This window comes from Tautonia rosea, assembly GCF_012958305.1.
Taxonomy (GTDB): domain Bacteria; phylum Planctomycetota; class Planctomycetia; order Isosphaerales; family Isosphaeraceae; genus Tautonia; species Tautonia rosea.
Window position 1 is genome coordinate 57443 of record NZ_JABBYO010000010.1, and the last position, 114576, is coordinate 172018.

The window sequence follows — 114576 nt, forward strand, 5'->3', positions numbered from 1 at the left end:
GTGGCACTGGTGACTTCACCAGTGTACACCAATTGCCGGCGTTTCCAGACTCGGCGTCCTCCTGAAGGGACGGCCATCACGCGCCGCCTCGGGAGGTCAATCGCGGCGATCGTGGTTCCGTCGTCGGGCGATGCGGAGGATGATCCTCCTGTTCAGGGAGCCCGAACACGGGTGCGGACCCCTGTGCCACCCAGCCGTCCATCACTGATCCGACTTGTGCCTCCCGACCTGCCAGTTCGTCGTGAAACGCTCTGTGAACCCCTCATGTTGCGAGGCCTCGCCCTCGAGCTCCCCGTATCCGTGCAGGGAGTGAACGCCGTCACCCGACTGCACTTCCTCCGATACCCAGTTACCTGCGCTGAAGGAAACGCCCGTCCCAGCCCAGGTCACGTCTTCTTCGCGCGTCCAGATCGACCCGTCTTTTCTGACAGATCGTTCGCTGAGCTTGCCCTTCCAGTCAAAGAGCACAGACATGACGCCCACGCTCGCGGTCTGCGCCTTTCCCGTCTCGGGATCGATTTCGATGACGAGGTCGAAATCGGCATCCGGTTCCTTGCGCACGTTCACGCCCCGAAGCGTCATCTTGCTCGTGCTGCTCTCTCCCTCAAAGGCGTGACGGGAGAAGCGACTCTCGCGTGCCCGAAACGAAGAGATTGTCCATGACTTCAGCGAGTAGTACTCGGTGAGTTGCGCGGGGACGTCCGGTGAGTCAGCCCTGCTGTAAAGGGCGTCCTCGTATTCAAAGGTCGCGTCAATCGTCGCCTCGATTTCGACCTTCCGCCAGGAGGAGTTTTGTTCGTCTTCGCTGAAATGGGCAAGTGTATGCGTATTGGTGATTCTGGCTCGTGCGTCTCCCTGTTGGCAGTCGCCCACGCCGATCTCCACCTTGAGAACGGGAATCGAGACGCCCCCTCCGGAAACCGATGGGAGCTCCGACGAGGCGATGACCAGAGCGATGTCGTGGAAGTCCTCTTCGTTGAGGCAGAACGTGCGCTCTTCCCGGCCGGACCAGTCCTCCTCACGGCCCTCTCCGTCGGGATCGATGATCGCCTGCACGGTCAATTTGTCATTGGCCGCGAAATCAGTAAGGTCGAAACGAATACTGGGCGTAATGTCCGGATGCTCGACTTTGTTCTCATAGCGATAGAAGACGGCCGACAGTGGGGGGAGCCAGATCGGCTCGGTCGGCGGTTTGTCGGCATCGAGTTCTCGATGCCGTTCCTTGTGAAACGTGTAGATCTTGTACGATCCTTTGCTGTCGACATAAGATCCTTTGTGAGGTCCGATGTCAGAGTTGCGCAGGCAGTAATCCTTGAAGCACTCGTCAAAACCCATTTCGCCGCTCGACCCCCGCCGCGCTTCATTCTCAATGGCCGTCAGCGCATCGAGATGTCGGCAGGCCTGCCAGATATTGCCAATGATCTGGTTCCCGAATTTGTGGCTGAGATAGGTAGGAAATAAAAACACATCTCCTTCGGGCCAGGTCCGCTCCGCCGTCAGCATCCATTGCGATGCGTCGCGAAAGTCAAAGTGCTTCATGATGTACCGACGCTCACCCGGCTCCAGATCGTCCTTGATGAAGTCGGTCGCCCAGATAGCAGTCGATTCCTTCCACCATTTTTGCTCGTCGGGGTCGATGGCATTCTGAAAGGCGTGGAACAACTCGTGCGCCAACTTCTCAATCATCTCGTCGCCGACCAGGTGACTGCCAATCTCGATCCACGAAAACCCTTCGCCCGATGCCAGCTCTCGATAATGGCACGCGCCTCCTCCAACTCGGTGAACGTAGATGTCGAGTCGTGCATCACCCCCATTCTCCGGCACATCCTCGATGTCGCTCGGGGGACGAGTGTGCAGCAACTCCTCAAAACGCTTGAACATCGAGTGTTCATGAATGACGTCCATCACCCTCAGCGCATCGTCGGGGCGGTTCACCGACCACACTCGAATGGGGTAGACGTCGCTGTCGCACGAGACCCAGTCGAGTTCAGGATTCTCAACCGTGGGCCGCTCCATCTGGATCGCGTGCGAGATTCTCACCGGAATCAAAAACAGCGCGGCGAGAATCAGCGCCACCCGTCCTGAAGCAGCATGGAGAAGCGTCCGTTTCGTTGCACGGAAGATGGCGATTGGGTGATTCATCGTTGGCCCTCCTCGAAACAGGCCTCGGTGCGGATGCAGCGCACTCAAAGGAAAGGGCCGCAAATCGCGTGCCTCGCAGAGAACGCGACGGGGTGGCCGGGCAGCGCGACGGGTGGCCGGGGGAAAGTGAGGCAGAGCGAAACGTGCCCCGGTGCCGGAGCGAATCCCGGAGCACGCCATCGGCTTTGCACCGGCCACTCGTGGTGGCCATGCCAAATTCCCCATTTCGAGTGACTGCCGCGGCCTCCGTTTTCGATGATGTTGTCATGGAGGATCTGCCGATCTCGTTTCCCCCTTCCCTGAGCGGTCGGCTCGGGACGTCCTCTTTGGCAACCTGAGATCATACTCCCCTGCTCCCGCCATCGCGCACCAAGGGGCGCACCCGAAGCGCACCAGGGGGCACTCGGAAGCGCACCAAGGGGCGCACCCGAAGCGCACCGAACAGCGCACCAACGGGCGCACCGAACAGCGCACCCATCGGCGCACCCGAACAGCTCGTTGAGGGATAACCCCCCTTCGGTCAGCCGGATGGCGAGCCGACCGTTGAGGGGAGTTGGTCGTTCAAAGCTTTGTTGTTGCAAGTGGTTACGTCGTTCGTTCCTCGCGTTGCGAAACGAACCCATCGCCCCCGAGTCCGCCCTGCGAAACGAACCCATGCTCCGAAGTCCCACGCACGAAACGAACCCATTCCCACCAAACGCACCATGACGAAACGAACCCGTTCTCCCCAAACGCGCCGTGACGAAACGAACCCGTTCCTCCCGCATCTCAACCCACCCAACCGTCTCCGTTCCACCGATTCCTCTCAATCCGTGTTCCATCCGTGTTTCATCCGTGGCGTAAAACCTCCCACCCCTGCCCACGAGCCCGACGTAACCCCTTGGCAGCGGGCCGACTCAGCGTTGTGGACGGCAAGGATTTCGGGTACAATGGGTCTTCACTCTTGTTCACCACGCCAGGGCTCCAGATCGCTGGCCCCGGATCGCCCCGACGGGTTGAGGGATCGTACCAACCGTGAGCACCGCATCGCCGACCGAAGGGCACCTGCCGACCCCGCCGCTGAACATCGAGGACGAGCTCAAGGAGAGCTACCTCAACTACGCGATGTCGGTCATCGTCAGCCGGGCCTTGCCCGACGTCCGCGACGGCCTGAAGCCCTCGCAGCGCCGGATCCTGGTGGCGATGCGCGACCTCGGCCTCTCCCCCGGGGGCGGCACGAGCAAGTGCGCGGGCATCGTCGGCGAGACGATGAAGCGCTACCACCCGCACGGCGACAACTCCATCTACCCCACCCTGGCCCGCATGGCCCAGTGGTGGAACATGAGGCACCTCCTTGTCACCGGGCAGGGGAACTTCGGCTCGATCCACGGCCTGCCCCCGGCCGCCATGCGGTACACCGAGGCGAAGCTGAGCCCCGTCGCCGCCGAGATGCTCGAAGACATCCAGCTCGACACGGTCGACTTCCAGCCGAACTACGACGAGAAGTTCTCCGAGCCCCGCGTCCTCCCCTCGAAGTTCCCGAACCTTTTGGTCAACGGCTCGGGCGGCATCGCCGTCGGCATGGCCACGAGCATCCCGCCCCACAACCTGGGCGAGGTCTGCGATGCCCTGGTCGCGATGATCGACGACCCGGAGATCGACCTCGCCGGCTTGATGGAGCACATGCCCGGCCCCGACTTCCCCACCGGCGGCACCATCTGCGGCCGTTGGGGGATCATGGAGGCCTACCGGACCGGCCGAGGGCGCATCACGCTGCGGGCCAAGTACGAAATCGAGGAACTCCGCGACGGCCGAAGCCAGATCATCTTCACCGAGATCCCGTACCAGCTCACCAAGGAAATGCTCCTGAAGAAGCTGGCCGACCTGGTCAACAACGCCCGGATCACCGGCGTCTCCGGCGTCGACGACCACAGCGACCGCAAGCAGCCGGTCCGGGTGGTGGTGACGGTCAAGCGCGGGGAAGACCCGAACGTCGTCCTCAACCAGTTGTTCCGGTATTCGCCGCTCCAGGACACGTTCAGCGTCATCATGCTGGCCCTGGTCGATGGCCGGCCTCGGACCTTGCCCCTGAAGGAGATGCTCCGGCTGTTCCTCGAACACCGGGTCGTCGTCATCCGCCGCCGGACCCAGTACCAGCTCCGCCAGGCCCGGCAGCGGGCGCACGTGGTCGAAGGCTTGCTCATCGCCCTTCATTATATTGACGAGGTGATCCGCGTCATCCGCTCGTCAGCCAACCCGAGCGAGGCGAGAGCCCGCCTGATGGGCCTGGAAGTCTCCGACCAGATTCTCCGCCGGGCCCTCGACAACCCCGACGCCCAGGCCACCGGCCCGCTCACCCGCAACCAGGCCGACGCGATCCTCGCCATGAGGCTCCAGCAGCTCACCGGCCTCGAAGCCGACAAGCTGGCCGACGAGTACCGCAAGCTCCGCGAGGACATCAACCGCTACGAGGCCATTCTCGCCGACGAACGCCTGATCTACGACCTCATCCGCGCCGACCTCCGCGAGCTCAAGCAGAAATACGCCAACGCCCGGCGCTCGGAACTCTCCAGCGAGGAACTCGGGGACTTCGACAAGGAAGCCCTGATCCGCGAAGAGTACATGGTCGTCACCATCACCAACGCCGGCTACATCAAGCGACTGCCGCCCAGCACCTACCGGGCGCAAGGCCGAGGCGGCCGCGGGATCTCGGCCACGAGCACCCGCGAAGGCGACTTCCTCGAACATATGTTCGTTGCCTTGACCCACGACTACATCCTCTTCTTCACCGACCAGGGGAAGGTCTACTGGCTGAAGGTCTACGACGTGCCCGAGGTCAGCCGGACCGCCGCCGGCCGCGCCGTGGTCAACCTCCTGCAGCTTGACGAGGGGGAACGCATCACCGGGTTCTTGCCCGTTCGTGAGTTCGCCGAAGACGAATATCTGATGATGTGCACCCGTCGCGGGACGGTGAAGAAGACCCCCCTGACCGCCTACAAGCGGCCTCTGGGACGCGGCATCATCGCGCTGGGCCTCGACGAGGGGGACGAGCTGATCGCCGTCGGTCGCGTGAAGGCGGGCGATCATGTCTTGATCTCTACGAAGGACGGCATGGCGATCCGCTTCGACGAGTCGGACGCCCGGAGCATGGGCCGCACCGCCCACGGCGTCCGCGGCATCAAGCTCGAAGGAGACGACGAGGTCGTCAGCATGATCGTCGCCAACGGCCAGGACGACCCGGCCAGCCTCTTGACCGTCTGCAACAACGGCTACGGCAAGCGGACCGCGTTGACCGAGTACCGCTCTCAGAATCGCGGTGGCAAGGGACTCATTGATATCAAGACCACCGAGCGCAACGGCCCGGTCGTCGCCATCGCCAAGGTCGTCGATGACGACGAGGTGATGATGACCACCGTCGGCGGCAACATCATCCGCACGAGGGTCGCCGACATCAGCACGATCGGCCGCAACACCCAGGGGGTCCGCCTGATCCGGATCGAGGACGGAGACTCGGTCGGCTCACTGGCCAAGCTGCCCGAGGAGGAGCTGAACGGCTCCAACGGAGACGAGACCCTTGATGAGTCCGACGGTGCCGAGGCCACCCTCGGCGACGAACCGTCTCCCCCCGCCCCTCGCGAAGACCATATTCTCAACGACGGCGTCGGCCCGGCCGAGGCGAGCGATCATATCGACGACCTCGACGCCGATGGCGAGCCCGACCGGGAGTGAGCGATTGAGCCCCAACCCTCCCCTCCCCTCCCCTCCCCGCCCCGATCCGAGGGGATCGGGGCTTGATCCGGTCAGGCCAGGCCCGGCCAGGCCCGGCTCAGCGCCGCCCCCCTCGGGTGGACCGGGAGGTGGGCGGGGGCTTGAGCGCTTCCTGAAGGCATCGGGAGCCGTCGAGCAGCCACTCGCCGTTCTCTCGGGTCCAGTAAAGACTCAGGCTCAGCGCGTTCTTCGGCCCGTCGTCGGACGCGGCACCGCCGCTGGTCGGATCGGGTCGGACAACGGCCAGGGTGCCGAAGCTCCAGGCCTCGCTTGACCCCTCGTTCATGATGGCTCCGTCGGTCGCCACATCGCCCCGACTGCGGCGGGCACCCTCGTAGTTGAGCTTCGGCCGCATGGTTTCGTGCCATTTGGCCAGATCGTCCCCCGTGCCGGGCTTGGCCAGCGCCTGGAGTTCCGCCAGCTTGTTGTCGACGAACAGATCGGCCACCAGCGCCGACCGGCCCTTTACGTCGGTCGGCGTGCCGAGCGAGCCCAGCACGCTCGACGCCCCGTATCCAACGGCCGCGACGACCACCAGGGCCAAGACCCCAATGCGGACCGGCTTGGGGATGTCTTGGATCATCCGGCGCACGTCGAAGTCGAAGTCGATGGCGGGCCCGGACTCCGCCTTCTTCCGACGCCGGCCCTTCTTCGGGTCATTCGGATCGCCGAGGACGATCGACCCCGTCTCATCCATGTAGAACATGGTGCCGCACTTACGGCACTTCAGCCGGCTGTTGAGCCGGTCGAGCGGGACTTCGCCCTGGCTCCCGCAGTTCGGGCAACTCATCGGGATCATGGGGACCGCCCTTCGCTTCTCGGAAAGACTCCAATGCCATGCAATCACGCGGGAAGACGACCAACGTCCCTCGCGGTTTCCGACCGATTCCGTTCGACCCGACATGAGGGGTGGCGTGGTCGTGACTGTGCATCCGAGGGTCTCGGAAGACCATGCCACCGGGAGATCTTTACTGGCAGACCCCGCCAGGCTCATCTCATTGTATCGGTTCGATCGGCTCCGGGAAATCGCCCCGATCTGGGGAACTCGACTTCCCGAACTCGGGCACACCCCTGGATGGCTCGGCCGCTCCGCCTGGTGGCCTCGGAACGAGCCCGCGTCCACCCCTCGCCGGTCTTCGAAGGATGGGTGCGAAGGGCGAGGCCCCACCGGCCCGATCGCTCGCGGCCCGGCTTGATATTCGGCCCACAGACGCGGGGGAATCGGGGGCAATCGGCGTGCTTGGCTTGTTCGGTGGGGCGAGGGTGATTACCCTTTGGCAACGGCTTGTTGGGAGCAAGGTGGATCGAAGGGAGTCGAGGGGAGAAGCCGCCATGCGAGCGCTGATTTCCGGCATCACCGGCTTTGTCGGCGGCCATCTGGCTGAGCATTTGCTTGAGCAAGGGGACGTGGTGGTCGGGCTTTCCGCCTCGGGCCGATGGCCGGACGCAACCGCCCATCTGGCCGAGGCGGTCCGGCTTGAAACGTTCGACCTGCTGGCCGATTCGGTCGGGTCGCTCGCCCGGATGCTCTCTCGAAAACGCCCGGAGGCGATCTACCACCTGGCCGCGCAGGCCAATCCGCACGCCAGCTTCGACGACCCGAGGGCGACCTGGGACCTGAACCTTGGCGGGACGCTGACCTTGCTCGAAGCGATCCGAACCGCCGAGCTGGACGCGAAGCCCCGGGTCGTGCTGGTCGGATCGGGCGTCTCCTACGGCAACCCGAGCCCCGAGGACCTGCCCGTCAGCGAGCGCTGCCCCCTACGGCCGAACAACCCGTATGCCGCGAGCAAGGCCGCGGCCGACCTGCTCGGCATCCAGCACTGGCTGGCACACGGCACGCCGGTGGTGATCGCCCGGCCGTTCAACCACGCCGGGCCGAGGCAGGAAGACCGCTACGTCCTGAGCAGCTTCGCCCGCCAGGTGGCCGAGGTCGAGCGGGGCGACCGTCCCCGGATCGAGGTCGGCAACCTGCAGGTCGTCCGCGACTTCACCGACGTCCGCGACATCGTCCGCGCCTATCGCCTGCTGGCCGAGTCAGGCCGACCGGGCGAGGCGTACAACATCGGCACCGGCCGCAACGAGTCGCTTGCCAGCTTGCTCGACATCCTGCGAGGGCTGGCCGCTCGTCCGGTCGAGGTGGTGGTTGATCCGTCCCGAGTCCGGCCGGTCGATCAGCCCTTGCTGCTGGCCGACGCCTCGAAGCTCCGCGCCGATACCGGCTGGGAACCGCGCTGGACCAGTGAGCAGACGCTCGCCGATATGCTCAACTTCTGGCGAGCCCACCTCCCAGCCGCGGCCTGACGCCTGGTACAATCGGTCCTTGCGTCTGCCGTCTGTCTCCTCACGAACCGATCAAAAAAAGGTTGCAAGAATCGCTTGGGTCGAGCGAATAAGCATTCCTGGACATCAACGATCGCACCGCTGAGTGGCGGTGGTGGCTCGATCCGGAGGCAAGTCAATGACGATGAAGGATGACCTGTCTGCAGATGATGATGTGATGGGTCAGAAGCCGGGAGCCCTGGGCATGGGCCGGGCTCGGTCGTTTCCGCTCGGGCTCGCGCTGGGCCTGGTGATCGGCGGGATTTGCACCTCGATCGTCCTTCGGGACTCGGAGGAATCAGCCGCCATTGTGGTTGCTCCCGTCGAGCGTCCGAACTCTCCCGTGAACCGCGTGACGTACGTAAAGATCACGCCGGGGATGTCTTCCTGGGAGGTCGAGGACATGCTCGGCTCGGGTGAGGTGATCGCGGAACAGGGAATCATCGTCGATGAGAAGGGCCAGTACCGGAAGTGGGAGAACCTTGGCCGGCGCGTGTCCAACTCCTCGGGAACCATGTCTGATCACGACGGCCAGCCAAGGGAAGACGTGCGCAGGACTGTCCGCTGGTCAAACGGCAAGCGGATGATCACGGTGGTCTTCCAGAACGATACGGTCGTGGAGAAAATGGAGGAGAATCTCTACTGATCCGCGTTTTGCGTCGCCGTTGCTCGGTCGAGGAGGCGGTCGCGTCCGGGCCCCTGGGCCAGTTTCGTTCTGTTGCGAACTGGGGATCACTCCCCGGCCGAGTCTGCTCATGATCCTCAATCCGCTCCGACGACAACCGCTTCGCGCTCGACGTTCGGTCGGCCTGGTCGGCCTCTTTTACAGTGGGAAAACGGTCTTGCTGACCTCATTGATTGCGCACCTGCGCAATCATGATCCTGATCGTTTACCTCTGGGTTCTGGACCCGGTGCGCCGGAGATTACCCACCTGGGAGAACTCCCCCCGAGTCTTTGCTCCGAGCGTTTCGATGTCGACGACCACTACAACCGCCTGATCGAGTCCGACTGGCCCGCCAAGACTGACCGCCTGAACGAGTACCGGGCCGAGCTGGTCGTCGGGAAAGGAAGCTGGTGGACGACCGACCTGTCGCTCGTCGACCTGCCGGGGGAACGGCTGGCGGACATGGTGATCGCCTCGCACCCAACGTTCGACGGCTGGAGCGACGCCGTGCTGGGTGTCCTGCGGAACGAGGCCGAGTTCGCCCGCATTGCCCGACCGTACCTGGAGACGGCGTCGCGAGCCGGCGCGACCGAGGCCGAAATCCTGGCCGCTTACCGCACCGTGCTGGCCACCTTGCACACGCGGTTCATGCCGTTCATCTCACCGTCGAGCTTCGTGCTTGACCCCGAAGGAGTGTCGCTCGACGCGAGGCTCGGCACCGATCGCCCGGCGACCGAGGCCGATCGGATCGCGTTGAAGGCTGAGCGAGGGGTCTGTGGCCTGGCACGCTCGGAGCAGTTCGCTCCCCTGCCCCCGGCAGTTCGGGAGCGATCCCCCGCGCTGGCGTCGACCTTCGCCGGGCGTTACACCCGCTACCGAGAGGCGGTCGTCTTGCCCTTCGCCCGAGCGCTTGGCCGATGCGATGACCTGGTGGTGCTGGTGGATGTGACCGTCTTGCTCGAAGGTGGGCACGGGATGGTCAACGCCTACCGGGCGTTTCTGGAACAGGTGTTCGCCTCGGTCGATCCGGGGTTCACGCCCGCGAAACAGGTGGTGGACTGGGGGCTCTGGACCCTCTCGTTGTTTCAGGCAAAATATGCTCATGTACGTCGAGTCGTGTTCGTCGCCACCAAGGCCGATCGCGTGGTCCGGGACGACCGCGACCGCCTGCTCGACCTGTTGACGCAACTGACCCGGCCGATCATCCGGCCGCACCAGGCGAGGAAGCATCTGACGGTCGAGCATGTGATTGTTTCCGCCGTTCACTCGACCTGGACCGAATCGGGCGACCCGGCCGACACGCTCCGCTACAACACGCCGAAGGGGGAGGTCCGGACCACCGTATCGCGGCTGCCCGAGCAGTGGCCCGACCAGTTCGAGGCGGGCCGTTTTCGTTTCCCTCGGCCCGAGCCTGCCTTGCCTCGGGCCCGCGTGCGGGTGCCGCCTCATATCAATCTTGATCGGTTGACGCGATTTTTGCTTGATTTGAAATAATCATTCGTCACTGAGAACACCGATTGAGAATGTCCCTTCTCTTGAGAAGGAGCTTGTCATGAGTCGTTCCTCGGGCTATGGCCCATCCTCCGGAATTCCCGGCGGCGAGGGGGGGGAGCACGAATCTGGTCCCGCCCCCGAGACGCGGTCGGAGCCGATGTCGAGTCCGACTTCCGAGCCAGAATCCGCCACCGAGCGGCATTCGCGACCGATCGACTCCGGCATTCCCGTCCCCGTGCTCGATGAGTCGATGGTCGGCCCGACTCGCATGTTCGTCGAGGACTTGCCGCCGATCGACGACGACGAACCGATCGTTGAGGAACGTGATCGCCCCTGGTTGGATCGCGGGACCGGGGTCTTGCTCGTTGTGATGGCGACGACGGTCCTCTTGCTGGTCGTGGCCTCGCAGGCGGCGAGTTTCCTGGCGGCCTTGGCGGTCTGGCCGCCGGTGGTGCAGGCGATCGGCTACGGGGTGGCGGCGGTGCTGGGGGGAATGTTCGCGATTGCGATGATCGGGCTCGTGTGGAAATATGTCACGCTGCCGATCTCGCCGGGCGTCCGGGTTGATCGGGCCGATTCGCTGAGTCATCGCCGGTCGCTCCAGATCCAGGGGCGGCGCAACCGGGCAATCGCCAAGCGCCAGCTCCTCGAATTCCTGAAACGCTATCCGACCGATCCGCGGCACGGACGCTTCTTGAAGTCGATCGCCGGTCCCGAGATCGCCCAGCGTCTGCTCATCCAGCGCAACCGGCTCCTGTCGCACGATGCGGCGACCGATGACGACTGGGTCCGCGAGTTCGAGGCGCGTTTCCTCGAACCGCTGGACGAGGCGGCTCGATCGCTCGTCAAGCGTCATGCCGTGGCCGTCGGCGTGAAGACGGCAATCGTGCCGAGTGGGTTCCTCGATGGGTTGATCGTGGTCGCCAACGCCTATCAACTGATCGGCAGCCTTTGCCGATTGTACTGCCTGCGAGCCGACACCTGGTCAACGGTCAAGATCACCGCACATGTTTTTGGCAACACGTTTGTCGCCGCCCGCCTGGAGGAGTTCACCGACCAGGCCGCCGACGCCTCGTTCGACCAGATGCACGACCTGATCCATAGCCAACTCGCCCGGGGGGTGCTCTCTCGCCTTTCCTCCGGCGTGACTCAGGGGACGGTCAACGGCCTGCTCCTGCGCCGGTTCGGCCGTTATGCGATCCGAGCCTTGCGGCCGATCCGGGGGTGAGCAGCGCGGCGAGATTCCCCGCGTTTGGCCGCGGTCAAGTCATTCTGATCCAATGAATCAGCGGTCGAATCCGGTTTATTCGACGAGGGGAGACGGATGGCACACTTGACAACGATTTCGGGGACGTATCGCGACGGTGTGATCGAGCTGTCGGAACGTCCGGCGGGAGTCGCGCCGGGGGCTCGGGTGCTGGTAATGTTCCTGGACGATGCCTCGATCACCCCCGAGGAACGCGAGGCCCTGCGTCAGGAAGCCTTTGCCGACATGCGGCGGGGGATCGATCTCGGGGGGCCTCCCTACCCGACCCGGGAGGAGCTGAAGAAGTGGACCCGATGATCCTGCGCCGGTGATGGTTGATACCAATGTGGTGGTCTACGCGTATGATCCGAGTGACCTCGCGAAGCACAAACAGGCTATAGAACTTCTCGCGGCACTTTCGGAGCAAGGACGACTTGTGATGAGCGTCCAGGTGTTCAACGAGTTTAGTAATGTCTTGATGAGCCGATGCCGGGAGCAGCCGCTGGCCTCGCCTGAAGTCACAATCATCCTACGACGGTTGCTGATGATTGGAAAGGTCTTGCCCTTGACCGCATCCATGACGCTTCGTGCCCTCGACGCCATCCCCCGGCATGGCTTCTCGTTCTGGGATGCGCTGGTCTGGGCTGCCGCCAGGGAGCATGGGGCGACGACCCTGTACACCGAGGACTTCCAGCACGGCCGAGAGATCGAAGGGGTTCGCATTGTGAACCCCTTCGAGGCGGCCCCGGCCTGAGGTGGGAGCGTGTTGGGTCAGGGGGTCGGCTTGGTCGCGTCTCCGGCCTCGGGGGGAGGGGAAGCGCCTTCGTCGTTGAGCAGGTCGTTCAGGAGATCCTGGGAATCGACGGTCGTCCATGTGCCTCTGTCGCTGCGGAAGGTGTGGATGCGGCTGCCGTCGCGGACGGTGACGGCGCCGGCCTCCAGCACGGGGGAGGCGGAGGTCGGGTCAGAGAGTTCCAGGCTCGCCCAGCGATTGGATTGCATGCTGAAGGCGTACACGAAGCGGCCGAGGTGATAGACCGCCGTCTCGGGATTGACGATCGGCGAGGCCTTGTCTGAAACGGGCTCGCTCAGGTCGAGGGCATACCACGTGTTGTTGGTGGTATTGAACACTGCGACTCGCCGGATCTCCGGCCCTTCCAGTTGCAGTGCCGTCAGGTAGGCGTTGTTGATCGGGGTGATGCTCAGGGGCAGATCGGCCGAGGCCGGCAGGTCAACCCTCGCGGTCTGGCCCGAATGCGTGTTGCGGACCGCGACCCGATCGCCCGAGGGGGAGATGGCCCAGAGGTATTCGTTGATCTTGATGAGCGCGGGCTCGGTGCTCCGGACGGTCGATCCCGGCCCGGTCGCGGCCGAGGGCGTGTCCGAGGGCGATTTGGGTTCCGCGTCTTCGACGTCGTTTTCCATGTCCTCGTCCTCATGGACGTCGTCCTCGGCGTCCCCGTTTTCGGGGGCATCCGGGAGGAAGGTGATGGACCGGAGCTTGGAGGGGTCGAGGGTCAAGGGGCCGAGGTTGGTGGTCATTTTCAGGGGGCCGTACAGTTGGAGCGAGCCGGCCAGCTCCTCGCCGGAGGCGGCGACAACCGCGCCGGGGACGCTCACGGTCCATCCTCCGTTCGGCATCACGTACATGTTCATAGGAGGGTGCCCCTCCGGAATGTCGAAGCGGACGATTTTGAGCTTCTCCGGGGGGATCTCGTAGCCGCCGAAGTCACTGTCGATGGCGATCGGGCCGAGCCGAAGCGGGCCGGACACGCGCTTGCCGGTCAACGCTTCGACCTCGACCATCCGCTCTGAGAGTTCCGGGGGCTCCTGGCCCATCATCAAGCCGCCCATGCCGCCACCGCCCATGCCGCCGAACTGGCCCGAGGCGGTCCCGGGGATCAGGACCAGGGTGGTCATCGCGTAGGCCAGGGATCGCAATCGGGGTGGAATCATCGGAACATCCTCGACAGAACCGGAGGATCATCGGGAGACGTGATCGGCACGATTGGCCGGAAGGTCATCCTATCGAGGGTGGTTGCTCGGCATCAATCCATTTCTTCCTGATGAAATGATGGAAAATCGAGGCGTTTTCTGTCGGGGGATCGTTCGCGAGAATCGGCGCAATCCGAAGAATCGCTCAATTCGAGCAAGGACTCGGGCCGAAGATCCGAGATGAGCCGGACTCGTTGCCGGGCGCCTGGACTGCGATCGGAGGCCGATTCCGAGCGACAGGATCGGAACAAGGGCGCGGCGGGCAAAGACGGGTCAGGAGGGGCTCGGGGCACGGAAAACGCCGGGAGCGGGGTGCTTCGGATGACTGCGATCGGGTGGAAGCGAAGCGGGGCGGTCGTGGGGCGTCCGGGCAAGGCGGCTCGCAGGAAGAGGGCGCTGACCGGGGCGGTCGAGGCGTTGGAGCCTCGGGTCGTGATGGCCACCTTCATGGTCACCAGCGCCGCCGATACCGGGCCGGGGACGCTTCGGGATGCGATCACGCAGGCGAACCGGGTGCTCCGCGAGGCGCATGTCATCAGCATTGCGCCGGAGGTCTCGGGGCCGATCGTGCTCAACAGCGCCTTGCCGACGCTCGTGGGGGAGGTGGAGCTTTCCGGCCCCGAAGGGACTCAGGTGGCGATCGTTCGGAGCAACGCTCCGGACACTCCGGAGTTCCGGCTCCTGACGGTGGGCAAGTCGGCCAAGGTCACGGTCAATCGCCTGGCGTTTTCGGGCGGTCAGGCCCAGTTCGGCGGCGGCATTCTGAACGATGGGCAACTGCTCTTGATGGACAGCGACGTGTCGGGGAACGTCGCTGGGGCGAAGGGAGGGGGGATCTACAATACGGGGGCCATCACGATCGGCGCGTCGTCGATCCGGGACAACGTGGCCGAAGGGGTGAGGTCGATCGGCTTCGGCCCGGCGGGGATTGGCCGGGGCGGAGCGATCTTCAACTCGAACAGCCTGACACTTTCTTCCAGCTCCGTGACTGGCAACTCGACCAACCGAGAAGGCGGAGCGATCTGGAATTCCGGCTGGACGAGCATCAACACGAGCCTGTTCGCAGGGAACTCGGCCGAGGCGTTTGTGGCGGCTCCCGGCCGGGTGCCGATCGGCCGGGGCGGGGCGGTGTACAACACCTCGGTGCTTCATGTGAACGGCAGCACCCTGACCGACAATCTCGCCAACCAGCAAGGGGGAGCCGTGTACAGCAACGTCACGCGCCCCCGAATCGAACCGTCGTCGATCACCTCGTCGATCGTGGCCGACAACGTTGTTGACGATGTGTTCGTGCGGTTCGGGCCGTTTGAATTTCGGGGACCGAACCTCGTGGGGAAGGTCTCAGGGAGGACGACCGGCACGATCTCGATGCCCGGGGTCGATCCGATGCTCGCTCCGCTTGGTCTCTATGGCGGGTCGCTGCTGGCCCGACCCCCGTTGCCAGGGAGCCCGGCCATCGGGGCGGGATTGTTCAACCCCGCGTTCCAGACCGACATGCGAGGGGCCGCCCGGTCCGACGGGGCGACCGATCTGGGGGCGCTCCAGGCCCTGCCGTTTTCGCTCCTCGTCGAGTCGGGGAGCGGCCAGGAGGCGATGGCCGGCGAGCCGTTCGCCGCGCCGATCGTCGTGCGGCTCGTGGCGGAAGGGGGCGGGGGAGCGATCGAAGGGGGCCAGGTCGTCTTCACGGCTCCGGCCGAGGGGGCCTCGGCCGTGCTGGTCGGCAACCCGGCGCGGGTCAACGCGGAGGGGATCGCCGAGATCCGGGCGATTGCCAATGGAATTCCGGGTACCTTCGAGGTGGTTGTCGAATCGGCTGGGGCCGAGGAACCGGTGACCGTCACCCTGACCAATGTCGATCCCGGGCCCGGCCTCGGCGACCCGGCGCCGACCTCGTCGGCCGAGCTACCGATCGTCACCACCGCCCGCCAGGCGGTCGAGGATCTGCGAACGGCTCTGCCGAGGCCGTCTCAGGTGGCTCCGACCGTGCGTGCTCGGGCGGCGGCGCTGGCTCGAGAGCTTCAGCAGTCGTTAAGCTCGGCCGTCGAGCCGGCCCGATCGTTGCATCCGAGCGTGGCTCGGGTGCTCGATCAACTTCGTGATCGGAACGGGTCGAGCAGCAGTCCGGGCACGCCGATCTCGACGACCTGAACGGTGCCGGTCCAGTCGGAGGCCCCCGGCGCGTCGAAGCCGCGCTTGCGGGCGACAAAGCTGGTCGTCACCTGAGCCCGGACGGCAACGCCGAGGGGCTGACCGGTGTCGCAGTCGAGCCCCGAGGGAAGGTCGAGCGCGAGTACCGGTTTTGCCGAGGCGTTGACCGTTTCGATCATGTCGCGGAGCAAGCCCTCGACCGCCCGGGTCAGGCCGGTCCCGAGCAGGCCGTCGACGACCCAGTCGGCCCAGGACAGCTCGGTGGCGAGGTCGTTTGTATCGGTCAAGGTGCGTTGATCGAACCCGGCGCGGTGGAGGATGGCGTGCTGGGCGGCGGGGTCGCCCCGGAGCTGGTCGGCGGAGACGGTCCATCGGACGCGGACGGGCCATCCCCAGGCGTCGAGGTGTCGGGCGACGACCGCGCCGTCTCCGCCGTTGTTGCCTGGTCCGCAGAGGATGAGCACGGGCCTCGGCTCGGGTCCGGCGGCGTCTCGGAGGCAAGCGGCGGCCCCTCGGCCGGCGTTCTCCATCAGGACGAGGGTGGGCAGACCCAGCTCGTCGGCGGCCCGGAGGTCGATGCTGCGAACCTCGTCGCGCGAGAGGGGGCGCAGGGTGGGCATGGCGTCGTCTCCTCGACCGAAAGGGAGCGACCGGGACGAGACGGGACCTTGCGTTGACGGCCCGGCAACCTCGGCCTCTATAATACCGACATGCCCTCCGATCCGACGACCGACAGCTCGTCATCTCGAATGGATCGGGCCGGTGATGCGATCGACGCAGACCCGCAAACGACGATTTGATCCGATCCGCCTGGAGCCCCTGACGACCATGCCCTTATACGAATACCACTGCGAGACCTGTGATCGAGACTTCGAGGCGCTTGTTCGATCGGCGAGCGACTCGCCCAAGTGCCCGTCGTGCGGGAGCGTGGAACTGACGAAGCAGTTCAGCGTGCCGGCCTCGGCCCGGTCGAGCGGCGCGGCCTCCTCGTCCCTTCCGGTCTGCGACGCCCCGATGCCCGCCGGAGGCTGCGGCGCCATGGGCTGCGGCGGCGGCTTCTGCGCGATGGATAACTGATCGAGCAGGCCACCGGCGCTGCCTCGCTGGCCAACCCGCTCGAAAAAAATCAAGACGACAGGTGGCGGTGCGCGCCCTAAGGTTGATTCAAGTCAACGGGGCGCGATGCGGCGTTGCCCGGGTCGATGATGATGCCAATCTCCTCCGGCGATCGAGGCGGGAGGGGCCGGGATCGCCGTCCGTCCGCCCGTTCGAAGCGTTGATCGCTTCGAGAAGGGAAGTCTCATGGCCCTCTGGTTGGGTTGGTTCCTGGACGTCCGATTGCACCTGACCCTGCTTGTGGCGTTCCTGTTCGCGACGCTTCTGAGTGAGCCGTCGAAGCCCTGGCCGGAGCGCCCCTGGAGGGCCGAGCGCCTGGTGCAGCGTCAGCAGGAGTATGAGCGTTCGCTGGCGTTGGCCGCCCCCGGCACCTCGCACGACGAATCGCTCAGGTTGGCGTCGGGCTCAACCGAGGCGCCGTGAGAGCGCCCGGATCGCGCCAGCCGGACCTGTGGAAGGGCCGTGCCGTAACTTGGCGCGAGCGTTCCACTTCCTATTCGCGCCAGGTGGCGCCAGCGCCCCTCGAAGCTGATTGACTTCGGATCGATTGGGGCGCATATCCCCCTAGGTTCGTCGTGCCGTCCTTGAAGATCGGGCAGGCCGATGGGCGATCATTGCCTAGATGATCGTCGTGTCTGGGCCGATCGGTCGTCTCAAGGGCGATTCGGCGCGTGGTGCACTCCGCGGATGAGGGGGGGAGAGGTCGATCATGGTCGATCGGCGGTTCGAGCATGAGCCGGCCTTGCGGGCGGCGGTGGCGGAGCGAGTCGGCGAGTCTCGCTTCGGTCTCTGGTTCGGCGACGAGGTCCGGCTCGGCGTCGAGGGGGACTGCCTGACCGTTGGCGTCCCGAATCGGTTTTTCCGGGACTGGATCCGGGGCAAGTACGCTCGCGAGCTTTCGGCCGTAGGGGAGCAAGTTGCCGGCCGTCGCCTGGATTTAGCCTTCGAAGTGGCCGATGAGCTGGAGCCGGGGGTCGGCGAGGTCGCTCCTGCCCCTCCCGACCGCTCTCAGCCGGATGACCGTCGCCGGGGGCCTTCGGTGCCGTTGCCTTCGTCGACCCCCTCGGCTCCGGTCGATCAGCCCGCGCCGAGGCCCCCGGTCGATCACCCCCGGTCGCGTCGGGCAAGGGCCCTCCGAAGGCTTGATCAGTTCGTGCCCGGACCCGGGAGCCGTCTGGCCCTGGCTGCCTGCATCGAGATGGCGGAGTCGCCGGGCTCGGCGTTCAACCCGCTCGTGATCCACGGTGGGATTGGCCTGGGCAAGACGCACCTCCTTGAGGGAGTGGCCGATTCGATCGCGCGGCGGCACCCCGGCATGAGGGTGGTCCATCAGACGGCCGAGGCGTTCACCAACAGCTTCCTCGAAGCGATGCGAGCCGGAACGCTCAACGCCTTTCGCTCCCGCTACCGCAGTGCCGAGGTGTTGATTCTCGACGATGTGCACTTCTTGACCTCGAAGCGAGCGACGCAGGATGAGTTCCAGCACACTTTTGACGCGCTAGTGTCCTCGGGAGCCTCGGTGGTGCTGGCCAGCGATCAGCATCCGAGGCTCATTCCGAAGCTCTCCGACGAGCTGGCAACTCGGTTGCTCGGCGGCATGGTGGTGAAGCTGGACGCCCCCGATCCAACCACCCGGCGCGCCTTGCTGAACGCAAAGGCCGCCGCGCGGGGCATTGAGCTGCCCGAAGCGGTGGCCTCGTACATCGCCGAGCACCTTCGGACGAGTGTCCGAGAACTGGAAGGGGCCTTGCACAGCGTGCTGGCTCACGCCACCTTGACCGGCAAGCGGCTCGACCTGAACCTGGCGAAATCGGCCCTCCGCGACACGATCCGCCACACGGCGCAGGCGGTCGCTCTGCGCGACATCGAACGGGCCGTGGCCTCGTTGTTCGACCTGCCGCCCGATGCCTTGAAGTCCGACGGCCGATCCCGAGCCGTCACCCATCCCCGCATGCTCGCCATGTACCTGGCCCGCAAGCACACCGGGGCGGCCTACAGTGAGATTGGCCGTTACTTTGGCGGCCGCAATCATTCGACGGTCATCTCGGCCGAGAAAAAGGTCCGCGCCTGGCTTCAGGACGAGCAGCGACAGTCGTTGCTGGCCGGCTTCGAGACGATGGGACAGATCCTTTCAGCCGTCGAGCGAGCGCTGGGGACCTGACGCGGGGCTGAGCCCTCCCCTCGGGGCCGGGTCGAGGGGGGCGGCGAAGGCTTGGGCGATGGTCCAAGCCCTTCATGGATCGCCGTATGGAGATGGATGCAAGTTCGGGCGCCCGCCGTAGTAACGCCAGAAAAAGCGGGGGAAACGCCGGAGACGGCTCGATTGGCGTTGCCCCTGTCCGGTCCTCCAAGTATAGTCCGCCGTCGCCTCACTCGATTGGGTCGGTGTGTTCCGTAATGAGACACTGCCGACAGAGCCGAGTGCGATTTGCTCACGGAGGAGCCGGACTATGGGAGCGTTGGCAGCGGCGCAAATCGGCCGTGAACAGCCGGTTCGCGTGCATCGTCCTGAGGAGCGTGCGTTACTGGACGTTCCTCTCCGAGCGGCGATCGCAGCGAATACCGCCGAGGCAAGCATCCTCTGGACCGAGATCCTGGGCGCGTTCTTTGACCGGCAGGCGGCGGTTCGGCTCGTCCGAGAGACCAATCAACGCGTTCACAACCGCTGGAGGCCGAAGCTTGCGCTGGTCCTCCCTGCGGATTTCTCGGTCGATCGACCCTCGCATCAAGCCGATCTGACCGTGGCGCTCGAAGTGCTGGCGGCAACCGTCACGCAGTACAATCTTGAAGTCATCAGCAACAGTCCCGAGGCGTCTCGCCTGTTCGCCGAGGTTCGACCGTATTCGGCCGAGGCCGTGGCCGGCTCTGTCGGCGCCCTGGTGATCGGCTCCAACGCCCTGAACGACGAGGTCGCGGCCATTCGGCCAAGCCGTCGTGTGGCAGCCGACCCCTGCGCCTTCCGAACTGAGGCCCATCGGATCGTCTTCGAGCAAGGGGGGCTCGATTGGCCCTTCGAACCTGCCGATGATGCCGAGGTGATCGGGGCGATTCCGCCAGACGTTTCCGCGTTCGTGGATGAGAACGACGAGGTCCCGGCCTTCCTCGATGCGCTCCGGAGGCTCGCAACGGCGGGATTGGCGCTGCGGATCACGCTCTCGGCCCGATCGGATCATGCCTTCGCCGAATCCGTTCGAGCCGCCCTGGCTGACGTTCCTCAGATCGAGGTCGGGCCGGCTCCGGTCCGGACCTCGGAGTCCGAGTCCGAGCCCCTCGGTTTTGTCCTGAGCAACGAGCCGATCGCGCTGTTGACCCGGCGCGATTCGAGCCGACCGGCGTTTCTCTTCCACGAAGGGCGGTTTCACTGGGTTGACGCGGAAGGGCTCTCTCGGTCTTCGCTATACCTGCACCGTGGCGAGGAGCAGCACGAGGGGACCCTGCTCGGCACCTGGTTGGAGCCCTGCGCCGACCGGTCGAGAGACCGCACCGGCGTAACAGTGACCCAGACGACTTCCGAACCACTGGTCAGCATCGTCGTTCCGGTCTACGACCGAACGACCGAGCTGATTCGCCTGGCCTCGTCGATCTTCAATCAGTCGTATCCGTGGATCGAGGTGGTTTTTGTCAGCAACGGCAGCCCCCCCGAGACGCTCGAAGCCCTTCGGCTGGCCGAGGGGCACCTGATGAAGCACCGCTTCCGGGTCCGGATCATCGAGATTCCCGAGCCTTGCGGCTCGGCCACGATCCCGAGGGACGTCGGAATCCGCTCGGCCTCGGGGGACCTGATCTGCGTGCTCGACTCGGATGACTGGCTGGAGCCTGGATTCTTCCACTTCCTGACAGTCCCGGGCGGCTCCTGGCGAGACGACACGATCGTGTACCCGAAGAAGGTCTTCCGGGACTTCGGCCGAACGATGCGAGAGGGATTCCCCTGGAATACCCCGCTCGCCGGACCGGGAACCGTCGAATCGCAGACCCTTCCGGCGACGCTCCGGAAGCTGGGGAACTTCCTCTGCAATTCGGGGGTCTGCTTCTCGAAGGCGCTGTTTCAGCGGGCCGGAGGGATCGATCATCGCCTGCACTACGGCGAGGACCTGTACCTCTGGTGGCGGATGGCCCTGGCCGGGGCTCGGGCCGAAGGGCATGACGGTCTGGTGAACATCGCCCTTCATCCGGGGAACAACGAGCTGGCTGTGGGAGAGGATGGCCGGCTCGGGGAGGCCGTCGAGCTAGCATGCGATCGGGGGCAAAGCCAATGGCTGTGAGACGAATCGGCATCGCCTTGCCGCTGCTCGGGATCTCCGGCGGCATCAATATCGTGCTCAACTGGGGGGTGATCCTGGCCAAGGCCGGGTACGGAATTGACCTGATCTTGCCTCCGACGGAAACCGAGGGGACGATTCCGTTCCTGAGCGAGCAGGATCGTCGGCATTTCCGGATCGTCTCGCTGCCCGAGGCCAGGCGACAGCATTACCACACGGTGATGGCCACCTGGTGGGCCTGCATCCCCTGGATGGCCGACCTCGACGCCGATCACTACGCCTGGTTCATGCAGGCCGTCGAGGGGCAGTTTGCCGAGCCGAACTCGGACGCGCAGCAGAAGTTCGACGAGATTGTCTCCAGCCAGATGAACGTCATCACGACGGCTCACTGGCTGCGGCGGCACATCGAGCGGCACTACTCGGTCGAGCCGAAGCAGACCTTCTGCGTCTTGAGCGGGCTTGACAAGACCCTCTGGCGGCCGATGGCTCGCGTCCCCCTGGGCCGAGGCCGCCGGCCGGTCCGGTTCCTGGTCGAGGGGCCGACGGTCGATCCCCGAAAGAACGTGGCCCAGACGGTTCGGCTGCTGGAAACCCTGAAGGTGCCGTATCGCTGGGTCGGGGCGATCGTCGATCATGCGATCGTCGGCCCGCACTGCCAGGGGGTGGAGGTGCAGGTCCCTTACCACCGGATGCCCGCGATCTACGGCGCGAGCGACGTGCTGGTCAAGGCCTCGAACGCCGAAGGCATGTTCGGCCCTCCGCTGGAGATGTTCGCCACCGGCGGCACGGCCATCTGCTGGGACGTGCAAGGGGCCGAGGAGTACATGGCCGACCGGTACAACTGCCGGCTGACGCCGATGAACTCGTGGAGCCGAATGGCCGAAGCGATCGTCGGGATGGCCGAGAACCCAGAGCAAGTCCGGACCCTTCAGGAAAACGCCCTTGCCACGGCTGAAGCCTGGCCGACCTGGGACGACCAGGCCGATCAGATCCTGAAGACGATCGAGTCGCTGGTCCCGTTCAATCGATCATCGTTGCTTCGCCAGGTGTCTCGGGTCGAGTTCCGCGGCAACACCACGGTGGCCCACTCGACCGATCAGTTGCAGGAACGGCAGCGGTACATCCTCTGGCTTGAATCGGAGATCGCCAAGCGCGATCGGCGGATCGACTTCCTCTGGGCCGAGGCCCACGCTCGAAGGCAGACCATCAACGCCCTACGGACTGAAATGTCCGCCGGGGCCTTCCATCGAGCCATGCGCAAGGTCGGCCGCACCGGAAGGGCGATGGCGCACCTCTCGCGACGCCTGGTTGGTCGGCAGGCTCGGGCCCTGGCCGACTCGACGCTGCGCCGGTCGATCGGGAACGATCGAGCGTCCCTGAACGCTCCCATCGAGCCGCCGCCGCCGCGTGAAGCCTCGGATTCGAGCGTGTCGTCCGTCCTGGCGTCTTCCGGATCGACCGCCGAGGCCCCTCGACGAGACGCTGCCTGAGCGACCGATGATCCGGTTCAGTCCGGAGCGGGAGTGTCGCGCCGAGGTTCGAATCCAGGGCAAGACGCGACCGGCTGCATCGGATACTTGGGATAGTTCGGATCGGTCTTCGAACGTTCGCAGAGAAAAAAACGCGAGCCTTTGCCCGTCACCACGTCTCGCTTCGAGACGCACGATCGGCAGAGGCTCGCGGCCATTTGCGGGGGGCGTTCGTTCATGGGGACGTACGCGATCTGCTCAAGGGGCGGCCTGCCAATCGCACTCGTCCGAACTCGGGCGAGCGAACTCGGCGGTCTCGTGAATTGTACCGTTCCTGAAGAGGGCGTGCGCGTGTCTCCCCTGGGCGGAACGGGCCGCGGTCGGCTATCCTGAATGGTCTCTCCCCTGGCGGGAGCCGGGTCGATCCGGACCATCGGATCGGCGTCGACCCGCTGGCCCATCACGGTCAACCGGCCCGAGACCGGTGGGCCTCTCGCGAGCCTTCTGACCTGCCTCGAAATCCTCCCGCAGTAGCCGACGGCTTCGCTTCGCATTGCTTTGCATCGCCTTGCCCCGAAGGACGGCCCATCATGGACAGCGACGGACAACCAAGCCCCCTGGCCTCGATTCGCAACATCGGCATCGTCGCCCACATCGACGCCGGCAAGACGACGACCACCGAACGCATTCTCTACTACACCGGTGAGATCCACCGGATGGGAGATGTGGACAAGGGGAGCACCACGACCGACTACCTCCAGGAAGAACGCGAGCGCGGCATCACGATCGTCGCCGCCGCCATCTCCTGTAAGTGGAAGGATGCGCAGGGCGATCCGATCACGATCAACATCATCGACACGCCCGGGCACGTCGACTTCACGGCCGAGGTCGAGCGGTCGCTCCGCGTGCTCGACGGCGCCGTGGTCGTCTTCTCGGCGGTCGAGGGGGTCGAGGCGCAGAGCGAGACCGTCTGGCGTCAGGCCGACAAGTACCACGTGCCCCGCCTCTGCTTCATCAACAAGATGGACCGCATCGGGGCCGAGTTCGAACGGGTTTACGACGAGATCCGCGAGCGACTGGCCGGGCACCCGATCCCGGTGATGATCCCGATCGGCTCCGGCCCCGAAGGGAACCCCGACCAGTTTCAGGGGCTCATCGACCTGATCGAGCAGAAGGCCCTTTACTACCAGACCGAAGACCTCGGCTCGACGATCACCGAGAAACCGATTCCCGACGAGCTGCGCGACACGTTCGACCACTGGCGAGAAACGATGCTCGACCAGCTCAGCGAGTTCGACGAGCCGTTCGCCGAGCAATATATGATGTCGCTCGAAGGTGAACCTCTGACCCCCGAGATGATCCGGGCCGGCCTCCGCCGCGCCACCCTGACGGGCAAGGCGCAGCCGGTCCTCTGCGGGTCGAGCTTCAAGTACGTCGGTGTGCAGCGCCTGCTCGACGCGGTCGTTTCGTACCTGCCGAGCCCGTTGGAAGTCCCCCCGGTCAAGGGAGAGCACCCGAAAAGCGGCGACGAGCTTCAGCGTCCTCCCGACCCGAAGGCCCCCTTCTCCGGCCTCGTCTTCAAGATCACGCACGATGCGCACGGCGACCTGTCGTTCGTCCGCGTCTACTCGGGCATCTTGAAGGCCAACACCCGCCCGTTGAACCCGGGCAAGAATAAGAAGGAGAACTGCTCAAGGCTCTACCACATCCGCGCGGATGACCGTGAGCAGATCGACCAGGCCCTGGCCGGCGATATTGTCGGTGTGGTCGGCCTGAAGGATTCGGTCACGGGAGACACGCTCTGCGACCAGGCGCACCCGATCTTGCTGGAGCGGATCGAGTTCCCCGAGACGGTCATCAGCATGGCGATCGAGCCGGTCAGCTCGGCCGATAAGAATAAGCTGGCCGAGGCGCTCGTGGCCCTCGCCCGCGAGGATCCGACGTTCACTTACAAGTTCGACGAGGAGACGGGCGAGACCTTGATCTCTGGCATGGGCGAGTTGCACCTGGAGATCATCAAGAACAAGATGCTCCGCGACCTGAAGCTGAAGGTCCGCATCGGCAAGCCCCGCGTCAGCTACCGAGAGACGATCCAGCACGCCGTCAAGGGAATTCACGGTCAGTGCATCCGCCAAACGGGCGGCTCGGGCCTGTATGCGAAGGTCACGATCGACCTGGAACCGGAAACCCAGGCCAAGGGGGCGCCAGTCGTCCGGTTCGTCAACAAGGCCAAGCCGAACGATGTGCCCACCGAGTTCGTCCGCGCCGTCGAGTCCGCCATCCGAGAGGATGCCAAGTCGGGCGGGATCACCGGCTATCCGCTCGTCGACCTGAAAGTCACCCTCACCGACGGCGACACGCACGAGGTCGATAGCAACGAACTCGCCTTCGGCTTCGCCGCCACCGACGCCCTGAGCAAGGCGCTCGAAAAGGCCGGGGCCGTCCTGCTCGAACCGATCATGAAGGTCGAGGTCGTCACCCCCGAGGACTTCCTTGGCAACGTGACCGGCGACCTCTCCAGCCGCCGCGCGTTGATCGACAAGACCTATCAGCGAGGCAAGCTCTGGGTCGTCGAGGCCCGCGCCCCGCTCGAACAGATGTTCGGCTATTCGACCGACGTCCGCAGCCTCAGCCAGGGCCGCGCCAGCTACAGCATGGAACCCTTCGACTACGCCCCCGCCCCCGAGGCGATGCTCCGCAAGCTCTCCGGTATGGACGACGAGGACTGATCGCTGAGCGCCGCCCACCTTTGACGGTGTCTCCCCTTGCCCGCCCGCCTTTTCGAGGAGGACGATCGACGATGGCCACCGCGACCCGCCCCGACGCCGCAACGGTTGATGCCGAGGTTCTTCGCCTGGAGCACCTCACCACCGAAGCCGACGATCCGATCGTTCCTCCTCCGGGTGATGACGTTTTCTACGAAGTCGTGGACGGCGAGGTCATCGAGATTCCGCCCATGGGAACATTTGAAGCCGATATTGCGAACCTGATCGCGTATGCGATGAACGAGTACGCCTTACCGAGGAAGCTCGGCCGGGCCTTCGTCGAGGTGCTCTACCGGATCGACCCCGAGCGAAAGATCCGCCGGCAGCCGGATGTGGCCTTCGTCTCGGCGGACCGATGGCCCGTCGGGAAGCGGGCCCCGAAGGCGAGTTCCTGGCAGGTCGTGCCCGACCTGGCCGTCGAGGTCGTCAGCCCCTCCGACCTGGCCGCGCACCTGAACCGCAAGATCAGCGATTTCTTTCAGGCCGGGACGGTCGCCGTCTGGGTCATCTATCAGGAAACCCGGCAAGTCTACGTGTACTCCTCCCCCACTGCCGTCCAGATCCTCACCCCCCCGGCCGAACTCGACGGCGGCGCGATTCTCCCCGGCTTCCGACTCCCCGTCGCCCGGCTCTTCGACGACGACCCGGACACCGCGACGGAACCGGCCCCGGAATCCTGAGCGGTCGAGATCCGATTGCCCTCAAGAGGAGCACCACTCATGGCCACCGCGACTCGCCCCGACGCGACGACGATCCCCGAGGAGTCGACCGGTACTCCTCTGTCGCCTTCTCCGGTCGTCGAGGGCGACGCCCCAGCCGACGACTTCGTGCCGCCGTCGTCGAGTGACATCCTGTTCGAGGTGATTGATGGTGTCGTCGTAGAGTGCCCGCCGATGGGGAGTCTAGAACTCGACATCGCCAATTACCTGGCCCAGGAGCTCAATGTGGTGGCCCTGTCGCAAGGACTCGGCCAGGCATTGGTCGAACAACTGTTTCGACTCAGGGCGCAGAGCACCAACCGCCGAAGGCCCGATATCGCCTTCGTGTCGACGGCAAAATGGCCCCGAGGCAGGAGAGTGCCCCGCGCCAATGCCTGGGAGATGGCCCCCGATCTGGCCGTCGAGGTCGTCAGCCCCTCCGACCTGGCCGCCGAACTGGACTGCAAGCTCGTCGAATACTTCGAGGCTGGCGTCTCGCTTGTCTGGGTCGTTTATCCCGAGACGCGCCGGGTGTTCGTCTTCTCGTCGGCGACGGAGGTCCGCATCCTCTCCGCCTCGGACGAGCTGGACGGCGGCACGGTCGTTCCCGGGTTCCGACTCGCCTTGACGAGGCTCTTTGACGGCGACCCGGAACCGCAGCCGGCCCCGCAATCCTGAATCCCATCTCCCCCTTTCCCGAGGCTCCAGCAATGACGCCGATTGCCCCGCTTGCCCTGCTCGCCTTGCTGGCCCCGAGCGACGATCCGATGCCCGATCTCTCGAACGTCCCTGGTGTGGTGATTGACCATAGCCCGGCCTCGTCTCGACAGTACATCGGCTCGCCGAGCCTTGCGGTCTTGCCCGATGGGACGTATGTGGCCTCGCACGACTTCTTCGGGCCGGGAAGCTCGAAGGACGTGACGGTGGTCTTCGCATCGAAGGACCGAGGGGAATCGTGGGAGCAGATCGCTACGATTAAGGGGCAGTGGTGGTCGACCCTGTTCGTCCATCGCGACGCGCTCTACCTGATGGGGACCAGCCGGGAATACGGCGAAGGGGTCATCCGCCGCTCGACCGACGGCGGCACCACCTGGACCGAGCCGGTCGATTCCTCCTCGGGCCTGCTGTTGCCGGGGAAGAAGTACCATTGCGCCCCGGTCCCCGTCGTCGAGCACGACGGGCGGATCTGGCGGGCGATGGAAGACGCGGAAGGCCCCGGCGGTTGGGGCGTCCATTTCCGAGCCTTCATGATGTCGGCCCCGGTCGATGCCGACCTCCTGAACGCCGCAAGCTGGACCTCGACGAACCGGCTCGGCTCGGATCTCTCCTGGCTCGCGCCGGTGACCTTCGGCGGCTGGCTCGAAGGCAACGCGGTGGTGACCCCCGAGGGGGAGATGGTCGACATCCTCCGCGTCGACTCGAAGCCCGACCCCGGCTATGCCGCCGTCGTCCGGATCAGCGAGGACGGCCAAGCCGCCTCCTTCGACCCCGATTCCGACTTCATCCGCTTCCCCGGCGGCGCCAAGAAGTTCACGATCCGCTACGACCCGAAGACCGAGGCGTACTGGTCCCTGACCAACTGGGTCCCCCCGCGCTTCGACCTCGGCCAGCCGGGGCGGACTCGCAACACGCTGGCATTGATCGCCTCGACGAATCTGAAGGACTGGGAAATCCGCGCCGTCGTCTTGCATCACCCTGACGTGACGAAGCACGCGTTCCAGTATGTCGACTGGTTGTTCGAGGGGGACGACCTGATCGTCGTTTCCCGGACCGCCTTCGACGACGGTCTCGGCGGCGCCCACAACGCGCACGACGCCAATGTCATGACCTTCCACCGCATCGAAGGCTTCCGGACCCTCGACGGCATCCCCGACGACCTCGGTGACGATTGAGCGCCTGGCCAGCCGATCTCTCCTGGTCGTCTCCCCGCTCGAACCCCGAGCGCCACGGCTTTCGGGGCGTTGCCAGGTCGGGGACGTCTTGATCCTCCTGCTTCGATCTGCAGACGGTCAGGATTCGTCGGACCCGTTCGACAGGCCCGTCTGCCGGGACTCCAGACGCCAATTCCTCATTGAGCGATTCAACGGAATCCCCCTTCCGGATCTCAAGTTCCGGCAGATTCCCTTCGCAACGATTCCCTCGATCTTCTTCATCGTTCCGAGAGATTCGTCATGGAGCCTTCCGAACTCCCCCCCGGCGGCCCGACCCTGATCCAGCCCTCGGAACTCGTCGAGGAATTTCTCGTCATCGAGCGGAAATTCTCGGAGTGCGATCAGTTTCTCTCGATCGGCCTGGCCAATATCGCCGCCGTCGTGCCCGGCATCGAGGCAAACAAGGACAAGATCGCCCGAGCCTGCGCCATCTTCAAGGAACGGGGGGTGAACGTCGCCATCTTCCCCGAGTTCTCCCTCTCCGGCTATGTTTGGGACGACGAGCGAACCTGCCGACCTTACATCGAACAGTCAAGCATGGAAAATCACGTTGACTGGGTCGAACAGGTCATTCGTCCGCTGTTTGACGAGACCTTCGTGGCCGTGATCCTCAACGGCTTCCGCCACGGGTCGAAGGGTGGTCTGCTGAACTCGACCTTTGTCATTGATCGCGCGAGCGACTGGTTCGGCGGCAGTAACCGCTATGATAAGGTCTTCCTGCCCCCGATCGAGCGGAAGTACACCCGCACGGGGGAGCAAGACCGGCTCGACCTGCAAACCCCCTGGGGGCTGTTCGGCTTCACGACCTGTTACGACATCATGTTCTCGCAGTTGACCCAGGAATACGCGGTCCTGGATCAGGTCGACGCGATCATCGAGGTCGCCTCGTGGCGGTCGTATGCCCGCCGCGACTACCCCTTGATGAACGTCGGCACCGACACTTATTACGGCGACCTCTGGGACATGGTCCTCGCCGCTAAGGCCGGCATTCACCAGATCTGGATGATCGCCTGCAACGCCGTCGGCGTCCACGGCGTGAGCAAGGCGAAGTTCTGGGGAGGATCGGGACTCTGGGCACCCTCGGGGCTGAAGCTGATCCAGTCGTCGCGGTTCAACGAGGAACTCTTGGTCATTCACAACATCGACATCAAGGGGCAGCGTCAGCTTGAGATCGACGACTTCAACTACGCTATGGACTTCAACGCCATCTACCAGCCGATCCACGGCAAACGGGCCTTCACCCGGATCCGAACCGGCGAGTGATCGAGCCCCCGCCCGAGTTCTGAGGCCTGCACCCGGGCCAAAGCTTGACCGAATCTCACCCAGACACCTCATCCCGCCCGCAGGATCGCGGAAATCCGTCGTCGATCCGTAAAATTCGGCGCAACCTGATTGACGAGCCGCGTTGAGGACGATACCATCTGACTTTCCCCGTGGTTGAGTTGCACAAACAGATCCGATCAGCCGGACGAGCGAGCGTCGGCGATTCGTAGCGCGTGAAGGATAACGACCCGTGGCGGGCATGAGCAACGAACGTATCCGGATCCGGATGGAAGCGTACGATCACACCATCCTGGATCAGTCGGCCAAGGACATCGTCGAAACCGCCAAGCGGACCGAGGCGATCGTCCACGGACCGATCCCGCTGCCGACGCGTATCGAACGATACACCGTCTTGCGCAGTCCGCACATCGACAAGAAGTCGCGTGAACAGTTCGAGATTCGCACGCACAAGCGGCTGATCGACATCGTGCAACCGACCAACAAAACGATCGACGCCCTGAACAAGCTCAGCTTGCCGGCGGGTGTTGATATCAAGATCAAGGCCGGGCCCTCCGGGGCCTGAGCCGGGTCGCATTCGCGGCAATGTTTCGACCGAGGACGAGGTCGGGGCTCTTCGGCCCTGCTTCGACTCTTCCCTGGTCGAAACCGCCGGCACCACGGGGGCACGGGTTGCCCGAAGGCAACTCGTGCCCGTTCGCGTGTTGACCGGGCCGTGGGCCGAGGGGGGCCTGGCGGTGCCGCGAGTGGGCTTATTGATCCACTGAATTCGAGACGGAGCAAGACCAGAGATGAATGTCGGGTTGCTGGGTCGCAAGGTCGGGATGACCCAGATCTTTCAAGAGGATGGCACGGTCGTTCCCGTGACCGTCATCGAATGCGGCCCTTGCACGGTGTTGCAAGTGCGCACCGCCGAACGCGACGGCTACCACGCCCTTCAGCTTGGTTTTGCCGACAAGAAGCGCAAGAATGCCTCCCAGGCCGAGCGTGGCCATGCCCGCAAGGTCGACGCCGAGCCCAAGCGGTTCATCCGCGAGATCCGGCAAGAGGCCCCGGTCGACGTGACCGAAGGAACCACCCTGAACGTCGATCTGTTCACCGAGATCCCCAGCGTTGACGTCATCGGGACGAGCAAAGGGCGTGGGTACTCGGGTGTCATGAAGCGGCACGGCTTCCGCGGCCTCCGAGCCACGCACGGTGTGCAGCGGATGCACCGGCACCCTGGCTCCTCCGGTCCTTCAGCCGACCCGTCCCGCGTCTTCAAGGGGGTCAAGAAGCCCGGCCAGTATGGCAACACCCGCACCACCGTGCGGAACCTGAAGGTCGTGCGGGTCGACTCCGAGAACAATCTGCTGCTGGTCCGGGGCGCCGTACCTGGCCACAATGGCGGTTTTGTGATCGTTCGCCAGACCAATGCGGTCTGATCGCCATGCTCTGACCTGACCTCTTGCTGTCGGGGTTCCGGGGAGTGTGGACCACCCACGGCCCTCCCCCAAACCGACGCCTCGCCCGTCTCGGCTCGGCGGTTTGCCTGCCGGGCCTTCGTGGCACCCTCGACTCTCCGACCCGGGAATGCTTCGGGCTCCTTTGTGTTTGCCACGGCATTGAAGCCCACGTTCCCGGTCATGCGTTTCCTTGGTTTGACTTTTCGTTTCGTTTTCGGATCGAACTTCGAGGCCCGGGGCCTTCCCGCTCGGATTCGACTCGCCCCGACCACCGGACCGTCGTGACCCGGTCGCGTCTCGGGCCGGTCGGCCGGCGAACCGGACCGCCTTGCATTGGATCAACGACGATGCTGACTATCCCCATCTACAACACGTCCGGCGAGCAGGTGGGCGAAGAGTCCATCGATCCGGCCGACTTCGGCGGCAAGATCAACAAGCAGCTCTTGCACGATGTCGTCCTGATGCACCTGGCCAATCGCCGGGTCGGCACCGTCAACACCCGGGGCCGCTCCGACGTCGCCGGCTCGACCAAGAAAATGTACCGCCAGAAGGGCACCGGCAACGCCCGGATGGGCTCGAAGCGCACCAACAAGCGCGTCGGCGGCGGCTCAGCCTTTGCCCGTCGGAACCGAGACTACTCCTACCGCCTGCCCAAGAAGGCTGTCCGCTTGGCGATCCGCATGGCCGTCCTCTCGAAGTTCCAGGACGGTCAGGTCCTCGTCCTCTCGGGCCTCGATCTGGGTGCGACCCCGAAGACCAAGGAGGTCGCCCGCATCCTTCGGTCGATCCGACGCCCCGACCTCCCGGCCGAGGCGCAGCCGGTCGACGGCGAGTCGAAGCGAGACGCCCTGCGTCGGACCCTCGACGGCCGCAAGATCCTCATCGGCACCGCCGAGTACGACCCCTTGCTCTACCGAGGAGCCCGGAACCTCCCCGGCGTCAAGGTCGCGCCGGTGGCCGAGTTCAATACCTACGACGTTCTCCGCCAGCGCTATCTGGTGCTGACGCCCGAGGCCCTTGCCTCGCTCAAGGAACGGGCCAAGGAGAAGATTCGTCGCCGTCCCGAACCGGAACTCGTCGCCGCCTCTGCGGCCGGCTGATGAGCATTGATCGCTCTCTTGAACATTTCGTGAACTGAATCGCCGAACGCCCCCGAGGTCTCGCAGGACAATGGTCACCCTTCGCCGCCCCCCCCAGTACGAGCGGCCCGGCCCGAAGCTGGAGCCCTATCAGGTCATCCTGCGGCCCTTGATCACCGAGAAGGCCACCCAGGTTGCCGAGCGTCACAACGCCTACACGTTCGAAGTGCACCAGATGGCCACCAAGACCGAGATCAAGGAGGCTGTCGAAACTCTCTTCAACGTTCAGGTCGAGGACGTCCGCACGCAGAACCGCAAGTCGGTGACCCGTCGGTATCGCCTGAAGCTCGGCCGGACCAAGAACTGGAAGAAGGCCGTCGTCAAGCTGAAGGATGATTATCGGATCGACTTCTTCTGATTTTTGCATCTGATCTTCTCGGCAACGGTTTATCGGTCATCGCGCAGCATCACGGAATCGGTTTCCCCGCCGTCGGCGGCTTGAAGGGAAAGAAACGAGACAGTCATGGGCATTCGCGTTTACAAGCCGACCAGCCCCGGGCGCCGCAACGCCTCGGTCAGCGACTTCTCCGAGCTGACCGACAAGAAGAAGAAGCCCGAGAAGCGCCTGACCGAACCGCTGAAGAAGACCGGCGGCCGGAACAACCAGGGCAAGATCACCGTCCGTCACCGTGGCGGCGGCCACAAGCGGCTCTACCGGATCATCGACTGGAAGCGCAACGACCGCGACGGCCAGCCGGCGGAAGTGACTCACATCGAGTACGACCCGAACCGATCGGCCCGCATCGCCTTGATCCAGTTCGAGGACGGCACGAAGCGCTACATCATCGCTCCCGAAGGATTGACCGCCGGCATGACCGTCGTCACCGGGCCGGACGCCGAGCCGAAGGTCGGCAACTGCCTGCCCTTGGCCAAGATTCCGACCGGCATGGTCATCCATAACATCGAAATGCAGCCCGGAGGCGGGGCCAAGATGTGCCGGTCGGCCGGCACCAGCGCCACCCTCACCGCCCGAGAATCGACCTGGGCCCAGTTGACCCTCCCCTCCGGAGAGGTCCGCCGCGTGCCGGTCATGTGCCGGGCGACCATCGGTCCGGTCGGCAATTCCGATCACATGAACATCTCGCTCGGCAAGGCCGGCCGCAAGCGATGGCTCGGTCGTCGTCCTCATGTTCGGGGCACGGCCATGAACCCGATCGACCACCCGATGGGCGGTGGCGAAGGCCGCACCTCCGGCGGTCGTCACCCGTGCTCGCCCACCGGTCTGCCGGCCAAGGGCGGCAAGACCCGCAAGCGCCGCAAGCCGTCGAACTCGGCCATCATTCGCCGCCGCAAGAGTGTTCGTTACGGTCAGTTGAAGATCTAGTTGGCAGTCGGCAGGAGGCGTTCGGCAGCCCGGAACCGGACTGCGGCCTCCTGTCTTGTTCCGGTTTCTTTCTTTCCTGCCTGCTGCCTACCGCCTCCTGCTTACTGACGAGAGAAAAAGGTCATGGGACGTTCGCTCAAAAAAGGCCCCTATGTCGACGAGCGACTGCTGGAAAAGGTCGAGAAGGCCGAAACCAGCGGCGCCCGAGCACCGATCCGGACCTGGTCGCGTGCCTGCACCATCGTGCCCGAGTTCATCGGCAAGAACTTTGAGGTGCACAACGGCAAGGTCTTCACCAAGGTTTATATCACCGAGGACATGGTCGGGCACAAGCTCGGCGAGTTCTCCCCGACCCGTACCTTCCGGGGCCACGGCGGCAAGGCGAAGGGCAAGCGTTAAGTTTCCTCCACCCCTTGAGACCGCGAGCCATCGCCTCGCGGCCTGGAGCAGCGTAGGGCCGGTACCCCCGGCCGCCACTCACACCAGTTGATGGCCGGCCCCCCGGCCCTACGGGAATCGATCGACGATGAAGACTCAGAGCCCCTACCCTTACAAGGCCTCCCACCGGTTCGCCCGGATGTCGGTCCTGAAGATCCGCAAGATCCTCGACCTGATCCGCGGCAAGTACGCCGACGAGGCGCTGCAGATCCTCAAGTACCTGCCCCACCGAGGGGCCCGGTACACCGAGAAGGTGCTTAAAAGCGCCATGGCCAACGCCGAGGACCAGGGGGTCCGCAACCCCGGCGACCTGATCGTCGCCGATGCTCGAGGCGACGGCGCCGCGATGTTCAAGCGTCTCATGCCCCGAGCCCGAGGCATGGCCCACTTGATCCGCCGCCGGAGCTGCCACATCACCATCGGCCTGGCCGACCTCGAAACCGCCCTTGCCGGGCCCGAGGCCGCCCGCCAGCCGGTCGAAGACGCCGCCGAGTGACTCCGGACCCCACCCTCTTCCCTGGCCCCTTTTCGTAGGACCGGACCTTTCTCATGGGACAGAAGATTCATCCGACCGGCTACCGCATCGGCGTCATGGAAGACTGGCGCAGTCGCTGGTACGCCGGTAAAGCCGAGTTCAAGGACCTCCTCGTCGAGGACTTCAAGGTCCGCAAATACATCAAGAAGAAGTACAGCTACGCCGGCATCCCCAAGATCGAGATCGAGCGCACCCGAGACGCCGTCGTCGTCTTGCTGCACACCGCCCGCCCCGGCGTGATCATCGGTCGCAAGGGGGCCGAGGTCGAGAAGCTCCAGGAAGAGCTGCAAAACCTCACCGGCCGCCGCATTGAAATCAAGATCGTCGAGGTCAACCGCCCCGAGATCGACGCCCAGCTCGTCGCCGAAGACATCGCCGAGCAACTGGGCAAGCGGGCCAGCTTCCGCCGCACCATGAAGCGGACGCTGGACAACACGATGGACGCCGGCGCCAAGGGGGTCAAGGTCCGCCTCTCGGGCCGCCTCGGCGGGGCCGAGATGTCCCGGACCGAGAAGGCCGCCGCCGGCTCGATCCCGCTGTCGACCTTGCGGGCCAAAGTCGATTACGGATTCGCCGAAGCCCGCACGCCCCAGGGGCACATCGGCGTCAAGGTATGGGTCCACCAGGGCGACTATCTGAAGATGGAGGCTGGCACCGATGGCCATGATGCCCAAGCGGGTCAAGTATCGAAAAAGCCAAAAAGGTCGCGTAAAAGGTAATGCGACCCGAGGCAACTACGTCGCCTTCGGGGAGTACGGCCTGCAAACCCTCGATCCCGGCCGCGTCAGCGCCGAGGTGATCGAGGCCAGCCGTATGGTCCTCTCCCGGGCCGTCCGAGGCAGCGGCGGTAAGCTCTACATCCGCATCTTCCCGCACAAGAGCATTACCTCGATCCCGGCCGAAACCCGTATGGGTAAGGGCAAGGGTGAAGTTGATTACTGGGCCGCGATCGTCAAACCTGGCACCGTCCTGTTCGAGGTCGCCGGCATCTCCGAATCTCGGGCCCGCGCCGCCTTCGCCCGCGTGGCCTACAAACTGCCCGTGAACTGCCGGTTCGTCTCCCGCCGGCCGACGCTCTGAGCCAACGCCTCCAGGACCCACGAACCATGCCCAAGACCAAAGCCGCCGAACTGCACGAAAAAGACGACGAGCAGTTGACCTTGATGCTCAAGGAAACGCAGGAGCAAATCTTCCGGCTCCGCGTCCAGAGCTCGACCGAACGGCTCGAAGCCCCGAGCGAGCTGCTCAAGGCCAAGCGCGACATCGCACGGATCAAGACCATCCTCCGCCTCCGAGAGCTGAAGGCCGACGCCCAAACCGCCTCCTCCTGAGCGGACCTTTTTTTTCGGTTTTCTTCGTTCGCAAGTGCCCTGACTTCCGTCCCCCCTTTTTTATGGAAATGAAATCCAGCCGATGAGCGATCCGACGACGACTTCCCCGACCCAGACCCCGCCCTCTCCGCGGCCCCGCGGTCGGCGCAAGGTCGAGATCGGGACGGTCACCTCCGACAAGATGGACAAGACCCGGCGCGTCGAGGTCTCTCGCCTCGTCCCGCATCCGAAGTACGGCAAGTACCAGAAACAGCGCACCATCTGCTACGTCCACGACGAGCAGAACGAGACCCGCGTGGGCGACCTCGTCGAAATCGTCGAGACTCGGCCGCTCTCGAAGTCCAAGCGCTGGCGATTGCTCCGGATTGTCCGTAAAGCCCCCGCCCACGAAGAGGCCGACGCCCGCAAGGCCGCCCTCGACGCCCAGGCCAATGCCGAACCGGCCCCGGACCAGGCCGACGCCTGACCCTCGGCCGACCTTTCGATTCCTTGCCGGGCCGATGGCCAGATCGCCCGCCCGGCCCCGTTTCTGCTCCTCCCGTGTTGATTTCTTGCGTGACCGTTCCCGCTAACCCGATCGTTCGGAGACTCGTGGGCCGCCGGCGTTCGCTGGGGACCGCGGCCGCGACCGTGACTGGGGTTCTCGACCGATGATCCAGATGCAAACCCGGCTCGATGTGGCCGATAACTCCGGGGCCAAGGAAGTCATGTGCTTCAAGGTCCTCGGCGGCTCCGCGTCGCGCTACAAACGACGCACCGCCGGCCTGGCCGATGTCTTCATCGGCAGCGTCAAGAAAGCGACCCCCGGCGGTGACGTGAAGGCCGGCGACGTCGTCCGATGCGTCGTCGTCCGCACCCGATTCAAGACCCGACGACCCGACGGCTCCTACGTCCGATTCGACCGCAACGCGTGCGTCCTGATCAACAAGGACAACGAGCCCCGCGGCACCCGAATCTTCGGCGCCATCGCCCGCGAACTGCGCGACAAGCAGTTCATGAAGATCGTCAGCCTCGCCTCCGAGGTCGTCTGATCCACGCCGAGGCGTCGCCGTCCGGTTGGTCTGTTCGCCCGTTTGCGATGTTTCCTGCTTGACTTGACCACCACCTCCCGGTCATTGATCAGTTCCGAGACACGGCCCAGATGGGCCGGAGAAGCGACTCATGAAGGTTCGTAGAGATGACGAAGTCGTGGTCGTGACCGGCGACGACAAGGGTACCCGAGCCAAGGTGCTCCGCGTCCTCCCTGAAAAGGGGAAGATCATCGTCGAAGGGGTCAACCTCGTCTACAAGCACGTTAAGCCCAGCCAGCGCAATCCCCAGGGGGGCCGGCTCTCCAAGGAGATGCCGATCGACGCCTCGAACGTCCTGCCCTACTGCCCCTCGTGCAACGCCGCCAGCCGCGTCGGCTACCGGATCCTCGACAACGGCCAGAAAGAACGCTACTGCAAGCGATGCTCCGGCGGCCTCGGAACCCTTGGCCCCCCGAAGCCCTCGCGGGCCAAGACCAAGGCCTGATCTGATCGCTAGCCCGCCGATGGGGTCCGGTTCGCCTCGGCGACGCGACGCCCCGATCGTCGCTCGCTGGCTCATCCCGCACCAGCCTGGCCGCTTGCGAACGATCGGCCAGGTTCATGCTGAGTTGACATCTCGTTGAATTTCGATACTTCCCCATTATCCCCCGCCGGCATACGGGAACCGACCGACCCGATCCCGCGCCGACGGTCAGAGGATCGCCCCGATGGCTCGCCTGTTCGACGAATACCAGAACACCATTGCCTCGGCGATGGCCGAGAAGTTCGGCATCACCAATGTGATGGCGATCCCGAAGCTCGAAAAGATCGTGCTGAACATGGGCGTCGGTCGCGCGACCCAGGATAAAGCCATCCTGGACGTCGCCGTCGACACCATGGGCCGGATCGCCGGTCAGAAGCCGGTCGTGACCAAGGCCAAGCAGTCGATCGCCGGCTTCCGCCTCCGAGAAGGCAACGAAATCGGTTGCAAGGTCACGCTCCGCGGCCCCCGGATGTACGAGTTCTTCGATCGCCTGATCAACCTCGTCCTGCCCCGCATCCGTGACTTTCGCGGCGTCAATCCGAACAGCTTCGACGGCAACGGCAACTACACCCTCGGCCTGACCGAACAGGTGGTCTTCCCCGAGATCGAGGCCGACAAGATCTCCCACACACTCGGCATGGACATCACCATTGTCACCACGACCCGCAACGACGATCAGGCCCGCGAACTGCTCCGAGCCTTCGGCATGCCCTTCCGCAAGCCCGGCCAGCAGCGGGCCGGCTGATTGATCGACCGGCCTCGTGCTGGCTCTTTTTCCCCGTTCTGTTTCCGTTTGTTTGCGTTTTCCAGGACCCCCGCCTCGCCGACTTGCCGGACCTCCTTGCACCACAGTATTCCTTGCAGGACCGGACGAGTTACCCGAGGCGGTGTTGAGGATTGCCCCCGCCATGATGACCGACCCGATCGCCGACATGCTCACCCGCATCCGCAACGCCGTGCGGATCGAGCGTTCCCACGTCGACATGCCCCACTCCAACGAGAAGCGCGGCATCGCCGCCGCCCTGAAGGACGAAGGCTACATCTGGGACTACGAAGAGATCGACACCGTTCCGGCCCGGACCCTTCGCTTGAACCTCAAGTACGGCCCGAACGGCGAGAAGGTCATCTCCAAGATCGACCGCGTCAGCAAGCCCGGACGTCGGGTCTACTGCGGCTACCGCGACCTGAAGCCGGTCCAGGGCGGCCTGGGCGTTCACATCGTCAGCACGCCCAAGGGAATTCTGAGCGACCGTCGAGCCCGGGCCGAGAAGGTCGGCGGCGAGGTGCTGGCCCTGGTCTATTGATCCGATCAAGCCCACGCCGAGCCCTCACCACCCCCTGCGATCACCGTCCCGGAGCCTCAAACCATGTCTCGAATCGGCCGCCAACCGGTCCCCGTCCCCGACAACGTCAAAATCAACCTGGCCGGCTCGACCATCGAGGTCGAAGGCCCCAAGGGGAAGCTCTCGTTCACCTTCCGCGAGGAGATGGACGTCAAGTACGACACCGACGCCAAGCAAATCCTCGTCTCACGCCCCAACGACGAACGCCCCGTCAAGGCGCTTCACGGCCTGACCCGCACCCTGATCGCCAACATGATCAAGGGGGTCACCGAAGGCTACTCCAAGCGCCTTGAGGTCGTCGGCGTCGGCTACCAGGCCCAGCTCAAGGGGCCGAACACCGTCAACCTCGTCGTCGGCTACGCCAACCAGATTCAGATGACCGCCCCCGAAGGCGTCACTGTGACCGTTCCCGACGCGACCCACATCCAGATCACCGGCGCCGACAAGCAAGCTGTGGGCGAGTTTGCCGCCCGCGTCCGCCGGGTCCGGCCCCCCGAACCCTACAAGGGCAAGGGAATTCGCTACGAAGGCGAACAGGTCCGCCGCAAGGCCGGTAAGGCGTTCGGCAAGTAATCTCGACCGTTGAGCAAGGCAGGCGTTCCCCCGGGGCGAGCGGTCTTCCAGGGCTTGGCCCTCCGTTGCTCCCGAGACCTCTTGTCCGGCTCGGCTGCCTCGCTTCGAAACTCGCTTAAAAACTCACCAGGGTCGGGTGGCCGGTCGTCATCGGCCGCCCCGAGGGCCCAGGAGGAAATCGACCGTGAAGGGTAAGAATCACCGGCTGAATGTCCAGCAGCAACGGCTCCGCCGCCAGCGGCACGTCCGCAAGAAGCTGTTCGGCTCGACTGAACGGCCCCGCCTGGCCATTTTCCGAAGCTCCAAGCATATCTACGCGCAAATCATCAACGACGGCGAGGGCAAGACCCTCGTCTCGGCCGGCACCCTCGAATCGGCGATCCGGCAAGAGGTCAGCTACGGCGGGAACAAGGCCGCCGCGGCGGTCGTCGGCCGCACCGTGGCCGAACGGGCCAAGGCTGCCGGTATTGACAAGGTTTGCTTCGACCGCCGAAGCTACAAGTATCACGGGCGCATTCAGGCTCTGGCCGATGCCGCCCGAGAGGCCGGCTTGCAGTTCTAATCTCATTCGTCAACGATCGGGAGCGAGTAGGTCGTAGGCAGTCGGCAGTCAGCTGGATCGGTCAGTGCCTCCGCCAAGAGGTCCATCCTGATCGGCTTCCCGCACCGAGCATCGACTGGACCCAGTGTTCTTGAACGGATCCATCCGTCCCCCTACTGCCTACCGCCTACTGCCTACTGCCTACTTCCTTCCGGAGGATCATCCGTGTCCAGCGACAGTCGAGATCGCGGTGAGTGGAGCGAAAGCGTCGTGTCCATCCGCCGCTGCGCCGCCGTGGTCAAAGGGGGCCGCCGTTTCAGCTTCAACGCCCTGGTCGTCGTCGGCAATGGCCGAGGCCAGGTCTCCTGGGGCTACGGCAAGGCCAACGAAGTGCCCCCGGCCGTCGAAAAAGGGGTCAAGGACGCCCACAAACGCATGACCCGCGTTCAGATGCGTCGCGGCACCATTCCCCACCCGGTCATCGGCCGCTTCGGCGCCGCGAAGGTGATCATGCTGCCGGCCAGCCCCGGTACCGGCGTGATCGCCGGCGGAGCCGTCCGGGCCGTCGTGCAGGCCGCCGGCATTACCGACATTTTGACCAAGAGCATCGGTTCTCCCAACAAACTGAACCTGGTCAAGGCCGCCATCGACGGGCTGCAGCAGCTCCGCACGAAGGACGAAGTGGCCCGACTCCGGGGCGTGGAGCTGTGAGGTAAGCCATCATGCAAATTCACGACGTTCACGAAGGCATCCAGAAGCACAAAAAACGCAAGCGCGTCGGTCGAGGCCCCGGCTCGGGGCACGGCAAGACGAGCACCAAGGGGCACAAGGGACACTCCTCCCGCCAGGGGTTCAAAATTCGCCCCCTCTCCGAGGGCGGCCAGATGCCCCTGGTCCGCCGCGTGCCGATCCGAGGCTTCGCCAACGGCCGGTTCAAGAAGGATTTCGCCATCCTGAACCTGGAGCTGATCGAGGCCTTCTTCGAGTCCGGCGCGATCGTCGATGAGGCCATCCTCCGGGCCAAAGGGCTCGTCAAAGGGCGCCACGACGACGGCCTGAAAATCCTCGGCGACGGCACCCTGACCAAGGCCCTGACCATCAAGGCCCAGAAGTTCAGCAAGACCGCCGTCGAGAAGATCACCGCCGCCGGTGGCTCGGTCGAAGTCGTCGATTAACGTCCCGACCCAAATCAAACCGACCCGACCGGGCCGCGACGAGATCCGGCCCGGTCGGTGTCCGTTAGCCTCCGAAGGACCCGCCGGCTGCATCATCCGAGCAACCGGCGGCCTTGGTCGCCTTGATCTCCGAGCCTCTGGATCGCCACGTTTGCCAACCTTCTTGCGTGTGTTGTTTCCCCGACCGACCGCCCGACCCAACGTCGTCCTCGTCTCGCGGGCCTCGGCCTGCCGACCCGTTCGCGTTGGACCCGGACGGCAGGCCAAGGCCTGCCCGACCCCGCACACGTCCCCCTGGGGGAACCGCCGAGACCCCGCCCCCCGACCGACGTGCATAGGAGCCGTCCTGCCGTGCAGAAGCTGATCACGATCTTCTTCAAGGTCCCCGAGCTGCAGCGCAAGATCCTCATGACGGCCATGTTCCTGGCCATCTACCGGATCGGCTTCTACATCCCCCTGCCGATCGTCGATCAGTCGGCCCTGGCCGACTGGCAGGAGCAGATCCGCCAGCAGGCCTTCGGCAAGGTCCTCGGCATGGCCGCCATGTTCGGCGGCACCCAGATCGGCATGAGCACGATCTTCGGCCTCGGCATCATGCCCTACATCTCCGCCTCGATTATCTTCCAGTTGCTCGGCTCGGTCGTCCCCCAGCTCGAAGCCCTCATGAAAGAAGGCGAGAGCGGCCGCAAGAAGATCAACGAATACACCCGATACGCCACCGTCGCCATCTGCCTCGTGCAAAGCGCGATGTGGATCCGCTTTGTGCAGACACTTGATTATATCCCGGTTCAATATAAAGACTTCTTCCCCTATGGGTTTATTTGCGTGCTCATCATGACGACCGGAACGGTCTTCCTGATGTGGATCGGCGAGCAGATTGACGAGTACGGCATCGGCAACGGCATCAGCTTGCTCATCATGGCCGGTATCCTCGCCAGCGCCGACGATGCCATCTTCCTGCTCGCCTCCGGGTTCACTCCCCGCCTGACCGGCGACGCCGAGAAACCTTACTCGCTGATCGTCACCGGCCTGTTACTCGCCCTGTTCATCGCGGTGATCGTCGGCGTGATCGCGATCACCGAAAGCCAAAGACGCATCCCGACCCAGTCGGCCAAGCACGTCCGCGGCCGACGGGTCTACGGCGGCACCCGCCAGTACCTCCCCTTGAAGGTCAATCAGGCCGGCGTCATGCCGATCATCTTCGCCTCCAGCCTCCTGATGTTCCCCTTCTTCATCTTCAAGGGGCTGGCCTCCAGCACGGCCAGCTGGCTCGTCGCGGAGGATGTCGCCGGCTGGAAGGTCGCCATCGCCCGCTTCTTCGAGGCCGGGCTCGATGCCTTCCAGAGCCAGGCCTATATCTACACCATCTTCTACATCGGCCTGATTTACTTCTTCTGCTACTTCTGGACCGCCATTACCTTCAACCCGAAGGACATGGCCGATAACCTGAAAGACTACGGCAGCTTCATCCCCGGCTACCGACCCGGGCGTCGCACGGCCGAGTACCTGGAAAAGGTCATGCTGCGGATCACATTCGTCGGGGCCGCCTTCCTCAGCCTCGTCGCGGTCATCCCGTCGATCGTCCAGGGGGCTCTGGCTCAGGCCGGCACCAGCGTCGAGCCGGTGATCACCTCCTTCCTCGGCGGTACCGGCCTGCTGATCGTCGTCTCGGTCTGCCTTGACCTCGTGCAGAAGATTGATAGTCACCTGATCATGCGGAACTACACCGGCCTGATGAACCGCCGCTGATCGCTTCGCCGATCGCCAACGTCCGCGCTCCCGGAGGGCTCTCCCCCATGCTCCGCCCCAGCCGATCGACTATCAAGCTCAAGAGCCCCCGAGAGATCGGCCTGATGCGAGAGGCCGGCAAGGTCGTCGCCGAGGCTCTGGCCCGAGTCCGAGAACTGGCCGTGCCCGGCGGCACCACCGCCGAGATGAACGAGGCCGTCGCCGCCATCTTCCAGCGTCACAACGCCACCCCCTTGTTCCTCAACTACCCAAGCCCCACCAAGGGGGTCCGCCCCTTCCCCGCCGTCATCTGCGCCAGCGTCAACGACGCCGTCGTCCACGGCATCCCCACCCGTCGCCCCCTCCAGGAGGGCGACATCATCTCCATCGACACCGGTTGCCGGATCAACGGCTGGTGCGGCGACTCGGCCATCACCCTGCCCATCGGCCCGATCTCCGAGGAAAACCAGAAGCTCCTCCAGGTGACCAAGGAGACCCTCGACCTGAGCATCCGCGCCATGGAGCGCTGCGAGACCTGGGCCGAGGTCGCCGGCCTGATGGAACGCTACGTCCGGTCGCAGCACATGCACGTCATCGAGAAGTTCGTCGGCCACGGCATCGGCCGCGACATGCACGAGGAACCCCAGGTTCCGAACTTCGTCAGCAAGGCCCTCCGCCGCAACGACTTCAAGCTCGAACCCGGCATCGTCCTCGCCATCGAGCCGATGGTCGCCCTCGGCACCAAGCACGTCAAGGCCCTCTCCGACGGCTGGACCATCGTCACCAAGGACGGCCTCTCCGCCGCCCACTTCGAACACACCGTCGCCATGACCCCCGACGGCCCGAAAGTCCTCACCTTGCCCCACGGGCTCGACTGACGTCGACCGGTTCCCTCTTCCATCCGGTCCGATTCGACACTCTCGAAGTGAAGTCAGCACGATGCCTCCCAACGCTCAGCTGTGCATCGAGGTCGAGCGGGAAGAGGATGGCCGTTGGATCGCCGAGATTGCCGAACTTCCCGGCGTCCTGGCCTACGGGCCGACACGTTCTGAGGCGATTGCTCGGGTCGAGGTGTTGGCGCTCCGAGTGCTCGCGGACCGCCTCGAACATGGGGAATCCGTTCCCGAGCTAAGCCTTCACTTCATGAGTTCCAAGGGCCTCGTTGGCCTTCGACCAGGATGATGATTCCCTACGGACACCCCATGACCTCCGATCGGCCAGATTTCCGATTGTTTTGGTCGCAACGGACTTGCAAGAGAACACTCGTCTCGATACAGTAGTCGAATTCCCCCCGGTCTGCAGGCGCGCGCCGGTCGGCCGGCATACCCTCGCGCCATCATGCCCTTTGGGGCATGTTTGCGAAGCGATTGTTCTGAGAAAAGACGGGACTGGAGCGATGAAGGTCCGATCAAGCGTCAGGCGTATTTGCGAGAGCTGCATCATCGTGCGGCGCCGGGGCAAAGTGTACGTCATTTGCAAGAGCAACCCCAAGCACAAGCAGCGGCAAGGCTGAGCCGGCTTTTTCGATCGTGTTGACCACGATGAAAGCCGAGCCCCGGCCCTCCCGGAGGAACAGGACGGATGCCTCGTATCCTGGGCGTCGATATTCCCAACGACAAGAAGATCCGGATCTCGCTGCGGTACCTCTACGGCATCGGCCCGTTCCTGGCCGATCAGCTCTGCGAGCGCACCGAGATCGACCCCGAGAAGCGGGCCCGCGACCTGACCGACGATGAGCTGGCCAAGCTCATCGCCCTGCTTGACAACGAGTACACGGTCGAAGGCCAGTTGCAGCGGGTCGTGCAGCAAAACATCGCTCGACTGCGAGACATCAACTGCTACCGAGGCTTCCGGCACCGCCGCGGCCTGCCGGTCCGCGGCCAGCGAACCCAGACCAATGCCCGCACCCGCAAAGGTCCTCGCAAGACCGTCGCCGGGAAGAAGGGCGTCAAGGACATGCGCTGAGTTGAGTTGCTCCGCGATGGTGAGTCGAACCCCCTCGGATCGGCTCGTCGCGGCCTGACTCGTGCTCACTCGGGTTTCCGGAGCCCTTCGCTTCGGGGCCTCTCGCCCGGCACCTCGGCCGGGCGCGTTCGTTCCATCGCAACGGAACGGATCTCGCCAGCATTTTTGCGATCGGTCGGAATCGATCAGCGTTTTCAACGGACCTTCAAGAGCGGAGCAGCCCAGCGGTGGCCAAGGCCAAGAAGCGGAAGACGCGTCGCAATGTCAGTCGCGCGGTCGTGCACATCAAGGCGACGTTCAACAACACACTGGTGACGGTCACCGACCCCAACGGCGATACCCTCTGCTGGGCCTCCAGCGGCACGGTCGGCTTCAAGGGGAGCCGCAAGAGCACCCCGTTTGCCGCCCAGCGGGCCGCCGAGGTCTCGGCCTCGGCCGCCACCAAGTTCGGCGTCAAGGAGGTCGAGGTTCGCGTCAAGGGGCCTGGTTCAGGCCGCGAAAGTGCGATCACCGCGCTTCAGGCCGCCGGCCTGTCGATCAAGGCGATCGAAGACGTGACCCCCCTGCCCCACAACGGCTGCCGACCCCCCAAGAAACGACGGGTCTGATCGGTCGGTCGGTCGCGTTGTCCCGTTCGGATCGGCCTCGGTTCCCCTTCGAACCATCCCCGATCCCCCCCGAATCCATCATCGGATGACCCAGGTACGCATCAGCCCAGCTCGTACATTTATTTTGGTTTGAGAATCGAGGATCATGGGACGCCACATCGGACCTGTCTGCCGGCTCTGCCGCCGCGAGGGGATCAAGCTGTTCCTCAAGGGCACCCGCTGCGACTCGCCCAAGTGCGCCGTGGAGCGCCGCGATGGCCCGCCCGGCCAGCAGCAGTACCGCCGCGGAAAGCCGAGCGAGTACTCCATCCGCCTGCGAGAGAAGCAGAAGGTCAAGCGCTACTACGGCGTCTTCGAGCGCCAGTTCCGCCGCTATTACGACATGGCCAGCCGACGCCCCGGCAACACGGGCGACGTCTTGATGGCCCTGCTCGAACGTCGGCTCGATAATGTCATCACCCTGCTGGGCTTCGCGGTCAGCCGCCCGTCGGCCCGCCAGCTCGTCCGCCACGGCCACATCCTGGTCAACGGCCGCAAGACCGACATCCCGAGCTACCTGGTCAAGCCCGGCGACATCATCAAGGTCAAGGAACGCGAGGAATCGCAGAACCTCGTCACCGCGGCCCTGAACATGGAAGGCTTGCCCCCGGTTCCCGACTGGCTCGATCGCGCCGGCTCCGAAGCGGGCGAGGCCCGCGTCAACCGCATGCCCTCGATTCAGGACGTCTCCTTGCCGGTCACGCCTCAGCTGATCGTCGAGCTCCTCAGCCGCTAAGCGACGCCGAGGCCTCGCCAGGCATCTCGACCCGATCGGCCCCGATTCGGGGCGGTCGGGTCCCGCAACGTTTGTTTCTCGCTTACTTGATCGCTCTTGCTTGCACGTGCAATCGATTCCGAATTCGGGACGGGGATTCACCGCGGAGAACGCAGAGGACGCCGAGGCAGACCCCCGGGGATCTCCCCACGGCGGCGCCCCCCGCCGCCGTTTTTTTGTCCCCGAGAACCCCGCTGCGTCCTCTGCGGTGAATTTGGGAGCCTGATTCAGCCATGCGCATCCGTTGGCGAGGCCTGGAACTGCCCAGCCGGGTCACCTGCAACCGCGAGACCCTTACGGACACCTTCGGCGAATTCCACGTCGAACCGTTCGAACGCGGTTTCGGCCATACCGTCGGCAACAGTCTCCGACGCATCCTGCTGTCGAGCCTCGAAGGCAGCGCCGTCACCACGATTAAGATCCAGGGTGTCCAGCACGAGTTCTCCACCATCCCCGGCATGGTCGAGGACATCACCGACCTGGTCCTGAACCTCAAAGGCCTGGTGGTCAAGAACCACTCCGATCAGCCCCGGACGATCCGCATCGAACGCGATCGCCGAGGCGTCGTGACCGCCGCCGACATCCTCCACGATGAATCCGTCGGCGTCTTCAACCCCGACCACATCCTCTGCACCCTCACCGACGACGTCCCGCTGAACATCCAGATGACCGTCGAGAACGGCCGAGGCTACCGCCCCGCCGCCGAAGGCCATACCGACGACCTCGAAGTCGGCGCCATCCCCATCGACGCCATCTTCAGCCCCGTGACCCGCGTCGAGTACCGCGTGCACGATACCCGCGTCGGTCAGCGCACCAACTACGACCAACTCTCGATCCGCATCTGGACCACCGGCACCCTCAAGCCCGAAATGGCCCTGGTCGAGGCCGCCAAGATCCTTCGCAAGCACCTCAACCCCTTCGTCCAGTACTACGAGCCCGGCCCCGGCCTGCCCTCCGACGGCACCGGCGGCTTCGAGAGCGGCAGCTACAGCGGCGGCGTCGACATGGAAACCGAGCGCAAGCTCAACATGTCCCTCGCCGAACTCGAACTCTCGGTTCGGGCTACCAACTGCCTCGAAAGCGAAGGCATCACCACCGTCCGCGACCTCGTCAGCCGATCCGAAGATCAACTGCTCGGCGTTCGTAACTTCGGCGAGACGACCCTCAAGGAAGTCCGCATCAAACTTCAGGAAATCGGCCTCGACCTCGGAATGGCCGACGCCCGTCGTTAATGTTTTTTGGAGTAGGCGATAGGCAGAAGGCAGTCGGCAGAACCGAATCCTAAGCATTCGACGCTCTGCCCCCTTTGCCTCTACTCGGTGTCCCTTTCTGCCTACTGCCTTCTGCCTACTGCCTTCTGGAACCCAAGCCATGCGTCACCGCAAAGCCGGACGAAAGTTCAAGCGAACCCCCGAGCATCGTCGGATGCTCCTGCGCAACCTGGCCACCTCGCTGTTCGAGCACGAGCGGATCGAGACGACGCAGGCCAAGGCCAAGGATCTTCAGCCCTACGCCGAGAAGCTCATCACCCTGGCTGTTCGCGGACTGCGACGCCAGAAGGCCCTCGGCGGCGAGCATGCCGACAAGATGCCCCTCGCCGAGTTCCGCCGCAGTCTTACCGTCCTGACCCGCAAGGACATTGCCTACAAGCTCTTCCAGGAGATCGCCCCGCGCTACCTGGAACGCCCTGGCGGTTACTCCCGCATCTACAAGCTCGCGCACCGTCGCCAGGGCGATTGCTCGCCGATGGCCCTCATCGAGCTGATCCCCGCTGATGAGCCGGTCCGATCCAAGAGCGTCCAGCCCGAGGTCGTCGGCTCCGCCTGATCGCTTCTGGCCCGTCTGGCCGAAGATCGACCGCACCTCATGGGAGAGAGTCGAGAGCAGACCCCCGCGTTCTGCCTTCGACTCTCTCTCTTTGCGTTTTCACGCGGCCCCATCTGACCGTTCACTCCGCTCCTGCCTCTGCACAAGCCGGCCGTTCGAGGAGTCTCGCACCAATGACCTACGACCCTCAGAACATCTTCGCCAAGATCCTCCGCGGCGAGATCCCGGCCGCGAAAGTCCTCGAAACCAATCACGCCCTGGCCTTCCTCGACATTGGTCCCGTCAACAAGGGGCACGTCCTCGTCATCCCCAAGGCCGAAGCCGCCACCCTCTCCGACCTCCCCGACGACCTTGCCGCCCACATCGGTTCGCTCCTTCCCCGCCTCTGCCGCGCCGTCAAGACCGCCACCGGGGCCGACGCCCTGAACATCGTCGTCAACCACGGCGAGGCCGCTGGCCAGACCGTCCATCACGTCCACTGGCACATCATCCCCCGCTTCTCCGGCGACGCCGTCCACTGGCCCTGGCCGCACCAATCCTACGCCCACGACGAGATGGAGCAGATGCGCTCCCGCATCGCCCAGTCTCTCGACAACGCGAACGCCACCGACTCCTGATCGTCATCCTCGCGCCTCGTTTCCCGGGCCGTTCGATCCCGATCCGACGGCCCTCCGCCGATGGCCTTGAATCGTGATCGCCGCGCGATTTCCCCTCGTTCCGATTGATCCGGATCGACTCTGATCGCCGCGTTGCACCACGGTCATGCTCGTCCCCCTGTAAGCCATCGCGATGTTTGGGTCTTTTCTTCTGTGGATGCGATCGAGAGCCTTCCACAGGCCCTCGACGTCGCAGAGGCCTGCGCGCCACGAATCCCCAAGACCCAGAGGGAGAACTCGTATGGCGAAGACCAAAAAACCACGGCAAGCCAGAGGCTCTGACGCAACGCAAGCGAACCCCTATGCCGCCCCAGTTGCAACCCCGACGTCCTCGACCCCACCCACTGACCTTGCCGTCGGTGAGCCGAGGAACGTACCCATCCGCTTCGACCACCTGAGCGGCGCGTCCAGGCTGGCCTCGCGACAGCAAGGAACCTGGATTCTGATCCTCCTGGTCCTGGTCGTTCTGGGAGCCGTCGCCAATCTGATCCTGGCCTTCGGACTGGGGGGCCTCTCGGGGGCGATCGGAATTCCCGCCGGCGCAGTGGATGCCTCGGCGGCTTCCTTCAACGCGGCCGACCTGCTGATCCAGGCTGGCACCTTCCTGTCCACTACGGCGGTTATCGCCTTTCCCCTCGGCGGCCTGTTCCGCACTGCCTGCAAGCAGGTCCGCGGCAAACCGATCGCGGTCGGTGACCTGTTCGGGGCAATCGACGTCTTCGGTCAGGTCTTCCTTGTCGTGCTCTTGATCGAGATCCTCACGGTGATCGCGGTCAGCGTGGTGGTCCTGCCCTTCTGGATCGCCGTTGCCCTGCTCCCGCCCCGCGATGCCCCGCTCGCCCTTCTGGGAGCTTTGGTCTTCGGAATGATCGCCTTTGCCCTCATCACTAGCCGCTTGATGCTGGCGATCCCGCTGGTCGTCGACGGCCGGCAGAACGCGCTCGCCGCGATCCGCAAGAGCTGGGTGGCCCTTCGCGGTCAGACCCTCTCGGCGATCGCCTTTAACGCCCTCGCGGCGATCGTGGCGAGCCTGGGGGCGATCCTCCTGGGCATCGGGCTGCTGTTCACGGCGCCGATCTATTACGTCGCGATCGCCCTCGTCTATCGCGACCTTTTCCTCGGGAAGTCCGTCGAGACGGCCTGAACCCGCGGTCGCGGCGTTCGATACAACCCTCGCGTCAGGCCCCGCCCCTCGACCCAAGGGGCGGGGCCTGATGACTCCGCACCCCGAGATCGGAGGTCCCCATGCTCGACCGATTTGGCTCTGCCGCTCTCGTGCTCGCCGCCCTCCTGATCGCCCCGGCGACCGCCGCCGACATTCCCCCCGTGCCGGCCGAGAACGGGGTCGGACAGTTCACGCATGATTACGCCAACGTGCTCGACGAGCAGGCCCGGGCCCGCATCGCCGAGGCCCAGCGCGCCGCCTTCGAGCAGCACGACACCCCCATCATCGTCGTCACCATCACCGCGATGGCCGCCTACAACCACCAGGGGCCGATCGATCCGCTCGCTCGCGAGTGGTTCGACGCCTGGCAGATCGGCACGCTCAACCGTCCCGGCGGAGGGGCCAACACGGGCATCCTCGTGCTCGTCAGCCTTGGCGACCGCAGGGCCCGGATCGAGCTGGGGGCCGACTGGGGCCGCCGCTGGGACGACTTCTCCCAGCGCGTGATGGACACCGAAATGATCCCCCGCTTCAAGCAAGGAGACTACAGAGCCGGCATTGTCTCCGCAGTCGCTTCCCTCTCCGAAATGGCCGCGATCGGTCCCAACGGATCTCCGCCGAAGCCGCGGCTCGGCCAACGCATCGGCGGAGAGTTCCGCCACCTCTCGCAGACCAATGGACTTCCGCTGATGCTGATCGGAGGCTTGCTTGGCCTGGGAACCCTCGTCCTCGCGCTCGGAATCGTCGCTCCCCAACTCGGATTCCCGGAAAACACTCGGAAGTGGCTGATCTTCGGTGGGCTTGGCCTCATCGCGGCGGCCTTCTTCAGCTGGCTCGTGCTCATCGCGGCGATTGTGATCCTCGCCATCCGACACGCCCCCAGCAGTGGCGACTCCTCCTGGCGAGGCGGCGGTCACTACCGCGGTGGCAGTGGCGGTGGAGGGGGCGGCAGCTTCAGCGGTGGCGGCTTCAGCGGTGGCTCCTCCGGGGGCGGCGGCGCCAGCGGTGGCTGGTGAGCACGCGGGCCGATCGCCTGCTTCCTGACGAGGGAGGGCCGACCATCGACCCTCCCCCGCCGTCGTGCTGGCCCGGCAGATCCAAAGCCGTCCCGCCCGGCATCTCCACCTCCGGATGGCCCCGGTCCTCGCTCCTCCTCAATCTCAACCGCGGAACGCGTTTCCGACCTCCCCCGGAAAATTTCTTTCCCCATGCCTCTTGATCGTCCGATCTTGGTTGTATATACATCTTGCGAAGGAGAATGCCATGACCCCCGAGGAGTCTCGAGCGACCGCCTGGCGATTGGGCAGGCAATGCCTGGCGATTCGGATGCGGTTGCTCAACCGCGTCGTCGGTGGGATCTACGACGACGCCTTGCGGCCGATCGGCGTCCGGATTGCGCAGTTCAGCCTGCTCACGGCCATTGCCGGCACCGAGCCGATCCGCCCCGGCGACCTCGCGACGCTCTTGCGGATGGACAAGTCCACCGTCAGCCGAGACGTCGACCGCCTGAAGGCCAGCGGCTGGGTCGTCACCGAACCAGCCCCGAAAGGCCGAGGCCAGGTCCTCCTCCTGACCGAGGCCGGCCGAGGTATCCTCGCCGCCTGTCTTCCCGCCTGGGAAGCCGCTCAGGCCGAGGCCGCCCGGCTGCTCGGCCCCGAGGGCGTCCGCTCCCTGCACGACGCCGCACCCGAGTTTCCCCCCAAATGCTAGGTTTTCCCGTATCCTGAAAGTTGTATCTACAACAAAAGGACGCTTCGATGAATCGGATCGCGCTGCGGATGCTGATGGGGGACCGTGGCAAGTACCTCGGCCTGATCTTCGGCGTCACCTTTGCCACCCACCTGATGAGCCAGCAGGTTTCGATCTTCATGGGGATCGTCTCCCGCACCGGCAACGCGATTCTCGACGTTCGAGACGCGGACATCTGGGTGATGGATGAGCGCGTCCGCTTTGTCGACGAGGCTCCGCCCATGCCCGACTCCGACCTGATGCGCGTTCGAGGCGTGCCGGGGGTCTCCTGGGCGGTCCCCCTGTACAAGGGGGCGGCTCGGGCTCGGCTCGAAGACGGCGAGGTCCGCAACCTGATGCTCACCGGGCTCGACGACGCCTCGCTCGTCGGCGCACCGTCGCACCTGATCGCCGGCCGGCTCGACGACCTCAGAAGGCCCGACGCCGTCATCCTCGACACCGCCGGCTACGAGTGGATGTGGGGCAAGGAACCCTACCGCCTTGGCCGCACCTTCCAGATCAACGACCGGCGGGCCGTCCTGGTTGGCGTCTGCTCGGTCGGATCACCGTTCTTTTCGGTTCCTCAGGTGTACACCCGATACAGCAACGCCCTGCGATTCGCCCCTCCCGAACGCAACGCCATGACCTACGTCCTGGCCTCCCCTCGGCCGGGCGAGGACCCCCGCCTCGTCGCCGAGCGCATCACCGAGCAGACCGGCCGCCTGGCCCTGACCCGCTCCGCGTTCTTCTGGAAGACGATCCGATACTTCCTCTCCTCGACCGGCATCCCGGTCAATTTCGGCGTGACGATCGCGCTGGGCTTCCTCGTCGGCGCCGCGGTCACCGGCCAGACCCTCTACCTGTTCACGATCGAGAACCTTCGCCAGTTCGGCGCGCTGAAGGCGATGGGCGTCCGGAACGGCCGGATCCTTCGGATGATCCTCCTACAGGCGACGGTCGTCGGTGGTCTCGGCTACGGCCTGGGGGTGGGGATGACCGCGATCTTCTTCATCACCACTGGCCAGGTCACCCACCTGGCCGGCCTTGCGATGACCCCAGTCGCCTTCCTGGGCACCGGCCTGGCCGTTTTCGTCATCATCCTGCTCACGAGCTTCATCAGCGCCCGGAAGGTGCTCGCTCTCGAACCCGCCGTGGTCTTCCGAGGCTGAGTGATCTGCATCGCTCATTCAGACAAGTGAATCACAACGTTTTTCGAAACTCAGGCCCGACGGAGTCTCTTTTCATGACCCTGCTCGTCGAGCATCCCCGTGCCGAACGTTCTCCGATCGATGAGGCTCGTCCCCTCCCTCCGGCGGTCCGCTGCCGAGGCTTATCGAAGGAGTTCGGTACAGGAGAGGCGCGATCGACCGTCCTTCGGGGGATCGACCTCGACGTCCCGCCCGGCGAGCTGACCCTCTTGGTCGGCCCCTCCGGTTGCGGCAAGACGACCTTGATCTCGATCATCGCCGGTCTGCTCAACCCGACCTCCGGCTCGGTTCAGGTTCTCGGCCGCGACCTCGGTACGCTTTCGGGAAACGAGCTGGTCGACTTCCGGGCGGCGCACATCGGCTTCGTCTTCCAGCAATACAACCTTCTCCCTGCCCTCTCGGCCGCCGAGAACGCGGCCGTCCCCCTGGTCATTGCCGGGGTCCCCTGGGCCGAGGCGGTCGCCCGAGGCCGGGCGATGCTCGACGCCGTCGGCCTGGCTCACCGGGCCGACGCCCCGCCGTCGCAGCTCTCCGGCGGCCAGCAGCAGCGGGTGGCGATCGCTCGAGCCCTGGTCAGCGAGCCTCGCCTGCTCGTCTGCGACGAACCGACCGCCGCCCTCGACGCCTCCTCCGGCCGGACCGTCATGGAACTGATTCGCTCCGTCTCTGTCCGCCCCGACCGCGCGGTCATCGTCGTCACCCACGACTCCCGCGTCCTCGACCTCGGAGACCGCACCATCGCCATGGTCGACGGCATGATCGACTCGGTCTCGGTTCGATCGTGAATTCAATGACATGAACTTGTGATCCTTCAAGACGGCCCGACGATCGAGCCGTCGTCCCGACCTCGGAGAGCCTGATGAACCTGATTTCAAGCTTGATGGGCCGCCTGGCGATCCCGGCCCTCGCGCTGACGATGGGCACGCTGGGGGCGTATCATGTCCACCGGGAATCGCAATCGCCCGGCGCGTCCGAGCCCCCGGCCTCGCCGTCGACCTCCCCCTACGACGAGGCGATCGCGGTGGCCGGCCTGGTCGAGGCCCGATCCGAGAACATCGCCGTGGGATCGGCCCTGTCCGGGGTCGTGCTGGAGGTCTTCGTCTCCGGCGACCGCGTCGGCGCGACGGTCGCCGCCGGCGACCCTTTATTCCGGGTCGATGACCGTCATCTGAGGGCCGAGCGCGCCGCGGCCCAGGCTCGGCTCGACGCCGCCGCAGCCCGGCTCGATCGACTCCGGATCAGCCCCCGGCCCGAGGAGATCCCCCCGAGCCTCGCCCAGATCGAGACGGCTGAGGGCCGCGTTGCGCTGGCCCTTGATAAGCTCGAACGCGCCCGGAGGCTCGTCGGCCGCGATGCCGTCTCGACCGAACGGCTCGTCGAACGCGAGCTGGAATACCGCATCGCCTGCGCCGAGCTTGACCGCGTCCGAGGCGAGCACGCCTTGCTCATCGCCGGTGCCTGGGAAGCCGATCTCTCGGTCCTGGAGGCCGAGCAGGCCCAGGCCGCCGCCGAGGTCGCCCGGCTCGAGGTCGAGATCGACCGCGCCACCGTTCGAGCCCCCATCAACGGCACGGTCCTTCGCGTCTCGGTTCGCCCCGGAGAACAGGTCGCGGCCCTCCCCGACGCCCCGCTCGTGGTCCTCGGCGATCTCTCGGCCGTCTTCGTCCGTGCCGAGGTCGACGAGGAAGAGATCCCTCGGCTCCGCCCCGGCGCTCCCGCCCGAGCCTTCACCCGGGGCGACGGCCAAAATCCCCGGCCGCTCCGGTTCGTCCGGGTCGAGCCCCTGGTCCTTCCCAAACGTTCGCTCACCGGCTTGGGTGGAGAACGTGTCGATACCCGAGTCCTTGAGGTCCTCTTCGAGGTTGAAGACCCCCATTCGACTCCCCTCTTTGTCGGTCAGCAGATGGACGTCTTCATCGACACCCGCCCTTCGCCAACCCTCGCATCTGACGATCCTCGCCGGGAATCGGAGTAATCACCGCGTCCCGGCCGAGGCTCGCCGTTCTTTCGATCGCTCGTTCGGCTCGCCCTGCCTTCCCCCTCCCTCTCCCCCGATCGCACGGGGGAAGCAGGGGGAAGGCAAGGCTTGCCGTGTTGATGAGCGATTGCTTACGTCTTCGGGCCGCCCATCGACCTCGCCGAGGCCAGCGCCAGCAGGGCATAGGCGGTCACAAGGTTCGGGTCCCCTTCCATCCAGCGATCAGCCGGGTTGACCCACTCGCCGAGCTCCCCCTGACGCTCGGCCAGCGCCGCGACCAGGTCGGCCCGCCAGTCGTGCGAGACCCCTTCGGCATCCACCAGGGCCGGATCGCCGAGCGCCGCCAGGGCCTTGGCGAAGGTCTGGTAGTAGTAGAACAGACCTTGCTGGCCCAGCCCCGGATTCTCGTCGAGCGCGTAGTTCTGCCGGATGAACTCATAGGCTGCCTTCACCCGAGGGTCATCCATCGACAAACCGGCATACACCATGCTTTTGAGCCCCGCATAGGTCATGCTCGCATACGACCGCAGGCCGCCGCCGGGGGCGTCGCCGGCCTGGCTCTCGCCACCGTTGGCCGGGGTGTAGATGAACCCGCCGTCGTTGACCTTCTTGGCGAACGGCTGATCGTTGAACTCGCTGTCGAGGTTCTGCGACCTTGAGACGAACAGCAACGCCTTCTGCAAGGCCGGGTCGTCCTCGGGCAGACCCGTTTCCCGAAGCGCCTCGATCATGAACGACGTGTTCGACATGTCCGGCCGGCTTTTGCCGCCGTATCCGGCCCCACCGTAGAACGGGTCGGCCGGGGTCTTCCCCTCGGTTTCGTCCCACTGCAGGCCGATCAACGATGACTGCCCCCCTGCAATCGCCGCGTCGTAACGGTCTCCGACCCCTTTGGCCTTGGCCTCATGAAACGCCATGATCCCGATGGCCATCAAATAATTCGCATGCGGCCCCTCGGCCTGCCTCCCGTCCGGGCCGATCGTCTGCTCGATCAGCGCCAGCCCTTTTTCCACCACCGGATCGAACGGTGTGACCCCCGACCGCAAGAGGCTCGTCACCACCAGGCCCGTAATCCCCGGGCTGATGTTCGTCGACCACCCGCCTCCTTCTTCCTGCCTGCTCTTGAGAAACGCCACGCCCCTGGCCGTCAGCGTCTCACTGCTCGGGCTTCCCTGCTCCTGCCCGATCGCCCCCGATCGGCCCCCGATCGCCCAGAACCCGAGCACCCCCGCTCCCGCCCCTTGAAGAAATCGCCGACGGTCTTGTCTCTGGTGCAACACGTCTGTCTGCCTCCGTTTCCGTTTGACCGTTCCGATTCCGGTTCCGCGTTCCTCATCCACGAGCCGAGCGGGACCGCCTCAGGCGCTCGTCAAAACGCGTTTTCATTATAGCCACGGTCCACGCGATTTCGCCCTGATTCGTCCCTCGGTTTCCTCCATCATGCCTCGAAGAGCGGTGGGAGATCGCGCGCCCCGTGAAGGATACGGATGATTTCGATGCCATCGCCATCTGCGGTTGGACGGTAGAAGACGACGTACTTCCAGACGGTGAAGTGACGGAGATTCTGCGCGAACTCTTCGGCGGAAGCCCCCATCAAGGGATGGTTCGCGTATCGCTCGCATCCTTCGTCAAGCATCTCGGCGAAGCGATCCGCGAGCTGCGAACCTTGCGTGTCCAGGTCGTCGAAGATCCCCTCCAGGTCTTCCTGAGCCTGTCGAGAGCGGATGACCCGGGGCATCAGCCCACATCCTTGCCGTCCCGCCGACGGCGGCGAACCGTCGCGAGCGAGCCTTGAACATCCAGCGGCGCCACCTCGCCCCGGTCGGCCTGGTCGATGCCGATCTGGATCTCCTTCCGCAGTTCTTCGAGCCTCATCTCCCGGATGCGGTCCCGCTCCTCCAGCAATCGAAGGGCCTCGCCCACCACCTCGCTCGCCGACAGATACCTCCCGCTCTCCACCTTGCTTCGGATGATCTTCTCCAGCTCCGGCGTCAGGGAAACGTCCATCGAACCGGCTCCTTTTCGATCGCGTCGGCCTCCCCCGTCAGAATACGTCCCGATCGCGCAGCCTGTCAAAAGACTGCGATCCCCCTCAGGCACCCGAGGCGCCGAGCGCCGCCCCGCGCCCGAATCCAGCGTCTGTGTGCCCCGCTCGCCTCGTGCAGGGGAGCGGGAACGATGCCGATCTCAGCTTCTCCGACGGGGCCAGGGGTCGGGAGCGATCGGCGGAAGGGGGAGGGGGGAGGCGAGAGGGGCCGCCCTCCCCTCCTCCATGAGGGAGTCCGGCAAGGGCCCTGGCTCAGCGGGCCGGCGCATGCGGCCGACGACGGCGATGCAGGCCGACACCGACGCCGACGACCGAGGCGAGGCCGACCAGCACGATCGACGACGGCTCGGGGATGGCCGTCAGTCGGAGCTGCCAGGAGCCGAGCGAACCCGAATCGCCGTCGGCGTTGTCGCTGATCGACAGCCGCCAGGTCCCCGCGGCGAGGACGCCATTGAAGGCCGAGAGCAGCGAGACGGAGCCTTCGACCGTCGTGGCGAAATAGTCCCCACCAGGGATGTCGAAATTATTGCCACCCCCCTTGGCGGCGGCCCAGAGGTCGCCCGTGAAGGCGTCGTTGAAGGCGTAGTCTCCGTTGAAATCGGAGGCGTCGCCAACGCCCGAATTCCCCGTGCGGTCGATCCGGTTGAACAGGTCGACTGTCGTGCCCGAATCGACGTGCGTCAAGGAGGCAATCAGGTCGCCGACCCAGGTGTGGGTCAGGCCGAGCAGGGTGACCGTCACGTCGGTGATGGCCAGGGACTCGGAGACGACGATGTCCGAGGTGAGAACGCCCGGGGTGCCCCCGGAGGACTGGGGGATGTCCCCACCAGCCCCCGTGAAGGTCAGGGTCTCCGCCCGGGCGAAACCGGCGCCGGCCAGCAGCAGGGCTACGCAGGCCGTCATGCGGCAAAGCAATTTCATAAGTGATTCCTCAAAAGGTGCGAGATAAAGGTGTGAACGAACGGCATCCATCCATGAAAAACAACCCCGGCCGGCGTCGGTTGGTGCGCGGGCACCTCAGTGGCCCGAGCGATTCGGAGCGAACGTGCCGTCGATCGCCGGCGGCTCCCTGCGGTGCATGAGCGATTTGAGCCGTTCCCGGACCTCATCGCAACACATTTTTCCCATGACGTTATAATTCAATATCACCGACCCCGAACCGTAGGTCCCCTGACACCGACCGCGGTTTTCCGATGCCTGAGGCACCCAAGGCGTCGGGAAACGCCTTTTGCGCGACGCTCAAGGCCGACAGCGCACTTCGACGCCTCTCGCGGCCTCGCGTCCCGATCTCAGGGAGAAGGGAAGTCCCGTAGGGTGTGTCGAGTCCTCGAAGACGCACCGATCCACCTTGTAAACTCCAGAGATACTCCAGGAAGCCGGGGGCCAGGCCGCCCTGATCGGCTCATTCGACCGCGGGACGACATCGCCGGGGGGGCGACCGCTCATGCTGCTGATGGCCATCGAGCAGGACGACCGGATCATCTGGGTCGTCGTCGAGCAGCACCGGCCGAAGGGCCGCATCCGCAGCCGGATCGTGCTCCACCTCGGCCAGTATCGGGATCGTGACGAGGCCGAGGCCGCCTTCCTCGATCGGTTGCAAACCAGCCCCATGCTCCACGCCGTCGCCGAGCGCTGGGCGGCGAACGCCGAAGACGTCCTCACCGACCGCAAGGCGCGGGCCCGCTTCCTCTTGCACGGCGTCAGCACCGGTGGGATCGCCGAGTACGCCGACGACTTCCTGCTCAAGCGTGAGCAGCAGGAACGGCAGGCGAGGGAGCGTGCCCGCGCCGCCTCCTGGCCCGCCGGGATCCCCTCCGTCGCCTTCGCGACGCTCGGCCTGCCGACCGCCGCGTCGCTGGCCGAGATCAAGGCCGCCTACCGCCGGCGAGCCTTCCTCCTCCACCCGGACCGCGGCGGCGACCACGCGGCGATGGTCGCGCTGAACGCCGCCTACGAAGATGCGGCCTGGTACGCCGAGTGGAGGGGCTGAGCTGATCGCGGGCGCCATCTCTGTGCTGCACGCAGGAACGTGCACGCTCGTCCCGTTCGCCTTTCGAGCGACTTCTCCCCGTGCTCACCCGATTCAGGTGACTGCCCCTGCCGATATTCCCGATCTTATTGGCGTGGGGAATGTCGCTTCGACCGTTCCCGAACGATCGCCCTGGCCCTTTGCCCGGCGCGATGGGCTTCCCCGCTCTTTGACAACCCGAGCAGGTTCCAAACAGACACTCATTTGAGCATTGGGGTGCCTCTGGGTGTCTCGACCCCGCAGGATCGATCCGCGAGCACGACGCCAACGCGGTCCGCTCACATCCCAACGCGCGAAACAAACCCACTTCGACCGGAGCCGCCCGCGCGAAACGAAGCCGTCGCACCGGCGCACGATTCCCGAAACGAACCGGAGCTAATCCGCGCAAGTCGCTCACTTCAAAAGTGTTCGTTCAATCGCCCCAGGCGCACCGAGGCGCACCAGGGCCGCATTTCCGGGCGCACCGAGCCGCGCACCGAGCGACCCAATTCCCTCCCCCCCCCAACTCCCTTCCCCCCATCCGTGTTCCATCCGTGTTCCATCCGTGTTCCATCCGTGGCCAAAACTCCCTTCACCAAACAAAGCCAATCCCTGGCCGAGCCGATTCCCGAAACGAACCGGGTCGAATCGACGTAAGCCCTTGCCAGCAAATCCTCAACGGCCCCTTCTCCCCGGCGCACCGGAGGCGCACCAACGGGGGCGCACCGGGCGCACCGAGGAGAGTCGGGCCGGGGATCAGTCGCCGTGCTTCTCGCGGAGGCGGCCGGAGAGGCGGAGGATCAGATGGGCGCGCTCGAACTGGTCGACCCATTCGGCCGTGACCGAGGCCAGCTCGTCGTCGGGAGGGGGGACGAGGCCGGTCGGGCAGCTCGGGCCGAGCTGGTCGGTGGCGAGCTTGCGGTAGCGCGAGAGGGTCCGGTCGCCGAACCGGGAGACCTCAAAGAAGTCCTCGCTCAGGAAGACGACGGTGGGCACCCGTCGGCCGTCGTTGATCCGAAGCAGGTCCGAGACCTCGGGCAGCGCGTCGCGGTCGAGGTAGCGGATCTCGATCGCCGAGGGATTGGCCGCCGCGATGTGGTCGAGGATCGGGCACTGATACACGCAGTCGCCGCACCAGGTCCCCGCCAGGCAAAGCACCGGCATCCTCCGAACGAACCCGCCGATCACCCCCTTCTGGGCCTCGGTCAACCGCACCCGATCATGAATCGCCGCCCATTTGCCCCGTTCCGCCTCCGACCCGTACTTCGCCAGGAAGTCTTGATATCCCAGCGCCTCGCCGAACACCTTGCCCCAGTCGATCATCAGCCTCGCTGTCCTTTCGTCAGTCGTTTATGTGATGGCTTGATGCGTTTGAGAAGCCCTTCATGAAACGTCCAACAGCCAGGTGCTTCTCACCGCTTCAGGAACGGAGCGATGGTAGCCCTTCAGCCCCCCGCTGCCCAGCCCCTTCGACGTTCCGGAAACGCAACGAGACGCCCCCCGGCGGGGAGATTTCCCGCCAGGAGAGGCGTCTCGGTTCAACCCAGAGAACGGAGGGAATCAGCCCCCCTTGCCCCGGCTCACGACTGCGGCGAGGCGGCCTGAGGCGAGGCCATTTGGCCCGTCGGCGCGACACCCTGGTAGCTCGGGGCGACGGTCTCAACCGGCACCATCACGGTCGTCGTCACCGGGATTTGGCGGGTCGCCTGGCGGGGGACGCACCGGGTGACGGTCACGGGCACCTGTTCCGGGATCGTCACCGGCACCTGTCGCGTGATCGTCTCCTGAACGGGGACCATCTTCGTCGTGTAGGTCGTCACCGGCACCTGAACAGCGCGGGTCACGGGGACCTGTCGGGTGATCGTCTCGGTGACAACCCGCGTCCGGGTGGTCATGACGGTCACGGGCACCTGTTCCGGGATCGTCACCGGCACCTGCCGGGTCATCGTCTCGGTGACCTGCCGGGCCCGGACGGTCGGAACGTGGTCGGTCCGGGTCTCCTGGGTCATGGTGACCCGGGTCGTCGGAACGGTCTCGGTGATCTGCCGAGAGACCATCTGGGTCACCGGCACCTGAACGTCACGGACCTCCTCGCGGGGGACCATCCGGGTCACCTGAACGGGGACCTGCTGGTGGCGGACCTCCGGCACCTGCACGGTCGTCTGCACCGGGACGGTCTCGCAGCGCTGGCGGGTCACAAAAGAGGTTTCCTGAATCTGATGTCGGACCGGATTGGGCACGTAAACCGTCTTCGTCGTGTAGCTCGGGGCACACGAGCTGCCGCAGCCCGATCCATGCCCAAGGCCCAGGCACGAGAGCCCCAGACCATGATGCCCGCCGACCGGGACCGTCACCGTCTGATAGCCCCCCTGGTCGACGCAGACCTCCCGAGTCCGGGTCACCGGCACCTGCTCGGCGACCGTCTGCGTGACGTAGCTCGTCCGGACCTGCGGGACCATCACCGTGTACGGCTGCGACTGCATGACCGTCTCGACCACTCGATCGAGCACCGTGTGCCGCTGCTGGATCGTCTGGGTCGTCGTCACCGGCTCGCAGACGGTCCGGGTCACCTGCTGCTGGACCGTCTCATACCTGGGAATGTTCACCACATACTGCCGAGGCACCGTCACCGTCTCGTACAGGGTCCGCGTGACCGGGATCTGCTCGGTCTTGTACTCGGTCCGGTACTTCGTCTGGGTCGTCTGCACCGGCACCTGCTCGGTGACATACCGCTGGACGGGCACCTGTTGAGTGACGTATTCGGTCCGGTACTCGGTCCGGGTCGTCTGCACCGGCACCTGCTCGGCCACGTACCGCGTGACCGGGATCTGCTCGGTCTTGTACTCGGTCCGGTACCTCGTCTGCATGATCGTCTCCGGGACGGTGTCATAAACCGTCTCGGTGATCGTCTTCATGGTCGTCACGGTCTGGGGAACCATCGTCGGACCGCACGGCAGCCCAACCGGCTCGACCGACAGACACGACAGGCTCGGGCTCCCGATCCCACATCGGAAACAGGCCGACGCCGAGCCCGATCCCCCCAGAACCATCGCCGCGGTCGCCGCCAGCAGCAGACCGCCCCGCTTCATCCGCCTCATGACTTCGCGCTCCCCAAAGGTGCTCATCACTTGCCCCATCGCCCAAAGACGACCTGTCGCGACGCAATCGCTCCCGATCCCCCAGGCGGTTGTCTTCTCCCGATCGCTGCACCTTTCCGGTTTAGCCCATCATTCGCGTCAGTTCAAGAAATTAATTTGGAGGATTTGCGGATTCTGGGACGATTTTGCGGCCGGGTATTCCGAGCAAACTCAACTAATGAGCAGGGAAACCGCGCTTCCCGAGACGTGCGGTGTGGTCGTTGGTCCAAATCCGATAGGCGCAAAAAAAAACCCGGTCCCCCCCGAGGGGACCGGGCATAGCCAGGGAGAACGACGCTTGCTCGTGACTTCGTCGGTCTGGATCGAACAGAGGGCCGAGACCCTTTGTGTCCGAAAGGACGCGGTCAGAGGCGAGCAATTCAGTGCCGAAGCACCCCAGATGCCAGGACGGCCCGAAATACGCGATTCGAGGTAGGTGAAGTGGACGGATCTTTTTCTGCAATCAAATGTTAAGATTCCAGGAAAAAATTCGGGTATGGTCAATGTCTTAGACTCCCTGCCCGATTCTTCGGCGGTCGTGCTTGCCTGATCGGCAGAAGCCGGAGGGCCCGACGCCGATCCGGGTCGATTGCCTGGCCCGCGGCCGCTAGAATGGGGAACCGAAAACGCAAAGCGGTGGGACGCACCAATGCACCATTGATGCAACCGAACCCGTTGGGGTGGATACGGCTGATGACGACCAAGGTGTTTGTGCTCGGGCTCGACGGGGCGACCTGGGACATTCTCGGGCCGCTGGCCGATGCCGGCGCGCTGCCGAACCTGGCGAGGTTGCGGCAAGAGGGGGCCTCGGGCACCCTGCGGTCGATCTTCCCCCCTCTGAGCCCGGTCGCCTGGACCGGGGTGATGACTGGGAAAAACCCGGGCAAGCATGGCGTCTTCGAGTTCCTCGAATTCGAGCACAACCCGCTCGGCGGCCGGGTGAACACGTCGCGGTCGATCCGGTCGGAATTGCTCTGGGAGATCGCCGGCCGTTTCGGCAAGCGGACGATCGCCGGGGCCGTGCCGATGAGCTACCCCCCGCGCCCGAGTCCTGACGGCTTCTTCCTCGGCGACTTCCTCAGCCCGCCGAACGCCAGGGACTTCTCGACCGACCCCGCTCTCTTTGCCGAGCTGGAAACGGCCCTTGGCGAAGCGTACCGACCCTGGGACACCTCCGTCCACGACGGCGGCAATGAGGCCCAGGCGCTCGCCTCCTTAACCGACTTCCTCGACCACCACCTCCGCGCTGTTCGGTTCCTGATGGACGCCCGACCTTGGGACCTGTTCGTCTACGACCTGATGGCCACCGACCGCATCCAGCACGAACTCTGGCACGCCTGGGACCCCTCCCACCGACTGGCCAAAGGACGGCGCGACCTGGCGAAGGTCCGCGACGGCTTCATCGCCTTCTGGTCGAAGCTCGACGCCGGAATCGGTGAGATCGAGGCCGCCTTGCCTGCCGATGCAACGTTGATCTTGATGAGTGACCACGGCTTCGGCCCCGTCGAGCACTTCGTCAATTTCAACGTCTGGCTCCTGGAGAAAGGGTTCATTCAACTGATCAACACCCCTTATGTGATGCAGAAGTACTGGTGCTACAAGCGAGGGGTGACGCCGGAGTGGATCTATAACATCATGGCCCGCTTCGGCCAGGCGAAGCACCGGGTCAGCCGGTTCGGCGGCAGCCAGGACAACGGGCTCGACCGCCTGGCCGAGTCGGTCTTCCTTTCACGTCGTCATATCGACTGGTCAAAAACCAAGGCATACGCTCAGGGGAACTTCGGCCAGATTTTCCTCAACCGGATCGGCCGCCAGCCGAGCGGGTGCGTGGCCGAGGCCGACGTCCGCCCGATCCTCGACGACCTGAAGGCCGAGTTAGCCGAGTTGACCCATCCCGAAACCGGTGATCCGCTGGTCGATCGCGTCTACGAGGCCGACGAACTCTACAACGGCCCGATGAGCCGCCTCGCCCCCGACCTGACCGTCGTCCTGGCTGACTGGCGCTACCGGACGATCGGCCTGCACGACTTCACGACCCACAAGGTGATCTCCCCCGCCTTCGGCCCGACCGGCGACCACCGGATGGAAGGAGTCTTCGTCGCCAATGGCCCCGGCATTCAGCCCGGCGCCTCGCTGAGCGACTCCGCCACCCTGCTCGACATCGCCCCGACCGTCCTGCACTTGCTCGGCGTCCCAAGCCCCGACGACCTCGACGGTCGCCCCCTCACCGAGGTCCTCGACCCGTCCTTCCAGCCCGATCGCGCCACCCAGCTCGCCCCCTCCTCCTCCAACGGCGACGGCTCCCCATCCGCCAGCCTCGACGAGGAAGACGACGAGGCCGTCAAGCAGCGTTTGGCGGACCTCGGGTATCTCTGATCGCTGGATCTGGGTCGGATCGTGGCGGCTGATCGGGCGGCAGACGCCCCGCAGATTCCTTGTAACCAGGTGTTCCAGCCAATTGACAACGGCGAACAACAGGGTAAACTGGACGTTTTGCCGCATCGTATCGACTCTCTGGGACGCGCTGCAAAGGTGAACCCAGGGTTCTGATGTGGATATGGATCATCCCGAGGAGCACCCTTGAAGGACCGACGTGTCGGCCTTGAAGGGGTCGGGGACGCCCGAGGATCGCCAGGACGACCGAAGACCTATGCCCACGATCAATCAGCTCGTCCGCAAGCCGCGGAAGCAGCAGTATACAAAGACCAAGTCGCCGGTGCTGGAGGCCAACCCGTTCAAGCGGGGGGTTTGCCTGCAGGTCAAGACGATGACGCCGAAGAAGCCGAACTCGGCCCTGCGGAAGGTCGCCCGCGTGCGGCTGTCCAACGGCAAGGAAATCACGGCCTACATCGGCGGCGAAGGCCATAACCTGCAGGAGCACTCGATCGTGCTCGTCCGCGGGGGCCGGGTCCGCGACCTGCCGGGCGTCCGGTACCACATCGTCCGCGGCGTGCTCGACTCGCTCGGCGTGGCCGACCGCAAGCAGGCCCGCTCGAAGTACGGTGCCAAGGCCAAGGCCGCCCCGGCCGCCAAGGGCGCCCGCAAGAAGTAATCGCCAGCCTTCGGCGATGGACCGACCGACCAAGGGGCGCTGGCCAAAGTGCCCCAGCCAGGCCAAGCCCGACGGGTGCTCCTCGACGTCCCTCGCGGTCCGGCTGGCCGACCTGGCTCAAGACTCGATCGCCTTCCGGCCTTTCCGGCGAGCTTCGGTCTTACGATGTCGCCCCTGGCCCTCGCCCGGTGATGCTCCTGTCGCCTGCCTCGACTTCAACCGGATTTCTCTGGCCCCTCGCATTCACGGAACCGATCCGACCATGGCCCGCAAGTTCACCGCCAGCAAGTCGCAGCTCCGCCCCGACCCGAGGTTTGGGTCGAAGCTGGCCAGCAAATTCATCAACTGCCTGATGTACGACGGCAAGAAGAGCGTCGCTCAGCGCGTCTTCTACGATGCCACCGACCTGATCCAGAAGCGCCTGCCGGACATCGACCCACTGGAAGTCTTCGTCCGGGCGGTCGAGAACGTGATGCCGGTCATCGAGGTCCGCTCGAAGCGCGTTGGCGGTGCCACCTATCAGGTGCCGATGCAGGTCAAGAAGAACCGCCAGCAGACCCTGGCGATTCGCTGGATCCTGATGGCCGCCCGCGAAAAGAAAGGGCGACCGACCCACGTCAAGCTCGCCGACGAGCTGATCGCCGCCTTCAACCGCGAAGGCGCCGCCATGAGCCGTCGCGAGAACGTCCACCGCATGGCCGACGCCAACAAGGCCTTCGCCCACTTCGCCTGGTAATCTCAAGCGCTTCCTGATCGTTGCATCTCGGGCTTCGGGACTCCTTCGTTTTGACGAGGGAGTCTCCTGGTCCGTTTTTTCTTGGCTGATCGACGGCCGTGCCTGAGGCCTCTTCGAGCCGTGTCCCTCTCGATTCGACCGTTCCGGATCGCCGACGCCCCGGCCTTGCTGGCTTTGTTCCGGGACACGATTCGCCGGGTCAACAGTCGCGATTACTCGCCTGAGCAGATCACGGCGTGGGCCTCGGACGAGATCGACGAGGCGGCCTGGGCCTCGCGGTTTGAGGGTCGGTTCGTGGCGGTCGCCGAGGCCGATGGACGGATCGCCGGCTTCGGCGAGCTGGAGCCGAACGGTCATATCGACCGCTTCTTCGTCTCGGCCGACCATCAAGGGCTCGGCATCGGTCGGGCCTTACTCGAAGCGATTGAGGTTGAGGCCAGGCGGATCGGCCTCCGCCAGCTCGATGCCGACGTGAGCCTGACGGCCGTCCCGTTCTTCGAGCGGCGAGGCTTCGAAACGCGATCGCCTCAGATCGTTACCCTGCGCGGGGTCGAGTTCCACAACGTGAAGATGACTCGGGCGCTCGACGGATGACTCGCTGAGTCCGACGAATTCGAGGTGCCAGTTCCGCCGATCGGTTCGGTTCGGAAAATTCTCCGTGGCCAGAATCGATCGGACGCGGTAGGCTCAAGCGTACCATGAAACCCCCCTTGATTCCCCCTGCCGACGCTCCCGACGACGGTCCCGATCGGCCGATCCGATCGCGACCTGCCACGGACCTCGGCACCCCGTTTGTTGTCACGGCTGACGCGTCGAACGTCGGACCGGTCATTGTGGATTTTCCGCGCACTCGCGGTTATTCCGAACCCTCGACGGCGTCGACACCACCGTCGAGCCCACCCACCATCGCGGGCTTGCCGCCGTTCGAGCTTCGGGCCTTGCGAATCACGGATGCCGGTTGGGGGGCCGGATGGGAGCTGTGTCCGGCCCCTCCGCGACGCTCGTGGATGGATGGCCATCCGCATGCGTACCACTGTTTGCCACTGGTGGTGGCCAATCAGTGGGGATGGCAAATTCATTGTCCCGTGGATGTGAGGATCGTCTGGGACGGGTCTCCCGAGCTGTCGGGCCTGGTGGTCGAACTCGACCCCGTCTATCAGGTGACGATCAAGAGCCAGTTCGGCCAGGGGATCGTGACGTTTTCTCCTCCGTGGATGTTTCGGACTCCTCCCGGCTGGGACCTCTGGGCCAAGGGACCGACGAACTTCTGGAAAGCGAACTGTGTGCCTCTGGAGGGGATCATCGAAACATGGTGGCTCCCTTACACGTTCACCTTCAACTGGAAGCTTGTTGAACCGGGGGAGGTGACGTTTGCGAAGGGAGAGGCCATTGGTCAGATCCTTCCCGTGCCTCATCAAACGTTTGCCGAGGCGCGGGCGATCGAGGAACCGCTGAGCGTCGAGCCCGAATTGATGTCCCAGATGGCCTCCTGGCGCGATGAGCGGCAGCGGAGATCAGGCCAGCGGCATCAAAATCACCTGATGTACCGCAAGGCCCAGGATGTCGATGGGCACCTCGTCCGGGTGCCCGTGCCTCCGGTGGGTCCTCGATCTTGCTCAACCGCAACCGACTCGCCCGAGGATCCCCAGGCCGAGCGTTGAGGCTGGGCCTCGGCCGTTTGCTCGTTTCGGACCAGGGCTCGCTGGCGTTTTGACAGCCTCAAGCCAGCGGGTTAGGCTACAACGATCGCGCGTCCTCCGACGCGCTGCGCGGGCATCCGCCCCTCGGGGTTTGATTTCGGTTGGGTTGACGGTCCGGCACTCACAGACCGGGCGGTTTTGCACGATCGGAGCCGGTTCCCGAGTGCGAGATGCACCACGCGGTCATCGGGAGCTGATCACGCTGGGGGCAGGGACTGGCCCGATTCCGACCGAGGGGCCAGAGCCAATGGCGACGACGAGCAAAGTGCACGTGACATGTCCCGGCTGTTCGCGGGTCCTTCGCGTCCCCCGCGAATTTCTCGGCCGACGGGCAGAGTGCAAGTACTGTGATGCGCCCCTCACGCTCGTTGAGGATCCCCCTGCCACGGACCAGTCCGAAGCCGCCTCGATCGACGCGATTTCTGAGGCGGACCACCGGCCCGCCTCGGTTGATGGTCCCACGTCCGATCCGGCTCAGGAGGCTCTGCTCGCCGAGCGAGACGCCCTGATGGCCGACCGGGATGCTCTTCAGGCGAAGATCGATGCGGTGAAGGCCGAGGCAACGACCATGCTGGACGATCTGATCGCCCGGCACGAACTAACCCTGGCCGAGCTGAACGCCGATCGAACTCGGCTCGCCAACGAGCTGAAATCGCAACAGCAGGAGGCCGATCGCCTTCGGAACACCCTGATCACCGAGCGCGACACCCTACGCAACGAACGCGACGCCCTGCTCGATCGGACCGATCGTCTCCAGGCCGAAGCGGCCGAGGCCGCCGATGCCCTGGAGGCCCTTCGCAACGAGGCCGAGGCCGATCGGGTTCGTCTGGCCGGCGAGCATGAGACCACTCGGACCGAGGCCGATCGTCGGCTGGCCGAGCTGACGGCTCAACTCTCCTCCTCCCGGACCGAGGTCGAGCAAGGCGTCCGAGATCGCGATGCCCTGCGGGCCGAGCTGGAGACCGTGAGTGATCAGCTCACGCAGGCCGAGTCTGCGCTGCGAAACCTGGAGCGTCAGCATGCCGACGCTCAGGTCCAGGCGAGGACTCAGATCGATCGCCTGACCACCGAACGGGATGACGCCCTTCGCTCCGGAGCCTCGGCCACCGAGCGCGGCAAGGCCCTGGCCGCGCAGCTTCAGCAGCTTCAATCCGATCGTGATGCCCTGGCCGACCGCCTGCAAGCGCTTCAATCAGATCGGGACACGCTGGCGGCCGATCGCGAGGCGACGGAAAAGGCCCTGACTCAAGCCCGGCGAGACGCCGAGGAGGCTGCCGCCTCTCACGAGCACGATCTGGCCGAGGCGGCCCGGGCCCTCGAAGCCGAGCAAGGCCGATCGCAATCGCTCCGCAGCGAGGTCGCCGATCTGACCGACGCTCGCAACACGCTTCGGGAGGAGTTGACCTCGGCCCAGGCACAGATCAAGGTGCTCGACGCACAGCTGACCCAGGCCCAGACCTCCAGTTACCAGCTTCGAGCGTTGCTTCGCCGCATCGGATTGCCGTTCTGATCGCGGGAGGAAGAGGGGGCCCATTCCTTGGTTCCGGCAAGGGTGAGCCGGTCGATCAGGACCCGCGATCGCCGATGACGACCCGACCAGGGCCGTCGTCGGGCTCGTCGAGGGTGATCCGACGATCGAGAAACGCGGCGACGGTCCGAATGTTGGTTCGCAGGTGCTCGGTGACGTGGGAAACGGTGTAGAGGCTCCGGCCTTCGGCCAGGGCGAGCGGTAGCACGAGCTGATCGGCGCTATGGGCATCAACCGCCCCCTGGCCGGGCGCGTGCAAATGGTCGAGCAGCTCGGCCACGGCCTCGGCGGCGACCTCCTCGGCCGGTTTCCCGCGGGCACCGAGGCCGACGAACGTACTCGGCGGGGTGTCGCCGTCGTGTTCAAGCACCAGGGCGAGGGCGGCTCCCGGAGCCGGGCCAGACCACTCGGCCAGGTCGATGGCGATCTCGGCGTCGATGCCTGCCTCGTTCAGCAAGGCGACGGCACGGTCTCGCATCCGGTCGGCCACCCGTCGCGACCCCAGCTTGCAGGCCCCGGCGACCCCCGAGATCCTCAGGAGAGCCCCCCGGCTCTCGGCGATCAAGGGCCGAGGGTTCCCGTGTTCGATCCAGGCGTCGAGCCTCCCGCCGCCCTGCGGGTAGAAGCCGGCCTCGGGCATCGCCAGGGCGAGGTCGAGTCCCATGAGCTTGAGGTACGCCCTCCAGGTCCGGTCGAGGAACGGAAAGGAGGGGGCCTTCAGGTTGAAGGTGCCGCCGGTCAACGACACCCGGACGCCACGATCGGCGCGCAAGGCGATGGGCAAGGCCAGTGTTTGCAGGACGAGGCAGGTAGACCCCGCCGTGCCGATATCGATGTCCAGGTCGGCCGGCTCGAACGGACGGGGGCGAAAGGTCAGGGCCTGCGAGCCGACGGCCGCTCCTTGCACGGTCGCCCCCGAGAGCTTCGCAGCGGCCATCACGGCCGATCGGTGCTGCGGTCGCAGGCCCGGTCGGTCGCGATTGGCCCGGATCCGGGAAATCCGGAAGGGTCGGCCGGTGAGCATCGCCAGCGTCAGGGCGGTTCGAAGGATCTGCCCGCCCCCTTCCCCATCGGCGCCGTCCAGTTCGACCAAGCGGTTCGAGGAGGACCGGATCGGGAAGTCGTCGGAGGGCTTCGGCGAGGGGGGCGAGTCGTGATCGTGGGTGCTGTCCATCGGGGCAAACCTCGGAAGCGGGGGCGGGGCCGGGCCGCTCCTTCGGCTCGCGGTCAGGCGATGGGGCCCAACGGTCGGTCCATGCCCCGCGTGCGACCGCCAGCGCCGGGCCGGCCCGATCGCCGCGTCGTCATCCCCGGTCGGAGTCGGCGTCCATTCCATTCGATGCGCTCCCTGGTCATCCGGTTCGCAATCGGTCGTGCCGAGGCCGAAGGGGATTGAGGTGGTCTGCGACCACCGATGACGCGATGAGCCGCCGCCGGGAGGTTACTCCTGGCGGGCCGATCCGCTGGCGTTGCCGTTCCCGACGCCGAGTTCAGTCGGATCGACGCGGCGGAGATTACTGGGAGGGGTGATGGGCTCGACCCAGGGAATCTCGGTTGGGCCGGTTGCGGCGGCCCAGATGAACACGACCGTCTGAAGCAATCGGTCGCTCTTGGGCTCGGGCTTGGTAAAGAGGAAGTGCCCGAGGCTTCCCGGCCGGTCGGGCCAGCAGCCGAGAATGAGCACCTGCTCCGGCTCAAGCGTGAGCTTGGCGGTCAGATCCCGGAAGCTTTCTTCTTGCTTCCCTTCCCGCATGATGAACTGCTCGGGCTCGAAAGGCCCGAGGTTCTCGGCCGGGGCGTAGCGCATCTGGTCTGAGCCGTGGTGAATCTCCGGCACCACCCGCATCGCCATGCCGCCGTCGGCCTGCGAGGCCGAAACCCGCATGGCCCCTCGGACCAACTCGTAGTCTCGACCGACCGCGCCGTTGCCAAGACTCAGAAAGAGGGTCTTGTGCGGGGCCGCCTCGTCCGGGCCGAGCATGATCGGCGTGGCATGACCATCGGGCACGGCCACGATGGTCGGGTCGATTCGCTGCCCGACGGGAGCCTCGGGGCTGAGCATCTCCTCGATTTCGGGAGGAAAAACGGTATCGACGACCGCCACCCGCAAGCCGTTGGCTTCCAGCCGCTGCCGCTGCTCGGGGGGAATGACATGCTCGTCGGCCGCCGTCCAGACGATCTCTCGCAGCTCCGGATCGTCGATCGGCCGCGTGGCGATCATCACCTTCAGGGCAATGCGACGAGGTGCGAGCAGGTCGACCAGCTGATCGTTGCCCATCCCGCCCAGCGACACGCCCGAGCGATCCGTCTCGGCCGGCGACTTGATCAGAGAACAGCCGACGGCCATCGACACCGCGGCGATCGTCGAACAGGCCAGAGCCCAGAGGTTGCGATCCATCGGCGGAGTCCTTTCCGCTCGGTGATTCTGGCAGTGCGGACGGCTCGGCTCGGTTCGGCTCGACCCGGCTCGATCCACAAGGCCCGGAACGCCCGGTCCATCCCCGGCGTCTCGCGATTTGCGGACTCTAGGCAACCTGCCTTGTCCTGTCAATCGCGACCTTCGGGGGGAGCTTCGCGGACAGATCGGAGAACGCTTCTGGCCGGGGCCGGTGCCATCGGCTAAAGTTAATGACGTAATGTGCAGCGCCGAAGGCATCCTCTCCCCGGCAAGCGTTTCGATGAACCCTCACCTGCCTCTCGGGGTGACGATGCCCGCCCAACTCTGCGTCCGGTCGAGGTCTGTTCGGCGTCAACGCGTGCGCGACGCTTCAGGGCGCTGGCAATCGCCGAGCCTGAGATTGGCGCGTTGCCCCGGCTTTACCCTGATCGAGCTGCTGGTGGTTATCGCCATCATCGGCGTGTTGATCGCCTTGCTTTTGCCCGCCGTGCAATCGGCCCGAGAGGCCGCCCGACGTGCCCAGTGTGCCAACAACCTGAAGCAGCTTGGCATCGCCCTGCACAGCTACCAGAGTGTGCACCGGACGTTGCCTCCAGGACGAGTTCGCAGCCAGGTGGATGGCCTCGGCCTGGTCTTCTCCACGTTTGCACAAATGCTTCCTCAGCTTGATCACGGGCCGCTGTTCAACGCGATCAACTTCGACCTGAACGCCGATCGTGGCATCGGCTTTCTGGAGAACGACACCGCCCGGCGGACTCGGGTGGCGGCCTATCTGTGCCCGAGCGATACCCCCTCGCTCTTTGACCGGGAGGAACAGTCTCCCCTGAACTATCAGATCAACGTCGGTACGCGCCATTCGGTGATTGAGAATAACGGTCTCTTCTTCGAGAACTCCCGCGTGCGATGGGCCGACCTCCGGGACGGCTCGTCACAAACGGCAATGCTCAGCGAGTTATTCCGAGGCGACGGCGTTCGGTCGAACTGGGTGGTTGAGGTTGTCGACGCTCCGCTCGTCTCGTATGAGGAAACCTGTGCGCCGCATCATCCCGGTCTGCCGAGAGCCCGAGGCAATCGCTGGATTTACGCCGCGCCGAATCACACGATGTATAGCCATCACCGCCCCCCCAACGACCCCAGCCCCGACTGCCGCACCGGCAACCCCTTCGGCGACGCGTCGAATGCCGAGTGGAATCTGCTCGCCCTCGACGGTGCCGCTCGAAGCCGCCACCCGGGCGGCGTCAACCTGCTTCTGGCCGACGGCTCGGTGCGGTTCGTGAGCAGTACGGTGGCGATCCCGGTCTGGAACGGGCTCGGCACTCGGGCCGGCGGCGAGGTGATCTCCGCCGGCTCCTTCTGAGTCGAACCCGGGACGACGGGGGGCGCGGGCCGAGGAGCGGGCGCCGTCGTCTGCGACGGGTGTTACCGGGTCGGCGGCGGGTCGACGATCGGGATGGCCGCGGCGGCATGAGCCGAAACGCGGAGGTCCTGATCGCCCTCAGCCAGCCGAGCAAGGGCCGACGAGGCCGAAATCGCCGCTGGGCCGAACCGGCTCAGGGCGTCGGCCGAGGCGATGCGGACCTCGGCCTCCGGGTCGTCGAGCGTGGCGATCAGGGCCGTGATCGCCTCTCGGGCGCCTTCAGTCCTTGGCGAGACGACACCGAGCCCCCGGGCCGAGAAGGCTCGAATCATCGGATCGTCGGAGGCGAGTCTCTCGATCAGGAGAGACGCTCCCTCACCCTCCTCCGACGCGATCGCCTCGGCCAGTTCGGCGCTCTGCGTCTCGTCGGAAACGCCGGCCTTGATCGCGTCGAGCAAGGTCTGGCGTGCCTCCTCGGTCGACCGGGACGGATCGGCCAGCGCCGCGGCCGAGGCCACGCGGACGTCCTTTGCATCGTCCTCGGCCGTTGCGGTTCGAAGGGCCTCGGCGGCACCCGGATCGTCGGCCGCGAACGGGCGCAGCGCAGTCGCAGCGGCGGCCCGGACCTCGCCCTCCGGGGCGTCTGCAAGCGCCGCGATCAGCGTCTCTCGGGCTGTCGAGGTCGTGCTCGGGAACCGGCCGAGCACCGCTGCCAGCAGCGCGCGGTCTTCTGGATCGTCGTCCCGGTCCATGGCCCTGGTCACGGCCTCGGCCCCGGATTCGGGATCGAGGTCCAGCGGCGCCATGGTCAGACCCATCTGTGAGGCCCGCCGAACGACCTCCGATTCGTCATCGAGCCCGAGGAGCATGGTTTCGAGATGTTCGGGGTCGGTGATCGGCAGCTCCGACAGCGCCACGTCGGCGTCGTCACGGACGGACATGGTACTGCTTCTCAGGGCGGCGACCAGGGCCGGTGCGATTCCTTCGGGACGCTCGCCGATGCCGAACATGGCCACGGCCGAGGCATGCCGGACCTCCGGATCCGGGTCATTCATGCCGGTGGTCAGGGCCGCGACCGCCTCCCCGACGTCCGCTATGCGATGCCGCCGGATGAGCTGACCGAGCGACCGGGCCGAGGCGGCGCGGACCCCGGCATCCTCGTCGTTGGCCAGTGCCGAGGCCAGGGGCCCGACGGCCTTCGCCGCCTCGCCGGAGTCGTCCCAGTACCCCATCGCGGCGGCGGCCTCCCTCCTCGACTCGGGATTGCCGGCCGACAACCCTCCCAGCCCCTTCGAGGCCGGATCCGACGGCCCGCATCCCGGGGACATCAGCAGCAGGAGCAGCGTCCCGCTGAGGCCCTTGACGACCCATCGCGGCCCGGCCGCCCCGTGTCCTTCGCTTCCTCGGATCTTCATTCGATTGAACCCCCACTGCTCGATCTCACCTGTCACTTGCGATCGACGCCCGCATGTCCTTGCAAAATCAAGCCTTCGGGAAAGCTGTTCTGGTTTAACATTTTTTTGTTGACTTTCCCGTTGCCTTATCAAGAGACACCGATCATACTCCTCCATTGCAGATTTCGCATCACGTTGATGGGCCGATTGATCACGTTCGTGATTACTCGGCCGAGTATGTTGTCGGGATTCGTGCGTTTCAGCGTCCAGGGTCCGGGGTTGTCCCGGCCCGCGATCCGATTTCGTGCCCTCCAGGCCCGCGAGCCGTCGAGGGAGACGGTCGCCCCGCGCCCACCCCGGGCCAGGGAGCGACCGGCTTCCGGTTCGAGGGACAGCCGTCGTGCACGTCGGATCCACGCTCTTGTGCATCATGAACTCGTCTCATCATCGAATCGCGAGGTATCCATGCGCCTGTCTCGTCATCGATCCGGCTTCACGTTGATCGAGTTGCTGGTGGTCATTGCCATCATCGGCGTCCTGATCGCCCTGCTGCTGCCGGCGGTCCAGAGTGCCCGCGAGGCGGCCCGTCGGGCCCAGTGCGTGAACAATCTGAAGCAGATTGGCATCGCCGCGCACAACTATCACGACACCGTCGGCGCCTTCCCCTGGGGCCAGGGGCCCCTCGGCTGCAACGACTGGAACCACATCACCTTTATGCTCCCCTACATGGAGCAGGTGCAGGTCTTCAACGCCATCAACTTCACCTTCAGCTGGGGCTGCACGGGCCACCCGGCTAACACGACGGCGACCTTCACGCGCCTCAACACGGTGATCTGCCCGTCGGACGAGAACCGACTGACCTGGCCCTCCGGCCCGAACAGCTACCACGCGAATGCCGGCTCGCTCCCCATCCTCTTCGCCTGGAATGGCATCCGGCCCAACGGCCCCTTCGGCGCGGTCCCCGAGATGCCGGTGATCCGCATGGCCGACATCCGAGACGGCACCAGCAACACCGCCTTCCACAGCGAGCGTGTCATGGGCATTGGCTCCGGCAACAATCAGGTGATCGACTTCACCACGCCGACGGCCACGATCGCCCGCGTCCCCGCCGCAACCCGAATGGACGTGCCCGGCCCGTACTGGGAGGCGTGCAGGGTCTCGGACCCGAGGCTTCCGGGCATCACCCTGGGCAGTGGCCGGCCGGTCGGCTCGCACTGGCACATGGGCAACCCGCAATCCAGCCGATATAACCACGTGATGGCGCCCAACACCTGGTCGTGCACCGACGCCGGGGGCAACAACGGCAACGGAGCCCAGACCGCCAGCAGCCGTCACCCGGGCATTGTCAATATTCTCTTCGGCGATGGTACGGTCCGAGCCGTCAAGAACACGGTCAACATCGAGGTCTGGTGGGCCATCGGCTCCCGCAACGGCGGCGAGGTCGTCTCGGCCGACCAGTTCTGACCCGATCCCAACGGCCGCGATTTGATCCGATCCCATCCGATTTCGAGCATCTCGCCGTGGATCGGATCAGATCGCCCGGGGCTCCACTTGCCCCGCCACCCTCCGGCCTTTGGCTTGCCTTGCCGGAGGGATGCGGGCCATGTTCACATCGGCAGGCTGATGTCCTTCCGGTTCTCGCCGGGCTGGACCTCGAGATAGTCCTCGGTGTCGGCAAGCTCGCGATTGCTCATTGTCTCGGGCGACTCGACCCGGATCCGGTTGCCGCCGATCACCGTCGTGATCGTATAGGTGCCGTCCGGGCCGATCGGCGCGTCGCGAAGCGGCACGTCCTTTCTCAGGTGGTTGGACGCGTCGAAGACGATCCGCCCCTGCTTGGGCGTCTTGCCGTGGATCGTGACCGTGCCGGTGACCGTCGCCTCGGTCGTTGACGTCTCGACCGGCGGCTTCCCCGACCCGCAGCCGATGACCACTCCCCCAACGAGGGCGGCCGACGCCAACTGGATCCATCGTCGATTCGGGACTCGCATGGGTGTTCCTCTCGCTGATCCGGATCGCCCGGCACCGATGCCGGGGCATGTCGAACATCAATCGTCGCAAAGATCTTTCGGGAAAACAAGCGAGTTTATCTGCGATTTTTGCCCTGTGAGTGGACGCCCTCCTTGGTGTCGGCGGCCGAGCGGGCCGGGCAGTAGGTCAGGCCCCCGCTCGGGAAGATCCGCACGCGAGGCGAGGGCGTGCCGGCCGATCGTGCGAGGATTTCCAGCCGATTCCGCAGCTCTGCCGGGTCGGAGTAGAGCCGGATCGGCCCGAGCCGGGGGCCGATCCGATCGCGCAAAGGAGGAGCATAGACCAGAACATCGCGATCGACGACCAGCTCCCGAGCCCATCGGACCATGAACGAGGCGGCGCTGCCCGAGGCTGCCACCAGGCGATCGGCCATCGCCAGGCCGCGACGCATCACGAGTCCTCCCGGTGCCCCCGTCGCGGCGATGGCCCGCATGGCGGGCATAGGAAAGGAACGGTCGATCTCTGCCGGATTCGTCCAGAAGAAGCCAACGAGCGCCCCGCCGCTCCGGCAGGCGGATCGGTGGTTGAGCAGGACCTTGAAGCTCTGCATCGGATCACCCGGCCAGGGAGCGTTGCCGGCGATCACCACGTCGGCGGGTTCGGCATCGGGGGCTCGGTAGCGTCGGGCGACCTCGGCGGCGAGGTGATCCTGCACGGCGTCGGGGTGCCCGCTCGCCACCTGGAAGACCTGTCCCGGCGGCCCGAGCACGTGGCTGAGCGACACGCAGGGGCCGAGCCTGCTCGCTGCCCCTCGAATCGCCCGTCGCATCGGGTTTGCCTCGGCCGTCGAGCCGAGCAAGGCTCCGGCGTCTCCCCCGAGTCCGACCCGGTGAATCGCTCCCAGAGTCGAGCGATGGCTTGTTCCTGGGAAGATCAGTTTATATCCTCCGCCGAACCCTGCCTGGAGATGCGGTAAGACCGAGCCAATCAAAATTCGAAGATCTGCCTGCGCAACAGGTCGGAAGACGCGCACCGGGATGCCGTCGTCGGTCGTCCCGAGATCCTCATACTGAGACAGGTCATCGACCGGAGGACTGAAACACGAGTACGAGGCGGCCACCTCGTCACCGACCCTGCGCGTCATGGCCTCGGCATCCACCGCGTGATGTCGGCCAACGCCAACACTGATGCTGATGTCCTTTTGGGAAACTCCTCTGGCTCGGAGTCGCTCAAGGACGATCGGCAGTGCTTCCCGAACCGGCGTCCAGCGTGACGGATCATCCACGACGATGGCGACGGTGGACCTCGGCCCGACCTGTTCTTCGATCGGATCGATGCCTCCCAGCGGAGCATCCAGCGCCGTGGTCAGGGCCGCACGGTAATCCGCGATTGCCCCGTCGAGCATGGGCTGAATCACGTCCGGATCAGGCCAGCCGTCCGGAAGCCTCAGTTCCAGCGGTGGCTCATCTCCCCAGGGAATTGCAACGACGGACGACATGATGGAGAGGTCCTAGAAACAGTGAGAATGTAAATGAATGATATTTCTTAAGAGGTTTTCTCAAACGAAATGGGGCGGTTCTGGTTCGTTGGCGAGGGGTCGAGATGGTGCCGGAACCAGAGTTCGAGCATGAGCAAGGCCCAGAGGCGATAGGCGTGGTCGCGGCGGCCGTCGCCGTGCTCGGAGATCATCCGATCGACCGCTTCGGGCCGGAAGAGGCCGCGGCCAAGGCTGACCGGGTCGAGGAGCACAGCACGAAGTTCGTCGCGGAGTTCGCCACGGAACCAGCGGTCGATCGGAACGCCGAAGCCCATCTTCGAGCGAGTCCGGATCGGTGACGGGATCAAATCGGCGAACGCTCGCTTGAGAATAACCTTCGATCGCCCTTTGCGGAGGCGGAGCTTGCGGTCGAGCGGCATGGCCAGGGCCAGCTCGACGACCCGATGGTCGAGAAACGGCCCCCGGCACTCGAGCCCGTGGGCCATGCTGGCGATGTCGACCTTGGTGAGAAGATCGCCGGGCAAATAGGTGAGAAGATCCGCAACCATTGCCTGTGTCACCGGGTCGCGGTCCGACGCGACCCCGAGCGTCCGGTCGAGGACGAGCGCGGGATCGGCCTCGTCGGGTTCTCGCGAGGCGGCCTGGGTGAGCGTGTCGAGGAAGTCGTCGGAATACAGGCCGGCTCGCGTTTCTTCGTCGAAGCTGGTCATCCAGCGGAGGTATCGAGCCGTTGGGGAAAGGCCGACGGCTTCAAGCCACCGTTTCGCGGCCCGGAGTTTCGTCTTGGCGCGGCTTGACGCCGGGAGGGTCCGGGCGACCGGCCCGCCGAGCCATCGGCCGATTCCGCCGGGCAGTTTCGCCACGGCTTCGGCCAGGGCGATCCCTCGATAACGGTCGTAGCCGCCGAAGAGCTCGTCGCCGGCGTCTCCGGTCAGGGCGACGGTCACATGCTCTCGGGTCATCCGGGAGACATGCCAGGTGGGCAGGGCCGAGCTATCGGCGAACGGCTCGTCGAAGTGCCAGGCCAGGCCCGGCAACGTTTCCCACGCCTCGGGCTTGACGTTGAATGCGTGGTGCTCGGTCCCGAGGAACTCGGCAGCCATCCGCGCATACGAGGATTCATCGAACGCAGGGTCATCGAATCCGATAGAGAATGTTTTCACGCGATGGGTCGCGTGCTGCTGCATCAGGCCGACGATGATCGTCGAGTCGATGCCACCGGAGAGGAAGGCGCCGAGGGGAACATCGGCGGCCATTTGCTCGCGGACGGCGTCGGAAAGGGTAGCGCGGAGGTGCTCGATATCCTGCTCGATCGGCCGAACGGTTTCGCGGTTCCAGTCGGGTTCCCAGTAACGATGGAGTTTCAGGTGGCCGTCGTGCCAGACGAGCGTGTGGGCCGGCGGAAGCTTGTGAACCCCCTGAAGGATTGTCCGGGGATGGGGGATATATCCATAGGTGAGATAGCGATCGAGTGAGAGGGGGTCGATCTTGCGAGGGAGGTCCGCTTCGGGCAGGCAGAGCAGGGCTTTCAACTCGCTGGCGAAGAGGATGCGGTCGGCCTCGGTGCGGTAGACGAGCGGTTTCTGGCCGAGGCGGTCGCGGGTCAGGATGAGTCGCCTCCGGGGGGCGTCCCAAACGGCGATGGCGAACATGCCGCGGAGCAAGCGAGCAAAGCCGGGGCCTTCGTCCTCGTAGAGATGGCTGATGACCTCGGAGTCGCCGGCCGATCGGAGGGTGTGCCCTCGGGCTTCGAGGCGGTTGCGGAGTTCGGAAAAGTTGTAGATCTCTCCATTAAAGGCGACATGAATGGTTCCATCCTCGTTACTCATCGGTTGGTGGCCGCCGGGCAAGTCGAGGATGGAGAGGCGGCGGAACCCGAGGGCGGCGTGCGCGTCTCGGAAGGCTCCCAGGTCGTCGGGCCCTCGGTGTTCGAGGCGGGAAATCATTGCCCCGAGCTGCGCGTCGGTCGGGCCGGTTCCCGAGCGTGTCCAGGCTGCCCCGCAAATGCCGCACATCGCGTTCACCGATCTTTGGGTAGAATGGACAGGGGTGTTGGTGTGCCGAGCTTGCTCGTCGATCGGGATCGAAACGGAGGATGCCTCATGCCTGGCCCATTTCCTGGAATGGACCCTTACCTGGAAGAGAAGGCCCTCTGGCCGGGGGTGCATCAGGCGTTCATGACGTTTGTGTGGGGGACGCTCAACGAACGGCTGCCCGAGCGTTACGTGGCCAATCTGAACGAGCGGTTGTACATCGATGAGCCGAATCGGTCGATCATCCCCGACGCGGCGGTTTACGAACGATCATCACCGGGGGGGAGGGGCTGGGGCAACCCCGGGGGGGGGGCGTCGTCGGCCGGGGTGGCGGTGCTGGATGAACCCTGGGTGCTGGAAACGCCGCTGGAACCGATCCGGGAAGGGTTTATTGAGATTTTACCGGCTCGGGAGCCGGCTCGGGTCGTGACGGTGATCGAGCTGCTCAGCCCGTCGAACAAGGCGTCGGGGACGACCGGCCGCGAGGCGTATCTGGCCAAGCAGGACGAGATTCTCAAGAGCCCGGCGCACCTGATCGAGATCGATCTACTCCGGTCGGGAGAGCATACCGTGGCGGCCCCCCGGGATGCGCTGGCTCGGCGAGGGATTTACGATTACCTCGTGAGCCTGAACCGGTCGACGCGGCGCATTCGGTTCGAGGTCTGGGCCAGGACGATCCGGGATCGACTCCCTCGGATTGCCGTGCCGTTGCTCGACGAGGATCCTGATCTGGTGCTCGACCTGCAACCGATGCTCGATCGCTGTTATGACCTCGGGGCTTATGCCCGCCGGATCGACTACGGGAATGATCCGGTTCCTCCCCTGACCAGGGCCGACGCCGAGTGGGTCGACCTTTTGCTCCGCGAGCGGGGCCTGCGGAAATGAGCGGTTTCCAAGGCCCCGATTATTGATCAAAACATCAGTTTTCCACGATCCTCATATCAGCCGCCCAGGGACCAGGCGGCGAGCTGGACGGTGCCTTTGATGGTTTTCATGGCTTCGGTGACGGCGCTGTGTTCGAATCCGGAGTGCATCTTGCAGTTCTGGCAGCGGCGGTCCTGGCGGCTTTCCCAGTAGGCCCAGTCGGTGGTTTGCCAGAACTCGTTCCAGTCGTCGTAGTAGCCCTCGCCTTCGATCAGGTAGCAGGGGGCTTTCCAGCCTTTCGGGGTGTAGTTGACGGTCGACCAGGGGGCACAGGGCAGCTCTCGAAGTCCAGCGGCGAATTCGAGGAAGGCCGGGGTGGCGCTGACCTTGTACTTCTTCGAAAATTCGCGGATGGCCTGGAACTTCTCGTGAATCTGCTCCTTGGTCAGGAAGACGTCGGCGTCGACGCTTTCATATTCGTATCCGGGTGAGATCAAGATTCCTTTGGCTTTGAGTTCATCGACGAGTTTGCACAGTTCTTCCACTTCGGCCACATCGGTTTGCTTGTAGACGGTGGTGTTCAAGTAAAGAGTATATCCTAGATCCTTACCCTGTCGAATGGCGTTGATGGCGGCGTCGAAAACGCCGGCGCGCTTGGTGATGTAATCATGGGTTTCGCGCATGCCGTCGAGGTGGATCATCAGAAACAGGTGATCGCTCGGCGGGATGATGCCGTAGAACTTATCGTGCAGGCGGAGGGCATTGGTGCAGATGATGATGTATTTCTTGCGGGCGATCAGCTCGTCGATCAGCTCTTTCAGTTCGGGGTAGAGGGTCGGCTCGCCGCCGCAGATGTTGACGATCGGGGCCCCGCAGTCGTCGACGGCCTTGAGGCACTGCGCGACGGTCATGCGGTCCTTGAGCTTGCCGGTGTAGCGTTCGGTCGAGCAGCCGATGCAGGCGAGGTTGCAGGTGTAAAGCGGTTCGAGCATCAGGACGGTCGGGTAGCGATCGATCCCGGCGCGTTCCATGCGGTTGCGGTGCTTGGCCTGGGCCAGGGTGAATCCGAAGGGGTATCGCATGAGCCCGCTCGCCTCCTTGCTCGTCTCGTGGGAGTGGCCGGGCCGTGGGTTTGGGGCCGGCGCTGTCCGTGGTGGTGCTGGGTTTCGGTCGGTTGGTTGGTCAAGGGTTGGTCGTCGAGGGCAGTCGGCAGTCGCATGGTTGGCCCTCAGAGCGTAACCCCGGCATCATTCCGCATTTGGCCAGGCGACGCAAGGCCAGCACGGGGTGAAATTTCGGTCGGATTGGGCGGTTTCGGACCGATCAGCCGAGGAGGCCCATGCTGACGAACGAGGCGAGCATCACCAGGCCGAGCACGGCGAGGACGAGGGCCACGGCGATTCCCATGCCCGGACCGGGCAGTTTCAGGTCGCCTTGATGGAGCACGCGGAGGTAGTGTCGGTAGCGGGCGGCCGAACCGACAAGGACGCCGATGCCCAGGGCGACCAGGACCGTTCCCATCCAGAGCGAGGCCCGAGAGCTGCCGGGATCGGGGGCGTGCTCGCCGCCGAGACTGGCCATTTCCCGGAGGAACCAGCCGAACCGGGCGACCACGAATCCGAACCCCATCAGGGCCAGGCCGGTCCTCATCCAGGAGAGCAAGGTCCGTTCGGCGGCCATGATCACGCGGGGGTCGATCTCCGAGGGGGGCTTCCGGGGGGTGGGCTCCTCCATCGCGGGCGAGTCCTTCGTGCTCCGGGGGCGAATCGCCCGGCCTTCGGCGGATTGGGACGGACAGGATCTCGTGCGGCGATCCGAATTATCGGGAGCGAACCGATCGGGGGTCAACCCTGAGGGGCTAAGCCGGGGCATTCACCCTCTGGTGCGCAGGGCAAGACTTGGCCTGGTGCGCTCGGGGTGATGGGCGGTTTCTCTGAAATGGCAAGGGGTTGCGGCGAATTAATCGCTTCGTTTCGGGAAAGCGGGGTGGCCTGATGGGTTCGTTTCGCGCGGGAGTTACAGCCACGGATGCAACACGGGCGAGAACAAGGGATCGGCGGAATGAAACCCGGTCGAGCGCGGCTCGGTGCGCCTGGGAAACAGGGATCGGTGCGCTCGAGAAGGATCGGATGAAATGACTCGATCTGGTTTTGAGGGAAGAGGTTGTGTCGATCGGGTTCGCATCCGTTTCGGGAATTCGGGGAGTGGCTGGGTTCGTTTCGCGCGTGTCGTGTGATCGAGCTGAGATTCGAGAGGTACTGGAGCGTCGCGACGGTGTGCACGGCGGGGAAAGAAGGGAAATTGGATCGGATTGCCAAAGAGAGGGGGGAGCCTCGTCGAGGGGCGGGCTTGCGAAGCACAGTGGTGAGCTCTTCTCCACTTCCTAGACAGTATCGGGGAAATCGGCATGGGCAGTCACCGAATCCGACGATTGGTGGAATGAAGCAACGGAAGGATAATGCAGAAGAACGGATTGGCGAAGGTAAAGGCGGGGGACAGCGGGTTGGCGAGGTTGGGGCGAATCGGGGGGGCGACCTGGAGTGGCCAGAGGGACGAGGGAGGCAGGCTCAGTTGACGGGGGAGGCCGGGTTGGCCTACGATCACGGCCCGATGCACCGGGAGGTGGCGGCGGAGGCAGGGAGGGGCGATGGCGGCCGAGTCGGCGTCGATGGCGATGGCGTGGGTCTACGACCTGAACAGTTGCCGGGGGCCGACCGGAGTGACCCGGCACGCGCTGGCGCAGCTGGAGCGGTTGATGGCTCGGCCGGAGATTGACTTGACGGTCGTTTCGGGACGAATCGGCGAACCGGATGGGCTGGCGTTCTGGGAAACCCTGAGCGATCGGGAGCACGCGCCGAGGCGGAGGGAATTGCCGATCTCGACGCGCAACGCCTTGCGGCTCTGGCGGTTCGTGCCGTGGCCGCCGCTGGAGGTCTGGACGGGGCGGCTCGACTGGATCTACTGCCCGGCCGAGTATTATGTGCCGACGCATCGGGCGAAGCGGGCGGTGACGAGCCATGATGTCTTGCAGGATGTGCGGTACGGCGGGAACAGTCGGCGCGACCTGCTGGGGCATGCGTTCGGGTCGGCCGATCGGATCCTGTCGGTCTCGCGGTTCAATACCGAGCAGTTGCTGGAGCGGTTCCCGGAGTGCAAGGGGAAGGTCCGGATCGTGCCGAACGCGGCCGACGACCTGTTCTTCGCCGAGCCGACCGAGGGGGAGCGGGCTCGTGTGCGCGGCGAGGTGGGGTTGAGGCCCGATCAGCCGTTTTTGCTCTCGGTGGCGAACTATCAGCCGAGGAAGAATCTGCCGAGGCTGGTCAGGGCCGCCGGACGCTTGCCGGAGGTGGCGTCGGGGGACCTGGCGTTGGTGCTGGTGGGAGAAGGGCAAGCCGGGCCGGCCGAGGCGATCCGCAGGGAGGTGGCCGCGCTGGGATCGAAGGCGAAGGTGGTCTTGCCGGGGTATTTGCAGGGAACGACGTTGCGAGCGCTTTATGCCGAGGCCAGGGCGCTGGCGTTCCCATCGACGTGTGAGAGCTTCGGCATTCCGGCGGTCGAGGCGATGGCGCAGGGGTGCCCGGTGGCCCTGGCCGATTCGACCGCCCTGCCCGAAATCGCGGGCGAGGCCGGCTGGTACTTCGATCCCGAGCAGGCCGAGGCGATCACCGCCACCCTGCGCCGCGTGCTCGACGACGAGGCCGAGCGGTCGCGACGGGTGGCGATCGGCCGCTCGATTGCCGCGAGCTTCCGCTGGGACCGGGCGCACGAGGCATTGATGGCGGCGTTGCGGGAGGACGGTTGACGTTCTGGCTGGGATCAGTCGTTCTTGACCTTCACGTGGAAGCCGGCGGCGTTGAGGGCCTCAACGGCGGCGAGGGGGATGACCTTGCCGGAGAGGGTGACGGTGGTGGAGCGGGGCTCGGCCTTGATGGTCTCGATGCCTTCGACCTCGCCGAGGGCCTCCTCGACGGCGACGGCGCAGCCTCGGCAGCAGTTGTGCAGGCCGACGAGGGTGAGGGTTTCAACCGGCTTGTCGGTGGCTCCGCTGTCGTCCTTGACGATGACGAGGTCGGAGTCGGGCGTGCCGTGGTAGCCGGCGGCGGTGATGGCGTCGAGGGTGCGCTGAAGGGCCTTCACGTCTTTTGAGACCATGACCACGGTGCCGAGGTCGCGGTCGCAGGTGACGGTGACGCCTTCGATCGGCTTGGCCGCCTCGTCGACGGCGCGGACACAGGCGCCGCAGCAGAGGTGGACGCCTTCGAGGGTGATCGTCTTTTCCTCGGCCGGACGGTCGGAGGTTGCGACAGCGGCCGCCGGGACGATGAGGGCGGCCGCGGCGAGCAGGGCAAGGGTGCGGAGGGGGTTCATGGGAGATTTGCCTTGGTTTTGATGAGTGAAGGTGTTGGGCGTTGCGAAACGGGGTGAAGGAGGACTCCCTCACCCGGCCTTCGGCCACCCTCTCCCCGCTCGCGGGGAGAGGGCTGGGGATGCTCGGAATCGCGACCGTTTCCGTCCCCCTCTCCCCGCTCGCGGGGAGAGGGCTGGGGTGAGGGTTCCGAGTCTGCCCGCGAGCTTGAGAGTCGGGGCTCGATCACGCGATTCCTCGGAGCCATTGTTCAACACACGGGCCGAGGGCTCAAGCCCCAGGAGCGGCCGCTCCCCCCTGCCCTTCGTCGTCGGCCGCTGCGGCGAACAACTCGGCGACCGGGACTAGGAAGCCGGGGAGGACCAGGCCCTCGGCGGTTTGAGTCTCGGTGAAGGGACGTTCGACCCAGGTGCCGGCGTCTCGGATCAGGACCGTGATCCGGCGATCGATCGGATCAACAATCCAGTATTCGAACAGGCCGAAGGCGAGGTATTCTTCGCGCTTGGTGGTGTAATCTCGCTCGCGAGCCTCGGCTCCAGGAGAGACGACCTCCATGACGAGGCTCGGGACGCGAACGCCCCGGAGGTCCTTCGGCGCATTGCGCAGGACCACCGCCACATCCGGGTGCCGGCCGGAGCCGAAGCCCGGGAGCCGGAGCTCCCCTCCCCCGCCGGCGCGATGGATCAGGCCGGGGTGATTGCGGTCGAAATCGTTGAGGCTGTGAATGAGGTTCCAGACGATCAGGCCGTGGTCTTCGCCGGGGAAACTGGTGACTTCAAGGAATCCACGCGCCAGTTCATAACGATATCCTTCCTCGGTGTCGGCGTCGAGGAACTCTTGCAAGGTCAATCGTCGACCGTGGTCGAGCGGGCCGAGGTGGATCGTTTCGCTGGTCGAGGCCATCAGGGCGATCCTCTGGGGGGGACTGCACTCGTCCTTGCAGCATGCACGCCTGCGCGGGAGAATTTTGTCTTTCGCTCAGGGAGTGTGGGCAGGGGGTCGTTGAGCCTAATTTTCACTTAGAAGCCACAGCAGATTGCTTTTAAACTATTATTGATATCCTTGCGGAGCCTTATGATGGCTGAACACCGGATCGAGTTCGAGATCTATCGGCTGAACGTGATCGACGACGAAGACTTGCTTCCCATGATGGGGGAGCCGATTTCAACGGACAGGGACATCCTGCGTGTTGTCGAATATGCCACTTCCGCTGAGCTAGATTACATCTCCGAGCGAGACCAAGCTTCCAGTATATACAAATGGGGGCTGCGTGAGTTCGTTGAATACAATGTCGAAGGCGTCTCTACGGCCCCGCTCGCTGGCGTGACCTATTCTAGGGCGACTTTGCGGCAGGCGGGTACGATATTAACGGATTATGGCCTCGAACAGGGGATTTCAACGCCAGACCAGCCGCTCGCCATTTCCGTCCAGATGATTTTCTACATGGAGCGGCACCTCATCGCGGTGGAGCGCCGGGGGAAAATCATGGATACGCAGGTCTGGCGGTCCTCGCTTCACATCATTCTCGACAAGGCGTCAACTGCCCTCGGGTTCAGGTCGAGCATTCGGCTTGAGGCCGTGTCACACGAGTCCGAGATCCTCGCAACATTCTTCCGTTTCTCCCTCCTGACACACCTCAGGGTCCATTTGCGTCTCCCGAATCCGGACCTCAGCCGGTATATGAAAAGTCTCTACGATATGATGACCGAGGGGCAAGTGCGCGAGCTTTCGCAGGACATGAAGAACAAGAACGGGCTGAGCCAAGAGCAGGGGGCGCTCCCGCATGCTGCGGTGACGATGGCTAATGCCGGTTACAGGAAGGGGGATGTGCTGATGGAGGGAATTATTGACGGCAAACCTCAAACCGTGACTACGGGGCAGAATGCTGTTCGGGCGAGTATAGACGCGACAAGAGGGTTCGAAGAGCTGCGGGAGTATGCTCGAGGCGCAGCGGCGGCGGCTTCGGCCAAGAGCACCAAGGAGGCGCTCGAAGCATTGATCGGAGAGATTAACAATAAGATAGAAGCCGAGAGAGCTGGGTGATGACTATCAAGGTCGACCTCAGGCTAATATGGGGATACATATCCGAACTCGTGCTCGCGAGTATGGCCTACGGGATGCTCAGGATTCTGTTCGCTGGCGAAGACCTTATAGCCTTCACGGTCAGTACGGCGAGCGAGTGGAACGACCTTACGGGGATCTTGTTCTCCGCCGCGCTTGCAATCTGGATTACGTTCGTCAACATCCGGGCAATGCCATTTGGCGAATACCTGCACCGCGTCGGGGCGGAGAAGCAAATCACTGCTGCGTTTGTTTGCGCGATGGCCGTGTTCTTCTGTGCCACCGTCACCTTGACTGCATGCACGGCGATCAGTCGTCCTGAGCCTGCCCATGCAGCGCTGTTTCTGCTTATTTATTCCTTGGTTAATGCTTATACCCTTGTCAGGAATTCGACGCTCCTAATCAAGCTGTATGGAAAATTTAACCGCTTGAGTAAAGCTAAAGTTTCGAGCGATGGAGTTGGGAAGCCGATTCAAGTCTTGCCGCATTCCACTCGCACCGAATCGTAGCTCAAACCATCAGAACGCTCCTGAAGAAGCGGGAAAACCGCGGCCACGCCACGGTGCCGATCTGCGAGCTGAAGCCGTCGCTACGGGAATTGAGCGACCCGGCCGAAGCACCCTACAAGTTCCAGAGGTTTGACGGAACGGAAACGGCCCGCCCTGCTCAACGAGAGGTTGAGCGGGGCGGGCCGTGGGGATGGTTAATGGGGGCCGGAGCCGGCTCGATTAGTCGGCCGAGGGGGCGGGGGTTTCGTCGCGGTAGCGGGCGAAGCTGGGGCCCTTTTCGGCGAGGGCTTCGAGGGCCTCGGGGCGGATGCGGACCTCGGCCTCCTGGTGGGCCTTGAAGCCGGTACCGGCGGGGACGAGGTGGCCGAGGATGACGTTCTCCTTCAGGCCGACGAGGTAGTCGACCTTGCCGGCCAGGGCGGCCTCGGTGAGGACCTTGGTCGTCTCCTGGAAGCTGGCGGCGGAGATGAAGCTCTCGGACTGCACGGCGGCCTTGGTGATGCCGAGCAGCTGGGTGCTGGCGGCGGCGGGCTTGGGGCGGACCCACTCGGCCTTGGTGCCGCCGTTCTCCTCGACGCGGTTGTTCTCGGCCTCGAAGGTGTCGCGGGGGACGATGTCGCCGGAGCGGAAGTCGGTGTCGCCGGGGTCCTTGACCTTGACGCAGCCGAGCAGTTCCTGGTTGGTCCGGCGGAACTCGAACTTGTCGACGATCGAACCAGGCAAGAGGTTCGTGTCGCCGACGGATTCGATCTTCACCTTGCGGAGCATCTGGGAGACGGTGATCTCCAGGTGCTTGTCGTCGATCTCGACGCGCTGGGCACGGTAGACGTTCTGAATCTCGCGGAGCAGGTAGCGCTGGACGGCTTCCTCGCCGGAGATCCGGAGGATGTCGTGCGGGACGAGCGGGCCTTCGACGAGTGGTTCACCGGCGCGGACTCGGCTGCCGGTGTGGACCTTCATGTACTTACCGTGGGGCACCTGGTGCTCGCGCTCGACGCCCGACTCGTTGCGGACGATGACGATGCGCTTGCCGCGGCGCTTCTCTTCGAGGATCTCGACCTTGCCGTCGACCTCGGCGATGACGGCCGGCTCCTTGGGTCGCCGGGCCTCGAACAGTTCGGTGATCCGAGGGAGACCGCCGGTGATGTCCATCGTGCGGCGGGCTTCGCGGGGGGTCTTGGCCAGGACGGTGCCGGCCTTGATCTGCTGGCCTTCCTGGACCTCGATGCCGGCCCGCTCGGGGATGTAGTAGAAGTCGAGGATCTTACCTTCGTTGTCTTCGAGGATGATCTGCGGGTGCAGGTCGCCCTTGTGCTCCATGATGGCCGAGCGGTTGTGGCCGGTGCGGGGGTCCTGCTCGATGCGGAGGGTTTCGCCCTCGATGATGTCCTCGAAGCGGACCTTACCGCCGACCTCGGCGAGGATGGGGATGTTGTGCGGGTCCCATTCGCAGAGGGTGGCGCCTCGGGCGACTTCCTGGCCGTCCTCGACCTTCATGATCGAGCCGTCGGGCACGTCGTACTTTTCGAGTTCGCGGCCCTTGGGGTCGAGGATCTGGATTTCACCGTTGCGGGCCAGGGCGATCTGGTCGCCTTCGTCGTTGATGACGACGTTGATGCCGACGAGCTTGATGATGCCGTCGCGCTTGGCCTTGAGTTCCTTTTCCTCGATACCGGTGGTGGCGGTGCCACCGATGTGGAAGGTCCGCATGGTGAGCTGGGTGCCCGGCTCGCCGATCGACTGAGCGGCGATGATGCCGACGGCCATGCCTTGCTCGACCAGGCGGCCGGTGGCCAGGTCCATGCCGTAGCAGTTCTGGCAGACGCCGAGGGGAGCCTCGCAGGTCAATGGGGAGCGGACCTGGATCTTCTCGACCTGCATTTCTTCGAGCTTCTTGGCCGCCGCGACCGTGATCATCTCGTTTTCGCGGACGACGACCTCGTCGGTGATCGGGTTGACGATGTTGACCCGGCTGACGCGGCCGCGGACCATCTGGGAGATGGCGACCTCGACCTTTTCGGAGCTCCCTTTGTAGACGGTTCCCTTGGTGATGCCCTGGGTGGTGCCGCAGTCTCGCATGGTGATGACGACGTTCTGGGCGACGTCGGCGAGCTTGCGGGTCAGGTAGCCCGAGTCGGCCGTCTTCAAGGCGGTGTCGGCCAGACCCTTGCGGGCACCGTGGGTTGAGGAGAAGTATTCGAGCACCGACAAGCCTTCACGGAAGTTGGCCTTGATCGGCGTCTCGATGATCTTGCCGGAGGGCTTGGCCATGAGGCCTCGCATGCCGGCGAGCTGGCGAATCTGCTCGACACCACCGCGGGCGCCGGAGTCGGCCATGAGGTAGATCGGGTTGAGGTAGACCTCGCCGCCTCGGACGTCGCTCTTGAGGTCGGCCATCATCTGCTGGGTGATGAGCTCTCGGGCGTGGGTCCAGGCGTCGAGCACCTTGTTGTAGCGTTCGAGCTCGGTGATGATGCCGCGCTGGTAGAGCTTGTTGTTCTTGACGACTTCCTTTTCGGCGTCGTCGAGAATCTTCTGCTTGTTGTCGGGGGTCTTCAGGTCGTCGGTGGCGAAGGAGAGGCCCGAGCGGGTGGACTCTCGGAAGCCGATGTCCTTCATGTTGTCGAGCAGGTGGATCGTCTCGCGACGGCCGAGCAGGAGGTAGCAGTCGGCGATGATCATCTGAAGCTGCTTCTGTCCGAGTGCCATGTTGTAGTAGGGCATTCGGGGGGGCAGCATGTCGTTGAAGATGACGCGGCCAACGGTGGTGTTGACCACCATGCCGGGGGTGAACTCTTTTTCGCCGTCGCCGCGGAGCGATTTGTGGGCGGGCAGGCGGAGCTTGATCATGGCGTGCTTGCCGACCTTCTTCTGACTGAAGGCCTGGAAGACTTCCATGGGGGAGGCGAAGACGCCGTACTCGCGGCCGTCTTCCTTGCGGTACTCGCCGTGCTCGCCGGGGCGCTGGACGGTCAGGTAGTAACAGCCCATGACGATGTCTTGAGACGGGCTGATGATCGGGCTGCCGTTGGCCGGGCTGAAGATGTTGTTGGTGGACATCATCAGGGTCATGGCCTCGACCTGCGCCTCGATCGAGAGCGGCAGGTGGACGGCCATCTGGTCGCCGTCGAAGTCGGCGTTGAAGCCTCGGCAGACGAGCGGGTGGATGCGGATGGCGTTGCCTTCGACGAGGACCGGCTCAAACGCCTGGATGCCCATGCGGTGCAGAGTCGGGGCGCGATTGAGCAGGACCGGGTGGTTCTGGATCACCTCTTCGAGGATGTCCCAGACCTCATCGGTGCGGCGTTCGAGCATCTTCTTGGCCGACTTGATGGTGTCGGCGTGGCCGAGCTCCTTGAGCCGTCGGATGATGAACGGCTGGAAGAGCTCCAGGGCGATCTTCTTCGGCAGGCCGCACTGGTGCAGCTTCAGCTCGGGGCCGACGACGATGACGGAGCGGGCCGAGTAGTCGACGCGCTTGCCAAGCAGGTTCTCGCGGAAGCGCCCTTGCTTCCCCTTGATCATGTCGGTGAGCGACTTGAGCGGGCGGTTCGACGAGCCGAGAACCGGGCGCTTGCAGCGGTTGTTGTCGAAGAGGGCGTCGACGGCCTGCTGGAGCATCCGCTTCTCGTTGCGGATGATGACCTCGGGGGCGTTGAGGTCGACCAGCTTCTTGAGCCGGTTATTGCGGTTGATGATGCGGCGGTACAGGTCGTTCAGGTCGCTCGTGGCGAAGTTGCCGCTATCGAGCAGGACGAGCGGGCGCAGGTCGGGCGGGATAACGGGGATGGCTTCGAGGACCATCCACTCGGCGCGGTTGTCGGAGTCTCGGAGGCTCTCGACGACCTTGAGGCGCTTGGTGATGTCCTTGATCTTCTGGCGGCTGTTGGTTTCGGTCAGTTCCTGGCGGAGCTGCTTGGAGAGTTCGACGAGGTCGAGCCGCAAGAGGAGCTTGCGGATGGCCTCGGCCCCCATGTCGGCCTCGAAGGTGTCGCCGTAGTCGGCGCGATACTTCCGGAACTCCTCCTCGGTCAGGAGCTGGCGTTCCTTCAGGGGGGTGTCGCCGGGGTCGACGACGACATAGTCCTGGAAGTAGATGATGCGTTCGAGGCTGGTGGTCCGCATGTCCAGCAGGGTGCCCAGTCGGCTGGGCATGGCCTTGAAGAACCAGATGTGGACGACCGGCGCGGCCAGCTCGATGTGTCCCATGCGCTTGCGGCGGACGCGGGAGTGCGTGACCTTGACGCCGCAGCGGTCGCAGATCATCCCCTTGTACTTCATGCCCCGGTACTTGCCGCAGGCGCATTCCCAGTCCTTTTCGGGGCCGAAGATGCGCTCGCAGAAGAGGCCGTCTTTCTCGGGGCGGTAGGTCCGGTAGTTGATCGTTTCGGGCTTCTTGACCTCACCGAACGACCAGCTTCGGATGTCGTAGGGGGAGGCGAGGCCAATCTTGACGGCCCCATAGTCGTTGATACGATCGTAGGCACTCTCGCCCATGCTCACGGGAATCGCTCCTCTGCACGCCTGGCGGGTGCAATCGCGGGTGGGGTGTCACGCTTGCGATCCGGGGAAATGGCCTTCGGTTCGTTTTGTGCGTCGCCCGGTTCAACCGTTGCGCGACCCTCGGCGTGCGAGTGGTCGGCCGATGCACAAAAAAACGGGCCGAAGTTGACGGCGATTTCCCGAGTCGCGGTCGATCAAATCAAGGTCTGGTCAGTTCAACGGGGTTTGGCCGAGAGGCCGGCGGAAGCGGTGAACCGTCTCGCTTGATGGGGCTCGGCAGGGAGCCCGAACAGCGGGACGGCACCGGGAGGCCGACCGAGATGGATGGATTCGATCCGGGGTTCAGGTCCGATCGGGTCAGGGAGAGGCCGTCCCTCGTGGAGTTCGGGAACGCCTCGGAATCGGTTCGGGCTTGGGGAAGGAGCCATCGGGCACGCTTGCAAACGACAAGCAGGCCGTCATCCCGATCTCTGGTTTGGGCCAAAGGGACGGGCGCGGCCTCGGGGACGATACAGACCGCCGCACGGGCCTGGCATCCGGGCCGGGCGGGGAGGATCTTCGAAGGCGGTTTGGATCATCGGCGACGGATTGTGGTGACGTTGCTGCATCGGCGCGCACGGGGCCGAGGCTCGTCGGCGGGCGACGTCCTCGGCACAATCGATCGGAAGTCGTCTGGGCACTGGCGGCTCCGGCGGTCCTGCCCTTGGAGTCGGCATTCGGGTATTCTAGTCCAGGTCTTCAGGAATTCCAAGCGAAATTCTCTTGACAGCAGGGATTTCTTCGAGGGGCGGCCCGAGGCGGGGGAGCTTTCGGGCGATCAGGCGGGCGTGAAGCCATCGAACGTGTAGCCGAACAGCGCGATATCCTTGCGGTAGGCCTTGGCGACGATCTGTTTCATGTCGTCGGTGTAGTAGTCGTCGCGGTAATCGTCCGACCGGGACGACGGATCAAGGTGGGCCAGGGGCTTGCCGGTGCCGACGCGGGCTCGGATCGTCTCGTAGTCGTCGGCGATCGCCTCGAACCGTCCGATGAAGTCGACCTGTGCGGCGTATCGCCCCGAATCCGGAGGAAGTGGTACTGCGGGACGAGGTGCGTGTAGCTGGATTCGAGGTCGACGCCGGGCAGCCAGTCGAGGACGAAGGCGCGGAAGTCGGGGACCCTGGTGAGGTGCTGTTCGGCCCAGAGCTGGTCGGCCTGGCCTCGTCCGCCGCCCTTGAGGTAAGAGAAGGCGCTGTAGAGCCGGTCCCAGGGATTGCGGACGAAGGTGAATTTGAAGGCGTCTTTGAGTTCCTGGGCGCTGGAGATCAGGCTGTAGTGCCGGAGGGTCATGTGCCGCCCCCCTTCGCAGCCGAAGAGGCTCCTGACGATGGAGGTGCCGGCGGCCTTGGGAATGTGCACGAAGAGGGCGTGATGGCGGTCCGGCACCTCGGTGGTCGGGGCCGTGCCGAGGGCGTGACGCTCAGGGGCGTCGCGCCCTCGTGGCCGGGGATTTAGATCCGCTTTTTCTCAAGCTGCATGTTCAAGCCGAGGCCGCGGATTTCGTTCGTGAGCACGTCGAAGCTGGCGGGGGTGCCGGCTTCGAGGGTGTTCTCGCCCTTGACCATCGACTCGTAGATCTTGGTCCGGCCTTCGACGTCGTCGGACTTGACGGTCAGGAGCTCCTGGAGGATGTAGGCGGCGCCATAGGCTTCCAGGGCCCAGACTTCCATCTCGCCGAAGCGCTGGCCGCCGAACCGGGCCTTACCACCGAGCGGCTGCTGGGTGATGAGGCTGTAAGGGCCGGTGGCTCGGGCGTGGATCTTGTCGTCGACGAGGTGGTGGAGCTTGAGCATGTACAGATAGCCGACGGTGACGCGCTGGTCGAACGCCTCGCCGGTGCGGCCGTCGTAGAGGATGGCCTTGCCGTTTTCGGGCAGGCCGGCGTCGAGCAGGCACTGCCGGATGGTCGATTCGTCGGCGCCGTCGAAGACGGGGCAGACGGCCTGGAAGCCGAGCTTGCTGGCGGCCCAGCCAAGGTGGGTTTCCAGAATCTGACCGACGTTCATGCGGCTGGGAACGCCGAGCGGGTTGAGCAGGATGTCGACCGCCGTGCCGTCGGCGAGGAAGGGCATGTCCTCGACCGGGAGGATCTTGGCGATGACCCCCTTGTTCCCGTGGCGGCCGGCCATCTTGTCGCCGACGGAGATGACCCGCTTGGTGGCGACGTAGACCTTGACCATCTGGAGGACGCCGGAAGGCAGCTCGTCGCCGCGCTTCATGCTATTGAGCTTGCGTTCCTTTTCGTCGCGGAGGGCCTCGATCTTCGGCTGGTGGAGGCGGAAGATCTTGCGGACCTCTCGGGCAACCTCGGGGCTGCGGAGGTCGAGTTTTTCGATGTTGAGCCGCTGGCTTTCCTCATCGAGCTTGATGGGGTCTTTTTCGCGGCCGAGGGGTTTGCCGGTCTCGGGGTCGGGGATCGGGCCACCGATGGCCTCTTCCATGGCCGAGATCATGGCCTTGTACTCGTCGGCGATCCGCTGGCCTTCGATTGTTTCGACGTCTTTGAGCTCTTTCTCGAAGGCCTTGCGCTCCTCTTCGGAGAGGCTCATCCGGCGGCTGAACCGCTGGGTGCTGATGACAATGCCTTCGACGCCCGAGGGAACGTCGAGCGAGTCGTTCTTCACGTCTTCGCCGGCGCGGCCGAAGATGGCGTGGAGGAGCTTTTCCTCGGGGGTCAGCTCGCTCTTGGACTTCGGCGCGACCTTGCCGACGAGGATGTCGCCCGGCTTGACGTAGGTGCCGATGCGGACGATGCCGTTGTCGTCGAGGTTGCGCAGGGCCTTCTCGGAGACGTTCGGGATGTCTCGGGTGAACTCCTCACGGCCGAGCTTCGTTTCGCGGATCTCGATCTCGAACTCTTCGATATGAATGGACGTGTAGACGTCATCTTTCACGAGACGTTCAGAGATGATGATCGCGTCTTCGAAGTTGTAGCCGTCCCAGGACATGAAGCCGACCAGGACGTTGCGGCCCAGGGCGAGCTCGCCGAGGTAGGTGGCGGCGCCGTCGGCCAGGACGGTGCCGGGCTTGACCTTCTGGCCGACCTCGATGATCGGCTTCTGGTTCAGACAGGTCCGTTCGTTGAGGCCGACGTACTTGCGGAGCTTGTAGACGTGGGTGTCGTCGATGACGATCTTGGTGGCATCGACGTAAGTGACGGTCCCTTCCTGCTCGGCCTTGATGAGCATGCCGGAGTTCTGGGCGACGGCGTGTTCGAGGCCGGTAGCGACGATCGGCGGCTCGGCGACGAGCAAGGGGACAGCCTGCCGCTGCATGTTCGAGCCCATGAGGGCCCGGTTGGCGTCGTCGTGTTCGAGGAACGGGATGAGGCCGGCCGAGACGCCGACCATCTGCTTCGGGCTGATGTCGACGTACTGGACGGTCTCGGGCTTGACGACGACGAAGTCGCCCTGGAAGCGGGAGATGACGTTGCCTTCGAGTCGGCCCGCCGTATCGACGCCGGCATCGGACGGGGCGATGTAGACTTCCGACTCCTCATCGGCCCGCATCAGGACGACGTCCTTGGTGCGTCGGCCATCCTCGATCTTGAGGTAGGGGCTGACGAGGAAGCCGTACTCGTCGACGCCGCCGAAGATGCCGAGCGAGCTGATCAGGCCGATGTTCGTGCCTTCAGGCGTCTCGATCGGGCAGATGCGGCCGTAGTGCGAGATGTGGACGTCTCGGACCTCGAAGCCGGCCCGTTTGCGGTTCAGGCCGCCAGGGCCGAGGGCCGAGAGGCGGCGTTCGTGCGTGAGCTGGGCCAGGGGGTTGGTCTGGTCGACGACCTGCGACAACTCGCCTCGGCCGAAGAAGTACTCGATGGCCGCGCTGATCGACTTCGGGTTGATCAAGGAGCGAGGGGTCATGTCCTCGGCATCCTTAAGGTTCATGCGTTCCTGGACCGTGCGGCGGAGCTTGAGGAACCCCTTGCGCAGCTCGTCGGAAGCAAGTTCGTCGATGGTGCGGAGGCGGCGATTGCCGAGGTGGTCGATGTCGTCGACGTGCCCCTTGCCCTTGCGAAGGTTGAGGATGTAGCGGATCGAGTTCAGGTAGTCGGCTGCGTCGAGGATCATGCGATCCTCGGGGACGTCCTGGTTGAACTTGCGGTTGATCCGGAAGCGGCCGACCTTGCCGAGTCGATAGCGGTTGGTGTCGAAGAACTTTTCGTTGAACAGCTCTCGGGCCTTTTCGAGCTGCGGCGGGTTGCCGGGCCGGAGCCGCTGATAGATGCGCAGGAGGGCCGACTCGTGGTCGGTGGTCGGGTCTTCCTGGAGCGACTGGAGGATCAGCGGGTCGCGGGCGTCTTTGAGGACCTCGATGTCGCCGAGCTCGTTGTCGACGAGGATCTGGGCGAGGGCCTTGGAGATGGTCGAGCCGCTATCAGCGAGGACCTCGCCGGTGTTCGGATCGACGATGTCGCCGCAGGCGATCCGACCTTCGAGGCTCTGGGCGGCGGTCTTGTCGGAGGTCGAGATGGTCTCGGACTCGTAGAAGGCCGAGAGAATTGCCTCGTCGGACGAGAAGCGGGGGTCCATGGCCCGCAAGAGGGTCATGGCCGAGAACTTGCCGGACTGGTCGATCCGGACGCCAAGGGTGTCTTTCTTGGTGACCTGAAGCTCGATCCAGCTGCCGCGCTCGGGGATGATTCGGCAGGCGTGCAGGCGCTTTTCGCTGGCCTCGATCTCGACGACGAAGTCGACGCCGGGAGAGCGGTGCAGCTGGCTGACGACGACGCGCTCGGCGCCGTTGATGATGAACTCGCCGCCGCCGATCATGATCGGCATGTCGCCGAGGTAGACCGATTCCTCAACGGCCGTTTCCCCCTTGTTCAGGCGGAGCCAGACGTGCAGAGGGCGGCCGAAGGTCAGGCGCAGCTGTCGGCACTCGTCGGGGTCGTAGCGGGGCTTGCCGAGGTCGTAGCGGATGTATTCGAGCTTCAGCTGCTTGTCGTAGCTTTCGATCGGGAAGATTTCACGGAAGACGCCTTCGAGGCCCGAGTCGGTTCGCTTGTCGGCGGCGGTGTCGGCCTGCAGGAAGCGGGCGTAGCTGACCGTCTGGATCTGGGTCAGATCGGGGATAGGGTATTCGTCCTCGATCCGGCCGAAGTTGCGGGGAGGCAGTGGGGTGATCCGCTGGGCGCTGCTGGCGTAGGGCATCGGGTCGCGCTCCTCGAGGGGAGATGAAGGGCGGGCGCGGTCGCGGGCGACTCGGCGTCGGGTCGGCCGTTCCGGGCTCGGTCGGGGCCGCGGTCACGCTGAAGGCGTTGTCGAGCTCGGCGGGCCCTGAGTCCGGGCCTCGTCGAGGCGGGGACGCGGGCGGGTTCGGCTCGGGAAAAAGGGGCCTGAGGGAGTCGACATCCTGGCGGCTCCGGCGGGAGTTCCCGGCGCGCCGGCCGGCCCCGGTCGGTCGGAGCAAGCACCCGGAGGGCGTCGCCCGGTCGGACCGGGGCGGGACAGGAGAGACAGAAGGTTTGGATTCGGGGGTGGCTTGCCGATCGGACCTTCGATTGGGGAATCGGGGCGTCGATCGGCCGCCGGAGCGAAGCCGGGCCGGTCTGGGCCGGGCCCCGGAGATGCCGGGGCCGGCGTTTGTCCGGTCGGGGTCACTTGATGCTGACGGTGCCGCCGGCGTCTTCGAGTTCCTTCTTGAGCTTCTCGGCGTCTTCCTTGGAGATGCCGGTCTTGATCGGCTTCGGGGCGCCGTCGACCAGTTCCTTGGCTTCCTTGAGGCCGAGGGCGGTGGCGGCGCGGACGACCTTGATGACCTGGATCTTCTGGGCGCCGGCGTTTTCCAGAACGACGTCGAACTCGGTCTTTTCGGCGGCGGCGGCGGGGCCTTCGCCGGCGGCGGCAGCCGGGGCAGCGGCAACGGCGGCGGCGGCGGCCTTGATGCCGTGGACCTCTTCGAGGTAGTCACCCAGGGCCTTGGCTTCGAGGACGGTCAGCTTGACGATCTCTTCGCCGAGGTTCTTGATGTTGTCGGCGAATTCGCGGGCGGGGGCATCGGCAGTGGCCATCGTTCGGCGATCCTTTCGTTCGGAGCGATCCGGTTTGGTGCCTGGCTCGGCGGGTCTCGTCGCCGGTCGGGCGGGATCGGTCGGAATTCAGATGAGATGAAGGAGGGTGGAGCTGGGCGGTCGGTTCGCCTGGCTCCGGTCAACGCAACGAATCAGGTCGGAAGCGACGGCCGGGGGCCGTCGAGGGGATGGATCAGGGTCAGCCTTCGGCGGGGGCTTCGGCGTCGGCCGGGGCATTGCCCGAAGCGTCGGCGTCGGCGATGGCCTTGAGCTGTCCGGCGAGGCCGGCGGCCGGGGCATTGGCCAGGCTGACGACGCGCTGAACGGGGGCGAGGGCGAGGGCCACGGCCCGGCCGATCAGTTCTTCGCGGCTCGGCAGCTTGGTAATGTCGGCGACCTGGTCGGGCGAGATGATCACGCCGTCGACGGCACCGCCTTTGATCTTCGGCTTCTCGAGTTTCTTGACCTGGGCCGAGATCTCCTTGGCCAGTTCGGCGACACCTTCTCCGCCCCAGGCAGCCACGCTGGGGCCGCTGAGGTACTGGCGAAGGCCGCCGAGGCCGAGCTCGTCGAAGATTCGACCGGCCAGGGTGTTCTTGAGCACCTTGATGCGGATCGACTTCTTGCGAAGGTCGTTCCGGAGCTGGGTTTCGCTGATGGCGTCCAGGCCGCCGAGGTCCAGCAGCAGAACCGATCGCGTCCCGTCGAGGTCGCGACGGAGCTGGTCCATCATCAGCTCTTTGACGTACTTGCTCATCGCTTTGGTCGTCGGCCGGGGGCCGCCTCCTGGTGGGTGCCGGCTCGGGTTATGCGACGACCCGGATACCCGGGCTCATCGTGGCCGAGATGGTGACCGACCGGATGTACTGGCCCTTGGCGGCGGCCGGTTTGACAGATTTCAGGTGGGTCAGAAACGCCTGGATGTTCTCGATCAGCCGCTGATCGTCGAAGCTCAGCTTGCCGACCGGGGCGGCCACGTTCCCGCCCTTGTCGTTGCGAAACTCGATCTTCCCGGCCTTGAACTCGCGGACGGCCGAGGCGATGTCGGTCGTCACGGTGCCGGAGCGAGGCGAGGGCATCAGGCCCCGGGGGCCGAGCACGCGGCCCAGCGGGCCGACGATTCCCATGACGTCGGGCGTGGCCAGGGCCACGTCGAAGTCCATGACCCCGTTCTTGATCTGCTGGGCCAGGTCGTCGGCTCCGACGAGGTCGGCGCCAGCTTCCCGGGCTTTCTCGGCATTATCGCCCTGGGCGAAGACGGCCACGCGCACGCTCTTACCGATGCCGTGCGGCAAGGCGACCGAACCGCGGACGTTCTGGTCGCTTTGGCGGGGGTCGATGCCCAGGTTGGTCGAGACCTCGACCGACTGGTCGAACTTCGTGGTGCCGAACGTTTTCAGCGCCTTGACGGCCTCTTCCAGCGAGATTGGCCCCGAGGGGGTTTGCTGCAAGAGGGCGCGGAAGCGCTTCGAATGCTTGGGCACTGTCGCTCTCCGTAAGGTTCGGAAAAGCTGCCGCCCCTCGGTCGTCATCGGTCGAAGATCGACGGACGACGCCGGGACACCCGTGGCCCTCCGAGGGCCGTCTCCGGCGGGCGGTCGCGCCGGAAGCGGGTGGGCCGAGCACGCATCGGGCCGTGCTCGGCCGGTGGTTCCTTCACACGATCACGGTCATCCCCGGAAAGCCGAGGCTGCGGGCCTCGGTGCCGGTGGGGGCCGTTGATCGAGGGGGGAGGATCGAACTTGATCAGCCCTTGACCTCAACTCCCATGCTGCGGGCCGTGCCGGCGATGAGCCGCATGGCGTGGTCGATATCTCGGGCGTTCATATCCTGAAACTTCGTTTCGGCGATCTTGCGGACCTGATCGGCGGTGACGGAGCCGACCTTGGTCTTGTGGGGCTCGGCCGATCCGGAGGCGATGCCGGCGGCCTGCTTGAGCAGGACGGCGGCGGGTGGACTCTTGGTGATGAACTCGAACGATCGGTCGTTGTAAACGGTGATCTCGACGGGGATGGTGGTCCCCTTCATCTCCTTGGTCCGGTCGTTGAACTGGGTGACGAATTGCCCAATGTTCACGCCGTGCTGACCGAGGGCCGGGCCGACCGGGGGGGCCGGGGTGGCCTGCCCACCGGGGCATTGCAGCTTGATCTTGGCCGTGACTGTCTTCGCCATCGCTCTCTCGTACTCCAGGCAGTAGGCAGTAAGCAGTAGGCAGAGAGAAGAAGAAACGACAAGGGGGAAGCTTGCGCGATCGGCCGTGGTGCGCTGGTCGCCACGGCCTACTGCTGACCGTCTCCTGCCTGCTGCCTACTCCGTCAGAGATTCAGACTCGTTCGACTTGCCAGTATTCCAGGTCCACGGGGGTGGGCCGGTTGAAGATGATGATCATCACCTTGACCAGGCCACGGGCCTCGATGACCTCTTCGACCGTCCCCTCGAAGTTCTCGAAGGAGCCTTCCTTGATTTTGACGCGGTCGCCACGTTCGAGGTCGATCTTGGGAACGGCCTTGGTTTCGCCCGGTTCCTCGGGCTTGAGGATCTTGTCGATCTCGGCCTGACTCATGGGTGTCGGGGTGCCATGGGCGCCGACGAAGTCACCGACACCGGGCGTTTCCCGGACCACGAACCAGGTTTTCTCGTTGAGCTCCATGTGGACCATGATGTAGCCCGGGTAGCTCTTGCGTTCGACCGTCCGTTTCTTGTTGTTGCGGATCTCGGTGACTTTTTCCTTGGGGACGACGATCTGGCCGAAGAAGCGCCCGAGGTCCTGGATTTTGACCCGGCGTTCGAGGGCGTCTCGGATCGTATCTTCGCGGCCGCTCTGAACTTTCAAGACGTACCAGACCAGCTCGGGCGGGGGCTCGTCATCCTCGTCGTCGACCGGAACGGAAACGCTCTGGTCGTCATCAGTGTCGTCGGCCGAGTGCTCAGCCGCAGTTTCGGCCTCGTCCGAGGACTCGTGAAGCCCAGAGGTCTTCCCGGCCGGGGGACCGCCGTCGGGCGCGGATTCCTCGACTTCGAAGAGGTTTGATGGGCCGACGACCGAGCCCGATTCGGGTTCGGTCGGCTCCGACGGCGGGCCTGACTCGGGCTCGAGGGGCGGCTCGTCGTATTCGTCGGGCGTCGTGCTCATCCGGCAGTCGGGGGTGGGAGTTCGGTTCGGAGCGAGTGGAGCAAGCGAGTATGCGGTTGCGTGAGGTGCGGTCGTGCCGCGCTCGGGTCCGCCAAGATCAGCCGGCCGAGCCGATCGCCTGGCCGGTTCCGGCCGAGACGTCGAGCACGCCGATCTGGTTGAGCAAAATCATCCAGACATTGTCAATCGCGAACAGGTAGAACGAAATGACCAGCACGGTCACCAGGACGACGCCGGTGGCCCGCTTCAGGTCACTCCGGCTGATCCAGGAGACCTTGTTCATCTCCGCCTGGGTGGCGATAAGAAAATCGGCGAACGGCGGGTAGTGGATCATCCGGAAGCTCAGCCAGGCGAAGGCCGCAGCCAGAACACCGCAGATGCCGAACTGGACATAGATCTCGGTGCCATCAAGGGTTGCGAACAACCGGGTGACGCCGACGAGGAGGATGGCCGCCATGGCGATGCCGGTCCAGAGCCGGGCGTGCCAGCCTTGCATCGGCTTGTAGAGTGTCGAGCTGAACAGGGTGGCGAAGAACTGATTCTTGCCACTGCTGCGACGGGCTGCCTTGTCCGCAGGCTTCGACGCGCGGGACTCGGTTGCATCATCCCTCACCTTGCCCATTCGCCCGACCCTCCCGAGGACGCGATCACGCCGCTCTTGAATTGACTGCAGACGGAAGCCCACTGTGGGGTTCTGGTGTTCGCGACGAGGAACTCTTCCCAGGGGATCGGCAAAGGGGTCGACGATCTGGTCTGACCTCCGCAACGTCGCAGGCCCGACGATCCGACACGCGAGGAGGGCATGTCCGGAGGTGGGTCTGGAAGATACGGGCTTGCCCCCAAGGAAGACAACGACACGAAGCACGAGCGGAGGGAATCGAACCCCCAACCCCCGGTTTTGGAGACCGGTGCTCTACCAGTTGAGCTACGCTCGTACGGAAAAAACCGGGGCGAGGGGTCAGATCGTCCCGGGGAAGATTTGGGCCAGAGAGGGGAAACCCCGCTGTCCCTGATCCATCGGACATCCCGGCCGACGCGGATCGCCGGGGTAGGCGAGGCGTCGGCCGGGATGAAGGAGTTCGTTCATCATCAAGTGATCGAAGCGCCGAGGGTTCGGCGTTCGAGGGTTGTCACTCAAGAATCTTGGTGACGACACCGGCGCCGACGGTTTTACCGCCTTCGCGAATGGCGAAGCGGAGGTTTTCCTCCATGGCGATCGGGGCGATCAGTTCGACGGTCATCTTGATGTTGTCGCCCGGCATGCACATTTCGGCTTCGCTGCCGTCCTCGGACAGCAGGTTGACGATGGTGCCGGTGACGTCGGTGGTCCGGAAGTAGAACTGCGGCCGGTAGTTCTTGAAGAACGGGGTGTGGCGGCCACCTTCGTCCTTCGAGAGGACGTAGACCTCGGCCTCGAACTTCGTGTGCGGGGTGATCGAGTTCGGCTTGCAGATGACCTGGCCGCGCTCGAGTTGTTCTTTTTCGATGCCTCGCACGAGCAAGCCGACGTTGTCGCCGGCCCGGCCTTCGTCGAGGGTCTTCTGGAACATCTCGACGCCGGTGACGGTGGTGTCCATGTTGGCGCCGAAGCCAATGATCTGGACCTTGTCACCGACCTTGACGATGCCGCGGTCAATCTTGCCGGTGCCGACGGTGCCACGTCCCTTGATCGAGAAGACGTCCTCAACGGGCATCAAGAACGGCTTGTCGATGTCCCGGACCGGCTCGGGGATGTAGCTGTCCATCGCCGCGACCAGTTCGAGGATCGGCTTGGCAGCGGTGTCGTCCGACGGGTTGTCGTACGCCGGCTTGGCCGATCCGCGAATGATCGGGATCTCGTCGCCGGGGAATTTGTAGTGGGTCAAGAGGTCGCGCAGTTCGAACTCGACGAGTTCGAGTAGTTCCTCGTCGTCGACCAGGTCGACCTTGTTGAGGAAGACGACCAGGGCGGGTACACCGACCTGACGGGCGAGCAGAATGTGCTCACGGGTCTGGGGCATCGGGCCGTCGGCGGCGGAGACCACCAGAATTGCGCCGTCCATCTGGGCGGCACCGGTGATCATGTTCTTGATGTAGTCGGCGTGGCCCGGGCAGTCGATGTGGGCGTAGTGCCGGCTTTCGCTCTCGTACTCGACGTGAGAGACGGCAATGGTGACCGTCTTGCTGGCGTCGCGAACGGTGCCACCCTTGGCGATGTCGGCGTAGGACTTGGACTGCGCACCGCCACGAGCGCCGAGGACGGCCAGGAGGGCGGCCGTCAACGTGGTCTTGCCGTGGTCAATGTGCCCAATGGTGCCGACGTTGACGTGCGGCTTCGTGCGAACAAAGGTTTCCTTGGCCATCGGTGCTTCCCGTCGTCTCCTGGTTCTGGAAAGCGAGGTTGGGGGGTATCAGCCCGTCGCCCCGCGAGGTCCGGCGGTGGTCGGCCGCGTCCCGAACCGGGGTCGGGTTCCGCCGGGCGTCGGACGGCGCGGTCCTTGGTTGGAATCGGTGCTCGAACAAAAAGAACTAGAACCGATCCGGGTCATCACGCTTCGTACTGGGAAAGCTGCCGGTGGGATTCGAACCCACGACCTCGTCCTTACCAAGGACGCGCTCTACCGACTGAGCCACGGCAGCAATAAAGGGGTGCGATGACGGGAGTCCTCTCGCGTCAAGGCATTGGGGGTGAGTCTCTCGTGAGCAATCCTCGTGTTCAGATCCGATCAATCGGGGTTCGGGGTTGGGTTCTCGCAACCGGTTCGCAGCAAGGCGGGTCAATTCGGCTTGTCACGGTGTGGATCAGGTGGTTCGGGGCATGACCCACACAGAGGGACGCTCGGGCGATCGAGGGCGAATCGGGAGAGCGGGTGATGGGAATCGAACCCACACAGCCTGCTTGGAAGGCAGGGGCTCTACCATTGAGCTACACCCGCAGGGGAGCCAGGATGCGCCGGGAGCGAGAGCGAATCGAGCAAGCTGGTGCGATGGCGGCGAATCCTCCTTTGGTCGATCCTGTTCAGCATTTCGACCGACTCGTGAACGGCCAGTCGTACATGCGAGCGGCCCGATTCGTTGAGTGTTGATGGCCGAAATGGGTGGTGCAGGATTCGAACCTGCGAAGGCTGTGCCACCAGATTTACAGTCTGGCCCCTTTGACCGCTTGGGTAACCACCCGATCGTCACTGTGTCCACTGCGAACGTTTGTCATTTCCAGCCAACCCGGATCGCGGCGACGCGATCCGGCAGAGCTGGCGGTGAGAGTCGAACTCACAACCTACGGTTTACAAGACCGTTGCTCTGCCAATTGAGCTACGCCAGCGAAATTCCGGGCAGCGGAAAAGTCAGAATTTACCGTGACTTCAGGTCGATTGCAAGCGGTTTTCTCCTTTGAATCGTTGGAATCGATTCGGAGCGTGGCTTCTCGCCTTGAAATCACCCTCAGACTCATGCTAACGCGCCCGATCGAGGGGGAGCAAGGGCACGGCCGATCCTTTAGCGGTCATGCCCATTGAGAGACCAGACACGGAGGCGTCTGATTCGGTTCGTTGCCTTGGCGATCCGTCTTTTGGGGTTCGGGAACGAACACCGCCGGGAACGATGGGACGTTCCCGGCGGGTTGAGGAACTTGCGTCGCGTCAGGAGACGGATCACGTCGGGCAATGGTTAAAACATGGGCAGTTCCATGCGTTCCTCGACAGCGATCCGGCGGAGTTTTTCCTGGGCCCGCGACTCGATCTGGCGGACGCGTTCCTTGGTGATGCCCAGCTCCTTGCCGAGCTGTTCGAGGGTCATTTCGCGGGAGCCGTCGAGACCGTATCGGGAGATCATGATCCGCCGCTCGCGGTCGTCGAGGCGGCCGAGCATCCCCTGAACGGCCTCGACGTTACGGCGGTGGGCGACCTCGTACTCGTGCTCGTCGATCCGGCCGTCGGCGGCCGATTCGAACATCTCCTCATGGCCGGTGACGAAGCGGTCGCGGCGGTAGTTTTCCTCGGGAATCGTGCGGGCGAAGTTTTTCATGATCGCCCAGCTCGCGTAGGTGGAGAACTTGTTGCCGCGGGCGTAGTCGAACTTCTCGACGGCACGGATCAGGGACATGTTGCCGTCGGAGACCAGCTCGAAGAAGTTGTTGCTGGGGCCGACGTGCCGCTTGGCGATCGAGACGACCAGCCGGAGGTTGGCCCGGATGATCTGGTTCTTGACGGCCAGGGCCTCGTCTTGCAGACGGTCGATCTCGTCGAGCTCGGCAGTCTTGGCCTTGTGGGGGTCGAGCTGCTCGCGGCGCAGGTGGGCCTTGTACTTCAGGAAGTTCATCTTCCGGAAGAGGTGGGCTTCCTGTTCTCGGGAGAGCAAGGGAACCTCGTACAGGCTGGCCAGGTACGGAGGCAAACCCTTCGGGGCCTTGACCTTGCGGGGGGGCTTGCCGTCGGCCGGCACGGGCATGTCGGCGAGGATCTCGGCGGCGGCCTTCGGGTCGTCGAAGCTCTCGTTGTGCATGTACTCGAGCTTCATTTCGAGCAGGCGTTCGGCGCGAAGCTCGTTGAGGACCCGATAGATGCTCGACCGGGTTCGGCCGTACTGCTTGGCCAGGATCTCGACGGAAGTTCCGGTGCGGAACTTCCGGTAGATCTGGGCGCGGGCCTCGGGATCGAGCGGGCCGGTCGAGCCGGGGAAGATCGCTCGGTCCGGATGCTCCCGATCGTAGGTCTTCAACGTCATGCGAATGGTCTCAGGAGAGCGGGACATCTTACGGGCAATCCTCCGGGCGATCTCGGCGAGGCTGGCCTGCCGGACCGCAGCCATGCGGCGGGCGCGTCGGATAATCTCGTCGCGCTCCGCGTCGGACAACTGGCTAAAACGAGTCCCGCGATCGACCTGTTCGCGGTGCTCCGACACGAATCGATCCAAGCTGGATTCCAGGAAACCGACTTTGATGCGACCTTCGACCCGAAAGTGGCGGGCCACGAGCCCCTGGCGTCGCCAGCGATTGACGGTCCGGGTCGAGACCCGGTAGCGTCGGCTCACGTCCTCGACGGTCAGGACCGGCTCGGTGGCCTCGTCGACCGGCTGCCCGACGGTGCGCGACAGGTCTTCCACGTAGAGTCGAAGATCATGTCGGACATCGCGACCATTGATCGTCAGCAAGGAGGAGGAATCGGCCCGGTAGCCGGTGATTCGGTAGCAAAGGAATTCGAAGGGGTAAACCTTGCTGCCTTCGATCTCAGCCAGCAGCCGCTCGGCGCGGTCCAGTTGCTCCAGCCGACGCTCTCGGGTGGCCGAGCGCGTTTGCTGTTCCATCAACTGTCGCAATGCTGGGTGGCGATAAGACTGGCTCATCCCTGCTTCGCTCCCGGGCGGCAAAAGGCAATCCCGGCTGAGGACTGATCTCAATCAATGCAGACGACTTCAATAGCTCGGACGCTTCCGGCCGTGACAATGGTTCCGTCTCTTCATGTTTTCGACGGAACCCGTCATTGAGTTCGGCTTGCAACACGGATTCTTCCCTGAGAACCCTACGTTTCGTCTGTACCCTCAAGAGAGCGTTGAGCGAGGCGAAGTTCGCCCCAAAACCCGAGTGTCAAGGCTGAATTGGCCTCGATCAACACTCCGCAAACGATGTACCCGGTGAGAAGACGAATCTGCATGGGCTCGCTGAATGGTGCTTCAAGTTCTTGTAAAAGAAGACTTTGCGTCAATGTGTGGTGGCTCGGGGAAGCGAGGTTGCGGCCGATTGCGTGTACATTATGTCAGGAGCTCGATGTCGATTTGACACCCGTGGCGGCACGTTTCCCTGGTGCATCATGACCGAGGCGCGGAAGCGCCTGGCACATGCTATTCGTGCCTGCATGCAGGTTTGCGACGCAAAATCCGGAAAATTTTCGGGAAACGACGGTCGTGCGGTCGAAATTCGAAGACATAAGGAGAGGGAATATGGGAGACGTGGTCTGCGAGTCGTGTCGAGCCAAGGGAGGATCGCTCGGTGATCCGAGTCGGTTCGGGGGCGTCGGGAACGGGGAAGGCGGGAGGAGCGTGATCGGGATGCGAAGCAGACGCCGGCTCGTGGGACTCTCGGGGGTCGCTTTGGCGATCGGGATGATCTGGTCCTTCGGGGTTCAGGCGTCCGAGGACGATCCGGTGGCGCTGGTCGAGCGTCTGGAGGCGGGGAATCGGATCGGGGTGCGGGCCTCGCTGGAAGCCGAGGGGCGTTACCTGCCCGGAGAGGGGACCGAGGACGCGCCGGTCGCCCCGATCGAGTTGACCGTTTCGACCCAAATTGAGGCGCTCGACCAGGTGCTTGCGGTCGATGCCGAAGGGCTCCCAACGCGACTCTGGCGACAGGTCGGGCAGGCGAGCGTGGCGATTGGGGGCCCGGAACCGATTCGACCGCAGACCATTGCCCTTCGGCCCGAGGTCTCCTCGCTGATCGTCGAACGAGGGAACGACTCGAACGCCGGGGCCGTCATCGCCAGTCCTCAGGGGGCCTTGACGCGGGCGGAGCTGGATCTGCTGCGGATTCCGGCCGACCCGATCGACGTGCTCGGGCTCCTGCCCGAAGCCGAGGCTAAGGTGGCTCCTGGAGACTCCTGGCCCGTTCCCGAGGCGGTCGCCCGGTCGATCAGCGGTTACGACGTTTTGGCCTCGAACACGGTGGAGGCGACGCTTCGATCGGTGAGTGAGGAGTCGGCCGAGGTCGATCTGGCGGGTTCCATTACCGGAGCGGTCCTGGGAGGTCAGGGAGAGATGACGATCACCGGGTCGTTCCGCTTCGATCGCCGGGCCAGTCGACTCGCCTCGGTGACGATTGAGCGAGATGAGCGCCGCAAGCCGGGGCCGGTTGAGGCGGGCCTGGAGTTTCGCAGTACGATTCGGATCGAGCGGAGCGAGGCAGCCGTCGAAGCGGCCGAGGAGGCGGCCCCGCAGGTCCCCGATCGGCTGCCCGACGACTGGCTCTTGCTCTCGTACACGGCCCCCGATGGACGTTATGCGCTTCAGCACGACCGGGCCTGGCATGTCTTCTCTGAGGAGGATCGGCAGGTCGTTTTGCGGCGGGTTGAGACGGGCACGGTGGTCGTGCAGGCGAATCTCGTGGCCGGGCCGACCGTCGAGCCGGGAGCCCAGCCGAAGGCCGAGCGGTTCCGGGACGACGTGAGGAAGGCCCTGGGCGATCGGTTCGACCGAATGATTGACGCCGGGAGCGTGGCCGCCCCCGATGGTGAGTTCCGCTACCGACTGGCGATGGCAGGTCGACAGGGAGAGGAGCCGATTGTCTGGTACTATTATCTTGTTTCCGATACGAAGGGCCGTCAGGTGGTGGCGATCTTCACGCTTCGAGCTTCCGAGGTCGAGCGCTTTGGCCGTCTCGATCAACGGATGATCGGCTCGTTGCGCTGGTTGCCGGAGGTGCGGTGAGTCCTCCGGGGGACAGGGACGGGACGGAGGGAATCGGTCGAGGCCCTCGGCGTTTCAGTGTTTCGGTCGAATCCGCCATTGTTTCCCGATGTCCTGATGGCCTATGCTCAATTTTGATCATGAATGGTTGGCACGGGTGTTTCTCGAACGTGGTCCTGGATTCCTGGGAAGGTGTTCGTCGGAGGGGATTGACGGTGCGGATCTGGTGGGGAGGGCTTTGGGTTCATCGCCCGCCGTGCCCCTTCGCCAGCCTCTCTTTGTTGATGTCGATCCCGGAGCGTCGGGGGTCGCCAAGTCGGGGACCGGCTCGGACTCGAACCGGAGGAGATCGGACATGAGGAGCACGACGACCATGCTGGCGCGAGGCCGACGAACCGTACGACGACGACTCTTGCAGATCGTGGCCCTGGGGCTGGCCTTCGGGCCACTGCCGGCGATTGCCTGGCAAGTCGGAGGGGCGCGCCCTGCGCCGCCGATCGACGCGACAAGGCCCGCTCCGGGCCTGGACAACGGCCGCTCGGGATCGGCTCCTCCGGGCTTCGCGGAGCCTCCAGCTCCTGGTCTGAGTGAGCCTGGCCGAGACACCGGTCGGCGCTATCGGTTCATCGAAGCCTATTCCCCGCCCGACGCCAACGACAGCGGTATCGGTCCGTATCAGGTCGCGTTTGTGGAGAGCCTTGATCGGTCGTTCGAACAGCCCGGTCAGGCTCCCGAGCGCACGCAACTGGTGTCTCGGGTGATTGTGGTCGAACGTCCGGCACAGGTGGGCGGGATCGAAAATCGCACTGTATCGGCCCTGGTTCGGTCTTACCAGACGGTCCAGTTGACCAAAGACGGCGTGCCCGACACCTCAAGCCTCGGGCCGGTCGGTCTGGCCGGTCAGACGTTCTGGCTGCAGGATGACGGGCGGCCGGTGCCGACGATCCTGACCCTACCCGGATCGTCGCGACTGAACCAGGAGCAGTTTGGGTTCGCGGCGTACCAGCAGGTCGACGTGCCGAAGCTGGCGGGCCTTCTATCGGCGCTGCACCAGGGAGTCGGGTCGAGCTGGCGGGTTCCCCGCAATGCGGCCGAGGCCCTTCTCGGAGACACGATCGTCGATGGCACGCTGGAGGCAACCTTTGAGGGTTTGATTCCCCCGACCGAAACCGACCAGAACTCCCGGGCGGTGATTCGGATCAGCGGTCGGGTGCAACTGATCAGCGCCATGACGGCCGTCAATGCTCAGCTCGAATTTGCCTTTGTGGACCCGGCAACGACGTTGGATCAGCCCCCCGGGAACGGCCAAGTCAATACGCTCGAACCGCGGATGCTCGATGTCCCGGGGTCGATCAACCGGCTCCTGCTCGCCCAACGAGACGTGGTGGAACTGCCCGACGCGACCGGCCGGATCGGCATGCGGGCCACCCAGCTTCGGGAGGTGAACCTGGAGCGTCGGCGCACCGTCCCGCCCGGCCTGATTCCCCCGTTGCCGAACCCGACGCCCGTCCCGACCCGTCAGAATTCCTGGGTCGTCTTCCGAGACCCGGAGAACCGTTTCCTGTTCGAGCACCCTCAGGATTACCGCCCTGCCCCGGCCGACCAGAGCGCCGGCGAGGATGTCGTCTTGCAGCGCGTTCGGATTGACGGGGTGCCGGATCACATGACCTTCGTCTTTCATCCCCGAGGCGAGGTTCCGGCCGAGCTCCGCCCCGATCCGTTCGTGCAGCGGATGATCGAGGGCTGGCGATCGGTTCCCCCTCCCGGTGTGACGGTTGGCCAGGGCTCCGAGGGTTGGTTGCCCGAGGCGGAATGGGGAGGCAAACGGGTTTACCGCCTGGAACTGCCCCTGAGCTATGTGCCTGAAGCCTTCGCGGTGCAGGATGCCGGCCGAGCGTACTCCTCGGCCTACCTGATCCAACTGCCCAACGGCGCGGCCCTGGAAGTGATGAGCCTGACCGAAGGGTCCCCCGTCGAGTTCCGCGAACAGGTTGAGGACGTGCTCCGTTCGTTCGAGGTCGATCCCCCTGCCCCCGCGGCTCCCCGAGCGGCCGCACCGGTTGCGAGGCCGAACCCCACCCCGGCACCGGCACCGGCTCCTGGAACGAGCGTTCCGCCGGTCGAACCAGAGGCGGATGTTCCCCCGGTCGAATCGGACGAGCCGCCGGCGGTGGCTCCGGCCCTCGAATCCGATTCCTCGCGACCAGCTCCGCCGCCGATCGAGTGACCTCGATCGGGAGGGCGTGACGCTGTTGCCGAGTCACCCACCCGGAGCCGGGACAAGAAACCGGCTCCGAGGCCCGCTCAGGCCCGCCGGGCCAGTTCAACGGCCACCTGGGCGGCCAGCGAGGCATTGGCCACGATCAGGGCGACGTTGGCCGTCTGGCTCATGCCGTGGGTCGTCTCGTGGATTCGGGCAAGGAGAAACGGTGTCAGCCGCTTGCCGGTAATGCCGAGGCGGTCCGCCTGGGCCAGGGCATCATCGAGGGCAGCATTCATGATGGCGTCATTCGGAGCGTCCGATTCCGGGACTTGCTGCACCAGGACCACCGCGCCGGGCACGCCGAGCCGTCGATGCACGGCCACCACCTGGGCCGCCTCGGCCGGATCATCGACCCGATGCTCCAGCGGAAGGCCGGTCGTCCGGCTCGTAAACGCGGGCAAGGCGTCGGTCTGATAGCCGAGAATCGGAACTCCTCGGGTTTCCAGGGCTTCGAGCGTGGCAGGCAGATCGAGGACGGTCTTGGCCCCGGAGCAGACGACCAGCGATCCATCGGCCTGGGCCAGTTCGTCGAGATCGGTCGACACGTCGAAACTTTCGGCTGCCCGGCGGTGTACTCCTCCAAGGCCCCCCGTTGCGAACACGCCGATTCCCGCCGATCGGGCGATCCAGAGCGTGGCCGAGACGGTCGTCGCCGCAGTTCGGCCCCCGGCAAGGACCGGGCTCAGGTCGCGCCGGCCGGCCTTGAGTACGTTGTCGGCCTGGGCCAGGAGGGTCAACTCGGTGTCACTGAGGCCGATCCGGACCCTTCCGTCCAGCACGGCGATGGTGGCCGGCACGGCCCCGGCGTCGCGCACGGCCTGCTCCGATCGCCTGGCGGTTTCCAGGTTCGAGGGCCAGGGAAGCCCGTGGGCGATTAGGGTCGATTCCAGCGATACGACGGGCTGGCCGTGTTGCAACGCGTGGGCGATGTCGGGGGCGATCGCTTCAGTGAATGCGTTCATTGGTTTGCTCGCATAACTTCATGCAGTCATTGGGAATCGGAGTTTCTTGCAGAAAATGTTCCGGGCGATTGAGGGGTTTATTCCGTAAGATAGATGACAGGTTCATCTCCTGGAGGCAGGGTTTCTCCATTCATCGAGAGGCGAATTTGTTTGCGTGGATGTAGAAGGGATTCTGCATCATGGCCCGCTTCGAATCAAAAGTTGAACGGACCGAACGCGTGAGTGCTGTGCCCCGAACCATGCCGGAGCGATCCGACAGTTTCCGAGTGGTGCTTGAGATCGTCGAGGGTCCCCGAGCGGGCCAGGCGTTCGTGGTCGAGCGCGCGGAGCCGTTCGTGGTAGGCCGTTCACTGCTGGTGGATGGTTCGGTCCCCGAGGATGGTTCGCTCTCTCGAGACCATTTTGAACTACGAGTGACCAGCGGAGGCGACCTGACGCTCCGCGATCTGCAAAGCACCAATGGCACGTTCGTGAACGATCGAGCGGTCGAGCGGTCTCGGCTGGTTCATGGCGACCTAATCATGGCCGGGGAAACCGTCTTTCGGGTCAAGATCGAGGCCTCGGGCGGCAGACCGGGCTTGCTTCGCCCCGACGAGGTGGGCACGGCCGAGCACGACCGGCCCCAGGTCTCCTTCGCCCCGATCGTCTGCGGCGGCTGCGGCATCTCGGCGCCGCAAGGCACGGTGGTGGCTCAGGACCGGCCCGAGGGGACCGGCCCCGAGTCGGTTTACTGGCTGTGCGATAACTGCCGGGCTGAGATGGCCATGACCCCTCAGCCCGTCCCGCATTACAAGACCCTCCGCGAACTGGGACGCGGCGCGATGGGAGTCGTCTACCTGGCCCAGCACCACCGAACCGGCCGCAAGGTCGCGCTGAAGCTGATCGTGCCCGAGTCGGCCGCCGCCCGATCGGCCATCGACCGCTTTCTCCGCGAAATGACGGTCATCAGCAAGCTGAAGCACCCGAACATTGTCGAATGGCTGGAACAGGGGACGACCGGCGGTCGCTTCTGGTTCGCCATGGAGTACGTCGACGGTAGCAACCTTGAGGCGATCGCTCGGGCGGCTCACGGGCAGTACCCGATCGACCAGGGCTGCCGAATGGCCGCTCAGATTCTCAAAGGGCTCGATCACGCCCACCGCCAGGGCTTCGTGCACCGGGACATCAAGCCGGAAAATATCCTGATCGGACGCACTCCGAGCGGCTTGCTCTCGGTCAAGATTTCCGACTTCGGGCTGGCCAAAAGCTACCGGAGCATCGGTCTGTCCGGCCTGACCTTCTCTGGAGAGATGCGCGGGACGATCCCCTTCATGCCCCCCGAGCAGATGCTCGACTTCAAGACCGTCAAGCCTTCGGGCGACATCTACGCCACTACCGCGACGCTCTATTTCCTGCTCACCGGTCAATTCATTCACGATCAGGTCGGTGAAGGAATCGACGTGGTGCAGCTCGTCCTGGAACAGACACCGATCCCGATCCGCGAGCGACGCCCCGAGATTCCCGCTCAGCTCGCCGCCGTGATCGACCGGGGCCTGTCCCGAGACCCCGCCGACCGCTTCCCCAGCGCCTCGGCACTTCGCCAGGCACTCCGGCCCTTCTGCTGATCCCGCGCTGGGGTTCACGACGGAATTCCGCCCTTAGCGGGCTTCCGTCGAGGTTTCGTCGAGTACAAGCCGGATGTCGGACACGACCGACTCGGGATCAAGAAACTGAAGATTGTAGATTTCCCGTTGCCGGCCGTTCGGATCGACCAGGAAGATGCGCGACGGGTGGTCAAGCGTGCCACTGGGACCGATCCGAGCCCACATGTCCCACGAGGCGATGACCTCGGACACCGGCTTCGGATCGCCCGTCAGGAAGTGCCATCCCGAGGGGTCGGCGCCGAAGATCTCGGCGTATCGGCTGAGAATCTCAGGCCGATCGGTTTTCGGATCGAGCGAGATGGACACCAGGGCGACGCGGTCGCCCCAGAGCCCGCAACGCTTCAACTCCTCCTGCACGCGGTACATCGTGTGCGTGGTGGCAGGGCAGGAACCGTTGCAGGTCGTGTAGACGAAGCTCACCAAGGCGGCCTTGCCCTGCGATTGCAAGTCGGCCAGGCGGAATGGTTGTTCGGTCCGAGCATCGACCAGCACCGTTTCCGGTGCCGGGCCGATGTCCGCCAGCCGGGAATCATCGGCCTGCGCCATCGGAACGCCGAGCCAGGTGACACAGGAGCTAATCACGAGCCAGACACCATGAATGAGCATTTGCATGTGCTCCGTTTGTGGTCGATGTCGCGTTTGGTGGTCAAGTCGGCGCGTGAAATCAGTTGATCAGCATGTCATGACCACGGGCCGCTCCGGTCGGGAAGTCGGTGAGATCGACATCGAAGAACGGATCGACCTTCATTCCGTCCGGGCCGATGCGGACGAGCCGGATGCAGAAGTTCTCGGAGCGGTCGAGGGTCGAGAGCAAGGAATTGGTCACATACATGCGCTTGCCGTCATTGGTGACGTGCATCATGTTCGGCTGGACGCAGGGAACCACCGTGCTGGTCAGCACCAGGTTCTCGGGGTCGGACACATCCCACTGCTGGATCTCGTCGCCGCCGAAGCACGAGACGTACAGGAAGCGATCGTCGGGGCTCTGCCTCAGATCGGCAGGCAAGGCGGCGGTATCGGCCACTTTTTTCACCTCGTAGGTGCCGTCGCCGCGACCCTTGAACAGATAGATCGAATTGTCGAGCGCACAGTTGGTGAAGCCGTAATCATTCTCGGGCTTGAGCGACCAGCGGACTTCCAGCGGGGCGAGTCCGGCCTCCATGACCTGAAGCGGTTTCCGCTCCTTGAAATCCCAGACGATCAGCTCGTTGCCGAAGTCACTGAGGCTCATCTCCGGGAACGGTTTCTCATAATTGCGCAAGGGTGTAAATGCGCTGGAAATCATGCGGTTGAACTCGGGCTTCACGGCCACGTCGTAACCGTAAGGGGATTCCTCGGGCTGGTCGATCCGACGGATGAAGCGGCCGTCGTTGGTGAATTCGGCCATTCCGGCGGGGAGGCCGCCATCGGCCGCGCCGAGGAAGGTCAGCAGCATTCGGCCCGGCAGGGCGTAATAGGTGTGCGGGCCCGACAATCCGGTCTGTTCGGTCACATTGTCCAGGACGGTCTCAATCCGGGGGGCGGCCGGGTCGGTTGCGACGTCAATGATCCAGATGCGGCTCGAAAACAGGCCACCGGCCCAGATCCGCGTCCGATCGTCGGTAAACCCCCAGTGGTGCGTTTCGTTGCCGTTC

The 114576-nt window shown here is 64.8% G+C and carries 104 protein-coding genes and 5 tRNA genes (1 of these 109 running past the window's edge); 69 read left to right on the forward strand and 40 right to left on the reverse strand.

What is annotated here, in order from left to right; translation table 11 throughout:
- Positions 1 to 201: 201 nt before the first annotated feature.
- Positions 202 to 2142 carry a hypothetical protein gene (locus HG800_RS17950; protein ID WP_169978033.1) on the reverse strand — a complete coding sequence of 647 codons (1941 nt, stop codon included), beginning with the start codon at positions 2140 to 2142 and terminating at the stop codon, positions 202 to 204.
- Positions 2143 to 3156: 1014 nt separating this feature from the next.
- Between HG800_RS17950 and gyrA the strand changes: the two genes are divergently transcribed.
- Positions 3157 to 5850, forward strand: a complete 2694-nt coding sequence (gene gyrA / locus HG800_RS17955; RefSeq protein WP_315852056.1) for a DNA gyrase subunit A — start codon at positions 3157 to 3159, stop codon at positions 5848 to 5850.
- Positions 5851 to 5947: 97 nt separating this feature from the next.
- Here gyrA and HG800_RS17960 read toward each other — a convergent pair whose 3' ends face one another.
- On the reverse strand, positions 5948 to 6688 hold the full coding sequence (locus tag HG800_RS17960) for a hypothetical protein (RefSeq protein WP_169978034.1): 741 nt from the start codon (positions 6686 to 6688) through the stop codon (positions 5948 to 5950).
- 533 nt (positions 6689 to 7221) lie between these two features.
- Here HG800_RS17960 and HG800_RS17965 point away from each other — a divergent pair.
- From HG800_RS17965 to HG800_RS17990, 6 genes are all read left to right on the forward strand, one after another.
- Entirely contained in the window at positions 7222 to 8193 is a 972-nt protein-coding gene (locus tag HG800_RS17965) for a GDP-mannose 4,6-dehydratase (protein ID WP_169978035.1), read from the forward strand.
- Between the two features lie 157 nt (positions 8194 to 8350).
- Positions 8351 to 8857, forward strand: a complete 507-nt coding sequence (locus HG800_RS17970; RefSeq protein ID WP_169978036.1) for a hypothetical protein — start codon at positions 8351 to 8353, stop codon at positions 8855 to 8857.
- 109 nt (positions 8858 to 8966) lie between these two features.
- Positions 8967 to 10370: a YcjX family protein gene (locus HG800_RS17975; RefSeq protein WP_169978037.1), complete on the forward strand. Its 1404-nt coding sequence runs from the start codon at positions 8967 to 8969 to the stop codon at positions 10368 to 10370.
- A 58-nt stretch (positions 10371 to 10428) separates the two neighbouring features.
- Positions 10429 to 11598: a YcjF family protein gene (locus HG800_RS17980; protein WP_169978038.1), complete on the forward strand. Its 1170-nt coding sequence runs from the start codon at positions 10429 to 10431 to the stop codon at positions 11596 to 11598.
- A gap of 96 nt (positions 11599 to 11694) precedes the next feature.
- On the forward strand, positions 11695 to 11934 hold the full coding sequence (locus tag HG800_RS17985; RefSeq protein ID WP_169978039.1) for a hypothetical protein: 240 nt from the start codon (positions 11695 to 11697) through the stop codon (positions 11932 to 11934).
- 13 nt (positions 11935 to 11947) lie between these two features.
- Complete coding sequence (locus HG800_RS17990; protein ID WP_235963787.1) at positions 11948 to 12370, forward strand: PIN domain-containing protein; 423 nt, start codon at positions 11948 to 11950, stop codon at positions 12368 to 12370.
- 17 nt (positions 12371 to 12387) lie between these two features.
- On the opposite strand, the gene HG800_RS17995 is transcribed toward HG800_RS17990, so the two are convergent.
- Positions 12388 to 13572, reverse strand: coding sequence for a hypothetical protein (locus HG800_RS17995; RefSeq protein WP_169978041.1), 1185 nt, complete (start codon positions 13570 to 13572; stop codon positions 12388 to 12390).
- Between the two features lie 360 nt (positions 13573 to 13932).
- Between HG800_RS17995 and HG800_RS18000 the strand changes: the two genes are divergently transcribed.
- Positions 13933 to 15759, forward strand: a complete 1827-nt coding sequence (locus HG800_RS18000) for a choice-of-anchor Q domain-containing protein (protein ID WP_169978042.1) — start codon at positions 13933 to 13935, stop codon at positions 15757 to 15759.
- Here HG800_RS18000 and HG800_RS18005 read toward each other — a convergent pair.
- Positions 15699 to 16379 carry an NAD(P)H-hydrate epimerase gene (locus tag HG800_RS18005; protein WP_169978043.1) on the reverse strand — a complete coding sequence of 227 codons (681 nt, stop codon included), beginning with the start codon at positions 16377 to 16379 and terminating at the stop codon, positions 15699 to 15701. The two genes, HG800_RS18000 and HG800_RS18005, sit on opposite strands and share 61 nt — an antisense overlap.
- 145 nt (positions 16380 to 16524) lie before the next feature.
- On the opposite strand from HG800_RS18005, the gene HG800_RS18010 reads away from it, so the two are divergent.
- The 5 genes from HG800_RS18010 (at position 16525) to HG800_RS18030 (ending at position 22624) form a co-directional block, all read left to right on the forward strand.
- A complete protein-coding gene (locus HG800_RS18010; protein WP_206352337.1) occupies positions 16525 to 16836 on the forward strand; it encodes an FmdB family zinc ribbon protein in 312 nt (103 codons plus the stop codon).
- 225 nt (positions 16837 to 17061) lie between these two features.
- Complete coding sequence (locus tag HG800_RS18015) at positions 17062 to 17298, forward strand: hypothetical protein (protein ID WP_169978044.1); 237 nt, start codon at positions 17062 to 17064, stop codon at positions 17296 to 17298.
- Positions 17299 to 17584: 286 nt separating this feature from the next.
- Positions 17585 to 19036, forward strand: coding sequence for a chromosomal replication initiator protein DnaA (gene dnaA, locus HG800_RS18020; protein ID WP_169978045.1), 1452 nt, complete (start codon positions 17585 to 17587; stop codon positions 19034 to 19036).
- A gap of 289 nt (positions 19037 to 19325) precedes the next feature.
- Complete coding sequence (locus HG800_RS18025; protein WP_169978046.1) at positions 19326 to 21137, forward strand: glycosyltransferase family 2 protein; 1812 nt, start codon at positions 19326 to 19328, stop codon at positions 21135 to 21137.
- Positions 21128 to 22624: a glycosyltransferase family 4 protein gene (locus tag HG800_RS18030; protein ID WP_169978047.1), complete on the forward strand. Its 1497-nt coding sequence runs from the start codon at positions 21128 to 21130 to the stop codon at positions 22622 to 22624. Before HG800_RS18025 ends, HG800_RS18030 begins: the two co-directional genes overlap by 10 nt.
- Positions 22625 to 22641: 17 nt before the next feature.
- Here the strand turns inward: HG800_RS18030 and HG800_RS18035 are convergent, their stop codons facing one another.
- Complete coding sequence (locus HG800_RS18035; RefSeq protein ID WP_235963775.1) at positions 22642 to 22842, reverse strand: hypothetical protein; 201 nt, start codon at positions 22840 to 22842, stop codon at positions 22642 to 22644.
- 351 nt (positions 22843 to 23193) lie between these two features.
- On the opposite strand from HG800_RS18035, the gene fusA reads away from it, so the two are divergent.
- The 40 genes from fusA to HG800_RS18235 all read left to right on the forward strand — a co-directional run bounded on the left by fusA (position 23194) and on the right by HG800_RS18235 (position 54350).
- Complete coding sequence (gene fusA, locus HG800_RS18040; protein WP_169978048.1) at positions 23194 to 25332, forward strand: elongation factor G; 2139 nt, start codon at positions 23194 to 23196, stop codon at positions 25330 to 25332.
- Positions 25333 to 25403: 71 nt separating this feature from the next.
- Positions 25404 to 26048 (forward strand): Uma2 family endonuclease, encoded by a 645-nt coding sequence (locus HG800_RS18045; RefSeq protein ID WP_169978049.1) that lies wholly within the window; start codon positions 25404 to 25406, stop codon positions 26046 to 26048.
- 39 nt (positions 26049 to 26087) lie between these two features.
- A complete protein-coding gene (locus HG800_RS18050; protein ID WP_169978050.1) occupies positions 26088 to 26744 on the forward strand; it encodes a Uma2 family endonuclease in 657 nt (218 codons plus the stop codon).
- A 32-nt stretch (positions 26745 to 26776) separates the two neighbouring features.
- A complete protein-coding gene (locus HG800_RS18055) occupies positions 26777 to 27958 on the forward strand; it encodes a sialidase family protein (protein WP_206352338.1) in 1182 nt (393 codons plus the stop codon).
- A gap of 279 nt (positions 27959 to 28237) precedes the next feature.
- Positions 28238 to 29260 carry a carbon-nitrogen hydrolase family protein gene (locus HG800_RS18060; RefSeq protein ID WP_169978051.1) on the forward strand — a complete coding sequence of 341 codons (1023 nt, stop codon included), beginning with the start codon at positions 28238 to 28240 and terminating at the stop codon, positions 29258 to 29260.
- Positions 29261 to 29519: 259 nt separating this feature from the next.
- Positions 29520 to 29843, forward strand: coding sequence for a 30S ribosomal protein S10 (gene rpsJ / locus HG800_RS18065; protein WP_169978052.1), 324 nt, complete (start codon positions 29520 to 29522; stop codon positions 29841 to 29843).
- Between the two features lie 226 nt (positions 29844 to 30069).
- Positions 30070 to 30702: a 50S ribosomal protein L3 gene (gene rplC / locus HG800_RS18070; protein WP_169978053.1), complete on the forward strand. Its 633-nt coding sequence runs from the start codon at positions 30070 to 30072 to the stop codon at positions 30700 to 30702.
- Positions 30703 to 31070: 368 nt separating this feature from the next.
- A complete protein-coding gene (gene rplD, locus HG800_RS18075; RefSeq protein WP_169978054.1) occupies positions 31071 to 31823 on the forward strand; it encodes a 50S ribosomal protein L4 in 753 nt (250 codons plus the stop codon).
- A 70-nt stretch (positions 31824 to 31893) separates the two neighbouring features.
- On the forward strand, positions 31894 to 32220 hold the full coding sequence (rplW, locus tag HG800_RS18080) for a 50S ribosomal protein L23 (protein ID WP_169978055.1): 327 nt from the start codon (positions 31894 to 31896) through the stop codon (positions 32218 to 32220).
- Between the two features lie 105 nt (positions 32221 to 32325).
- A complete protein-coding gene (rplB, locus tag HG800_RS18085; RefSeq protein WP_169978056.1) occupies positions 32326 to 33186 on the forward strand; it encodes a 50S ribosomal protein L2 in 861 nt (286 codons plus the stop codon).
- Positions 33187 to 33309: 123 nt separating this feature from the next.
- Positions 33310 to 33585, forward strand: a complete 276-nt coding sequence (gene rpsS / locus HG800_RS18090) for a 30S ribosomal protein S19 (protein ID WP_169978057.1) — start codon at positions 33310 to 33312, stop codon at positions 33583 to 33585.
- A 127-nt stretch (positions 33586 to 33712) separates the two neighbouring features.
- Positions 33713 to 34120 (forward strand): 50S ribosomal protein L22, encoded by a 408-nt coding sequence (gene rplV, locus HG800_RS18095; RefSeq protein ID WP_169978058.1) that lies wholly within the window; start codon positions 33713 to 33715, stop codon positions 34118 to 34120.
- A 53-nt stretch (positions 34121 to 34173) separates the two neighbouring features.
- The gene (gene rpsC / locus HG800_RS18100) at positions 34174 to 34878 is read left to right on the forward strand and encodes a 30S ribosomal protein S3 (RefSeq protein ID WP_169978059.1); all 705 of its coding nucleotides are present in this window, start codon (positions 34174 to 34176) and stop codon (positions 34876 to 34878) included.
- Positions 34817 to 35239, forward strand: coding sequence for a 50S ribosomal protein L16 (rplP, locus tag HG800_RS18105; RefSeq protein ID WP_169978060.1), 423 nt, complete (start codon positions 34817 to 34819; stop codon positions 35237 to 35239). The genes rpsC and rplP overlap by 62 nt, the downstream gene beginning before the upstream one ends.
- A 26-nt stretch (positions 35240 to 35265) precedes the next feature.
- Complete coding sequence (gene rpmC, locus HG800_RS18110; RefSeq protein ID WP_169978061.1) at positions 35266 to 35490, forward strand: 50S ribosomal protein L29; 225 nt, start codon at positions 35266 to 35268, stop codon at positions 35488 to 35490.
- An 82-nt stretch (positions 35491 to 35572) separates the two neighbouring features.
- Positions 35573 to 35956: a 30S ribosomal protein S17 gene (rpsQ, locus tag HG800_RS18115; RefSeq protein WP_169978062.1), complete on the forward strand. Its 384-nt coding sequence runs from the start codon at positions 35573 to 35575 to the stop codon at positions 35954 to 35956.
- Between the two features lie 184 nt (positions 35957 to 36140).
- Positions 36141 to 36521 carry a 50S ribosomal protein L14 gene (gene rplN, locus HG800_RS18120; RefSeq protein WP_152052686.1) on the forward strand — a complete coding sequence of 127 codons (381 nt, stop codon included), beginning with the start codon at positions 36141 to 36143 and terminating at the stop codon, positions 36519 to 36521.
- A 130-nt stretch (positions 36522 to 36651) separates the two neighbouring features.
- Entirely contained in the window at positions 36652 to 37005 is a 354-nt protein-coding gene (gene rplX, locus HG800_RS18125; RefSeq protein WP_169978063.1) for a 50S ribosomal protein L24, read from the forward strand.
- A 223-nt stretch (positions 37006 to 37228) separates the two neighbouring features.
- Complete coding sequence (gene rplE / locus HG800_RS18130) at positions 37229 to 37789, forward strand: 50S ribosomal protein L5 (RefSeq protein ID WP_169978064.1); 561 nt, start codon at positions 37229 to 37231, stop codon at positions 37787 to 37789.
- Between the two features lie 163 nt (positions 37790 to 37952).
- Positions 37953 to 38348, forward strand: a complete 396-nt coding sequence (gene rpsH / locus HG800_RS18135) for a 30S ribosomal protein S8 (protein WP_169978065.1) — start codon at positions 37953 to 37955, stop codon at positions 38346 to 38348.
- A gap of 63 nt (positions 38349 to 38411) precedes the next feature.
- Positions 38412 to 38960: a 50S ribosomal protein L6 gene (gene rplF / locus HG800_RS18140; protein ID WP_169978066.1), complete on the forward strand. Its 549-nt coding sequence runs from the start codon at positions 38412 to 38414 to the stop codon at positions 38958 to 38960.
- A 184-nt stretch (positions 38961 to 39144) separates the two neighbouring features.
- A complete protein-coding gene (rplR, locus tag HG800_RS18145; RefSeq protein ID WP_315852057.1) occupies positions 39145 to 39522 on the forward strand; it encodes a 50S ribosomal protein L18 in 378 nt (125 codons plus the stop codon).
- Positions 39523 to 39726: 204 nt separating this feature from the next.
- Positions 39727 to 40212, forward strand: coding sequence for a 30S ribosomal protein S5 (gene rpsE / locus HG800_RS18150; RefSeq protein WP_152052691.1), 486 nt, complete (start codon positions 39727 to 39729; stop codon positions 40210 to 40212).
- A gap of 11 nt (positions 40213 to 40223) precedes the next feature.
- Complete coding sequence (rplO, locus tag HG800_RS18155; RefSeq protein WP_169978067.1) at positions 40224 to 40676, forward strand: 50S ribosomal protein L15; 453 nt, start codon at positions 40224 to 40226, stop codon at positions 40674 to 40676.
- 351 nt (positions 40677 to 41027) lie between these two features.
- A complete protein-coding gene (gene secY, locus HG800_RS18160) occupies positions 41028 to 42425 on the forward strand; it encodes a preprotein translocase subunit SecY (protein ID WP_169978068.1) in 1398 nt (465 codons plus the stop codon).
- Positions 42426 to 42472: 47 nt separating this feature from the next.
- On the forward strand, positions 42473 to 43282 hold the full coding sequence (gene map, locus HG800_RS18165) for a type I methionyl aminopeptidase (protein ID WP_169978069.1): 810 nt from the start codon (positions 42473 to 42475) through the stop codon (positions 43280 to 43282).
- A gap of 61 nt (positions 43283 to 43343) precedes the next feature.
- The gene (locus HG800_RS18170) at positions 43344 to 43586 is read left to right on the forward strand and encodes a type II toxin-antitoxin system HicB family antitoxin (RefSeq protein ID WP_169978070.1); all 243 of its coding nucleotides are present in this window, start codon (positions 43344 to 43346) and stop codon (positions 43584 to 43586) included.
- 214 nt (positions 43587 to 43800) lie between these two features.
- Positions 43801 to 43917, forward strand: coding sequence for a 50S ribosomal protein L36 (gene rpmJ, locus HG800_RS18175; protein ID WP_152052695.1), 117 nt, complete (start codon positions 43801 to 43803; stop codon positions 43915 to 43917).
- A gap of 68 nt (positions 43918 to 43985) precedes the next feature.
- Positions 43986 to 44369 carry a 30S ribosomal protein S13 gene (rpsM, locus tag HG800_RS18180; protein ID WP_169978071.1) on the forward strand — a complete coding sequence of 128 codons (384 nt, stop codon included), beginning with the start codon at positions 43986 to 43988 and terminating at the stop codon, positions 44367 to 44369.
- Between the two features lie 227 nt (positions 44370 to 44596).
- The gene (gene rpsK / locus HG800_RS18185; protein ID WP_152052697.1) at positions 44597 to 44977 is read left to right on the forward strand and encodes a 30S ribosomal protein S11; all 381 of its coding nucleotides are present in this window, start codon (positions 44597 to 44599) and stop codon (positions 44975 to 44977) included.
- Between the two features lie 145 nt (positions 44978 to 45122).
- The gene (gene rpsD, locus HG800_RS18190; RefSeq protein WP_169978072.1) at positions 45123 to 45752 is read left to right on the forward strand and encodes a 30S ribosomal protein S4; all 630 of its coding nucleotides are present in this window, start codon (positions 45123 to 45125) and stop codon (positions 45750 to 45752) included.
- 272 nt (positions 45753 to 46024) lie between these two features.
- Positions 46025 to 47023 (forward strand): DNA-directed RNA polymerase subunit alpha, encoded by a 999-nt coding sequence (locus HG800_RS18195; protein ID WP_169978073.1) that lies wholly within the window; start codon positions 46025 to 46027, stop codon positions 47021 to 47023.
- A gap of 139 nt (positions 47024 to 47162) precedes the next feature.
- Positions 47163 to 47618: a 50S ribosomal protein L17 gene (gene rplQ, locus HG800_RS18200; RefSeq protein WP_169978074.1), complete on the forward strand. Its 456-nt coding sequence runs from the start codon at positions 47163 to 47165 to the stop codon at positions 47616 to 47618.
- A gap of 173 nt (positions 47619 to 47791) precedes the next feature.
- Complete coding sequence (locus HG800_RS18205) at positions 47792 to 48235, forward strand: HIT family protein (RefSeq protein WP_169978075.1); 444 nt, start codon at positions 47792 to 47794, stop codon at positions 48233 to 48235.
- Between the two features lie 280 nt (positions 48236 to 48515).
- Positions 48516 to 49418 carry a hypothetical protein gene (locus HG800_RS18210; protein ID WP_169978076.1) on the forward strand — a complete coding sequence of 301 codons (903 nt, stop codon included), beginning with the start codon at positions 48516 to 48518 and terminating at the stop codon, positions 49416 to 49418.
- A 101-nt stretch (positions 49419 to 49519) separates the two neighbouring features.
- Entirely contained in the window at positions 49520 to 50455 is a 936-nt protein-coding gene (locus HG800_RS18215; RefSeq protein WP_169978077.1) for a TPM domain-containing protein, read from the forward strand.
- 247 nt (positions 50456 to 50702) lie between these two features.
- The gene (locus HG800_RS18220; RefSeq protein ID WP_169978078.1) at positions 50703 to 51149 is read left to right on the forward strand and encodes a MarR family winged helix-turn-helix transcriptional regulator; all 447 of its coding nucleotides are present in this window, start codon (positions 50703 to 50705) and stop codon (positions 51147 to 51149) included.
- Positions 51150 to 51196: 47 nt separating this feature from the next.
- Complete coding sequence (locus tag HG800_RS18225) at positions 51197 to 52336, forward strand: ABC transporter permease (protein ID WP_169978079.1); 1140 nt, start codon at positions 51197 to 51199, stop codon at positions 52334 to 52336.
- A 74-nt stretch (positions 52337 to 52410) separates the two neighbouring features.
- Entirely contained in the window at positions 52411 to 53160 is a 750-nt protein-coding gene (locus HG800_RS18230) for an ABC transporter ATP-binding protein (RefSeq protein ID WP_169978080.1), read from the forward strand.
- A 74-nt stretch (positions 53161 to 53234) separates the two neighbouring features.
- On the forward strand, positions 53235 to 54350 hold the full coding sequence (locus tag HG800_RS18235; RefSeq protein ID WP_169978081.1) for an HlyD family secretion protein: 1116 nt from the start codon (positions 53235 to 53237) through the stop codon (positions 54348 to 54350).
- Between the two features lie 134 nt (positions 54351 to 54484).
- On the opposite strand, the gene HG800_RS18240 is transcribed toward HG800_RS18235, so the two are convergent.
- The 4 genes from HG800_RS18240 to HG800_RS18255 form a co-directional block, all read right to left on the reverse strand.
- Complete coding sequence (locus HG800_RS18240) at positions 54485 to 55633, reverse strand: prenyltransferase/squalene oxidase repeat-containing protein (protein WP_206352339.1); 1149 nt, start codon at positions 55631 to 55633, stop codon at positions 54485 to 54487.
- 158 nt (positions 55634 to 55791) lie between these two features.
- Positions 55792 to 56091 carry a type II toxin-antitoxin system RelE/ParE family toxin gene (locus HG800_RS18245; RefSeq protein ID WP_169978082.1) on the reverse strand — a complete coding sequence of 100 codons (300 nt, stop codon included), beginning with the start codon at positions 56089 to 56091 and terminating at the stop codon, positions 55792 to 55794.
- Positions 56091 to 56360, reverse strand: a complete 270-nt coding sequence (locus HG800_RS18250; RefSeq protein ID WP_169978083.1) for a type II toxin-antitoxin system ParD family antitoxin — start codon at positions 56358 to 56360, stop codon at positions 56091 to 56093. Before HG800_RS18250 ends, HG800_RS18245 begins: the two co-directional genes overlap by 1 nt.
- Positions 56361 to 56652: 292 nt before the next feature.
- Positions 56653 to 57321 carry a proprotein convertase P-domain-containing protein gene (locus HG800_RS18255; RefSeq protein ID WP_169978084.1) on the reverse strand — a complete coding sequence of 223 codons (669 nt, stop codon included), beginning with the start codon at positions 57319 to 57321 and terminating at the stop codon, positions 56653 to 56655.
- A 523-nt stretch (positions 57322 to 57844) separates the two neighbouring features.
- Here HG800_RS18255 and HG800_RS18260 point away from each other — a divergent pair.
- The gene (locus HG800_RS18260; protein ID WP_169978085.1) at positions 57845 to 58390 is read left to right on the forward strand and encodes a J domain-containing protein; all 546 of its coding nucleotides are present in this window, start codon (positions 57845 to 57847) and stop codon (positions 58388 to 58390) included.
- A 774-nt stretch (positions 58391 to 59164) separates the two neighbouring features.
- On the opposite strand, the gene HG800_RS18265 is transcribed toward HG800_RS18260, so the two are convergent.
- Positions 59165 to 59731, reverse strand: coding sequence for a thioredoxin family protein (locus tag HG800_RS18265; RefSeq protein ID WP_206352340.1), 567 nt, complete (start codon positions 59729 to 59731; stop codon positions 59165 to 59167).
- Between the two features lie 257 nt (positions 59732 to 59988).
- Positions 59989 to 61506: a hypothetical protein gene (locus tag HG800_RS18270; protein WP_169978086.1), complete on the reverse strand. Its 1518-nt coding sequence runs from the start codon at positions 61504 to 61506 to the stop codon at positions 59989 to 59991.
- A 732-nt stretch (positions 61507 to 62238) separates the two neighbouring features.
- Between HG800_RS18270 and HG800_RS18275 the strand changes: the two genes are divergently transcribed.
- The 6 genes from HG800_RS18275 to HG800_RS18300 all read left to right on the forward strand — a co-directional run bounded on the left by HG800_RS18275 (position 62239) and on the right by HG800_RS18300 (position 68543).
- Entirely contained in the window at positions 62239 to 63921 is a 1683-nt protein-coding gene (locus tag HG800_RS18275; protein WP_169978087.1) for an alkaline phosphatase family protein, read from the forward strand.
- A gap of 274 nt (positions 63922 to 64195) precedes the next feature.
- Positions 64196 to 64597 (forward strand): 30S ribosomal protein S12, encoded by a 402-nt coding sequence (gene rpsL / locus HG800_RS18280; protein ID WP_169978088.1) that lies wholly within the window; start codon positions 64196 to 64198, stop codon positions 64595 to 64597.
- 262 nt (positions 64598 to 64859) lie between these two features.
- Entirely contained in the window at positions 64860 to 65333 is a 474-nt protein-coding gene (gene rpsG / locus HG800_RS18285; RefSeq protein ID WP_169978270.1) for a 30S ribosomal protein S7, read from the forward strand.
- A gap of 120 nt (positions 65334 to 65453) precedes the next feature.
- Entirely contained in the window at positions 65454 to 65927 is a 474-nt protein-coding gene (locus tag HG800_RS18290) for a GNAT family N-acetyltransferase (RefSeq protein WP_169978090.1), read from the forward strand.
- Between the two features lie 104 nt (positions 65928 to 66031).
- A complete protein-coding gene (locus tag HG800_RS18295; RefSeq protein WP_169978092.1) occupies positions 66032 to 66994 on the forward strand; it encodes a DUF6065 family protein in 963 nt (320 codons plus the stop codon).
- 202 nt (positions 66995 to 67196) lie between these two features.
- Positions 67197 to 68543 (forward strand): hypothetical protein, encoded by a 1347-nt coding sequence (locus HG800_RS18300; protein WP_169978094.1) that lies wholly within the window; start codon positions 67197 to 67199, stop codon positions 68541 to 68543.
- A 55-nt stretch (positions 68544 to 68598) separates the two neighbouring features.
- Here the strand turns inward: HG800_RS18300 and rtcA are convergent, their stop codons facing one another.
- Together rtcA and HG800_RS18310 are read right to left on the reverse strand one after the other, a co-directional pair.
- Positions 68599 to 69897 carry an RNA 3'-terminal phosphate cyclase gene (rtcA, locus tag HG800_RS18305; protein ID WP_169978096.1) on the reverse strand — a complete coding sequence of 433 codons (1299 nt, stop codon included), beginning with the start codon at positions 69895 to 69897 and terminating at the stop codon, positions 68599 to 68601.
- Positions 69898 to 70002: 105 nt separating this feature from the next.
- On the reverse strand, positions 70003 to 70959 hold the full coding sequence (locus HG800_RS18310; RefSeq protein WP_169978098.1) for a hypothetical protein: 957 nt from the start codon (positions 70957 to 70959) through the stop codon (positions 70003 to 70005).
- A 400-nt stretch (positions 70960 to 71359) separates the two neighbouring features.
- Between HG800_RS18310 and HG800_RS18315 the strand changes: the two genes are divergently transcribed.
- The gene (locus tag HG800_RS18315; RefSeq protein WP_235963777.1) at positions 71360 to 72316 is read left to right on the forward strand and encodes a DUF1559 domain-containing protein; all 957 of its coding nucleotides are present in this window, start codon (positions 71360 to 71362) and stop codon (positions 72314 to 72316) included.
- A gap of 62 nt (positions 72317 to 72378) precedes the next feature.
- On the opposite strand, the gene HG800_RS18320 is transcribed toward HG800_RS18315, so the two are convergent.
- A complete protein-coding gene (locus HG800_RS18320) occupies positions 72379 to 73731 on the reverse strand; it encodes a HEAT repeat domain-containing protein (protein WP_169978100.1) in 1353 nt (450 codons plus the stop codon).
- A gap of 444 nt (positions 73732 to 74175) precedes the next feature.
- Between HG800_RS18320 and HG800_RS18325 the strand changes: the two genes are divergently transcribed.
- Complete coding sequence (locus HG800_RS18325) at positions 74176 to 75174, forward strand: DUF1559 domain-containing protein (protein ID WP_169978102.1); 999 nt, start codon at positions 74176 to 74178, stop codon at positions 75172 to 75174.
- A 143-nt stretch (positions 75175 to 75317) separates the two neighbouring features.
- Here the strand turns inward: HG800_RS18325 and HG800_RS18330 are convergent, their stop codons facing one another.
- From HG800_RS18330 to asnB, 3 genes are all read right to left on the reverse strand, one after another.
- Positions 75318 to 75701 carry a hypothetical protein gene (locus tag HG800_RS18330; protein ID WP_169978104.1) on the reverse strand — a complete coding sequence of 128 codons (384 nt, stop codon included), beginning with the start codon at positions 75699 to 75701 and terminating at the stop codon, positions 75318 to 75320.
- A gap of 95 nt (positions 75702 to 75796) precedes the next feature.
- The gene (locus HG800_RS18335; RefSeq protein WP_169978106.1) at positions 75797 to 77179 is read right to left on the reverse strand and encodes a lactate racemase domain-containing protein; all 1383 of its coding nucleotides are present in this window, start codon (positions 77177 to 77179) and stop codon (positions 75797 to 75799) included.
- 47 nt (positions 77180 to 77226) lie between these two features.
- Entirely contained in the window at positions 77227 to 79194 is a 1968-nt protein-coding gene (gene asnB / locus HG800_RS18340; RefSeq protein ID WP_169978108.1) for an asparagine synthase (glutamine-hydrolyzing), read from the reverse strand.
- Positions 79195 to 79281: 87 nt separating this feature from the next.
- Here asnB and HG800_RS18345 point away from each other — a divergent pair, with 87 nt between their 5' ends.
- A complete protein-coding gene (locus HG800_RS18345) occupies positions 79282 to 80097 on the forward strand; it encodes a DUF4058 family protein (protein WP_169978111.1) in 816 nt (271 codons plus the stop codon).
- A gap of 56 nt (positions 80098 to 80153) precedes the next feature.
- On the opposite strand, the gene hpnH is transcribed toward HG800_RS18345, so the two are convergent.
- Together hpnH and HG800_RS18355 are read right to left on the reverse strand one after the other, a co-directional pair.
- Complete coding sequence (gene hpnH / locus HG800_RS18350; RefSeq protein ID WP_169978113.1) at positions 80154 to 81158, reverse strand: adenosyl-hopene transferase HpnH; 1005 nt, start codon at positions 81156 to 81158, stop codon at positions 80154 to 80156.
- Between the two features lie 241 nt (positions 81159 to 81399).
- Positions 81400 to 81810 (reverse strand): YidH family protein, encoded by a 411-nt coding sequence (locus HG800_RS18355; protein ID WP_169978115.1) that lies wholly within the window; start codon positions 81808 to 81810, stop codon positions 81400 to 81402.
- Positions 81811 to 82723: 913 nt separating this feature from the next.
- Here HG800_RS18355 and HG800_RS18360 point away from each other — a divergent pair.
- Positions 82724 to 83878: a glycosyltransferase family 4 protein gene (locus tag HG800_RS18360; protein ID WP_169978116.1), complete on the forward strand. Its 1155-nt coding sequence runs from the start codon at positions 82724 to 82726 to the stop codon at positions 83876 to 83878.
- A gap of 14 nt (positions 83879 to 83892) precedes the next feature.
- On the opposite strand, the gene HG800_RS18365 is transcribed toward HG800_RS18360, so the two are convergent.
- Both HG800_RS18365 and HG800_RS18370 read right to left on the reverse strand, forming a co-directional pair.
- Positions 83893 to 84444 carry a heavy-metal-associated domain-containing protein gene (locus tag HG800_RS18365; RefSeq protein WP_169978118.1) on the reverse strand — a complete coding sequence of 184 codons (552 nt, stop codon included), beginning with the start codon at positions 84442 to 84444 and terminating at the stop codon, positions 83893 to 83895.
- 268 nt (positions 84445 to 84712) lie between these two features.
- Positions 84713 to 85345, reverse strand: a complete 633-nt coding sequence (locus HG800_RS18370) for a Uma2 family endonuclease (RefSeq protein WP_169978120.1) — start codon at positions 85343 to 85345, stop codon at positions 84713 to 84715.
- 171 nt (positions 85346 to 85516) lie between these two features.
- Here HG800_RS18370 and HG800_RS18375 point away from each other — a divergent pair, with 171 nt between their 5' ends.
- Together HG800_RS18375 and HG800_RS18380 are read left to right on the forward strand one after the other, a co-directional pair.
- Positions 85517 to 86485, forward strand: coding sequence for a hypothetical protein (locus HG800_RS18375; RefSeq protein WP_169978122.1), 969 nt, complete (start codon positions 85517 to 85519; stop codon positions 86483 to 86485).
- Positions 86485 to 87012 carry a hypothetical protein gene (locus HG800_RS18380; RefSeq protein WP_169978124.1) on the forward strand — a complete coding sequence of 176 codons (528 nt, stop codon included), beginning with the start codon at positions 86485 to 86487 and terminating at the stop codon, positions 87010 to 87012. The genes HG800_RS18375 and HG800_RS18380 overlap by 1 nt, the downstream gene beginning before the upstream one ends.
- 219 nt (positions 87013 to 87231) lie before the next feature.
- Here the strand turns inward: HG800_RS18380 and rpoC are convergent, their stop codons facing one another.
- The 16 genes from rpoC to HG800_RS18460 form a co-directional block, all read right to left on the reverse strand.
- Entirely contained in the window at positions 87232 to 91515 is a 4284-nt protein-coding gene (rpoC, locus tag HG800_RS18385; RefSeq protein WP_169978126.1) for a DNA-directed RNA polymerase subunit beta', read from the reverse strand.
- Between the two features lie 894 nt (positions 91516 to 92409).
- Complete coding sequence (locus HG800_RS18390; RefSeq protein ID WP_169978128.1) at positions 92410 to 92940, reverse strand: sulfotransferase family 2 domain-containing protein; 531 nt, start codon at positions 92938 to 92940, stop codon at positions 92410 to 92412.
- Positions 92941 to 93005: 65 nt separating this feature from the next.
- Positions 93006 to 96710, reverse strand: coding sequence for a DNA-directed RNA polymerase subunit beta (rpoB, locus tag HG800_RS18395; RefSeq protein WP_169978130.1), 3705 nt, complete (start codon positions 96708 to 96710; stop codon positions 93006 to 93008).
- A gap of 446 nt (positions 96711 to 97156) precedes the next feature.
- Complete coding sequence (gene rplL / locus HG800_RS18400) at positions 97157 to 97570, reverse strand: 50S ribosomal protein L7/L12 (protein WP_169978131.1); 414 nt, start codon at positions 97568 to 97570, stop codon at positions 97157 to 97159.
- Between the two features lie 199 nt (positions 97571 to 97769).
- Positions 97770 to 98327 (reverse strand): 50S ribosomal protein L10, encoded by a 558-nt coding sequence (gene rplJ / locus HG800_RS18405; RefSeq protein WP_169978134.1) that lies wholly within the window; start codon positions 98325 to 98327, stop codon positions 97770 to 97772.
- A 49-nt stretch (positions 98328 to 98376) separates the two neighbouring features.
- Complete coding sequence (gene rplA / locus HG800_RS18410; RefSeq protein ID WP_169978136.1) at positions 98377 to 99054, reverse strand: 50S ribosomal protein L1; 678 nt, start codon at positions 99052 to 99054, stop codon at positions 98377 to 98379.
- A 262-nt stretch (positions 99055 to 99316) separates the two neighbouring features.
- Entirely contained in the window at positions 99317 to 99742 is a 426-nt protein-coding gene (gene rplK / locus HG800_RS18415) for a 50S ribosomal protein L11 (RefSeq protein ID WP_169978155.1), read from the reverse strand.
- Between the two features lie 151 nt (positions 99743 to 99893).
- Positions 99894 to 100703 carry a transcription termination/antitermination protein NusG gene (nusG, locus tag HG800_RS18420; RefSeq protein ID WP_169978157.1) on the reverse strand — a complete coding sequence of 270 codons (810 nt, stop codon included), beginning with the start codon at positions 100701 to 100703 and terminating at the stop codon, positions 99894 to 99896.
- A 97-nt stretch (positions 100704 to 100800) separates the two neighbouring features.
- Positions 100801 to 101325, reverse strand: coding sequence for a preprotein translocase subunit SecE (gene secE, locus HG800_RS18425; protein ID WP_169978159.1), 525 nt, complete (start codon positions 101323 to 101325; stop codon positions 100801 to 100803).
- 240 nt (positions 101326 to 101565) lie between these two features.
- Positions 101566 to 101638, reverse strand: a tRNA-Trp gene (locus tag HG800_RS18430).
- Between the two features lie 195 nt (positions 101639 to 101833).
- On the reverse strand, positions 101834 to 103045 hold the full coding sequence (gene tuf, locus HG800_RS18435) for an elongation factor Tu (protein WP_169978161.1): 1212 nt from the start codon (positions 103043 to 103045) through the stop codon (positions 101834 to 101836).
- A gap of 204 nt (positions 103046 to 103249) precedes the next feature.
- Positions 103250 to 103322: transfer RNA gene (locus HG800_RS18440), tRNA-Thr, on the reverse strand.
- Between the two features lie 225 nt (positions 103323 to 103547).
- Positions 103548 to 103618: transfer RNA gene (locus HG800_RS18445), tRNA-Gly, on the reverse strand.
- A gap of 159 nt (positions 103619 to 103777) precedes the next feature.
- Positions 103778 to 103859, reverse strand: a tRNA-Tyr gene (locus HG800_RS18450).
- A gap of 72 nt (positions 103860 to 103931) precedes the next feature.
- Positions 103932 to 104004 (reverse strand) — tRNA-Thr (locus HG800_RS18455).
- A gap of 344 nt (positions 104005 to 104348) precedes the next feature.
- Positions 104349 to 106022, reverse strand: a complete 1674-nt coding sequence (locus HG800_RS18460; protein WP_169978163.1) for a sigma-70 family RNA polymerase sigma factor — start codon at positions 106020 to 106022, stop codon at positions 104349 to 104351.
- 702 nt (positions 106023 to 106724) lie between these two features.
- Here HG800_RS18460 and HG800_RS18465 point away from each other — a divergent pair.
- Both HG800_RS18465 and HG800_RS18470 read left to right on the forward strand, forming a co-directional pair.
- Positions 106725 to 108095, forward strand: a complete 1371-nt coding sequence (locus HG800_RS18465; protein ID WP_169978165.1) for a hypothetical protein — start codon at positions 106725 to 106727, stop codon at positions 108093 to 108095.
- A gap of 334 nt (positions 108096 to 108429) precedes the next feature.
- Positions 108430 to 110301 carry a hypothetical protein gene (locus HG800_RS18470; RefSeq protein WP_169978167.1) on the forward strand — a complete coding sequence of 624 codons (1872 nt, stop codon included), beginning with the start codon at positions 108430 to 108432 and terminating at the stop codon, positions 110299 to 110301.
- A 77-nt stretch (positions 110302 to 110378) separates the two neighbouring features.
- Here the strand turns inward: HG800_RS18470 and HG800_RS18475 are convergent, their stop codons facing one another.
- On the reverse strand, positions 110379 to 111299 hold the full coding sequence (locus HG800_RS18475) for a pseudouridine-5'-phosphate glycosidase (RefSeq protein WP_169978169.1): 921 nt from the start codon (positions 111297 to 111299) through the stop codon (positions 110379 to 110381).
- A gap of 218 nt (positions 111300 to 111517) precedes the next feature.
- Between HG800_RS18475 and HG800_RS18480 the strand changes: the two genes are divergently transcribed.
- Positions 111518 to 112903, forward strand: a complete 1386-nt coding sequence (locus HG800_RS18480) for an FHA domain-containing serine/threonine-protein kinase (protein ID WP_315852058.1) — start codon at positions 111518 to 111520, stop codon at positions 112901 to 112903.
- 33 nt (positions 112904 to 112936) lie between these two features.
- Here the strand turns inward: HG800_RS18480 and HG800_RS18485 are convergent, their stop codons facing one another.
- Together HG800_RS18485 and HG800_RS18490 are read right to left on the reverse strand one after the other, a co-directional pair.
- Positions 112937 to 113548 carry an SCO family protein gene (locus HG800_RS18485; protein WP_235963778.1) on the reverse strand — a complete coding sequence of 204 codons (612 nt, stop codon included), beginning with the start codon at positions 113546 to 113548 and terminating at the stop codon, positions 112937 to 112939.
- 58 nt (positions 113549 to 113606) lie between these two features.
- Positions 113607 to 114576 carry the 3' portion of a selenium-binding protein SBP56-related protein gene (locus tag HG800_RS18490; protein WP_169978174.1) on the reverse strand. 245 nt of this gene lie beyond the right edge of the window, so only the last 970 of its 1215 coding nucleotides appear in the window; its start codon lies off the right edge, out of view; its stop codon occupies positions 113607 to 113609.

Coding starts and splice junctions, on each gene's coding strand:
- rplV (WP_169978058.1), top strand. CDS start 33,713: ATGAAGACTCAGAGCCCCTACCCTTACAAGGCCTCCCACCGGTTCGCC.
- rplD (WP_169978054.1), top strand. CDS start 31,071: ATGCTGACTATCCCCATCTACAACACGTCCGGCGAGCAGGTGGGCGAA.
- rpsC (WP_169978059.1), top strand. CDS start 34,174: ATGGGACAGAAGATTCATCCGACCGGCTACCGCATCGGCGTCATGGAA.
- HG800_RS18370 (WP_169978120.1), bottom strand. CDS start 85,345: ATGGCCTCGACCAGCGAAACGATCCACCTCGGCCCGCTCGACCACGGT.
- HG800_RS17970 (WP_169978036.1), top strand. CDS start 8,351: ATGACGATGAAGGATGACCTGTCTGCAGATGATGATGTGATGGGTCAG.
- rpmC (WP_169978061.1), top strand. CDS start 35,266: ATGCCCAAGACCAAAGCCGCCGAACTGCACGAAAAAGACGACGAGCAG.
- HG800_RS18005 (WP_169978043.1), bottom strand. CDS start 16,379: ATGCCCACCCTGCGCCCCCTCTCGCGCGACGAGGTTCGCAGCATCGAC.
- nusG (WP_169978157.1), bottom strand. CDS start 100,703: ATGAGCACGACGCCCGACGAATACGACGAGCCGCCCCTCGAGCCCGAG.
- HG800_RS18010 (WP_206352337.1), top strand. CDS start 16,525: ATGCGATCGACGCAGACCCGCAAACGACGATTTGATCCGATCCGCCTG.
- HG800_RS18045 (WP_169978049.1), top strand. CDS start 25,404: ATGGCCACCGCGACCCGCCCCGACGCCGCAACGGTTGATGCCGAGGTT.
- rpsG (WP_169978270.1), top strand. CDS start 64,860: ATGGCCCGCAAGTTCACCGCCAGCAAGTCGCAGCTCCGCCCCGACCCG.
- HG800_RS18320 (WP_169978100.1), bottom strand. CDS start 73,731: ATGAAGATCCGAGGAAGCGAAGGACACGGGGCGGCCGGGCCGCGATGG.
- HG800_RS18355 (WP_169978115.1), bottom strand. CDS start 81,810: ATGGAGGAGCCCACCCCCCGGAAGCCCCCCTCGGAGATCGACCCCCGC.
- HG800_RS17960 (WP_169978034.1), bottom strand. CDS start 6,688: ATGATCCCGATGAGTTGCCCGAACTGCGGGAGCCAGGGCGAAGTCCCG.
- rpsS (WP_169978057.1), top strand. CDS start 33,310: ATGGGACGTTCGCTCAAAAAAGGCCCCTATGTCGACGAGCGACTGCTG.
- dnaA (WP_169978045.1), top strand. CDS start 17,585: ATGGTCGATCGGCGGTTCGAGCATGAGCCGGCCTTGCGGGCGGCGGTG.
- hpnH (WP_169978113.1), bottom strand. CDS start 81,158: ATGCGATACCCCTTCGGATTCACCCTGGCCCAGGCCAAGCACCGCAAC.
- map (WP_169978069.1), top strand. CDS start 42,473: ATGCTCCGCCCCAGCCGATCGACTATCAAGCTCAAGAGCCCCCGAGAG.
- HG800_RS17995 (WP_169978041.1), bottom strand. CDS start 13,572: ATGATTCCACCCCGATTGCGATCCCTGGCCTACGCGATGACCACCCTG.
- HG800_RS18460 (WP_169978163.1), bottom strand. CDS start 106,022: ATGAGCCAGTCTTATCGCCACCCAGCATTGCGACAGTTGATGGAACAG.
- rplN (WP_152052686.1), top strand. CDS start 36,141: ATGATCCAGATGCAAACCCGGCTCGATGTGGCCGATAACTCCGGGGCC.
- rplC (WP_169978053.1), top strand. CDS start 30,070: ATGAATGTCGGGTTGCTGGGTCGCAAGGTCGGGATGACCCAGATCTTT.
- HG800_RS18000 (WP_169978042.1), top strand. CDS start 13,933: ATGACTGCGATCGGGTGGAAGCGAAGCGGGGCGGTCGTGGGGCGTCCG.
- rplE (WP_169978064.1), top strand. CDS start 37,229: ATGGCTCGCCTGTTCGACGAATACCAGAACACCATTGCCTCGGCGATG.
- rplW (WP_169978055.1), top strand. CDS start 31,894: ATGGTCACCCTTCGCCGCCCCCCCCAGTACGAGCGGCCCGGCCCGAAG.
- HG800_RS18035 (WP_235963775.1), bottom strand. CDS start 22,842: ATGAACGAACGCCCCCCGCAAATGGCCGCGAGCCTCTGCCGATCGTGC.
- rpoB (WP_169978130.1), bottom strand. CDS start 96,710: ATGCCCTACGCCAGCAGCGCCCAGCGGATCACCCCACTGCCTCCCCGC.
- rpsD (WP_169978072.1), top strand. CDS start 45,123: ATGGGACGCCACATCGGACCTGTCTGCCGGCTCTGCCGCCGCGAGGGG.
- HG800_RS18050 (WP_169978050.1), top strand. CDS start 26,088: ATGGCCACCGCGACTCGCCCCGACGCGACGACGATCCCCGAGGAGTCG.
- HG800_RS18055 (WP_206352338.1), top strand. CDS start 26,777: ATGACGCCGATTGCCCCGCTTGCCCTGCTCGCCTTGCTGGCCCCGAGC.
- rplL (WP_169978131.1), bottom strand. CDS start 97,570: ATGGCCACTGCCGATGCCCCCGCCCGCGAATTCGCCGACAACATCAAG.
- HG800_RS17980 (WP_169978038.1), top strand. CDS start 10,429: ATGAGTCGTTCCTCGGGCTATGGCCCATCCTCCGGAATTCCCGGCGGC.
- asnB (WP_169978108.1), bottom strand. CDS start 79,194: ATGTGCGGCATTTGCGGGGCAGCCTGGACACGCTCGGGAACCGGCCCG.
- HG800_RS17990 (WP_235963787.1), top strand. CDS start 11,948: ATGGTTGATACCAATGTGGTGGTCTACGCGTATGATCCGAGTGACCTC.
- HG800_RS18205 (WP_169978075.1), top strand. CDS start 47,792: ATGACCTACGACCCTCAGAACATCTTCGCCAAGATCCTCCGCGGCGAG.
- HG800_RS18220 (WP_169978078.1), top strand. CDS start 50,703: ATGACCCCCGAGGAGTCTCGAGCGACCGCCTGGCGATTGGGCAGGCAA.
- rpsH (WP_169978065.1), top strand. CDS start 37,953: ATGATGACCGACCCGATCGCCGACATGCTCACCCGCATCCGCAACGCC.
- rplX (WP_169978063.1), top strand. CDS start 36,652: ATGAAGGTTCGTAGAGATGACGAAGTCGTGGTCGTGACCGGCGACGAC.
- HG800_RS18195 (WP_169978073.1), top strand. CDS start 46,025: ATGCGCATCCGTTGGCGAGGCCTGGAACTGCCCAGCCGGGTCACCTGC.
- rpsL (WP_169978088.1), top strand. CDS start 64,196: ATGCCCACGATCAATCAGCTCGTCCGCAAGCCGCGGAAGCAGCAGTAT.
- HG800_RS18345 (WP_169978111.1), top strand. CDS start 79,282: ATGCCTGGCCCATTTCCTGGAATGGACCCTTACCTGGAAGAGAAGGCC.
- HG800_RS18225 (WP_169978079.1), top strand. CDS start 51,197: ATGAATCGGATCGCGCTGCGGATGCTGATGGGGGACCGTGGCAAGTAC.
- HG800_RS17975 (WP_169978037.1), top strand. CDS start 8,967: ATGATCCTCAATCCGCTCCGACGACAACCGCTTCGCGCTCGACGTTCG.
- HG800_RS18060 (WP_169978051.1), top strand. CDS start 28,238: ATGGAGCCTTCCGAACTCCCCCCCGGCGGCCCGACCCTGATCCAGCCC.
- rplF (WP_169978066.1), top strand. CDS start 38,412: ATGTCTCGAATCGGCCGCCAACCGGTCCCCGTCCCCGACAACGTCAAA.
- HG800_RS18380 (WP_169978124.1), top strand. CDS start 86,485: ATGACTATCAAGGTCGACCTCAGGCTAATATGGGGATACATATCCGAA.
- HG800_RS17985 (WP_169978039.1), top strand. CDS start 11,695: ATGGCACACTTGACAACGATTTCGGGGACGTATCGCGACGGTGTGATC.
- HG800_RS18025 (WP_169978046.1), top strand. CDS start 19,326: ATGGGAGCGTTGGCAGCGGCGCAAATCGGCCGTGAACAGCCGGTTCGC.
- fusA (WP_169978048.1), top strand. CDS start 23,194: ATGGACAGCGACGGACAACCAAGCCCCCTGGCCTCGATTCGCAACATC.
- HG800_RS18255 (WP_169978084.1), bottom strand. CDS start 57,321: ATGAAATTGCTTTGCCGCATGACGGCCTGCGTAGCCCTGCTGCTGGCC.
- HG800_RS18270 (WP_169978086.1), bottom strand. CDS start 61,506: ATGAGGCGGATGAAGCGGGGCGGTCTGCTGCTGGCGGCGACCGCGGCG.
- secE (WP_169978159.1), bottom strand. CDS start 101,325: ATGGGCAAGGTGAGGGATGATGCAACCGAGTCCCGCGCGTCGAAGCCT.
- rplK (WP_169978155.1), bottom strand. CDS start 99,742: ATGGCGAAGACAGTCACGGCCAAGATCAAGCTGCAATGCCCCGGTGGG.
- HG800_RS18375 (WP_169978122.1), top strand. CDS start 85,517: ATGATGGCTGAACACCGGATCGAGTTCGAGATCTATCGGCTGAACGTG.
- HG800_RS18170 (WP_169978070.1), top strand. CDS start 43,344: ATGCCTCCCAACGCTCAGCTGTGCATCGAGGTCGAGCGGGAAGAGGAT.
- rplP (WP_169978060.1), top strand. CDS start 34,817: ATGGCCATGATGCCCAAGCGGGTCAAGTATCGAAAAAGCCAAAAAGGT.
- HG800_RS18310 (WP_169978098.1), bottom strand. CDS start 70,959: ATGGATCGCAACCTCTGGGCTCTGGCCTGTTCGACGATCGCCGCGGTG.
- rtcA (WP_169978096.1), bottom strand. CDS start 69,897: ATGGAATGGACGCCGACTCCGACCGGGGATGACGACGCGGCGATCGGG.
- HG800_RS18470 (WP_169978167.1), top strand. CDS start 108,430: ATGAGGAGCACGACGACCATGCTGGCGCGAGGCCGACGAACCGTACGA.
- HG800_RS18365 (WP_169978118.1), bottom strand. CDS start 84,444: ATGAACCCCCTCCGCACCCTTGCCCTGCTCGCCGCGGCCGCCCTCATC.
- rpsJ (WP_169978052.1), top strand. CDS start 29,520: ATGAGCAACGAACGTATCCGGATCCGGATGGAAGCGTACGATCACACC.
- HG800_RS18295 (WP_169978092.1), top strand. CDS start 66,032: ATGAAACCCCCCTTGATTCCCCCTGCCGACGCTCCCGACGACGGTCCC.
- HG800_RS18215 (WP_169978077.1), top strand. CDS start 49,520: ATGCTCGACCGATTTGGCTCTGCCGCTCTCGTGCTCGCCGCCCTCCTG.
- rpsQ (WP_169978062.1), top strand. CDS start 35,573: ATGAGCGATCCGACGACGACTTCCCCGACCCAGACCCCGCCCTCTCCG.
- HG800_RS18235 (WP_169978081.1), top strand. CDS start 53,235: ATGAACCTGATTTCAAGCTTGATGGGCCGCCTGGCGATCCCGGCCCTC.
- HG800_RS18485 (WP_235963778.1), bottom strand. CDS start 113,548: ATGCTCATTCATGGTGTCTGGCTCGTGATTAGCTCCTGTGTCACCTGG.
- rplB (WP_169978056.1), top strand. CDS start 32,326: ATGGGCATTCGCGTTTACAAGCCGACCAGCCCCGGGCGCCGCAACGCC.
- rplO (WP_169978067.1), top strand. CDS start 40,224: ATGCAAATTCACGACGTTCACGAAGGCATCCAGAAGCACAAAAAACGC.
- HG800_RS18475 (WP_169978169.1), bottom strand. CDS start 111,299: ATGAACGCATTCACTGAAGCGATCGCCCCCGACATCGCCCACGCGTTG.
- HG800_RS18465 (WP_169978165.1), top strand. CDS start 106,725: ATGCGAAGCAGACGCCGGCTCGTGGGACTCTCGGGGGTCGCTTTGGCG.
- HG800_RS17950 (WP_169978033.1), bottom strand. CDS start 2,142: ATGAATCACCCAATCGCCATCTTCCGTGCAACGAAACGGACGCTTCTC.
- HG800_RS17965 (WP_169978035.1), top strand. CDS start 7,222: ATGCGAGCGCTGATTTCCGGCATCACCGGCTTTGTCGGCGGCCATCTG.
- HG800_RS18260 (WP_169978085.1), top strand. CDS start 57,845: ATGCTGCTGATGGCCATCGAGCAGGACGACCGGATCATCTGGGTCGTC.
- HG800_RS18275 (WP_169978087.1), top strand. CDS start 62,239: ATGACGACCAAGGTGTTTGTGCTCGGGCTCGACGGGGCGACCTGGGAC.
- HG800_RS18245 (WP_169978082.1), bottom strand. CDS start 56,091: ATGCCCCGGGTCATCCGCTCTCGACAGGCTCAGGAAGACCTGGAGGGG.
- HG800_RS18030 (WP_169978047.1), top strand. CDS start 21,128: ATGGCTGTGAGACGAATCGGCATCGCCTTGCCGCTGCTCGGGATCTCC.
- rpsM (WP_169978071.1), top strand. CDS start 43,986: ATGCCTCGTATCCTGGGCGTCGATATTCCCAACGACAAGAAGATCCGG.
- HG800_RS18250 (WP_169978083.1), bottom strand. CDS start 56,360: ATGGACGTTTCCCTGACGCCGGAGCTGGAGAAGATCATCCGAAGCAAG.
- HG800_RS18210 (WP_169978076.1), top strand. CDS start 48,516: ATGGCGAAGACCAAAAAACCACGGCAAGCCAGAGGCTCTGACGCAACG.
- HG800_RS18330 (WP_169978104.1), bottom strand. CDS start 75,701: ATGCGAGTCCCGAATCGACGATGGATCCAGTTGGCGTCGGCCGCCCTC.
- rpmJ (WP_152052695.1), top strand. CDS start 43,801: ATGAAGGTCCGATCAAGCGTCAGGCGTATTTGCGAGAGCTGCATCATC.
- tuf (WP_169978161.1), bottom strand. CDS start 103,045: ATGGCCAAGGAAACCTTTGTTCGCACGAAGCCGCACGTCAACGTCGGC.
- HG800_RS18360 (WP_169978116.1), top strand. CDS start 82,724: ATGGCGGCCGAGTCGGCGTCGATGGCGATGGCGTGGGTCTACGACCTG.
- rplJ (WP_169978134.1), bottom strand. CDS start 98,327: ATGAGCAAGTACGTCAAAGAGCTGATGATGGACCAGCTCCGTCGCGAC.
- HG800_RS18230 (WP_169978080.1), top strand. CDS start 52,411: ATGACCCTGCTCGTCGAGCATCCCCGTGCCGAACGTTCTCCGATCGAT.
- rplQ (WP_169978074.1), top strand. CDS start 47,163: ATGCGTCACCGCAAAGCCGGACGAAAGTTCAAGCGAACCCCCGAGCAT.
- HG800_RS18325 (WP_169978102.1), top strand. CDS start 74,176: ATGCGCCTGTCTCGTCATCGATCCGGCTTCACGTTGATCGAGTTGCTG.
- HG800_RS18265 (WP_206352340.1), bottom strand. CDS start 59,731: ATGATCGACTGGGGCAAGGTGTTCGGCGAGGCGCTGGGATATCAAGAC.
- HG800_RS18335 (WP_169978106.1), bottom strand. CDS start 77,179: ATGTCGTCCGTCGTTGCAATTCCCTGGGGAGATGAGCCACCGCTGGAA.
- HG800_RS18015 (WP_169978044.1), top strand. CDS start 17,062: ATGGCCCTCTGGTTGGGTTGGTTCCTGGACGTCCGATTGCACCTGACC.